Origin of the sequence: Dactylosporangium sp. CA-139114 (genome assembly GCF_050955725.1) — a bacterium.
Taxonomy (GTDB): domain Bacteria; phylum Actinomycetota; class Actinomycetes; order Mycobacteriales; family Micromonosporaceae; genus Dactylosporangium.
Genome location: NZ_CP192080.1, coordinates 6,027,337 through 6,142,679, shown reverse-complemented (window position 1 = coordinate 6,142,679; position 115,343 = coordinate 6,027,337). Strand labels below are relative to the sequence as shown.

The following is a 115,343-nucleotide window of genomic DNA, read 5'->3' as shown; positions in this document are numbered from 1 at the left end:
CGCGATGACGTCGCGACCGTTCGCCTTCGCCTTGGCCTGTGCGATCAGGAGCAGGTCGTAGACCTTCTGGTCGACGAAGTCGTTGTAGCGTTTGAGGTCGCTCTTGTCCACGTCCAGGCTCGCCGCCGCCCGGAAGAAGCGTTCGAATCGGTTGATGGCCAGCACCGGCATCCCGGTACCTCCTTTCTGGAAGTCGTCGGGAGCTACCCGCTATCGAGCCGCGCATGCGCCGTCGTACCTCGGCGGCTGAGGGCAGCGTCGGGTGATGCGAGCCGGGCCCGCGGACAGGTCGTACACGCGGACTGCGCCCGGGTGCCGGCCTCACCCCGGCGAGAGGGTACGGATCGGCCCGGGCCGGGCAACCGTTGGTTGATGCGAGCGTCGTCGTTTCCGCCGATCGAGTCGTATGGGTTCCTGTCCGACTGTGAGACGACCGCACTCGTCGCGCCCAGCGGGAACGTGGAGTGGCTGTGCCTGCCGCGGCTCGACTCGCCCAGCGTCTTCGGCGCGATCCTCGACCGGGACGCCGGCGGATTCCGTGTGGGGCCCGCGGACACCATGGTGCCGGCCGCCCGCCGGTACCTGCCGGGCACCATGGTGCTGGAGACCAGCTGGGGCACGCCGACCGGCTGGCTCATCGTCTGCGACGTCCTGCTCATGGGCCCCTGGCACCACGACACCGACCGATCCTGCACGCACCGCCGCGCGCCGACCGACTACGACGCGGAGCACGTGCTGCTGCGCATGGTCCGCTGCGTCAGCGGTGAGGTGCAACTCAACTTGGACTGTGAGCCGATCTTCTGCTACGGCCGGCTGCCGGGGCGCTGGGAGTACCCGGGCATGGACTACCACGAGGGCCTCTGCCGCGCCGAAGGCAGCGACATCGAGCTGCGGCTCACCACCGACCTGCGGATCGGCTTCGAGGCGAGCCGCGCGGTCGGCCGGACTCTGCTGAAGGACGGCGACCGGCGTTTCTGCGCGCTGTCGTGGACCGCGCGGGAGCCGCCGCGCGACTGGGACGAGGCCGAGGGGCGGCTGATCTGGACCGCCCACCACTGGCAGCACTGGCTGGCCCGGGGCAACTTCCCGGACCACCCCTTCCGGGCGCACCTGGAACGCAGCGCGCTGACCCTGAAGGGGCTGAGCTACGCCCCGACCGGCGCACTCGCCGCGGCGGCCACCACCTCCCTGCCGGAGACCCCCGGCGGCGAGCGCAACTTCGACTACCGGTACAGCTGGATCCGCGACTCCTCGTTCACGCTGTGGGCGCTGAACACGCTCGGCCTCACCTGGGAGGCCGACGACTACCGCCGGTTCATCATCGAGATCGCCAGCCGGTACATCGACCTGCAGGTCATGTACGGCGTCGGCGGCGAGCGTGACCTCACCGAGCACCTCCTCGAGCATCTGCACGGCTACGAAGGCGCGCGCCCGGTACGGGTCGGCAACGACGCATTCCACCACCACCAGCACGACGTGTGGGGCACGATGGTGGACTCGGTGTACCTGCACACCAAGACCCGCGACTGGCTCGAGGACCGGCTGTGGCAGGTGCTGGTGCACCAGGTGGAGAGCGCCGCGATGCACTGGCGCGAGCCCGACCGCGGCATCTGGGAGGTCCGCGGCGAGCCACGGCATTTCACGTCGTCGAAGGTGATGTGCTGGGTGGCACTGGATCGGGGCGCCCGCCTGGCCCGGCTGCGCGAGGATCGGGTCCGCGCCGAGCAGTGGCAGCAGTGCGCGGACGAGGTCCACGCCGACATCCTGGCCAACGGCGTCGACGAGCACGGCATCTTCAAGCAGGCCTACGACACCGACACCCTCGACGCCTCGCTGCTGCTGGTGCCACTGGTCCGTTTCCTGCCGCCGGACGACCCTCGGGTCCGGGCGACCGTGCTGGCCATCGCCGCCGAGCTGACCGTCGACGACCTCGTGCTGCGCTACCGCACCGAAACCACCGATGACGGCTTCACGGGCAAGGAGGGCGCGTTCGCGGTGTGCTCGTTCTGGCTGGTGTCCGCGTTGGTGGAGATCGGCGAGGCGGAACGCGGCCGACGGCTGTGCGGCAAGCTGCTGTCCTTCGCCGGACCGCTCGGCCTGTATGCCGAGCAGATCGAGCCCGAGAGCGGTCGGCACCTCGGCAACTTCCCGCAGGCGCTCACCCACCTGTCCCTCATCAATGCGGTCTTCCACGTCATCCGCAGCGACGAGGCGTGATCGGACGAGGCGTGATCGCCGCCCGCGTTCGCAGGAGTGCGCCCTGCGGGGGCACCTGGCCGGCTACCCGGTCGATGAGCGGATGCCCGCAAGGGTCGTTTCGGCCCATTGGCGCAACGCAGGCGCGGGTGCGGCGCCCGACTTGCGGGCGAGGACCTTGCCGTCGTGCATGATCAGCAGTGTCGGGACCGCCTTCACGTCGAAGCGGCGGGACAGCATCGGAGCGGCGTCCACGTCGACCTTGACGAGCTTCAGCTTGCCGGCGAGGTCCCGGGCGACCTGCTCCAGGGCGGGGGTGACCATGCGGCAGGGTCCGCACCAGGCCGCCCACAGGTCGACCACCACCGGGAGGGCCGACTGCTCGGCCACGGCGGCGAACGTGGCGTCGGTCGCATCGGCGATCCACGGCAGGGGCTGATGGCAGTTGCCGCACCGCGGAACGCCGGGGGCCGCCGCGGGGACGCGGTTGCGGCGCCCGCAGTGCGGGCAGACGACGATCTCACCGCTCATGAGCGGGACCTACCCCCAGCGGTGACGGTCATGCACAACGTGTGCGCAAGCCCGATCGAGGTCAGAGCACCTCGAGCGGCGTGGGGCCGTCCGGCGGCGGGAACGCGCGGTCGAGGTCGGCGAAGTCCTCGGCGGTGAGTCGCAGGTCCAGCGCGGCACGGTTTTCCGCGGTGTGCTCCGGGTGGGCGGCCTTCGGGATCGTGGTGATCCCGTCCTGGCGGATCACCCAGGCCAGCGCCACCTGCGCCGGGGTGACGCCGTGCCGCTCGGCGACGGCGATGACGGTCGGATGGCGCAGGACAGTTCCCCGGTGGTCGAACGGCGCGTAGGCCATGACGGTCAGTCCGGAGCGCTGGCACGCCGGCAGCAGGTCCCACTCGATGCCGCGACGGGCCAGGTTGTACAACACCTGGTCGGTCTGCACGGCGTGGCCGTTGGGCACCGCGGTGACCTCTTGCAGGTCGGTGGTGTCGAAGTTGCTGACCCCCCAGAACCGGATCTTGCCCTGCTGCTGCAGCAGCGTGAACGCCTCCACGGTCTCGTCGACGGGCACCGGGCCGGGCCAGTGCAGCAGGTACAGGTCGATGTGATCGGTCCGCAGCCGGTGCAGGCTTCGGTCGCAGGCCTCCATCGTGCCCGCCTGGTCGGCGTGCTCCGGCAGCACCTTCGTCACCAGGAACACGTCGTCGCGGCGGCCGAACACCGCGTCACCGACGAGGCGTTCGGCGGCACCGTCGCCGTACATCTCGGCGGTGTCGATGAGGGTCATCTCCAGGTCGAGGCCCAGCCGCAGCGCGGTGAGCTCCTCGTCGCGACGGGTCGGGTCCTCCCCGAGGCCCCACGTCCCCTGTCCCAGCACGGGAATCTGTTCGCCGGCCGGCAGTTCCACCATCCGCATGCTCAACGTCTTCATCGCAGCGCACTACCTCGGCCTGGGGGTGGGCAAACCCCCGTTGGTTCAGGCAGTGCTCGGGGGGTAGCAGTCAGGGTCCCCAAACCGTCGCGCGAAAGGAGCAACCCCCATGTCTACCTCCGCCGCGGTCCGGCACAGCCCGATCGCCACCGTCAACCCCTACAACAACCAGCTCGTCCGTGAGTTCCCGCCGATGAGCCGGGAGGCCGTCGACAACGCAGCGCGGCAGGCGCACCACGCATTCCAGCCCTGGCGCCAGGCCGGCGTCGACGAACGGGCCACGCTGGTCGGGCGGGCCGCCCGGCTGCTGCGCGAGCGCAGCGAGGAGCTGGCCCAGCTGGTGACCCTGGAGATGGGCAAGCTCATCGGGCACAGCCGCGCCGAGATGGACCTGTCCGCGAGGATCCTGCAGTACTGCGCCGACGAAGGGCCTGGGCTGCTCGCCGACGAGCCGTTGGAGCTCGAGGGCGGATCGGCCGCCATCGTCAACGATCCCCTGGGCGTGATCGTGGGCGCCGAGCCGTGGAACTTTCCGGTGTACCAGGTGGTGCGGTTCGCCGGACCCAATCTGGTGCTGGGCAACACGATCCTGCTCAAGCACGCGAGCAACACCCCGCAGACGGCCCTCGCCCTGGAACGGCTGTTCACCGACGCGGGGCTACCACAAGGGGTGTACACCAACCTGCTGATCACCGGCCCCGAGGTCGACCGCGTCGTGGGTCTCGACGTCGTGCGCGGCGCGTCGCTGACCGGCAGCGAGCGCGGCGGCGCCAGCGTCGGGGCCGCCGCCGGGCGCAGCATGAAGAAGAGCGTCCTGGAACTGGGCGGCAGCGATCCGTTCATCGTCCTCGACGGTGACAACCTCGAGCACACCGTCGATGCGGCCATGACGGGGCGCATGCACAACATGGGACAGAGCTGCGTGAGCGCCAAGCGGATGATCGTGATGGCAGGCGCGTTCGACGGGTTCGTGACCGCGCTTGCCAAGCGTATGCGCGCGCTGCGGCCCGGCGATCCCGCCGACGAGGCCACCACGCTGGCGCCGATGTCGTCGGAGCGCGCCGTCGAGAAGCTGTTGGACCAGGTCATCGATGCCCTCGACAAGGGCGCCACCGCGGTCGTCGGCGGCGGGCGGATCGATCGCCCCGGCGCATTCCTGCAACCCACGCTCCTCGTCGGCGTGACCCCGGCGATGCGGGCTTACCACGAAGAACTGTTCGGCCCGGTAGCCGTTGTCTATCAGGTGCACAACGACGACGAGGCGGTCGCGCTCGCCAACGACTCGCCCTACGGCCTCGGCGGTACCGTGCTCGGCACCGATCTGGCGCGGGCTCAGTCGGTCGCACGCCGGGTCGACAGCGGGATGGTGTGGATCAACCACCCGACGTCGTCGGAGCCGAACCTGCCCTTCGGCGGCATCAAGCTGTCGGGGTACGGGCGTGAGCTGTCCGAGATCGGCTTCAAGGAGTTCGCCAACCGCAAGCTGGTCGTGACGATGCCCGCGGACACACCCATCACCGACGCTCTCGGCTGAGAGCAGCCGGCGGAAGTTCATCCGGGCCAGGGGAAACACGCTCCCGTCCGGCAGCCCATGATCGGAGGCGATCAAGCTGGCGAGACCCTCTCACGAGAGCTGGTCCGTGCTCAGGAAGGGAATCGATCCACCATGACTCTTGCACCGTTCACCTCCAGACGGCTTCGCGGCGCTCAGCTGGCCGGCATACCCGCCTACCGGTGGGACCCGCGCCGGGAGCTGGATGACATCACCAGCCGGTTCGGGCAGTTGATGCAGACGGTCCTCGGCGATCCCACCACGCTGGCACCGGCCGCGTGGTCGCAACTGACGCCGCCGATTGACGTCGAGGAGGTCGAGGACGCCTACGTCATCGACGTGGACCTGCCGAATGTGGACCCGTCCGACGTCGACCTCGAGATGCGGGGCGAGGAGCTGCGCATCTCCGGTTCCTTCCAGGAACGCGAACGCGGCGGCCAAGTGCGCCGCCAGAACCGCCCTACCGGCGAGTTCGAGTACATCGTCGACCTGCCCAGCGACATCGACGCCAGCCGGGTGGAGGCGACGTACAACAACGGCGTACTGACCGTCAGAGTCGGCAAGCGGCGCGACGCGCAGCCGCGCCGTATCGAGATCCAGGGCCAGCAGCAGGGCCAGCTGGGCCAGCAGCAGCAGGGCCAGCGGCAGGGCCAGCAGGGCCAGCAGCAGGGCCAACAGGGCCAGCAGGGCCAGCAGCAGGGCCAACAGGGCCAGCAGCAGGGCCAACAGGGCCGCACAGGGCAGGGTGGCCAGAGCCGGCAGGGTGACCGGCGTTGACCTGACCGACCAGACAGACGCTGGCAGGACGGTGATCACGGATGGCAGTGCAGTACGAAGAGCTCCTTCGCCCGGTCCAGCAGAGCCTCGGCGACGAGGAAACCGCCCTGCGGGCGGTCCGCGCCACCCTCGAGACGCTGGCTGAGCGGATCGGCAAGGACGAGGCGCTGCACCTGGTCCCCGCCCTGCCGCCGGAGGTGGCGCCGTGGCTGTTCACCACCGGACCGGCGCAACGCTTCGATTCCGCCGACTTCGTGAGCCGGGTGGCCCACCGGGAGGACGCGCCGGTCGAGGTGGCGCAGCGGCATACGGCGGTGGTGATGACAGCGCTGGGCCGGGCGCTGGACGACGAAACCTACCGGCACCTCACGGCACGGCTGCCCCGCACGTACGCGCCCCTGCTGCCGAAGGGGGAGTTCGCCGGCGGTGTCCCGACGGACAGCTTCCTACGCAAGGTCGCGGACCGCGCCGGGCTCGACCCCGGGCAGGCGCAGCGCGTGGCGGAGGCCGTCCTGGAGACCTTGGCCCGGCGCATCGGCGGTGAGGCCGAGGACCTGATGACGTTCCTGCCGGTCCAGCTGCATCCGGCGCTGCGGCGGGGCCAGCAGAAGCCCGCTGCGGACCTCGCTCCGGAGGAGTTCGTCGTCGAGGTCACCCAGCACACCGGGTTCCCCCCGGACCGCGTGATCCGGTACATCCGGGCCGTGCTGTCGACGGTGCGGGACGTCGTCGACGACGAGGAGTTCTTCGACGTGCAGGTGCAACTGCCCGGCCGGTACCGCGAGCTGTTGCGGGAGCCGTGAACGCACCGGTCTCACCCGGGAAGGATGGGCACTGCCGCCCCGACCCGGTGAAGGCTCGAACAATCGGGCCGCGAAGGGAGTGGCCCTCACGGTGCGCCCGGGGCGCCGAGGGCCGCAGCGGCCGGGGGAGGAGCGCCCGGGCGAGGGCAACGACGACGTCATCGACGCCGACTTCTCCACGGGGTGAGAGCCATGACTGAGCCGACCGCATCCGCACCCCCGACACCGCCGTCCGGCAGCGACGAGGTCGCGGAGCTCACCGATCGTCTGCACCGGGCACTCGCCGAGGTGGAGAACACGCGAAAGGCGGCCGGCCGCGACACGGCGGCGCTGCGGCAGTCCGAGCGGCTCGCCGTGTCGGCGGCATGGCTGCCCGTCCTCGACCATATCGACCTGGCGTTGCAGCACGCCGATGCCGACCCGGAGTCGATTGTCGCGGGCGTGCAGCAGGTGCGCGAGCAGGCCTTGCGCGTCCTGTCGCAGCTCGGCTTCGAACCGATCGACACGCCGGGTGTGCCGTTCGACCCGCAGCGGCACGAGGCGGTCGAGGTGGTCCGGGACACCGGCGCCGAGCCCGGCACGGTGGTGCGGGTGCTGCGGCCCGGGTTCGCGGTCGGGGACCGGCTGCTGCGGCCCGCCGTGGTTGTCGTGAGCGCGTTGCCGGAACTGCCCGAGGACACCACCACGACCACCACCGGCGCCGGGGAAGACGACCGACGGGACGGGGAAGCGGGTGGTGGCTGACGGTGGCTGACGCAGCGTCACCGCGACGACGTGCTCGCTATCTGAGGGCGGCTGCGGTGTCTTCGCCGACGCGGCCGGCGCTTTGGAGGTACTTCCACACCAGCTGCACTGCGGTGGCGCCTTCGCCCACGGCCGAGGTGACTCGCTTGATCGACCCCCGGCGCACGTCGCCGGCGGCGAACACGCCGGGCAGGTTGGTCTGCAGCAGCGGCCGTCGCGGCGGGTCCGGCTCGTCGCTGTCCGGGCCGGTGAGGATGAAGCCGTCCTCGTCGGTGGTGACTTGACCGGTCAGCCAATCGGTGCACGGCCGCGCGCCGATGAAGACGAACAGCGCACGGGCGGGAATCTCGCGGCGCTGCCCGGTGCGCTTGTCCTCGACCACGAGCCGTTCGAGCGTTTCGCCGCCCAGCAGCTCGCGTACCTCGGTGCGGAGGTGGGTCTCAACGGCCGGTGTCGTCTCGATCCGATCGACCAGGTAGCGCGACATGGTCTCGCCGAGGTCCTCGCAGCGGGCCAGCAGGTGCACGACCGGCGTGCATTTCGACAGGAACAGCGCTGCCTGGCCTGCCGAGTTGCCACCGCCCACGACCGCGACCGGGTCGTCGCGGCAGAACAGCGCCTCCGACAGGGTCGCCGCGTAGTACACGCTGTTCGCTTCGAACTCTTCGAAGCGCGGGACGTCGAGCTTGCGGTACTGCACGCCCGTCGCGATCAGGACGGTCCGGGCTGTGACCTCACCGCCGTTGTCGAGCTCGATGACATAGTGGCCTTCGCGTTGCTCCAGCCGGCGCGCCTGAGCCGGCACGCTGAACTTGGCTCCGAACTTCTTCGCCTGCACGACCGCCCGCTCGGCCAGTTCCCCGCCGGAGATCCCGGCTGGAAAGCCCGGATAGTTCTCGATCCGTGACGATCGGCCGGCCTGGCCGCCCGTCGCGAACGCGTCGAGGGTGACGGTCTGCAGACCCTCCGAGGCGCCGTAGACGGCGGCGGCGAGGCCTGCCGGGCCCGCCCCGACAATGGCGAGGTCGCACAACGTGGCGCCGGGTTGAGGTGCGGGCAGGCCCACCGCCCGGGCCAGCTCCGCGTTGCTCGGGTTGCGCAACACCTGCCCGGCCGGGCAGATCACCACCGGGGTCTGATCCGGTCGCACGTGCAGCCCGCGCAGCAGCGTCTCGGCGTCCTGATCCTTCTCCAGGTCGACCCACTGGTAGGGAATGCGGTTGCGAGCGGCGAATTCGCGCAGCCGCCGGTTGTCGGGCGAGAAGCAGGATCCGATGATCCGAAGCCCGGCACCGCGGCCGATCAGCAGGGAGCGGCGGATCAGGTACGCCTTCAGGATCAGGTCACCCAGGTCGGAATCGTCCGCGATCACGGCCTTGAGACGCTCGACCGGCATCCTGAGGACCTCGCCCGGCTCGCGCACCTGCGATGTGCAGAAGGCGGCCTCGCCGGTGAAAAGGCTCAGCTCTCCCAGGAACCGCTTGGGGCCGTGCACGCCGAGGACACGTTCGTCGCCGCCGAACCCGTCGACATTGGCTACCTTGCCGGCGAGCACCACGAAGAAGTCGTAGTTCTCCTCACCCTCCCGGATGAGCACCTCCCCGCTCTGCGTGCGGTGGCGCCGGCCCTCGGCGGCGAGGGCATGGATCTGGGCGTCATCCAAGCGTGGGTAGGCCCCGTAGGGGTCCGGCGTCTCGAGGAGCACGTTCACATCCACCCCCTCAGCAGGAGCACGTCCTACCCGAACCGTCGCCGGCTAACCCGAAGCATGTCGCCCAGGTCGCGATGGAACCGTCGACCTGGGCGACGCAGTGGGTCGGTGGACGTCGTACCCGCCGTCGCGCAGCGGCGACGGATGGATGCGGTGCGATAGGGACCGCCCGCCGCCGGACCGGGCGGCGCGAACCTCCGCGTCAGAGGTCCGGGTGCATGATCACCTTGGTCCAGCCGCGCTCACGCTTGTCGAAGTGCTCGTAGCCTTCCGGGGCCCGCTGCAGCGGCAGCTCGTGCGACACGATGTACGACGGCCGCGCCTTGTCCTCGATGATCAGGTTGAGCAGCGCCCGGTTGTACGCCTTGACGTTGCACTGCCCGGTGCCCATCGTCTGGCCCTTGGTCCAGAACAGGCCGTGGTCGAACGCGATCTTCCCCTCGTGGTAGAGCTGGTCCGGGCTGCCGGGGTCCTTGGGTACGAACACGCCGACAACGCCGATCGTCCCGGCGAACTTGACCGTCTGCACGAGACTGTTCATCGTCATCTCCGGGTGCTCCCGCCCGGACGCGTCGTGGGCCTGGTAGCCGACACACTCGCAGCCCCGGTCCGCGCCGAGACCGTTCGTCTCCTCCATCACCCGGTCGACGACGGACTCCTTGGACGCGTCGATCGGAATCGCACCGATCTTCGAGGCCAGCTCCAGGCGGTCCTGATGGAAGTCGACCACCATGATCTTGGCCGCGTTCTTGATCGTCGCCGACAGCGCCGCCATCTGACCCACCGGCCCGGCACCGTAGATCACCACGCTGTCACCGGGCTGCACACAGGCGAGCTGCGTCGCGTGCCAGCCGGTCGGGAAGATGTCCGCCAGCATCACCAGGTCGCGCTGCCGATCCCGGTCACGAGCGTTCTCCGGCAGCACCAGGCAGTTGAAGTCACCGAACGGCACCCGCAGCAGCTCGGCCTGACCACCGTTGTACGGGCCCATGCCGGCAAAGCCGTACGCGGCACCGACCATCCCCGGATCCGGATTCGTCCGCAGGCAGAACGCGGTCAGGCCACGCTCACAGTTCGCGCAGTGCCCACACGAGATGTTGAACGGCAGGCACACCATGTCACCGACACGGACCTTGTCGACGCCCGCACCGACCTCGATGACCTCACCGAGGTTCTCATGGCCCAGGACCCGGCCGGTCTCCATATCGGTCCGACCGTCGTACATGTGCAAGTCCGAACCGCAGATGTTGGTGGTGGTGATCCGGACCAAGACATCTTGCGGGTGCTCGATGCGCGGGTCCGGCACGTCCTTGACCGCGACCTTACGCGGTCCCTCATACACGACAGCCTTCATGACTCGCGCAGTACCCGGCCGCCGGGCGTTGAACTGGCCGGCCGGGCGAACCGGGGGATGTCCCTGCGGGTCTTGTGGGCGCGCGACGTCGACGCGGCGCGCGTTCGCGGCCGGCTCTCCCACGATGCCGGGGCGGTTGGAGGGGTGCAGGCCCGGACGTACATTGGAAATGTCCGCAATGCCCCATGTCGGAGTCGGGAGGCGGGCTATGGAGTACGACACCTTCATCGGGCTCGTGCGGGACCAGGGCGGGATCGACCCGGGTCAGGTGGACACGGTCAGCTGCATGGCCGTGAGCGTGCTGGCGCAGGCGATCTCGCCGGACGCCGCCGCCGACCTCGCCGACCGGCTGCCCGACCGGCTCCGGCCGTACCTGCGCCACGACGGCCCCACCGAGAGCTACGGCGCCGACGAGTTCCTGCGCCGCCTCGGCCGGCACATCGAGGCCTCGCCCGCGGCCTCCGAGCACGCCGCGCACGCGGTGCTGGTGGCGCTGCGCGAGGCCGCCGCCGGCGACGCGTACCGGCAGCTGCGCGCCGAGCTGCCGACCGACTTCGGCCCGCTGTTCGAGCCGGCCGGCGAGCCGCGCCGCGCCGAGCTGCCGCAGGAGGCGACCGGCCCGCGCGGCACCGGGACGGCCGCGCCGGAGACCGCCGCGCGTGAGGGAGTGGGCGCGCCGAAGGAGTAGTAGCCCGCTCAACGCGCGCTCGGGGCACCGACGGCCGGCAGCAGGTGCGCGACCTCGGGAGCGGTCGCGGCCAGCGCGTACGCCCGGCGCTCGGCGTCGACCTCGAAGCCCGTCGCCCGATGGGAGTGCTGGCGCATGTGCTCCCCCCAGCTCGGCACCTGGAACACCTCGACGAACGTCCACGGGTGCTCTCCCTGGCGGTACAGCCGCCATCCGGTCGCGCCGGTGCGCAGCCGGCCATCCCGCACCTGCTGCATGGCGTCCACGAACGCGGCCTCGTTCGTCGGCTCGACCCGGTAGGTCACGATGACGAGCACCGGGCCGGCCTCGGGATCTGGTTCGAGCTCGAGGTGGGGCTCCGGCCAGTACACCGTCGGGTTCCGGTCGATGTGGTGCGTGTCGAACAGCGGCAGCAGCCGGACGGTGGCTGCGCCGAGCAGCATCGCGGCGCCGGCGATCGCGAAGGCCCAGGCCAGGCCGGCGTCGGTGGCCACCGTGCCCCACAGCAGCGCGCCGGTCGCCTGGCCGCCGAAGATCACGATCTGGTACACCGAGAGGCCGCGTGCCCGCACCCACACCGGCAGGAACAGCTGCATCTGCGCGTTGATGGTGGACAGGACCGCCACCCACGCGATGCCGGCCGGCACGAGCGCCACGGTCACCGCGAGCATGTCGTGCCACAGCGCGATGAGCAGCAGGCAGCCGGCATAGGCGGCGCTGGCCACGAGCAGGCCGACGTTCGTCGGCAGCAGCCGGTGCAGGTGCGGCAGGAGGACCGCGCCGATGATCGCGCCGACGCCCAGGGCGCCCATGAGCGCGCCGTATCCGCCCGCGCCGACGTTCAGCAGCCGGCTGGCGACGAGCGGCAGCAGCGCCCACAGCGCGGTGGCGGGCACCACGAACAGCATGGCGCGCAGCAGGATCCGGCGGGTCACGGGGGAGTGGCGCACGTAGCGGCCGCCGGCGCGCAGCGCGGCCAGGAAGCGCTCCGGGTCCTCGCTCGCCGTCATCGGCCCCGGCCGCCAGGCGATGAGCACGGCCGCGAACACCGCGACCGACAGGGCGTTGAGCGCGAACACGCCCGCGATGCCGATCCACGCGATCACCAGGCCGGCCAGCGCCGGGCCGACGGCGCGGGCGAGGTTGACGCTGACGGCGCCGAGCGCCGAGGCATGGGCCAGGTCCCGGCGCGGTACCAGCTCGGGGATGAGCGCACCGAAGGCCGGGGCCGTCAGCGCCGCGCCGGAGCCGAGGGCGAACGTCAGCGTCAGCATCAGCGCCGGCGTCATCGCGCCGAGCGCGGTCGCGACCGTCATCGCGACACCGACCGCCGTCATGCCCAGCTGGACGGCGATGAGCAGGTGGCGGCGGTCGAAGATGTCGGCGAGGACGCCCGCGGGCAGGGCGAGCAGCAGCACCGGCAGTGTGGTCGCGGTCTGGACCATCGCGACGAGGATGTCCGCGCCCGGCATGGACACCAGCAGCCACTGGGCGCCAACCGTCTGCATCCACGTGCCGATGTTGCTGACCAGCAGCGCGATCCACAGCGCGCGGAACGTCGGCACGCGCAACGGCGCCCACACCGAACTAGCCGGTCCGCTCACCTGTCCCAGCGTCGCGGTCACGTCACCTGTCCCAGCGTCGCGGTCACGTGAGCCACGTACCCACTCGGTACGTCTTGTCGCGCTCCTACCGCGACTTTCCATGCCCGTTCTGACCTTGTCGGCAACGGTGGGTGTAACGCACCCGAAGTCAAGACGAAACACCTCTTGACACTGTCGCAGGCTGGATTAGTGTTCAGACCACCTGCTCACCCGATCAGCTATGCGCCGGTTGAGTGACAGCGGCGATGCCACGGCGTGCGCTCGGGGGGACGGGCGACCGCCATCAACGAATCGGGCTTCCACGCCCACCTCAGACGCCAGAGGAGGATCGATGTCTTCGCTCGACTTCACCTACGAGAACATCGACAAGGTCATCGACCGGTCGACCTGGGTGGCCCCGGTCATCGACCCCGAGAAGACGATGCTGCTGGTGCTCGACATGCAGAAGGCGTGTGCTGAGCCCGGCGGTGCCATGTACATCCCGAGCGTCGGCGGCGCCCCGGAGGGCAAGGACGTCGTCCAGCCGGTGGTCAACGTGCTCGAGGCCTGTCGTGCCAAGGGTATCCCGGTCGTCTGGTCCTTGTGGGGCCTGCGTGGTGACGGCAAGGACGCCGGGTTCGCCGACAGGAAGTGGGGCCTCGTGGGCCAGCTGGACACCTTCCCGGGGTCCTGGGGCAATGGAGGCGACGAGCTGGTGGACGAGCTCAAGCCGCTCGATGACGAGCCGGTGATCCGCAAGCACCGGTTCTCCTCGTTCTACGGCACGGCGCTGACCGAGTACATGCGCCGCGCGGGCCGCGACACCCTCGTCGTCGCCGGCCTGTCCACCGGCAACTGCCAGATCTCCACCGCGATCGACGGCAACAACCAGGACTTCAAGATCATTGTCCTGGCCGACACGACCGCCGCCATCCCGGCCTCCATCCCCGGCGGCGCTGAGCAGCCGCTCGGCTACGGCCAGCACTGGGAGGCCCTGCGCAACATCCAGGCCAACCACGGCGACGTGCGCACCAGCATCGAGTTTCTGCAGATGATCGGGGCCTGAGTCCCGCATCCCGGGCCGGTCGGCGGACGCCCGGCACGAGGCCCGCCGACCGGCTGTATTCGCACCACCGAACATCCGTCAGCACGAAAAAAGGACGTGAAAATGTCGCTTTCAGGCAAGCGCGTGGCCCTGCTCATCGAAGACGAGTACCAGATCCTCGAGGGCTGGTACCCCTTGCTGCGCCTGCAGGAAGCCGGCGCCGACGTTCGCGTCATCGGCAGCGGTACCAAGAACGTGTACGACAGCAAGGAGCACTACCCGATGCAGGCCGACGCCGCCGCGCCGGACGTGTCCGCCGCGGACTTCGACGCGGTGGTCATCCCCGGCGGCTTTGCTCCCGACAACATGCGCCTGCACCCGGAGATGGTGGACCTGGTCCGCGACGCCTACGAGTCGGGCAAGCTCGTCGCCGCCATCTGCCACGGCGGCTGGATGCTCGCCTCGGCCGGCGCGACGAAGGGCCGCCGGATCACCGGTTACCTGCCGATCCGGACCGACGTGGAGAACGCCGGTGGGACGTGGGTCGACGAGCCGGTCGTCGAGGACGGCAACGTCATCACCTCCCGCACGCCGGTCGACCTGCCCCACTTCGGCCGGGCGATCGTCCAGTACCTCGAGCGCGCCTAGCGCGTGCGGCGGCGGCCGAGCCGCGAGCACGCTGCAGGCCGTCGCCGTGCGGTGCGCCGAGCGCGTCAAGCGCCGGCACGCCGACATCGCCGCCCAGAAGACCACGCCCGGCACCGCCGACGCGCCCGGGCTTCTGACCTCTGCATGGCCCATCCAACAAGGGGATAGGAAAATGGCATACACCCCCAAGCCGGAGCCGGTCGACGCGATCGTCGTGGGGCTCGGCGCGACCGGTGGCACCGCCGTCAAGGTGCTCGCCGAAGCCGGCATGAAGGTCGTCGGCTTCGACCGTGGTCCGTGGCTGCGTGCGCACGAGCACTACTCCGGCGACGAAGTCAAGTACGTCAATCGCAACTACCTCTGGCCGGATCCGAAGTTGTTCCCCAGGACGCTGCGCCATGACGAGAACTCGGTCGCCGAGGTGTTCCCCTTCTCGCCGACCCCGCAGCTCGTCGGCGGCGGCACCAACCACTGGGCCGGCTGGGTGCCGCGGCCGCGCGAGTCGGACTTCATCCAGCGCACGCTGCACGGCGACCTGGAGGGCGCGAGCCTCGCCGACTGGCCGATCCGCTACGAGCACCTCGAGCCCTACCTGACCAAGGTGGAGTGGGAGTTCGGCGTCTCCGGCGTGGCCGGCGCGGACAAGTATGAGCCGTTTCGCAGCAAGCCGTACCCGAGCGCGCCGCTGCGCCCGACCCGGTTCGGCAAGCGGTTCTACGACGCGGCCAAGAAGATGGGGATCAACGCGTTCCCGATCCCGCACGCCATGGTCACGAACCGGCACAAGGGTCGTGATCCGTTCAACAAGACCAGCTTCTGGAACCAGTACGGCGACCCGAGCGGCGCCCGGTCGAACACGCTGACCACCTTCATCCCGGAGGCGGTGGCGACCGGCAACTTCGAGCTGCGCTCCGAGTGCTTCGTGCGGGAGATCAAGGTCGGCAAGGACGGCCGGGCCACCGGCGTCGTCTACATCGACCCCGACGGTCACGAGGTCGAGCAGGACGCGAAGGTGGTGGTGCTGAGCCTCGGCGCCATCGAGTCGGCGCGGCTGATGCTGATGTCGAAGTCCGCGCAGCACCCGGACGGCCTGGCCAACTCCAGCGGCCTGGTGGGCAAGAACGCCACGTTCCACGAGTACGTGTTCGCCGTGGGCCTGTTCGACAAGGAGGTCGACGACCCGCTGTACGGCTGGGCCGGCAACTACATCAGCGGCGGAACGTTCGAGTTCTACGAGACCGATGAGTCCCGCGGCCACATCGGTGGCTGCCTGATCTCCGCCTCGCAGACGGTCCACCCGGTCAACTGGGTCTTCCCGGGCCGGCCGAGCTGGGGCAGCGCCCTCAAGGACGCCGACCGCGACTACTTCAACTACGCGATGAAGATCGGCGCGATCCTGCACGACATGCCGCGCGAGTCCAACCGCGTCGACCTGGACCCGACCGTCAAGGACGCCTGGGGCCTGCCCGTCGCCCGGATCACCCACCAGCCGCACGACAACGACGTACGCATGAGCAAATGGCAGGTGGACAAGAACGCCGAGATCCTCGAGGTCGCCGGCGCCCGCAAGACGGTCCCGGTCTACCTCGACCGGATGACCGGCAACACCTGCCACCAGCACGGCACGGCCCGGATGGGCAACGACCCGGCCAAGTCGGTGCTCAACGAGTGGTGCCAGACCCATGACATCGACAACCTCTTCGTCGTGGACGGCTCGGGCTTCCCGACGTCGACCGGCGTCAACCCGACGCTGACCATGATGGCCAACGCCTGGCGCGCGTGCGACTACATCGTCTCGACCTATGCCAAGGGCCGCGAAGAGCACATCAAGGTCAACTAGCCAACCGCGATTCACCAAGGAAGGAGGACGTTGTGACCCTCAAGGCCGACTGGGAGATCGCCGGTTCGCCGGTCGACCCCGACTCGAACGAGCGGCTGTTCTTCACCGAGCACGAGTGGGAGACGGTCGAGGCCGCCACGGCCCGCATCATCCCGACCGACCACGACCCCGGCGCGCGTGAGGCGCGGGTGGTGGTGTTCATCGACCGTTACCTGTCCGGCATCGACTACATCTTCGCCGCGGCCGACGGCAGCGGGTTCCTCAAGCTGACCGGCAAGTTCGCCGAGGCGTGGCGGGCCCGGATGTGGGACATGCAGCAGACGTACCGGCAGGGCATCCGCGATCTGGACGCGGTGGCCCGGACCAACTACAACACCGACTTCAAGGACCTGACCGAGCAGCAGCAGGACAGCGTGCTGGAGATCTACTCCGGCGCGCCGCAGCCCGCCAAGGTCACCCTGGGCACGACGGAGGCGGTGACCACCTTCCTGCAGGGCACCTTCGACGAGGGCATGGCCTTCTTCCCGGCGCTCTGCCTGCACACCAAGCAGGGCTTCTACTGCGACCCGGTCTACGGTGGCAACAAGGACCAGATCGGCTGGAAGGTCATCGGCTTCCCCGGCCCGAAGTCGCTGAAGGACACGATGGACGGTACGTACGACACGAGCCCGTACTTCATGGAGGGCGAGTACACCTGGGAGGACCTCGTGCCGTACCTGCGGGAGAATCCATTCCGGCCGGTCGGCGGGTGACCCGCAGCGGGATCCGGGCCGGCTTCGGCGCCGCGTGACCCGGGCTCCCGGCGAGACGACACGAGTCTTCGCCGGGAGCCCGGCGCCGTCCCGTTGTCATTTGCCAACGGAGCCGTCCAACGGCAACAGTAAACGTCTATCGCGACGATGGTAGAGTTGGTGCTCAGGTCACCTGACCATTGCCGAAGAGACTTGCTCCATTTCGGGTGAGACAGTGCGTCCGCTCAATGAAGGGGGTCACGTGATGACCGGCACCAGCACCGGTGGTATTGAACCGGTCCGCCGGCTGAAAGTCGCCGATTCGGTTGCTGCCCAGCTCGAGCAGCTGATCACCCGCGGCGACTACAAGCCCGGCGAGAAGCTGCCGCCGGAGCGTGTCCTTGCCGAGCGGTTCGGCGTCGGCCGCAGCTCGATGCGTGAGGCGATCCGGGTGGTCGAGGCCGCCGGCCTGCTGCGGACCGAACACGGCCGGGGCGTTTTTGTCATCAGCGACAAGAAGGCCCGGCCGACACTGTCCGAGCTGCTGGTGTTCGACGACTTCACCGTCCCGGAGCTGTTCGAGGTGCGGTTGTCGCTCGAGCCGGACGCCGCGAGCCTCGCCGCCCGGCGCATCACCGCGCAGGAAGGGGCCGAGCTCGAGCGGATTCTGGCCGAGGCCGCCGATCCGCAGCTGAGCGACGACGCGTTCGTCAAGCTCGACGCCGAGCTGCACCGGGCGATCGTCCGGGCGACGAAGAACACGCTGCTGGTGCGGCTCATGGAGAGCATCGAGCCGCTCTTCTTCAAGTACTCACACCGAGTGATCCAACTCCCCGGGCGCCGGGCGCACGCGCACGACGGTCACGTCAAGCTGTGCCAGGCCATCATCGGCCACCGGCTGCGCGACGCCAGGGTCGCGGCGCTCAACCACATCCGCGACGTCGAGCGTGACATCGCCGAGCACCTGGAGCAGGCCGGCGAGCGGCACTGAGCCCGTGAACGCCGAAGAGCCCGCCCCGCAGCGCCATTGCTGCGGGGCGGGCTCGCTTCTGTGGATCAGGCGCCGGCGGCCAGGTCCAGCATCGGTGCGTGGTGCCGCGCGGGACGGTGGCCCACCTTCCGCAGCGGCTCGGGCGCCTTCGGCATGGCCTCGAACAGGGCCAGGTCGTGGCCGGTCACGAGCAGCGCGTCCGTCGCGGCCGCCAGCGCGGTGAGCCGGTGCATGGACTGCACGGCCGTCACGCTGTCGGTGGCGATGCCCGGCGGGAGATTTTCCTCGACGCACGAGGCGGTGTTGATCGCATCGCCGGCGAGGACGACGTTGCCCAGGTCGGGGACGTCCCAGAGCACCACCGACTGATGCCCGGGGGTATGGCCCGGCGTCATCACCAGCTGGATGCCGGGGAGCATGTGCCAGTCCCCGTCCGCGAGCGTCCACCTCGTCCTCGTGAAGTCCGCCGGCACGTACGCCTTGCCGGCGTGCCCGTCGGGGCTGAGCGCCCACCGGTGCTCGGCGCGCTGCACGACGTGGACGGCGTCGGGAAAGATCCGCCCGCCGCCGGCGTGGTCGTGGTGGAGGTGTGTGTAGACCACGGCCTTGACGTCACGCGGCGCGAGGCCGAGCAGCCGCAGCTGCTCGGCCGGGTGATGGTGCGGCTCCATGAGGGGGCGGGCGGCCGTCGCCAGCTCAGCTCCCCAGGTCCCGACCGGGTCGGTGATCACGCCGGGGTCGTTGCCGGTGTCGATCAGGACGTACCCCGCGGTGGTACCGACGAGGAACATCTGGATCGGAACAGCGATGCGGCGGCCGAAGGCCGAGCCTGGCACGACGACACTCGACTCCACCTCCAGCAGGCCGCCGTCGAGGAGATGGAGCGAGGTGACGGAAGACGTCATGCGGCTGCCGCCTCGGCGCTGGCGTGCAGGCACCGGAACAGCAGCGCCATCGAGGTCGCGCCGGCGTCGACGTGGCCGCGGCTGCGGTCGCCGACGTAGCTTCCCCGGCCCATCCTGGCCACCATGCCGGCGGTGGCGTCGCGACCCTCCTCGGCGGCCGCGGCGGCGCGCCCGAGCGCCTTCACGAGCCCGCACGAGCGGGTGTCGAGGGACTGGAGCACGGTGACGGCCGGGTGGATCGCGTCGACCAGTGTCTTGTCGCCCGGGGCCGAGCCGCCGAGCTCGCGGATGCCGTCCAGGGCGGAGCCCAGGCCTTCGCGGAGGCCGGCGAGGTCCAGGGCGGTCCGGCCCTCGCCCACATCGCTCAGCCGGAGGAAGAACGTGCCGTAGAGCGCGCCGCTGGCGCCGCCGACGGAGTTGACCAGGGCCATGGCGACGGCCGACAACTGCTCCTGGACGTCGGTGAACGCGGCGTTGCGCAGCAGGGCCTGCACCGCGGCGGCCCCCTGGCTGAGGTTCGAGCCGTGCTCGCCGTCGCCGGTGGCCGAGTCGAGCTCGTTGAGGTGCGACTCCGCGGCGATGACCTCGGCGCAGAAGCGCTCCAGCCAAGCCGTCACGGTGTCCTGCGACAGTTCCGCGGTCATGTCAGACTCCCCAGCGCAGCGACGCGGTGTGTACGGGCCGGTCCCACAGGTCGAGCATCTCGTCGTCGACGTGGAGCACGGTCAGCAGCGCACCGTGGGAGTCGAGCGACGTGATGTAGTTGCCCACCAAACTGCGGACGGGGTCGGTGCCGAGCTTCACCAGCCGGTCCCGGACCGCGGCGAACAGCCCGTGCAGCTCGATGGAGGGGGTGGATCCGAGGCCGCTGAGCAGGACCAGGACGCGGTTGCCCGCCTGGAGGCCGAGCTCGGCGGTGACCTTCTCCAGCAGGACGTCCGCGATCTCGTCGGCCGGCGGGAGTGGCCGGCGCTCGCGGCCGCGGTCACCGCCGATGCCGACACCGACCTCGTACTCCCCGTCGGGCAGCTCGAACGTGCGCCGCCCGGTCTTCGGGTGGGTGCAGGAGCTCAACGCGACGCCGAACGTCCGGCTGCGCTCGACGACCCGGCGGGCCAGGCCGGCGACCTCGTCGAGCGAACGCCCCTCCTCGGCCGCGGCACCGGCGATCTTCTCGACCAGCACCGTGGCGCCCAGTCCGCGGCGCCTGCCCGCGAGCTCCGGCGGGAAGGACGCGTCGTCGTTGACGAGGACCTTCTCGATCCGGATGCCCTGACGGCGCAGGATCTCGGCGGCGAGCCCGAAGTTCATGACCTCGCCGCCGAAGTTCTTGACGATGTACAGCACGCCCGCGCCGTGGTCGGCGCGCTCGGTGGCCGCCATGATCTGGTTCGGCACGGGGGAGGTGAACACCTCACCGGGGCAGGCGGCGTCGAGCATGCCCAGCCCGACGTAGCCCGCGTGCAGCGGTTCGCAGCCGGACCCGCCACCGGAGATGAGTCCTACCTTGCCGGGACGGGCCGCGGTCCGCCGCACGACGATGCGGCGATCCTGGTCGAACTCGACGACGTCGGGGTTGGCGGCAGCCAGTCCGCGCAGGTAGTCCGCGACGACCGTGGAGGCCTCGCCCATGATTTTCTGCACCCTGTACGCCCCCTTTCTGCATGGATGGGCCGGGTGGTGCCGGCGCCGAGCCGGGACGAAGAAACCGCGGGAACCTCTTGACTTTGCGGTCGAGCGCTCAGGATATTGGTCCGACCACCCGATCACAAGACCAGTGGTTCGCGGAGAGGAACAGGTATGAAGGCGCCGTCCCCACTGCCGGCCGAGGCGCAGCAACCCGTCGAGGTGCCGCACCTGCGTATGACGGACATCCGCAAGCGTTTCCAGGTCGTGCAGGCCCTCGACGGGGTGAGCCTGCTGGTGCGCAGCGGCGAGATCCATGCCCTGCTCGGTGGCAACGGCGCGGGCAAGTCGACGTTGCTCAACGTGCTGTCCGGCACCGTCACGCCGGACTCCGGCCGCATCGAGCTGGCCGGCGAGGAGGTGTCGATCGGTCACCCCCGGCAAGCCCAGGCGCTGGGCATCAGCACCATCCACCAGGAGCTCTCCACGGTGCCGGACCTGACCGTCCTCGAGAACATCTTCCTCGGGCGGGAGGAGGCGTTGACCGGCAAGCGCTCGATGTTCGTCAACCGCCGCCGGATCGCCCGCCAGATTCAGGATCTGGCCGGCGAGTTCGGTATCAGCCGATCCGAGCTGTGGCGTCCGGTCGGTGAGTTCGGCGCGCTGAAGAAGCGCGCCATCGAGATCGTCAAGGCCTTGGCCGTACCGCCGAAGATCCTGATCCTCGACGAGCCCACATCGGGCCTCGAGGAGCACGAGAAGACGCTGCTCTTCGAGCACATGCGCAGCCTGCAGCGGCGCGGTGTCGCGCTGATCTGGGTCACCCACCACCTCGACGAGATCTTCGGGCTGGCGGACGTGGCCACCGTGATGCGCGACGGGCGCACCATCGCGCGCACGGAGACCGCGCGGCTCACGAAACGCGAGCTGGCCGCGCAGATGTTCGGGGGCGACGCCATGGAACTCATGGAGGCCGCCGACACCGTTCCCGCGCCGAGGAACCGGGCCGACGGCGACGACGCGCCGCCGCGGCTGCGGGCGCGGAACCTGACCCGCCACGGGGTGCTCCGCGACATCTCCTTCGAGGTCCGGCGCGGGGAGATCCTGGGCGTCGCGGGACTGGCCGGCGCCGGGCGCACCGAGATGGTGCGGGCCCTGATGGGCCTGGACAAGCTGTCGTCCGGCCAGATCGAGATCGACGGGCGGGTCCGCCGGATCCGCCATCCGAAGGTGGCCTACAAGGCGGGCCTCGCCATGGTGCCGGAGGACCGTAAACAACTGGGCATCCTCCCGGAATTCTCCGTCGCCGAGAACATCTCCATCGCTGAGCTCGGCTCCGTCACGGCCGCCGGCGTGCTGCGCGGGCGGCGCGAGCGGACGCTTGCCGACGGGTACATCCGCAGCCTCGGCATCAAGACTCCGGGCGGCACGGAGATGATCCGCAATCTCAGCGGGGGCAACCAGCAGAAGGCGATCATCGCGCGTTGCCTGAACACCAAGCCGTCCATCCTCATTTTCGACGAGCCGACCCAGGGCATCGACATCCACGCCAAGGCCGAGGTGCACCGCCTCATCCGGGAGGTTGTGGAGGAGGGGACCTCGGTGATCGTCATCGCCTCAGAGTTCTCCGAGCTCATCAGCCTCTGTGACCGGGTGGTCGTCCTGAACCGCGGAGCGCTCGTCGGCGAGATCCGCGACATCCCCGACCGGGTGGCGACAGAGGGCTACGACGCCGTCAAGAACGCCATCATCGACAAAGCATCGAGAGCTGACCGATGACAACATTTCGCTCGGGCGCCGCTCGAATCCTCGGGATCGAGGGCGTTCCCATCCTCCTGGCCTTCGTGGTGGTCACCGTCGGCTTCGCCTTGGCCGTACCGTCGTTCGCCGACGGTGACTCCATCAAGTACTACCTCAACGAAGAAGTGCCGACCTTCATCATCACGGCCGGTCTGGCCCTGGTCATCATCGCCGGCGGGATCGATCTCTCGGTCGGCGCCGTCCTGGGCCTGAGCGCGGGCACCTCGCTGTGGGCCTCGATGCACGGGCTCAACTCGGTGGTGGCGGTGCTCGTCGGCGTCGGGACGGGCTTGGCCTTCGGGCTCGTCAACGGCCTGGTGATCGTCAAGTTCCGGCTCAACGACTTCATCGTGACGCTGGGAACGCTGAACGTCGCGGCCGGCCTGCTCGTGGTGCTCACCGACCACGTCCAGCTCGTCGGGACGCCGGACTCGAAGTACCTCGCCGTCGCCCGTACCTCCGTCGCGGGCCTCACCAGTGCCATGGTGCTGGCGGTGGTTGTCATCGCGGTGCTGCACCTCGCGCTGGTCAAGACCCCGTTCGGCCGCAAGATCCGCGCGACCGGCATGGGCAGTGCCCCCGCCTTGGTCGCCGGGATCGACGTCGGGCGGATCAAGCTCTACGCCTACCTGGTGTCGGGCGCCCTGGCCGGATTCGGTGGCGTGCTCCTGGCCTCCCGGCTCAACTCCGTCCAGCCCGGGATGGCCAGCGGTTACGAACTCGTCGCGGTCGCCGCAGCGGTGCTCGGCGGCGTGAGCCTCGCGGGCGGCCGGGGTGGCATCTGGCAGGCCGGCCTCGGCGCGCTGCTGCTGGTCACCCTCAAGCAGGGTTTCCGGCTCATGGGCGTCGACCCGCTCATCTTCTCCATCATCACGGGTGTCTGCATCCTCGTCGGCGTGATCGTGGACCGCGGTGTGCGCCGCTTCGCGCTGACGTTGCGTACCCCCGAGCCCGTCCAGCCACCGGCCGGAGAACTGCAGCCAGCGACAAGTGAGGGACGATGACCACCATCGGGGCTGAGCGCGTGTCCGCATTGCGCATCCGGGTCCTGCGGGATCCCTCGTTCGGCATCCTCGCGCTCCTGGTCGTCGCGGTGGCCGTGATGTCGTTCGCCGAGCCGACGTTCGCCACCGCCGGCAACCTGACCAACATCGTCAACGCGATGATCACCGTGAGCTTCCTGGCCATCGGTATGACCGTGGTCCTCATCGCCGGCGGTCTGGATCTGTCGGTCGGCTCGGTGATGGGCCTCAGCGCGGGTGTGGCGGCCAGTTGCCTCAACAACGGACTGCCCCTGGCGGTGGCCTTCCTCGCCGCGTTGGGCGTGGGTGCGGGCATCGGGCTGATCAACGGGCTGCTGGTCACGAAGCTGGGCATCCCGGACTTCATCGTGACCCTGGCCATGCTCGGCCTGGCCGGTGGATTCCTGCTGTACTGGACCGCCGGTGTGCCGATCCTCGGCTACATGACCGAGCCCTACTACTACGTGGGCGGGCTGCGCCGGATCCTCGGCCCGATCACCGTGCCGATGGTGCTGGTGCTGGTGGTCGGCGTGGCGGTCTCCGTCTTCCTCCGCCGCACCGCCCTCGGCGTGAAGTTCTACGCGGTCGGCAGCTCACCCACCGGTGCCATGCACGCCGGCATCCGGGTCGACCGCATCAAGATCGGCGCGTACGTCATCAGCGGTCTCATGGCCGCGGTGGCCGGCATCCACATCGCCGGCCGTACCACCACCGTGCCGCCCCTGATCGGCAACGGCTACGAGATCAGTGCCATCGCGGCGGCCGTGATCGGCGGCGCGTCGCTCTCCGGTGGCAAGGGGCGGGTGATCGGCGCCCTCGTCGGCGCCCTCACCCTGACGCTGACCCGCAACATCATCAACCTGACCGGCGTCGAGTCGAGCTGGCAGGCCGTGGTCACCGGCCTGGTGCTCATCCTCGCGATCCTGGCGAACCAGGCGTGGAGCGGCATCGCCCGTTCGGTCGGTGCTCCCCGCCGCTGACGCGCAGCGCGGACAACAGACACCCCGTAACACCCCTGTACTACACCCCACACAGTCAGAGGAGATCGACATGGCCAACTTCGAAGGGTTATCGCGCCGAGGCCTGCTGCGGACCGCCGGGTTGCTGACCGGGGCAGGCGTGGGCGGAGCGCTGCTCGCCGGCTGCTCGCCCAACGGCGGCGCATCGGCCGCCGGCGGCGGTGGAAGCGGGACGGCCAGCGAGTCGTTCGACGAGGCTATCAAGAAGATCGTCAACGGCCGGGAGATCAAGGTCGGCTTCACCCCGCCGGTCCTCTCGGAGAACTTCACCCAGATCGAGCACGCCGCCTGGCGCAGGATGAACGAGTACGAGCAGCGGTTCGGCTGCCGCTGGGTCTGGGAGCGCCAGGCGCCGGTCGGCGACTTCAACGCGGTGCAGGGCACCCTCGGCATCGTCCAGTCGTGGGTCTCGCGCAAGTTCGACGCCATCGCCGTGTGCACCGGCGCCAACTTCGCGACGGTTCAAGGTCTCTACCGCGACGCCTCGGCCAAGGGCGTCAAAATCTACCAGTTCAACCAGCCCGCCGAGCTCTACCCCGAGGACCAGCTGCAGACCGTCACCAACGTCGGGTACGACAACAGGTGGCAGTCGGGCTACCTCGCCGGCAAGTACATCGCGGAGAAGCTCAAAGGCCAGGGCAACATCCTGCAGATCTGGGGCCCGTCCGGCTCGGACTGGACCCGCGGTCGCAAGATCGGCTTCGACAAGGCGCTCGCCGAGTTCCCCGGGATCAAAGTGGTCGGCGAGGCCGACGGCGGATACGTGCGCGACAAGGGCTTCGCCGCGGCGCAAGACCTGCTTACCAAGAACCGTAACGTCAACGCCGTCTACGGCGAGAACGAGGAGATGGCCCTGGGCGCGTCCCAGGCGATCGACACCGCCGGCCTCAAGCACTGGGACGGCAGCAGCGGGATCCTGACCGTCGGCGCCGACGGCCTCGTCTCCGGCTACAAGCAGATCATGGCCGGCAAGCTGACCGCCACCGTCGACATCGGCGGCATCGACCAGGGGCAGAACCTCATCGAGGCGATCTTCGTCTCGGCCGTGCTCGGCCAGGCGGTGACCCAGTTCATCAACAACCCCACCCAGGTGGTCGACAAGTCCAATGTGGACTGGCACCTGGCGTACACCGAGTGGGGCCTCGCAGCACCGAAGAAGTACGGCGCCTGAGGCGACGGATCAGGCCTGCAGGGTGGGCCGGCGGTGTTCCAGCCGCCGGCTCGCCTCAACGTCCAGCAACAGCAACTAGGCGAACGGTGAGTTGAACATGAAGATCGCGGGCGTACGGGCATATCCCGTCGGGCTTCCCCTCGAGGAGGAGCTGCGCTGGGGTGCGATGGCGGTGACGACCAAGGGCGGCATCATCGTCGAGGTGACCACCAGCGATGGGTTGGTGGGGATCGGCGAGGCCGGCTTCTCCGCCGAGTACTTCCCGACCGTCGGCCCGCTGATCAACGGGCAGCTCGGTCCGATGATCACCGGCCGCGACCCCCGGGACATCGGCGCGCTGTGGCACGACATGATGCGAGCGACGCACATGTGGGGCCGCCGGGGCGTCGAGACGTACGCGCTGAGCGGCATCGACATCGCCCTCTGGGACCTGCTCGGCAAGATCACCGGGCAGCCGGTCCACCGGCTGCTCGGCACGTCGCAGCACTCGGTGCGGGCCTACTTCGCGCCGTCGTTGAAGCCGGTCGACGAGGCCGTCGCCGAGGCCCGGGAGGCGGTGGCCGCCGGCTACACGGCGATCAAGCTGCGGGTGGACGGGGACCTGTCCCGGGCGATCCAGCTCGTCGAGGCCGTGCGATCCGCGGCCGGCGCGGACGTCGACCTGATGGTCGACGCCAACATGGCCTACGAGCGCAGGGGCGCCCTGGCACTCGCCAAGGAGCTGCACAACCTCCGCGTGGCCTGGCTCGAAGAGCCCATCATGTCGCGCAGCCTGTCGCAGTACGTGTCGGGCCACTCGTGGCTGGCGGACCGGATCGACATCCCGCTGGCCGGCGGCGAGTCGCTGCTGACCCGGTACGAGTACATCGATCTGATGGCGAACCTGCCGTTCGACATCATCCAGCCGGACGCCGCCAGCGTCGGCGGCATCTCCGAGCTCAAGCGGATCGCGGACATGGCCAGCGCCTGGAACCTGCGGTGCGTCCCGCACATCGGCTGCTCGTCGGGGACGGGCATCGGCATCCACGCCGGCCTGCAGGTCATCCTCAGTTGCGACAACGCACCGCTCATCGAGTTCGACGCCTACGGCGGGCTCGGCTGGGAAGGCTTCCTCGTCAACCCGCCCGTGGTCACCGACGGCCGCGTCTGGGGCAGCGAGGAGCCCGGAATCGGCGCGCGTATCGCTGACGGCGCGGCCGAACGCTACCGTGTCGGCATCGGGGCATGACCGCGTAAACCGCTCGCGCGGTCGCCGGTGCTGCATCTGGTCCAGTTCGGCCGGTGGCCCGGGCCGCAGCGCACCGCCGTGTCGACCCTCGCCTACCCGCGGCTGGCCCGTCACCCGCCCGCCGGGCAGGCCCTCTGCCCCGAGGGCCTGCCCGGTGCGGGTCGCGATCTCGCACCCATCCGCGGCCGCGGCGGCACCGAATGCCTGGTGCACCTTGAACGTCAGGCGCGGGGAAGGGCAGCGATGACGAGGGACGCAGGGGGCGTGCGGACTCCCCGGCCTCCCGCGAGGTCGCCGAACTGCTGCACGTGGGGCTGCCCACGGTGAAGGCCAGGATGCGCGACGGGCTCATCCGGCTGCGCGACTGCCTGGGGGTGTCGGCATGACCGGCATCGACGGCACGGTCGACATCCACGCCCTGGCCGGCGCCTACGCCCTCGACGCGGTCGACGACCTGGAGCGGGTCGCGTTCGCCCGGCATCTGGCCCGGTGCGATGCCTGCGCGACCGAGGTCGCCGAAGTGCAGCACGCCGCCGCCCGGCTGGCCGACACCACCTGGTCGGCACCGCCGCCGCGGCTGCGGGCGGCGGTCCTGGCCCAGGTCGCCCGGACCCGCCAGGACCGGCCCGGCCACCGCCACACCGCTACCCCCGCCGGCACGTCGGCGGTGCGGCGGTGGCGGCGGTACACCGCCGCGGCGGTCGCCGCCGGCGTCCTCGCCACCGGCGGGGCCGTCGGCACCGCCGCGATGCAGCAGCAGCGGCTGCGCGACGAACGCGCCGCCACCACCGCCGCGCGGGCCGACGCCGAGCGGATGCGGGCCGTGCTGGCCGCCCCGGACGCGGTCGTGCACGGCAGCAGCCTCACCGGCGGCGGGCAGCTCACCATGATCACCTCCGCCGTCCAGGACACGGGTGTGGCCATCCTGACCGGGGCGCCGGCCGTGCCGAACGGCCGCGGATACCAGCTGTGGCTGATGGAAGGGGGCACGCCCCGCCCGGCCCCCGTCCTGCCCGCCGGCGCCGGCGGCGGCACCGTGCTGCTCACCGGGGTGCGGGGCAAGAACGCGGTGGCGGTGACCGTCGAACCGGCCACCGGCTCCACCGCGCCCACCACACGGGTCGTGGCCGGGGTGCCGCTGACCTAGCCCTCGTCCACCGCGGGCGCCCGCCCGGGACCGTCAGGTTCGGGGCGGCGTTCCAGCAGGGGTTTGCCGGTCTTCCGGACCAGCACGTAGGTGCAAAAGATCTGAACCCACGGCGGCTGCGTGCACGGCACGGCAAGGCGCGGGACCTGGTTCCCCTGCCGCAACCCTGGGCGTGAGACGTGGATCACACTGACCTATCCGATCGGGTGACCGCGGCGAATGCGGGGCATGGCGGTCGACGGTGGTGTGGAGGGCGTGGTGGCCGGGCGGTACCGGCTGCTGCGCGTCGTCGGCAACGGCGGCATGGGCCGGGTGTGGCTGGCCCGCGACGAGATGCTCGACCGGGACGTCGCGGTCAAGGAGATGCTGCCGGTCACCGGCCTCGCCCCGGGCCGGGCCGACCCGTGGGAGCGCACGGTCCGCGAGGCCCGCACCGCCGCGAGGTTGACCCACCCGAACGTCGTGCGGATGTACGACGTGCTGTTCACCGACGGGCGGCCGTGGATCGTCATGGAGTACGTCACCGGACGGTCCCTGCAGGATGCGGTCCGCGACGACGGGCCGCTGGACGTGCCGGCGGCGACCCGCCTGGGCCTGGCCGTGCTGGCCGGGCTGGAGGCCGCGCACGCGGCCGGGGTGCTGCACCGCGACGTCAAGCCGCCCAACGTGCTGCTCGCCGACGACGGCCGGGTGCTGCTCGGCGACTTCGGCGTGGCCGTGTTCGACGAGGGCCTCGCCGCCGGCGGCCCGGCCGACGTCTCCCGCGAGGACGTGCTCCTCGCATCCCCCGCCTACGTCGCCCCGGAGCGACTCAACGACGGCGCCTCCACGACCCGCACCGACCTGTGGTCCTTCGGCGCCACCCTCTACTGGGCCGTCGAAGGCCGCCCGCCCTACAGCCGGGGCAGCGCCGTGGAACAGTTGCACGCCCTCGCCGCCGAACCACCCGACCCGATGCTGCGCGCCGGCCCCCTGGAGCCGGTCATCGCCGGCCTGCTGCGCCGTACGCCGGCCGACCGGTTCACCATCGCTCAGGCCCGCGCCGTCCTCTGTGGTGCCACCGCACCCGGCCCGCGGCCCCGCCGCTCGTGGGCCGGGCGGCGCAAACTCGTCGTGGCCGCGGCGGCGCTCGCCGTGACCGCCGGGGGCGGCGCCACCGCCTACGCCGCATGGCCCGGCGGCCCGGCCCGCGTCCCCGCCGCCCCGGCCGCGGCGACGACGCCCGGCACGCCGGCGGTCACCGGGTCGGCCGCGCCGCAGTGCACGGCCGCGACCGCGGTCGACGCCGGCGCCGGGCCCACCGCCCTGCCGGCCGGGTGGACCTGGGCAGACGCCGGACGCTTCCGGGTCGGCGTGCCCGGCGGCTTCCTGCTCGGCTCCGCACCCGGCGGCCTTGTCTGCTTCCTCGACCCCGACGGCAGCCGGGCGCTCACCGTCGACCCGGCCGCGTCCCTCGCCGCCGACCAGGTCGCCGCCTGGCGACGGCAGGAGCAGCACCTCGCGCAGCAGCCGCCGCCCGGTTACCGCAACCTCACGATCAGCCCCGTGCTGTACCGCAACGGCGCCGCCGACTGGGAATACCTCACCGCCACGGGCGAGCGCCAATGGCACACGGTCCGGCGCAGCTTCATCACCGGCGCCGGCCGCGGCTTCATCGTCTCCTGGACCACGACCGCCCAGCAGTGGGACGCCGAACAGACCACCTTCCGCACGATCATGACGAGCTTCACCCCCCGCTGACCGCACGAGCATCGCGGGCGACCGCGCGCACGCCCCGTCCCGCACACATTGCCGATGTCGCGCACGTCGCGCCCATCCGACCCGGTGACAGCCCCGAATCCCTCCCGCAACAACGCCCGCCAGAAGGAGCACCTGATGAACCTCCGACGAGCCGCCGTCGCGGCCCTGCCGATCGCCGCAATCGCGCTCAGCGTGCCGCTCGTGGCGCCGGCACCCGTGTTCGCCGCCGAGTCGGTCTCGGTCGACCTGCAGGAGATGGGCCACGCCGGCGCCAAAGGCAGCGCGACGCTCACCCCCATGGCCAACGGCGACCTGAAAATCGCCATCAAGTCGACCGGGATGACGCCGAACTCACCGCACGCCCAGCACCTGCACGGCTCCGCGGCCGGCGTCGACTTCCACTGCCCCACCATGGCCGCCGACACGAACCACAACGGCTACCTCAGCGTCGAAGAAGGCCTGCCGATGTACGGCGACATCTTCGTCTCGCTCACCACCACCGGTGACACCACCAAGGCCAGCGGCCTGGCCGTCGACCGCTTCCCCACCGCCGACGCCAACGGCAACCTGTCCTACGAACGCACCATCCCCGCCGCGCAGCTGCCCGCCGGCACGATCGCCCACCTGATGGATCTGCACATCGTGCAGCACGGCATCGACGCGAACCACAACGGCAAGTACGACCTGGACGGGCTCGGCGAGTCGACGTTCGCCAAGTCGCTCGGCGTGCCGAACATCCCCGAGGAGGCCACCGACGTGGCCACCTGCGGCATGGTGGCCGGCGCCGCCGCCGGCTCCGTCCCCGCCGGGGGAGTCAACACCGGCGACGGCTCCACCCTCCAGCCGAACCGCATCGACCCGGCCACGATCTACGCGGTCGGCGGCACCGTGGTCGGCGGCGCCCTCGCGATCGCCTTCTACCGCCGCCGCAAGACGGCGCAGGCCTGAGCCGTGGACATCATGAGCGGCGTGCGGCGCGGGACGGTCACGGCCGCCGCGCTGCTGGCACTGGCGGCCTGTTCGACACCGCCGGCGGCGCCGGACACCGAGGCCGCGCCGGCGGTCACCCGAACGGCCCCCGCGCCGCCATCCGCGGACGCGGTCCAGGAACTGACGTCGGGCCCGCTCATGGTGTCCTCACCACCCGTCCGCCTGAGCATCCCCGAGCTCGGCGTCACCAGCAACCTCATCGGCCTGGCCACCAACCCCGACGGCACCATGGAGGTGCCCGGCGACGCGAGCACCGTCGGCTGGTTCACCGGCGCGCCCACCCCGGGCGCGCTGGGACCGGCCGTCCTCGCCGGCCACGTCGACTGGAAAGGCGACAAAGGCGCCTTCTACCGCCTGGCCACGCTCACCGCCGGCGACGAGATCACCGTGACCCGGCTCGACGGCAGCCAGGCCGTCTTCGCCGTCACCAAGGTCGAGCGACACCCCAAGGACCAGTTCCCGACCCAGGCCGTCTACGGCCCGACCGACCACGCCGCGCTGCGCCTCATCACCTGCGGCGGCGAGTTCGACGCCGCCGCGGGCCACTACCGCGACAACATCGTCGCCTTCGCCGACCTCAAACAGGCAAGAACCCGGTAGGCCTGCTCGTGTCGGGCCTGGAGGTAGGACTGGAGGTAGGAGCCGTCAAGCGTGGTGCCGGTAGGTCGGGCGGGCGTGGCGGGCGGCGACCCGGCGCAGGCCGGCCGCCAGCAGATCGATCTCCTGCCGGGTGTTGTAGAGCGCGAGCGACGCTCGTACTGTCTCCTCCACCCCGAATCGGCGCAGAATCGGCTGGGCGCAATGGTGTCCCGCACGCACCGCGATGCCGTCGCGGTCCAGCGCCGCGGCGATCTTCTGGGGTGCGGTGCCTTCGAGTGTGAAGGACAGGACGCCGGCTTTGGCCGCCGCGGTGCCGATGAGGCGCAGCCCCGGCAACTCGCCCAACCGCAGTGTTGCGTACTCGAGCAGGCCGTGCTCGTAGCTGGTGATCCGGTCCCAGCCGATCGCATCGACGTAGTCGAGCGCCGTGGCCAATCCGATCGCCTCAGCGATCGGGCCGGTGCCGGCCTCGAAGCGCGCTGGGGGCGCCCGGTAGATGGTGCGGTCCAGGGATACATCTTGGATCATGTTGCCGCCGCTTTGCCACGGCGGCATCGACTCGAGGATCTCGGCCTTGCCGTAGAGCGCGCCGACGCCGGTCGGGCCGAAGACCTTGTGACCCGAGAAAACGTAGAAGTCAGCGTCCAGCTCGCGCACGTCGACGCGCAGGTGGGGTACGGCCTGCGCGCCGTCCACGAGCACCCGCGCACCGACGCGGTGCGCCATCGCCACCACCTCCCTGACCGGAACGATCGTGCCCAGCGCGTTGGAGACGTGGGCGATGGCGACCAGACGGGTACGTGGGCCGAGCAGGTCCGCCAGGGCGTCCAGCCGGATCTGGCCGTCCTCGCCGACTGGGACGACCCGCAGGCGCGCGCGCCGCCCGTTGGCGAAGCGCTGCCACGGCACCAGATTGGCGTGGTGTTCCAGGTGCGAGACGATGATCTCGTCCTGCGGCCTGACGAAGCGCCCGCCGAAGCTGTGCGCGACCAGGTTGATCGCCTCGGTCGCGCCGCGTACGAACACCACCTCGTCGCTGGTTGCCGCCCCGAGGAACCGCGCGACGGTGGCTCGCGCATCCTCGTACGCCTCGGTAGCCCGGCTGGCCAGCGTGTGCGCGCCGCGGTGGATGTTCGAGTTGTCCTGCGCGCTGAAGCGAGCAACCCGGTCGATCACCGTCTGCGGCTTCTGCGTCGTCGCGGCGTTGTCCAGCCACGCCAGCGCGTGGCCATGCACACGTTGGCGCAGGATCGGAAAATCGGCCCGGATGCGGCCGACATCGAAGGGGGCGGTAGCCGGCGCGCAGTATGCCTCGTCGGGCACAAAGTAGTACGTCACCGGTAGTGGTAAGGGTAGTCGTGGATCTTGTCCACCTCGACCTCGTCGAGGACGGCGATCGCATCGTCGGTCAGCACGGCCAGCGACGAGTACAACGAGATCAGATAAGACGTGATCGCCCGCTCGTCAATGCCCATGAACCGCACGGACAAGCCCCGGTCCTCCTGCCCCTCCAGGATCGGTGGATAGAGCCCGACCACGCCTTGACGCTCCTCGCCCACGCGCAGCAGGATGATGCTCGTTCTGCCGTCCCCCAGCGGCATCTTGTCCGTGGGCACCAGCGGCAGGCCACGCCAGGTGAGAAACTGCGCGCCGAACAGGCTCACGGTCGGCGGGGGAACGCCGCGGCGGGTGCATTCACGGCCGAAGGCGGCGATGGCGCGCGGGTGGGTCAGGAAGAACGCCGGCTCCTTCCACACCTTGGCGATCAGACCGTCCAGGTCGTCCGGCGTCGGTGTGCCGTTCATCGTGGGCACGCGCTGCGCCGACGTGGCGGTGGCGAGCAACCCGTAGTCCGCGCTGTTGATCAGCTCGCTTTCCTGCCGCTCCTTCATCGTCTCGATCGTCAGGCGTAGCTGCTCGCTGATCTGGTCATGTGGCTTCTGGTACAGGTCCGACACCCGCGCGTGCACCCGCAGGATCGTCGAGATGGTGTGCAGGTAGTACTCGCGGGGCGCGTCCTCGTAGTCAACGTACGTCGCCGTCAGCTCGCTCTGGTCGCGCCCCGGGAGGCCGATGTCGATCGCCTCGGCGTTACGCACCTTGTTGAGCCGGTAGACGCCGCCTTCGACCGCTACCCACTCCAGCAGGCGTATCAGCCAGCGCGGAGTGATCGTCGCCATCCGGGCGGGGGGTTTGGTGGTGTCGGCGAGCTGACGCGCCCCTGCATCGCCCAGGGCGCCTGAGGTGGGTTGAGCGTTGGCTGTCAAATGGTTCCTCCGGACGCGTCAGCTCATGCGTGGCGTCGGGTCGGTACCCGGCCGATGCCGGTTCAATCCCGGCGCCGGGGAAGGGATCGCGCAGCTGCTCCGGTCGCGGCGTCAGACGCCGATGTTCGGCGCTTCGCCGTCCCCGCCGCCGGGGTCGTCGTCGCGTGAGCGGTGCCCCACCGCGAGGCGGGACGCCACCACGCTGGCGGTGGTGCCGAGGCCGCTGGCGAGGATGCTCGTGGCCCAGCCGACCGGCCCCATCGGGCGGCAGCCGAAGAACTGGCTGACGCCCGGTGTGGACACGATCGCGCCGAGCGCGGCTGCGGAGACCGTGCTCGCGCCGACGACGAGCGGGCTGTGCCGGCCGGCGACGAGTGTCTGGCCCAGCTGCGTGCCGACGAGCGTGGTCAGCGCGACCGTGCTGGCCCGGGCGGCGGTGCCGGTGGTGCGGGCGGCCAGCCACGCGCCTGCCGTGGCTGCGGCGGTGGCGATGGCGCGGATCGCGGTCTCCCGGGTGAGCGCGCTGCCCAGCGACGCCTCGGGCCCGTCATTGCGCAGGTCCTCGGCCGTGCGGTGCGAGGCCGGGCTGATCGCCAGCGCCAGCGAGGGCAGCAGGTCGGTGAGCAGGTTCACCAGCAGCAGCTGCCGGGCGTTGAGCGGTGAGCCGGACGGGTTGAGCAGGCCCGCGCCGAGGGTGAAGGCGATCTCGCCGAGGTTGCCACCGAGCAGCACGGAGACCGCGTCGCGAACGGAGCCCCACATGGCGCGGCCCTCCACGACCGCGTCGATGATCGTCTCGATCCGGTCGTCGGTCACGATCAGCCCGGCCGACTCGCGGGCGGCGTCGGTGCCGCGCTTGCCCAGGGCGATGCCGACGTCGGCGAGCCGGATGGCGGCGGCATCGTTGGCGCCGTCCCCGGTCATCGCCACCGCGTGCCCCCGGCTCTGCAAGGCCTGCACGATGCGTACCTTGTGGGCCGGGGTGACCCGCGCGAAGACCGACACCCGCGGCAGCACCTCGGCGAACTTGTCGTCCTGGAGCTCGTCGAGCTCCGAGCCGGTCATCACCACGCCGTGGTCGAGGATGTCGAGCTCGGCCGCGATCGCCGCGGCGGTCGTCGGGTGGTCGCCGGTGAGCATGATGACCTTGACCCCCGCTTTGCGCAGGTCCGCCACGGCGCTCTTCGCCTCCGGCCGGGCCGAGTCGGCGAGCCCGAGCAGGCCCAGGAACTCCAGGTCGTCGACGAGCTCCGGGTCGATGTGCCGGTCGGCTTCGACGGGGCGCTGGGCGACAGCGAGCACCCGGTACCCCTGCCCTGCCAGCCGCTCCACCTCCGCGTCGATCGCGGTGCGCGCCGCGGCGTCGACGGGGGCGGCGGTGCCGCCGCGACGCCACCGCGCGCACGCGGGCAGCACGATCTCCGGGGCGCCCTTGACCGCCAGCAGGTGGCCGCGGCCGGTCTCGCCGATCGTCGCGTGGTAGCCGCGAGCGGGCTCGAACGGTACGTCGTCCACCACCCGCCAGCCGCCCACGCCCTCGCCGGGGGTGAGCCCCGCCACCGGACCGGCGGCGAGGACCGCCCGGTCGGTGGGGTGCGGCACCTCGGCCGTGCCGGCCGGGCTCGCGCGCAGCCCGGCGACGAGCACCTCGTGGGTGCCCGGCGACAGCACGTCCACCGGCCGCTCGTCGACGCCGTCGGAGACCACCTGCAGGCCGACCCGGCCCTCGGTGAGGGTGCCGGTCTTGTCGAAACAGAGCACGTCGACGCGGCCGAGCGCCTCGGTCGTCGACGGGTCGCGCACGAGCGCGCCGCGCTGCGCGAGGCGGCGGGCGGCGGCGATCTGGCCGACCGTCGCCACGAGCGGCAGCCCCTCCGGTACCGCGGCGACGGCCAGGCTGACCGCCGTGCCGAGCGTGCTGGCCAGCGGCTGACCGCGCAGCAGGCCACCGGCGACGAGCGCCGCCCCCGAGCCGAGCGCGACCGGGATGCTCAGGCCGGTCAGCCGCATCAGCCGGGCCTGCACGCCGCGCACGGGCGGCCCGGTCTGCGCGGCCCGGCCGCTGCGGCCCAGCTCGCTGCCGGGGCCGGTGGCCACGACCACAGCGGTGGCCCGCCCGGCCGCGACGATCGTGCCCTCGTAGAGCATGCTGCGCCGCTCGGCCACGTCCGCGGCGGCAGACGGCGCGGCCGCCTTGGCCACCAGCTGCGACTCGCCGGTCAGCGTGGACTCGTCGACCTCGAGGTTCCTCGCCTCGAGGATGCGGCTGTCGGCCGGCACGGCGTCGCCGGCGTCGACGGTGACGATGTCGCCCGGGACCAGCTCGTCGGCGGGGACGTCGGTGTCGTGGCCGTCGCGGATCACCTGGGCCCGCAGGGACGTGTCGCGGACCAGCTGGCGCAGGGCACGGTCGGCGCTGCGCTGCTGGACGGCACCGAGCAGCGCGTTGGCGCCCATCACGGAGCCGATGAGCGCCGCGTCGGTCACCGCCCCGGTCGCGGCCGACATCGCCGCACCGGTGGCCAGCAGCGGGGTCAACGGGTTCGCCAGCCCGTCGACCGTGGTGCGCATGAAGCTCTCCTCCACCCGCCCGTCCGGCGCGGGCTGTCCGGCGCGGCGCGCCCGCACATCCTCCGTGCTCAGGCCGGCGGGTGAGGCGTCGAGCCGCTCCAAGGCGGTGCCGGTGTCGAGGGCGTGCCAAGGGGTCTCGTCGGTGGGCACCGGGTCGGGCCGCGCGTCGACGGAGCGGGCCGCGAGCGCCCCCATCGCCATCGCCGCGATCCCGGCGGTGGAGACGGCCAGCCGGGCCCGCCCGTCCTGGCGGGCGCCCGGCCCGGAGAGGGCAAGCAGGGCGGCCGCGACCGAGCCGTACAGCGAGATGAGCGCGCCGCGCCGGGAGACCGCCCGCGCGGCGACGACGGCGTCCAGGACACGGCGCGCCTGCGCCAGCCCCGGGCCGCAGAGCAGGTCAGCGGCCCAGGGCACCGGGCCGTCGTCGTCGAGCACGCCGATCGCGCAGTCCGCGGCGGCGGGCGCGGCGGAGCCGCCGGTCGTGACCAGCGCGACCACCCGGTCCTGCCCCTGCAACCGCCGGATCTCCCCGGCGAGGTGGGTGCCCCCGGCCACCACCTCGTCGGGCGAGAACCGCTCGGCCAGGCCGCTGCCGACGCCGGCGACCGCGAACCTGCCCGCGGCGCGGGCCGACGCGACCAGGTCGGCGGCGTTGGGCCGCAGCTCGGGCTCGGCGACGACGATCGCGCGCACCTGACCGCCGTGGACCAGCCCGAGCGTGACGCCGCCCGGGGTGCGCAGCCGCGCGGCCGCCGCGCGTACCTGCCCGCCTTCGGGGCCGCCCTTCGGCGCGACCTCCGGCAGTGGCCCGAGCTGCCATTCGCCGGCGCGCACGACCCGCTCCGGCGCGTCCGGGTCCAGCAGGGCGCCGGCCCGGGCGCGCAGGTCGCTCTCCTCCTCGGCGGTGAGGTCGGCGCCGAGGCCCGCGAGCCGCCCGACGGTGAAGCGGCCGGTGGTCAGCGCCCGGGCGTCGAGCACGACGGTGTCGACACGGTCCAGCCGCCGCAGCACGGTGGCGTCCAGCGGGACCACGCCGCGGGCGCTGAGTGCCCGCCCGAGCCGGGCGGCGAACACCTGACGGCTCAGCCGTGCCGCCTGCGGCGTCGCGATGGTGAGCATCGTGCGGGCCCGCCAGCGCGAGCGAGTGAACCCCACCGCGCCGACCGCGCCGGCCAACGCCGCGAGCGTGGCCCGGTCGGCGTAACGCTCGATCGGCCCGGCCGGCAGCGGTACCGGCCGCGGCGCCGGGACGGGCTCGGCGGGCTCACGCCCCCGGCCGGACAGCTCCGGCTCGCGGCGGCGCCACACGGTGCGGCGGCCGTCGATCTCGGCGATGAGCAGCGCACGCAGCGCGGCGTCGGTGAGCAGGCCGAGCGGCGGCCCGGCGACGAGGCCCCGGGCGGTCGAGTGGATCAGGGCGAGCGTGAGCTCGGTCGCGGCCCGGCCCAGCCGCTCGGAGAGCGCGTTGCGCAGCCTGGGCGTCGCGTCGACCAGGGCGATGAGCGAGAGGGCGTTCGCGGGCAGGCCGCGCCGGGCCAGCGGCGAGCGGAGGGCGGCGAGCCCCAGGCCGAGCGCGTCGCCGCCGAGCGCGATCGCCTGCTGCAGCAGCGGCTCGATGTCGCCCGGGTGGTCGGGACGCTCGACCGGAAAGCCTTCCGTGCGCAGGTCGTGCAAGTCCTCGACGTCCTCCACCGCATCGACGAGGTCGTCCAAGCCGACGCTACCTTCCTCGAAGGCGACCACCACCCGGCTGAGCGCCGTGTTCACCTCCGCCCAGTGGACCCCGCGAACCTGCTCGAGCCGCGCGCGTAGCTGCTGCGCGACCGGCTCGCCCTCGGGCCGGTCGACGCCGCGCACCTCGATGTGCGCGCGGCCGTTGCCGGTCCACACCCGCCGCGCGGACCGCGCCCGGCCGGGCACCGGCACGGCGCGGACGAGCGCGCCCGGGAGGCGGCCGAGTGCGGACAGCAGCCTCGGCACGCCAGTCGGTTTCGGGTCCACCGGCGAAGCGTCGCACCGGCGCCGCGCGGGCGGCCTCACCCTTGCCGGGCGGCGACATCCCCCCGAGTAGCGCTCAGCGGGCGACCTGCGGGCACCGCGGCGCGGTCCGGCATCATCGACGCGCCGCGCGACACCCACGTGATGACCGTTTATGGGGCGTGGGGGTGGGTAGCACTCGGCGTTTTGGCTCACTGGGACGCGCGGAGCACGGAAGGAGTACCGAGGGTCGGCATGACGCTGCCACGAGCGGAGGAAGACGAGCGGGGACGGCGGCGGCCGCTGCTCGGCCATGGGATGCGACTGCTCTTCATCGCTCTGATCGGCTGCTTCACCGCTTGGGGCATCGCGCAGGACCTGACCACGCCGATGGTGGCGGGCTTCAAGCGCATCTTCGAGATGAGCACCTTCCAGGCGTCGCTCGTCCAATTGGCGTACTTCGGCGCATACTTCGTGCTCGCGCTCCCGGCGGCCTTTCTCAACCAGCGCTTCGGCTACAAGACGGGAATCCTCACCGGACTGGGGCTGGCGGCGCTGGGCGCCTTCCTCTTCTATCCGGCGAGCAAGATCATGACGTACGGGGCGTTCCTGCTGGCCCTGTTCGCGATGGCCGCCGGCTGCTCGATCCTGGAGACCTCCGCGAACCCGTACGTCATGTCGCTCGGCCCGCAGGAGTCAGCGACCCGGCGGCTGAACTTCGCCCAGGCATTCAATCCGGTGGGCACGAACATCGGTGTGCTGCTGGCCTCGACGCTCATCCTGCCCAAGCTCGCGGAGCCGGTGGACATCGCGTCGCTGAGCCCGGATCAGCTGCGCACCATCCGCGCGGGCGAGCTCGGCGCGGTGATGGCCCCTTACCTGGGGCTGGCCGTCCTCCTGGCACTCATCGCGGTCGCCATCGCGAGCCAGAAGGCGCCGCCGATCGTCGAGGAGTTCCCCGATGCCGGCCCACACACCGGCGGCACCCGCGGCCTGTTCGGCGTGCTGTGGCGCAGCGAGCGGTACCGCTTCGGGGTGATCGCCCAGTTCGCGAACATCGGGGCCCAGGTGTGCACCTGGACGTACCTGATCCAGTACGTGGAGCAGGCACTGGGCGGCAGCCTGCAGAAGGGTGGCGTCTATCTGCAGCTCAGCCTGCTCATCTTCCTCGGATCACGCTTCCTGATGACGTGGGTGATCGGTCGTGTGCGCGCCACCAAGGTGCTCGCCGCGCTGGCCTTGCTGGCGGTGGCGCTGTGCATGTTCGCGATAGTCAGTCCCAACATCGCCGGGGTCCTTGCCGTGGTCTCGCTGTCCTTCTGCCTGTCGCTCATGTTCCCGACGATCTACGGCGTGGCCCTCAAAGGGCTCGGTCCGGCGACCAAGTTCGGCGCCGCCGGCCTCGTGATGGCCATCGTCGGCGGCGCGATCATGCCGGTGGTACAGGGCAGGCTCGTGGACCGGACGAGCGCGGCGATCTCCTTCATCGTCCCAGCCGCCTGCTTTGCCGTCGTCGGGCTCTACGCCTTCTACGACCTCAGGGCCGCGGCCGGGCCCGTCCGCGGGAGCACCGAGCCGGTCCTGCCCAGGGGCGCCGGGCCGAGCACCGTCACCGGGAGCACAGCATGAATCGCCGGCGCCGCGCGGCAGCGGCAGTCGCGGTCATGGTGCTCGCCCTGGCCGGCTGCGGCCCACCGGAGCCGACGAGCCCCACGAAGGAAACCAGGCGGCTCGAGGTCGTGTCGTGGTGGACCTCCGGCTCGGAGGCCGCCGCGCTGAACGTCCTGTTCTCCGCCATGCACCAGACGAATCCGAACGTCGACGTCGTCAACGCCGCGGTCCCGGGCGGCGCCGGGTCACAGGCGGTCGTGGCCCTGGCCAAGCGGCTGCAGAACGGCAACCCGCCCGACGTCTGGCAGACCTTCGCGGGCAAGTCCGTGCAGGGCTACGCCGACCGCGGCGTCATCCGCGACGTCGCGCCGGTCTTCGCCGAGGAGGACCTGCGCGCGACGATGCAGCCGACCATCCTGCGTTCGCTCATGCACGGCGGCAAGCCCTACGGGGTGCCGACAGGTGCCCATCGCAGCAACGTGCTGTGGTTCAACACCGAGCTCGTCAGCCGGGCCGGCGTCACGCCACCCTCCGGCACCTACGCCCTCGCCGCTTTCCTGGACGACCTGCGGAAGGTCAAGGCGTCCGGAGCGACCCCCCTGTGTCTCGGCGGCAAGGACCCGTTCACCACCGTCGAGCTGTTCGAGAACGTGCTCCTCAGCACCATCGGGGTGCAAGGCTGGCAGGACATGGCCGGCGACCGCCTCAACTGGCGCGGCGCGCAGGTGCGGGCAGCGCTGCGGACCTTCGGAGACATCCTCGCCTACGCCGATCCCGGAGCCGGCACGTTGACCTGGGACGCGGCGACCAAGAAGCTCGCCGCCGGTGGTTGCGCCTTCGAGTCCGTCAACGACTCGGCGTACGGCGAGCTGGTCACCTCCGGCGCACGGCAGGGCCGAGACTTCGCAGCTGTGGCGTTTCCCGGCACCGGCGAGAGCTTCCTCGCGGTCGTCGACGTCTTCGTGGCCGCGACCGGAGCCGAGAACGCCAGGAACGCCCTCGCCTTCCTCGGCGACATCAGCAAGCCGGAGACCCAGATTCCGTTCAGCAAGGCGAAGGGGTCGGTGCCGGTGCTCCGCAACGTCGACATCTCGTCCCTGTCCGTCTACCAGCGAGATGCCTCGAGGAGTCTCTGGGGCTCGTCGGTGCTGCTGTCGGTCGCGCACGGCGAGGCCATGAGCCCAGCGTTCCAGGAGGGCTTCTACGGCGCCGTGTCGACCTACGTGCGCACCCGCGATCCGGACACCTTCGCCCGGGATCTCGAAAACGCGGTCACCCGGGACAAGATACCGCCACGCTGACCGCACAGCGTCGTGAGCACGGGCGAGCTCATCGACGGCGTCCACCCGACGGCCGGCGGGTACGACAAGATGGCCGCGGCCTGGTACAGCGCCCTGCGGTCCGTCCCCGGCAGCCTCGAGACCACCGGCGGCGGCACCGGCTCCGCGCTGGTCGGCGCCCCCTCCGGTCGCTGCCTCGACGTGCCGGGGCAGCAACACCGCCAACGGCACAGCCTAGGACGCGCCGACACCGGCGAGAATCTCGGCGACGGTGTGCGCGCTGACGGCGGCCATCGACCCGTCGCCATGGCGGGTCGCGACCGTGCGCACATGCTCCTCGGCGGTCCGGGCCAGTCCGTCGTAGACGGCGGCGAAGACGTCCCGGGCCGCCGGCCGGGGCCAGTCCGGCGGCAGCAGCCGGACGGGCAGGCGGGGATCGAGCACCGCGAAGCGGCGGTAGGTGTCCATCACCTCGGTGCGGGCGCGTACCGCCTCCGCGCCGCCGACCCGGCCGGCGGCGATGTGGCGCAGCAGCGGCCGCCACCGCCGGATGAACTGCTCGTAGAGCGCGGCGATCGCCGCGATGTCCCAGGCCTGCAGCGGATCGCGCCGGGTCGCCGGGCCGAACTCGGCGTGCCGGGCCCGGAACACCGTGATCGCCTGGGGGGCGACCTCGGCGAGCCGGGCCGAGACCGGGTCGGTGAGTGCGTACGGCGAGATCCACAGCGCGTCGTACAGCGGCGCGTACCCCAGCCAGCGCAGCCGGTTGCGCAGCTCCCGGCGGCGAGCGCGCTCCTGCTGCGGCAGCGAGAACGCGATCAGCGTCCACCACTCGTCCCACGGCTCCGCCCCGGCCGCCGACGACACGATCCACTGACCACCGGCCGAGAGCTGGCCGGCCGCGGCGGTGGTCAGCCGGTAGGAGCTGTGCCGGCCCTCCCGCCGGCCCTGCAGGACCCCGCGGCGGGCCAGCCGGCTGATCGCCGTGCGGGCGCCCGCCTCACTCACCCCGGACTCGATCAGCAGCGCCACGATGGCGGCCGACGGCAGCCACGCGCGGGTCCGCAGGGTGTAGTCCGCCATCAGCGTCACGGCCAGGCCCTGCGGCGCCGGTCCGGACTGCCGCCGGGGGAGCCGCACCGGCGCGTCGTCGTCCGGGAAGATCTCCTCGATGTCGAACGGGTCGGCCACGGCCCGACTGTAGTGCCTCGGCCGCCCGCCACATCGATTGACACTTATGTGTCCCGGGCGCACACTAAGTGCCGCACGATGGCTTGGGAGCCGCGCCGTGATCCGTCCGACCAGACGAGGAGTAGGCGCATGCGCTTCAGACGGAAACTCCTGCTCGGCCCGGTGGCGTTGCTCGCCTTCGCCGGGCTGACCACGGTCGCGTTGCGGCCCGCGTACGCGGCGACGCTGACCGAGGTCACCAACTTCGGCGCGAACCCGGGCGGCATGCGTATGCATGTGTACGTCCCGGACGCGCGACCGGCCCGCCCGGCGATCGTGGTCGCCATGCACGGCTGCGGCGGCTCCGGCCCGGGTTTCTACTCGGGCAGCGAGTTCGCGAGCCTTGCCGACCGGTACGGCTACATCGTCATCTACCCGACCGCGACGCAGCAGGCCGGCTTCGGCAACTGCTTCGACACCTGGTCCGACGCGGCCAAGCGGCGCGGCGGCGGCAGCGACCCGGTGTCGATCGTGTCGATGGTGACGTATGCGGAGCAGCAGTACGGCGGTGACCCGAGCCGGGTCTACGCGACCGGCAGCTCATCCGGCGGCATGATGACCAACGAGATGCTGGCCCTGTATCCGGACGTGTTCAAGGCCGGTGCGGCGTTCATGGGCGTGCCGTTCACCTGCTTCGCCAACGCCGCGGACTACCCGCCCGGCACCAGCCGGTGCACCGGCGGCAGCATGGACCGCACCCCGCAGCAGTGGGGCGACGCGGTCCGGCAGGCCTATCCGGGGTACTCCGGGCCGCGGCCGCGGATGCAGTTGTGGCACGGCACCAGCGACACGCTCGTGCCGTACTCGCTGCTGCAGGAGGAGGTCGAACAGTGGACGAACGTGTTCGGCCTGAGCCAGTCGCCGACGTCCACCGACACGCCGCAGTCCGGCTGGAACCGCCGCCGCTACGCGGATGCCGGCGGTACGGTGCAGGTCGAGGCGTACAGCATCCAGGGTGCCGGGCACAGCCTGCCCTCAGCCGGCATGGCCGCGTACGCCGTGGCGTTCTTCGGCCTCACCGGCACCGGCGTCCCGCCGTCCTCCAGCCCTCCCGCGTCCAGTCCTCCCGCCTCCAGTCCTCCCGTGTCCAGCCCGCCGGTCTCGAGTCCGCCACCGGGCGGGGCCGCCTGCCGCGTCACGGACACGATCAGCGCCTGGAACACCGGGCTGACCGCGAGCATCACCGTCACGAACACCGGTAGCAGCACCGTCAACGGCTGGGCACTCGCCTTCACGCTGCCCTCCGGCCAGGTCATCACCTCGGGCTGGAACGCCCAGTACAGCCCGGCCTCCGGGGCCGTGACCGCACGCAACATGAGCTACAACGGCGTGCTCGCACCGGGCGCGTCGACGACGATCGGCTTCCAGGCCACCCACACCGGCAACACCGCCCGCCCGGCGGCGTTCACCCTCAACGGTGCCGCCTGCACGCTCGGCTGACACCGGACGTTCCGGCCGCGGCGCTGGGTCGCCGCGGCCGGGACCGGCGCTACCGCTGCAGCCGGGCCGCGTCGCTCGGGCCGCCGCGGCGGACCAGCCACGCGTCGGTGATGTGGGTGAACATCGCGGCCGCGGCGCCCTCCGGGTCGCGGGCGGCGATGCGCTCGTAGATGCGCCGGTGCCCCAGATTCGACGCGATGCACAGCGTCCGGTCCGTGCGGCCGACGTAGCGCGCGGTGTGCAGCACCTGGCTCACCAGCGCCTTCACCACGGCCCGGGCGATGCGGTTCCCGGACGCGTCCATGATCAGGTCGTGGAAGGCGCGGTCGTGCTCCTCGTAGGTGACGTGGTCGTCCACGAGTTCGTCCATCCGCTCGACCGTCGCCCGCATCCGCTCGATGGTCGGCTCGTCCGCCAGCCGCGCCGCGACGTGGGCCATGTCCGACTCGAGCAGGCGCCGGGTGACGACGAGGTCGTCGAGGATCTCCAGGCTCTCGTCCTCGGCCACGGCCGCGCCGAGCACGAGCTCGTCGAGCATGTTCCATTTCGACGGGGGCGTCACGACGGTACCGCTGCCCTGGCGGACCTGGACGAGGCCCTTCTCCTGCAGCACCTTCACCGCTTCGCGGATCACGGTGCGGCTGACCGAGAACGTCTCGCACAGGGCCGGCTCGGGCGGTAGCGGCGTGCCGGGCGGATGGACACCGCGCACGATGCGCTCCACCAGCTCGGCGGTGACCGCCCGGCCCAGATTGGCCGGGCGCCGTACCCATGCCGGCGGCGCGACGGCCTGGCCGTCCGGCTCGGCCTGGGATGTCGTCATGGATCCTCCGTCGGGCGCGGCTGTCGTGGCACGGCCCGCGCACAGTGTACGGCCGCGGCCGATCTGATGCTTGCAAACATCATACGTATGCCCTTACATTTCGTCGCAGTGAAATCTTGCGCAACAGGGCCTCACCGACAAGGACGTGCATATGTTGCGAATGAGACAAACCCGTCGGCGCCGATTCGCCGGGATCGGCAGCGCCGCGCTCGCCGTCGCGCTCACCCTCGCCGGCTGCGGCAAGTCCGGCGCCACATCCGAGGGCTCGTACGGCTTTGCGCAGGTCGCCCAGGACGACAAGGCGACGATCACCGTCTGGGTCGACGCCGACCGGGCGGGTGCGGTGGACGCGTTCAAGAAGGCCAACCCGGACGTGAAGCTCGAGGTCGTCACCTACGACGGGTCGGCGAACGGATCGAACTCCTTCCGGACCAAGATGCAGCTCTTCGACCGCGCCGGCAGCGGGTGGCCCGACGTGGTCTTCTCGAGCCAGAACAACGACGCCGCCTGGGCCAGCCAGGCGACCAACGGCAAACAGGCGTTCGCCGCCGTGCTCGACCAGGGGCTCGTGGACAAGAAGACCCTGGCCGACTTCACCGCCGGGGCGCTGAATCCCTGCACCGTCGGCGGCAAGGTGTACTGCCTGCGCAACGACCTGGCCCAGGTGGTGCTCTGGTACGACAAGGCGCTGCTGCAGCAGTTCGGCTACACCCTGCCGGCCACGTGGGAGGAGTACCAGGCCCTCGGGGAACGGGTGGCCCGCGAGCACCCCGGCTACATCGTCGGCAGCGTCGGGGACTCCTTCACCCCCGAGGTGTACTTCTGGAGCGGCAAGTGCCAGGCCAACGGCATCACCGGACCCAAGTCGGTGACGGTGAACACCGGCAGCACCGAGTGCAAGCGGGTCGCGGCCATGCTCGACGTGCTCATCAAGAACGGCACCACCCCCTCGGTCAGCGTCTTCACCCCGGAGTTCGTCAAGAGCTACACCGGCAAGGTGCTCATGATGCCCGGCCCGGCGTGGTACTCGGGCGCCATCTTCAACAACCCGCAGTCGCTCAACGTCCCCAAGGGTGAGCTCGGCGTCGCCGCGCCGCTGCCGTGGCGGGGCGAGGACGCGGTGACCGGCAACGTGGGCGGCGGCACCTGGTTCATCAGCAGCCACTCGAAGAACCTCAAGGCCGCCGCGAAGTTCGCCGAGTTCGTCACCACCGCCGACGACTACCAGGTCAACCTCGCCCCCGGCTACCCCGCCTACGCGCCGGCCGCCGACAAATGGATCAAGAAGCAGGAGACCAGCGGCTACGCCACCGACCTGCAGCCGCTGATCAAGGCGGGCACCCAGATCTGGAACGGCTGGGGCTCCGGCATCTTCAGCCAGGAGGCGATCTGGGCCAAGACCGTCACCCCGGCCATCGCCGGCGGCAAGAGCCTCGTCGGTCTGCTGCCGGAGTGGCAGACGGCCATCAAGAACCAGGCTCAGGTCGACGGATACACGGTCGCATGACGATCGTGCGTGAGGCCGCGCGCCCGGTGGGTGCGCGGCCTCGGTCGACGAGCGGGCACCACGCGATGTCCTACGGGTTCGTGGTGCCCTACACGGTCCTGGCCGCCGTGTTCGGTGTGTTCCCGGCGCTGTACGCCGTGTTCCTCGCATTCACCGACGGCGAGGGCGGCTTCGCCGGCGCGGGCAACTTCGCCAAGGTGTTCGGTGACTTCCGGTTCCTGCCGGCCGTGGGTCACGTCGCCACCTTCCTGCTCGCCTGGCTGGTCGCCCTGGTCGTGCTGGTCACGTCCCTGGCGATCGTGGTGCACGCGATCCGGGTCCGCTGGCTGAGCCGGGCGCTGCGGCTGGTCTTCTACCTGCCGGGCGCGGTCGCGGGCGCGTCCAGCGTCCTGCTGTGGCTGTTCGTGCTCGACCCGACCGCGAGCCCGGTGGCCGGACTGCTGCGGCTGGCCGGATTCACCAGCTTCAACCAGGTGATCGCACCCGGCAACCTGCCGCCGATCTTCGCCGTCATCGCCTTCTGGACCGGGGCCGGTGGGTGGATCGTGATCATGTACGGCGCCCTGAACAACATCAGCCCCGACATGATCGAGGCGGCCCGCATCGACGGCGCGAGCGCGATCCAGATCGCCTGGCGCATCCAGCTGCCGCTGCTGCGCAAGTGGATCTCGTACATGGGCATCATGTCGCTCGCGGCCGGCACGCAGCTGTTCGTCGAGCCGCAGCTGCTGTCCCAGGCCAGCAACGCCGTCGTGCCCAACGACTACTCGCTCAACCAGCTGGCGTACCTCTACGCGTTCCAGCAGAACGACTTCAACGCCGCGGCCGCCGTCGCGCTGTTGCTGCTGATCATCGCCCTCGCGCTGTCGGCCGTCTTCGTGACGCGCGGCGGGCTGTTCGAGAGGGACTGACATGACCATGGCGAATCCCCGGCCCGGCGCGGGCGCGGCCACCGGCTGGGCCGGCCGGACGATCGTCTCGGTCGTGGTGGCCGTGTTCGTGCTGTTCTTCGCCGTCCCGATCGTCTGGCTCCTGCTGGCGACGACCAAATCGGCCCGGGAACTGCTCGTCGGCCACCCGTTCCGGCCCGGCAGCATCGGCGATCTGGCCGCGAACTGGCGGGAACTGCTCGAGTTCCAGGACGGGGCGGTGACCGCCTGGATCGGCAACTCGGCGCTCTACGCGCTCGGCGCCCTGGCCATCACGCTCGTGGTCAGCATTCCCGCCGGCTACGCGCTGGCGATGACCGAGTTCCGGTTCCGCCGGCCCCTGCTCGTGCTGACCCTGATCGTGATGCTGATGCCGAACACCGCGCTGGTCCTGCCGATCTTCCTGGAGCTCAACGTGGCCGGCCTGATCGGCAGCCCGCTGTCGGTCATCCTGCCGATGTCGTTCTTCCCGTTCGGCGTCTACCTCACCTACATCTACTTCTCCACGAGCCTGCCGCGCGACCTGCTCGCCGCGGCCCGCATCGACGGGTGCACCGAGCTGGAGGTGTTCACCCGGATCGCGCTGCCGCTGGCCACGCCGGTCGTGGCGCTGGTCGGGTTCTTCAGCTTCGTGCAGAGCTGGAACAACTTCTTCCTGCCGTTCGTCATGCTGCCCTCCAGCGACGGCTACCCGGTGCAGGTCGGCCTGACCGCACTGCTCGCCTCGACCCCGGCGTTCAACCCGAGCTCCGCCGGAACCCAGTCCGTGCAGCTGCCGACGCTCGCCCTGGCGACGGTCGTCTCGGTGCTGCCGGTGCTGATCGTCTTCCTGTTCGCGCAGCGCTTCCTGGTCGCGGGCATGACGGCGGGCGGCACCAAGGAGTGAGCGTCAACCATGCCGACAAGGAGCGTGTGTGAAAGTCACCGGGTACCGGAGCCTGGCCACCCAGCACGACTGGGGCCGGCTCATCGGGGATGTCAACGGCGTGATGGCCGGGCCCCGCACCGACGTGCACGTGCTGATCCTGGAGACCGACGACGGGCTGGAGGGCGTGGGCATCGGCGCCCACGGTGACATCGACCGCGTCTTCGGTGCCGTGGAGGGCGAGGACCCGAGGGCCGTGTCGGCCCTCTACGACCGGATGCTCGCGCGGGTGTTCAAGAACGGGCACAACGGCGCGACCTTCGGCGCGATCGGCGCCATCGACATGGCGCTGTGGGACCTCAAGGCCAAGGCGATCGGCGAGCCGCTCTGGCGCACGCTCGGCGGCCGCGACCGGTTCGTCCCCGGCTACGCCTCGGGGCTGGACATCGCGCTGGACGACGACGACCTCGTCGCACTCTACGAGCGCTTCACGGAGCGGGGCTTCCGCGCGGCCAAGCTCAAGGGCGGCCGCGACCTCGACCACGATCTGCGCCGGCTGGAGGCCGTCCGCGACGTGCTGCGGCGCAACTCGGCGCGGCCCGCCCTGATGTTCGACGCGAACGAGTCGTGGCACCGGTCGCAGGCCGTTCGCTGCATCACCGCCCTGGAGCAGCGGGTGGACCTGACCTGGATCGAGGAACCGGTCCGGCGCTGGGATGCCGCGGGGCTGGCCTCCGTGCGCCGGGGCGTGCGCGCGGCCGTCGCCACCGGGGAGAACCTCACCGGCCTCGAACAGTACCGTCCGTTGCTGGACGCCGACGCGGTCGACATCGTCCAGGCGGGCAACGTCTGGGGCATCACGCACTTCCTCCGCGTGGCCGCCGTGGCGCACGGCCGCGATCTGCCGGTGAGCCCGGTGGCCCACCACGCGAACCCCCTGGCCCACGCCGCCGTCGCGGTGCCGAACCACCTCACCTCCGAGGTGCAGGATCTGGTCGCACCGATCGGTCTGCATGTGGACCAGGAGTTCCAGGACGGCGGGATCGTCCTCGGCGACGAGCCGGGTCTGGGGATCCGGGTCGACGAGGAGTGGATCCGGCAGGCCCGGGCCGCCGATCCGCCGGCCGCGACGGCCGGCCCGCATGTCCGGCCCGCCCGCGCGGGGCTGCGGCTGGTGCCGGACGCCGGCGCAGAGGAGCCCTAAGCCAGCTCGATCAGCCCGGCGGCGCGCAGCGCCGCCCAGAGCGCGTCCGGCACGACGGCCGCGCTCCGGCGGACGGTTTCGGTCACCTCCGCCGGGCTGCGCAGGCCGACCACGGTCGAGACCACCGCCGGATGGCCGCGCACGAAGGCGAGCGCGGCCTCCGGCAGGCTGACGCCGTGCTCGGCGCAGATCGCCGCGATGCGCCGGGCCCGCTGGAGCACTTCGGCCGGAGCCGGCCGGTAGTCGTAGGTGGCGTCGTCCGGGGGCCGGTCCCGGGCCAGCAGCCCCGAGTTGTAGACGCCCGCGATGACGACGCCGACCCGGCGCTGCCGCGCGGCCGGCAGGAGGTCCTGTGCGGCGCCCTGCTCCAGCAGCGTGTAGCGGCCCGCGCACATGACCAGGTCGACGTCCGTCTCCCGCACGAAGCGGGCGAGCATCGCCGACTGGTTCATGCCGGCGCCGATGGCCCCGATGACGCCCTGGTCGCGCAGGTCGGCGAGGGCGGGCAGGGCCTGCGTGGCCGCCTGGTGCCAGTGTTCGTCCGGATCGTGCAGGTAGACGACGTCGAACCGGTCCAGGCCGCAACGCCGCAGGCTCGCCTCCAGCGAGCGGCGGACGCCGTCGCGGCTGAAGTCCCAGACCCGGCGGTGGCTCGCCGGCACGTCGAAGCCCTCGGGGTCGCGGCGGTGCGCGGTCTCGGGTGTGGGCACGAGCAGCCGGCCGACCTTCGTCGACACCACGTAGGCGTCCCGCGGCCGGTCGCGCAGCGCCGCGCCCAGGCGGCGTTCGGACAGGCCGAGCCCGTAGTGCGGCGCGGTGTCGAAGTACCGCACGCCGGCGTCCCAGGCGGCGTCGACCGCCGCGGCGAACGTCTCGTCGCTCGTGGCGTGGTAGAGGTTCCCGCCCTGGGCGGCCCCGAAGCCGAGAGCGGTGAACCGCACCGCCGGGCGGCGGGGGAGGGCCACGGCGGTCACGACGCGCCCCGGCTGCCGGTCACCGGCCGAGCCAGCCGCCGTCGACCGGCAGCACCGCGCCGTTGACGTAGTCCGACGCCGGTGCGGCCAGGAACACGGTGGCGCCGGCCAGGTCGTCGGGGCGGCCCCAGCGTCCGGCCGGGATGCGGTCGAGGATCGATCGGTTCCGGGCCGGGTCGTCGCGCAGTGCCCGGGTGTTGTCGGTGGCGATGTACCCGGGGGCGATCGCGTTGACGTTCACGCCGTGGGCGGCCCACTCGTTGGCCAGTGCCTTGGCCAGCCCGGCCACGGCCGATTTCGCGGCCGTGTAACCCGGCACGTTGATGCCGCCCTGGAAGCTCAGCAGCGAAGCGGTAAAGATGATCTTTCCCCGGCCGCGCTCCAGCATCGTCCTGCCGACGGCCCGGGTCAGGACGAACTGGCTGCGCAGGTTCACCTCGAGGACCTGGTCCCAGAGCTCGTCCGGATGCTCGGCGGCCGGTGCGCGGGCGATCGTGCCCGCGTTGTTCACGAGGATGTCGACCGGCCCGTGCCGGTCGAGCTCGCCGACCAGCCGGTGGACGGACGCGCGGTCGGCGAAGTCGGCGCGAAGGGCGATGAAGTCGCGCCCGGCCGCGCGCACCCGGCGCTCGACCTCGCTGCCGGTCGGCTCGAGCTGCGCGGAGACGCCGATGATGTCGGCCCCGGCCCCGGCCAGTGCTTCGGCCATGGCCAGCCCGATGCCCCGCCGCGCGCCGGTGACGAGCGCCCGCCGCCCGGTCAGATCGAACAGCCCGCTCACCGCCCCGGCTCCCGCCAGTCGAGCAGCACCTTCATGACCCGGCCGCCGGACTCCAGAGCGGCGAAGGCGTCGCCGACCGCCTCGACCGCCTCGATCCGCGAGATCAGCCGGGCCGCGGGAACGGCGCCCGATTCGATGAGCCGGATCGCCTGCACCACGTCGTCGCGCTCGTACAGCCGGGCCCCGAACAGCTCGAGCTCGCGCCAGAAGAACCGGTGCAGGTCCACGGGCCGCGGCTGCGCGTGGATGGCCACCATGACCAGGCGCCCTCGGGTGGTGAGCACCTCGACCGCGGTCGAGACGCCCTCGGCGGAGCCGGAGACCTCGAAGGCGATGTCGGCGCCGGCGCCGTCGGTGCGCTCCTGGACGAAACCGGCCGCGTCGGTGGCCCGCGGGTCGAGGGCCTCGATGCCGAGCTCGGCCGCCACGGACCGGCGGAACGGGTCGGGCTCCAGCAGCACCACACGGGCGTCGTGCCGCTGGGCGACGAGCGCGATCAGCGTGCCGATCGGACCGCCGCCGATCACGACCACATGGTCACCGCCGGCGACGTCCGCCCGCCGCACATCGTGCACCGCCACGGCGACCGGTTCGACCAGCGCGGCGTGTTCGAGCGGCAGGCCGGCGGGCAGCGGCAGGACGAGGTCGGCCGGCACGTTCCACAGGGACTGCATGGCGCCGGGGGAGTCGATGCCGAGGAACCGCATCGCGTGGCAGATGTGGGTGTTGCCGCGCCGGCAGGCATGGCACTGCCCGCACGAGCGGGTCGGCATCACCGTGACCGGCCGGCCGGCCGACCAGCCCTGGACCTGCGGCCCGACCGCGTCGATCCAGCCGGACATCTCATGGCCGATCACGGCGGCCGGGCCGACCCGGGCGTCCATGTCCCCGTGGAGGATGTGCAGGTCGGTGCCGCAGATCCCGGTGTAGGCCACCGCGATGCGAACCTCGCCGGGGCCGGGCTCCTGTGCGCAGCGGCGCTCGACCGTGAGCCGGCCCGGGGCGTGGTACACGACTGCTCTCATCGACACCCTGCTCACCCTTCATGCCGACCGGCGGGGCGCGGGCGGGCGGCCGCCACGCGACGGAAACGTAACTCGTATGATGTCTGCCGTCAACCGCTCGGCGTGGGGGAGTCCGGGGCCGACTCCGGTCGCGGGATCGGCATAACGGAAACGTCCGGGACGCGTCTCTCGTGCGAAAACCGTTATGACGGGAATGGATTTCCGGTCTCCGTGCGGCAATTGAGCGGGATGGCATCGACCCTCGCGGGCAATACCGCGATGGCTTGATTCGGCAGGCATCGTCTGGCAATCTCATCGACCTCGATAACTGATAGGCGCTCGTTCGGGCGCCGGTCTGTTAGCGCTCACATACAGCGAAGTCCCTACCGCCAGAAGGACTGACCTCATGCTCCCTGCCTCCGGCCGGCGCCGCTCCTCCCGGCGCCGGGCCACCGTCGTCGCCGCCGTGTCGCTCCTGCTCGCGTCCGCCACCGCGGTGACCGGCCCGACCACGCCGGCTTCGGCCGCCGTCATGACCACCCTGTCGGTGTCGCCGACGGGCTCCGGCACATCGTGTACCGCCGCGCAACCCTGCTCGCTGACGCAGGCCCAGGCCGCCGTCCGCTCCGCCGCCCCGTCGATGAACGGGGACATCGTCGTGCAGCTCGCCGGCGGTACGTACACCCTCACCACGCCGCTGACGTTCACCGCCGCGGACTCCGGGACCAACGGATACACCGTGTCCTGGCAGGCCGCGTCCGGGGCCCGGCCGGTCATCTCCGGCGGGCAGCGGGTCACCGGCTGGACGCCGGCCGACTCCGGGCAGAACATCTGGAAGGCCAACGTCGGCACCGGCGTCGACAGCCGGCAACTCTACGTCGACGGGCGCATCGCCACCCGGGCCCGCACGCAGGTCAACCGGGGTGACTTCACGATCTCCACGACGGGGCTCAGCTTCACCAGCGCCGCCCTGTCCTACCTCAACAACCTGGCGAACAAGAGCCGGGTCGAGGTGGAGTCGGTGGACTCGTTCACCGACCGGTACGCGCCGGTGCAGTCGATCGCCGGCAACACGATCACGATGCAGCAGCCCGCGTGGAACAACAACACCTTCGGCTACGACACGCTCAGCAAGCCGTTCCGGGCCGGGCCCCTGTACCTCGTCAACGCCCGCGAGTTCCTCGACGCGGCGGGGGAGTGGTATCTCGACACCGCCGCCGGCGTGCTCTACTACAAGCCGCTCTCCGGGCAGGACATGAGCACGGTGGACGTCGAGCTGCCGCGGCTCGAGTCGCTGCTGCGGGTCGGCGGCAGCTACGCCGCGCCGGCGCACAACCTGTCCTTCAGCGGCCTGCAGTTCGCCAACACCAGCTGGCTGCAGCCCAGCACCGGCCAGGGCTACGCCGACCAGCAGACCGGTGCCTATCTCTACGGCAACCTGAGCCGGCCGGGCGACGCCCTGACGTCGTGCCAGTCGGGCTGCCCGCTGTTCGAGGCCACACGGCCCGGGTGGCGGCAGATGCCGGCCGCGGTGCAGGTCTCGGCGGCCAGCACCGTCACGTTCGCGGGCAACCGGTTCACCGACCTCGGCCAGGTCGGGCTCGGCATCGGCAACGACGCCAACGCGCACGCCACCGGCGTCGGCCTCGGCACGTCGAACATCACCGTCACCGGCAACACGTTCGACTCGCTCTCGGCCGGAGGGATCGTCGTCGGCGGCGTGCAGGCCGATGCGCACCACCCCAGCGACTCGCGCATGACGAACAGCGGCATCACGATCAGCAACAACGTCATCCATGACGTGGCGATCGAGTACCGCAGCCACGCCGGCGTGCTCATGACCTACACGGCCGGGTCGTCGATCGCCCACAACGAGGTCTACAACCTGCCGTACACCGGCATCGCACTGGGCTACGGCTGGGGCTCCAACGATCCCGGCGGCAGCCAGGACTACACCGACCGGGGGCTCTACAACTATCAGCCGCGGTACACCACCGCCACCGTCGCGGCGAACAATCATGTCACCGCCAACTTCGTCCACGACGTGGTGCAGCAGATGACCGACGGCGGCGCGTTCTACCACCTCTCGGCCAGCCCGGGAACGACCGTCGACCAGAACTACTTCCGCAACACCAACGGCTGGCTCGGCATGTACTTCGACGAGGGCTCGCGCTACGTGTCCGCGTCGAACAACGTCCTCGAGAACGTCGGCACCTGGGCGTACAGCCAGGCCTGGGCGAACAACAACACCGGCAACCTGACACTGACGAACAACTGGACCACGAGCAGCACGACGAACGTCACGACCGGCTCGCGCGGCAACACCAACAGCGGCACCGTCGTCGTCAGCGGCGGGAACTGGCCCAGCGGCGCCCGCGCCGTCATGGCCGCGGCCGGCGTCTCCGGCGGCAACACCGGCGGCGGTGCCTTCACGCTGCGCGGCCAGGCATCGGGCCGGTGCCTGGACATCACCGGCGCGTCGACGGCCAACGGAGCCCTGGCCGAGATCTGGGACTGCAACGGCGGCGCCAACCAGCAGTTCACCGCGACCGCCGCCGGTGAGCTGCGGGTCTACAACGGGGCCAAGTGCCTCGACGTGCTCGGCCGCGGCACCGCCAACGGCACCGCCGTGGAGATCTGGGACTGCAACGGCCAGACGAACCAGCAGTTCCGGCTCAACAGCAACGGCACGATCACGGCAGTCGGGGCGAACCGGTGCCTCGACGTGAGCGGCAACGGCACGGCCAACGGCACCCGGGTGCAGATCTGGGACTGCGGCGGCGCCGCGAACCAGCAGTGGTCCCGAGCCTGACGCCGAGGCGCTGCTTGGATCCGGCCGGTGGCCGCCGCCTTCCCGCGGCGGCCACCGCCATGTCACGCCCGGGCCGGCCACGCAGCGCCGCGACGGCGAAACATCAGATGTGTCGCCGGTGGATGGGGCAGGGACCCCGGCACTCTGGACACGGGGGCCCATCGGATCTATAAAGACATCTGATGAATGTCGTCGCCGGAGCGCCGACGACGACACGCACACCCCTCCAGCGCGGCCCCGCCGGCCAGCGGCCGACACCCCGACATCCGCGTGCTCGACGCATCCCGCGAGCGCGCCGTGCAGCCGGTCCGACGCCGGCGGCCGCGCTGCGGCATCGAGCGTTCCCACGACCAAGGAGACCCGGTGAACCGCAACGCGCTACTGGGACTGAGCCTGACGGTGGTGCTGAGCACCGTCTCGCTCACCGCCGCCTGCGGCAAGGACGACGCATCGCCGGGCGGCGGCGCATCCACGCCACTGATCGGCGTGGACTACCCCCGCTCCGACACGGACTTCTGGAACTCCTACATCAAGTACGTGCCGCAGTCGGCGAAGGAGCTCGGCGTCGAGCTCAAGACGACCAACTCGCAGAACGACATCGCCACCCTGATCTCCAACGTGCAGACGTTTCAGAGCCAGGGCGTCAAAGGCGTGGTGATGGCCCCGCAGGACACGGCCGCGATCGCCCCCACGCTGCAGCAGCTGGCCACGAAGAAGATCCCCGTCGTCACCATCGACACCCGCCCGGACAGCGGCAAGGTCTTCATGGTCGTGCGAGCCGACAACCGGGCCTACGGCACGAACGCCTGCCAGTTCCTCGGCACGAAGCTCGGCGGCAAGGGCAAGGTCGTCATGCTCCAGGGCGGCCTGGACTCGATCAACGGCCGCGACCGTACCGAGGCCTTCAACGAGTGCATGAAGAAGGACTACCCCGGCATCACCGTCTTCGGTGAGGCGACGGACTGGAAGGGCGACGTCGCCGCGACGAAACTGCAGACGCGGCTGACCTCCGACCCGGACGTCAAGGGCATCTACATGGAGTCGTCCTTCGCCCTGTCGGGAACGCTGCAGATCCTCAGGCAGCGCGGCCTCCAGGTGCCGCCGACCGACCCCAGGCACGTCTTCATCGTGTCGAACGACGGCATCCCCGAGGAGCTCAAAGACATCAAGGACGGCACGATCGACGCCACGGTCAGCCAGCCGGCCGACCTGTTCGCCAAATACGGGCTGTACTACGTCAAGGCCGCCATCGAGGGCAAGACGTTCCAGCCGGGCCCGACCGATCACGGCAGCACCATCATCCGGGTCCGCGACGGTGTCCTCGAAGACCAGCTGGCGGCACCGCTGGTGACGCTGGACGGCGCCGCGATCGGCGGCCGGCCGACGGTGAAGTTCGACGACAAGTCGTTGTGGGGCAACAACGCATGAGCTCCACCGGACCGCGGCCGGGCGGCGCACCCGTCGTCGAGGCCACGCACATCACCAAGCGATTCGGCTCGACGGTCGCGCTCGCCGACGCCGGCCTCGTGGTCCGGCCCGGCGAAGCGCACGCCCTCGTGGGGCGCAACGGCGCCGGGAAGTCGACGCTGGTCAGCATCCTCACCGGGTTGCAGGCCCCGGACGCGGGCTCGGTGGTCTTCCACGGCCGCCCCGCGCCGCCGCTGGGCGACCGGCAGGCGTGGCGGCGGCTGGTCGCGTGCGTGTACCAGAAGTCGACGATCATCCCGGCGCTGACCGTCGCCGAGAACCTGTTTCTCAACCGGCACGCGCGCGGGCCCGGCCGGCTGATCCGATGGCGGGCCCTGCACCGCGACGCCGAGCGGCTGCTGGCCGAATGGTCGGTCGACGTCGATGTCCGCCGGCCGGCGGGGACGCTGTCGGTCGAGCAGCGGCAGTTCGTGGAGATCGCACGGGCGCTGTCGTTCGGTGCGCGGTTCATCATCCTGGACGAGCCGACCGCGCAGCTCGACGCGGCCGGCATCGTCCGGCTGTTCGAGCGCCTCCGGGCGCTGCGCGAACAGGGCGTGACGTTCCTGTTCATCAGCCACCACCTCCAGGAGGTCTACCAGCTCTGTGACCGGGTGACGGTCCTGCGCGACGCCCGGCACGTCCGCACCGCGCCGGTGGCCGAGCTCGACCGCCAGGCGCTGGTGTCGGCGATGACCGGTGAGGACGTGAGCCTCCCCACGGCGGCGCCCCGGCCCCGTGACACCGGCGCCGCGCTCCGGCTCCGCGTGCGGCAGCTGCGCACGCACTCCGGGGCCGAGCTGTCGCTGGACGCGGCCGCCGGAGAGGTCGTCGGGATCGCCGGCGGGGGCAGCAGCGGCAAGCTCGAGGTGGCCGAGGCGATCGCCGGTCTGACCCGTCCCGCCTCGGGCAGCGTCGCGGTGGACGGCCGGACGCTGCGGCCCGGCAGCGTGCCGGATGCCCTCGACGCCGGCGTCGGCCTCGTGCCGCAGGACCGGCACCGGGAGGGCCTGGTCCCGCTGCTGAGCATCGCCGAGAACGTGACGATGGCGGTACCCGGCCGCATCCGGCGGTACGGGCTGCTCTCACCGGCCCGCCGCGACGGGCTGACCCGGCGGATCATCGGCGACCTGACGATCAAGGCGGACGGGCCGCAGGTGCCCGCCGCCGAGCTCTCCGGAGGCAACCAGCAGAAGGTCGTCCTGGGCCGGGCCCTGGCCGGCGAGCCGAAGCTGCTGGTCCTCATCACGCCGACCGCCGGTGTCGACGTGCGCTCCAAGCAGACCCTGCTGACCGCCGTGGACGACGTCCGGCAGCGCGGAACCACCGTGCTGGTCGTCTCGGACGATCTCGATGACCTGCGCATCTGCGACCGGGTGCTGGTGATGTTCCAGGGGCGGGTCATCGGCGAGAAACCGTACGGCTGGACCGACAACGAACTCGTTGCCGCCATGGAGGGGGTCGAACTCGACCATGCCTGACGCACTGCCCACCGACACCACGCTCCCGGCCGGCACCGAGCGGCCGCCCGTGGTGCCGCCCCGGACCCCGCGCCGGCCGCCGGCGATCGCCCGCCTCCGGGACGTGGCGCTGGTACCGGCGATCATCGTGGTCGCGATCGTCGGCTTCGTCGTCAATCCCGTGTTCCTCAGTTCGGACAACATCATCAACGTGCTGCAGAGCATGTCGGAGATCTCGATCGTGGTGCTGGCCGAGACCATCGTGCTCATCACCGGCAAGATGGACCTCTCGCTGGAGTCGACGTTCGGTCTCGCGCCGGGGGTCGCCGCCTGGCTCGTCGTCGATCCGGCCGTCACGCACGGCCTCGGGGTCCACGTGCTGCCGCCGGCGCTGGCGATGCCGGTCGTGCTCGTCATCGGCGCGCTGGTCGGTGCGTTCAACGGGCTGCTCATCGTCCGGTTCGGCCTCAACGGGTTCATCGTCACGCTCGGCATGCTCATCGTCCTGCGCGGCCTGCTGACCGGTATCTCGGGCGGCAAGACGTTCTTCGCGCTGCCGGAGTCGATGACGTACCTCGGCTCCACGGTCTGGCTCGGTGTGCCGGCCTCGGTGTGGGTGTCGCTGTCGCTGTTCGCGATCGGCATTGTCGTGCTCGGCTACACCCGCCCGGGCCGGGCGCTCTACGCGATCGGCGGCAACGCCGACGCGGCCCGGGCGGCGGGCATCCGCACCGACCGGATCCTCTGGCTCACGCTCATCGTGGCCGGGGCCCTCGCGGCCCTCGCGGGGCTGCTCATCAGCGGGCGGCTGGCCGCGGTGCCGGCGGCCCAGGGCAGCGGCGCCATCTTCCAGGTGTTCGCCGCCGCCGTCATCGGCGGCGTCAGTCTCAACGGGGGCAAGGGCACGCTCTTCGGGGCCTTCACCGGCGTGCTCCTGCTGTTCCTGATCCTCAACGTCCTGACGCTGGCCGGCGTGCCCGCCCAGTGGACGAACTTCTTCAACGGCGCCGTCATCCTCGTGGCCCTGGTGGTCTCACGGCTGACCGGCGGCAAGGCCCAGAACTGACCGCCCGTAGCGCGGCACTATTTCAGGAGCATCGTGACTGAACGCATCTCGTCCGTCGACGTCCTCGACGTCCGGTTCCCGACGTCGCGGCACCGCGACGGATCCGACGCGATGAACCCGTTTCCGGACTACTCCGCGGCCTACGTCGTCCTGCAGACCACCGCCGGTGCCCAGGGCCACGGGCTGGTGTTCACCGTCGGCCGCGGCACGGAGATCCAGGTGGCGGCGGTGCGGTCACTGGCCACCATGGTGACCGGCCGGGCCGTCGACGAGCTCGTCGCCGACCCCGGCGGCCTGGCCCGGCAGCTCATCGGCGACAGTCAGATCCGCTGGCTCGGCCCGGAGAAGGGCGTGGTCCACATGGCCGCCGGCGGGCTCGTCAACGCCGTGTGGGACCTGGCCGCGCGCCGGGCCGGCCGGCCGCTGTGGCAACTGCTGGCGGGCCTGTCACCGGAGGCTCTGGTCGCGCAGATCGACTTCCGGTACCTGCGTGACGCGCTCACCGAGGACGAGGCGCTGCAGCTGCTGCGGACCGGCGCCGCGGGCCGGGCGGAACGGGAGCGGCTGCTGCTCGAGGAGGGGTACCCCGCCTACACCACGACGCCGGGCTGGCTCGGGTACGACGATGCGAAGCTCGAACGGCTCTGCGTCGAGGCGGTCGAGGCCGGGTATCAGCTGATCAAATTGAAGGTCGGCGGCAACCTCGCCGACGACGTACGCCGGATGGGTATCGCCCGCAGGGCCGTCGGGCCCGCGATCCGCATCGCCGTCGACGCCAACCAGATCTGGGGCGTGCCGGACGCCATCCGGTGGATGCGGGAGCTGCGCGGTTTCGATCCGTACTGGATCGAGGAGCCCACGTCCCCCGACGACGTGCTCGGCCACGCCGCCGTCCGGCGGGCCCTGGCGCCGATCAAGGTCGCCACCGGTGAGCACGTGCACAATGCGGTGATGTTCAAGCAGCTGCTGCAGGCCGGCGCCGTGGACGTGGTGCAGATCGACGCGTGCCGGGTCGGCGGCGTCAACGAGAACCTCGCGATTCTCCTGCTGGCCGCCAAGTTCGGGGTGCCGGTCTGCCCCCACGCCGGCGGGGTCGGGCTGTGCGAGCTGGTGCAGCACCTGGCCCTGTTCGACTTCGCGGCGGTGAGCGGCACCACCGAGAACCGCTTCATCGAGTACGTCGACCACCTGCACGAGCACTTCACCGACCCGGTGCGGATTCGCGACGGCCGGTACGCGGCACCGACGGCGCCCGGCATGAGTGCGCAGATCGTGCCGGCATCGCTGGCCGCGTACCGGTTCCCGGACGGCCCGGCGTGGGCGATCGGGGACGCGGCATGATCATCGACGCTCATCACCACCTGTGGCAGCCGGAGCGCGGCTACCGATGGCTGGACGAGCCCGGCCTGGAACGGATCCGGCGGCCGTTCGGCGCCGCGGATCTGCTCGCCGAGCTCGACGCCAACGGCGTGGACGCCACCGTGCTCGTCGAGGGCGGCCGGTGCCACCCCGACGAGGCGGCGGACCTGCTGGCCCTGGCCGCGGCCACCGAGCCGATCGTGGGCGTCGTGGCCTGGATCGACATCGCGGCCGGTGACGTGACCGAGACCCTCGCGCGCTACCGCCGGTTGGACGGCGGTGAGCTGCTCGTCGGCGTGCGCGCGCAGGTGCAGGGCGAAGCCGATCCCGACTACCTCGACCGCCCCGACGTCCGGCGCGGCCTGGCCGCGGTCGGCGCCGCCGGGCTGGTGTTCGACCTCGTCGTGCGGGCCGACCAGCTGCCCGCCGCCGCCCGGGCCGCGGCGGCGGTCGGCGAACTCCGGTTCGTGCTGGACCATCTCGGCAAGCCCCGCATCGGCGCGGGCGAGGCCGGGCTGCGGTCCTGGCGGGAGCCGTTCGCCGCCCTGGCCGCCCGGCCCAACGTCACCGCCAAGCTGTCCGGGATGGTCACCGAGGCGGCCCCGGGCTGGACCGCCGACGATCTCGTCCCGTTCGTCGCGGTCGCCGTGCGGGAATTCGGACCAGAACGTTTGATGTTTGGCTCCGACTGGCCCGTGTGCCTGCTCGCCTCCAGCTACCGCGGCGTGCGCGAGGCCTTGGCCGGGGCGCTGCCGGCCCTGCCGGCGGCGCAGCTCGGCGAGATCTACGCCGGCACGGCGACGCGGGTCTACGGCCTGGCCGATCGGGTCAGGCCGGCTCGTGCGACGCCCGATCCGCCAGCACCGCGCGCAGCCACGCCTCCGAGGTGTTGACGTGCAGCAGCGCGCTGGCCTGCGCCAGCAGCTGGTCCCGGGCGCGCAGCGCCCGGTAGATCGCGTCGTGCTCCTCGATGGTGGTGTGCGCGGAGTTGCCCTCGATCAGCCCGCGCCACACCCGCGCCCGTAGCGTGCGGCTGGACAGCCCGTCCATCAGCGTGGTCAGGGTCTCGTTCCCGGTGGCCGCGATGACGGTGCGGTGAAACGCGGTGTCGAAGTGGATGAGCTTCTCGTGGTCCTCGGCGGCGGCGCGCATGTCGTCGAGGATCCGGCCGAGCTCGTCGAGCTGCCCGTCGGTCAGGCGCAGCGCCGCGAGGCCGGTGGCGACCGGCTCCAGCATCCGCCGGACCTCCATCACCTCCAGCAGGGTGTCGTCCTGCAGCAGCTCGACGGCCAGCCCGAGGCCCTCCAGCAGCAGGCGCGGCGCCAGGCTGGTGACGTAGGTCCCGTCACCGCGGCGGACGTCGAGGACCCGGGCTGATTCGAGGGCCTTCACCGCCTCGCGGACGCCGCTGCGCGACAGCCCCATCTGCGTGGCGAGCTGCGGTTCGGGCGGCAGCCGCGAGCCGGGCGGCAGCTCACCACTCTGGATCATCGCCCGGATCTTGGTGATCGCCTCGTCGGTCAGTGCCACCGTCTCTCCCTCGCGCACGCTCGGTCCACCGCTGCTCACTATAGAGACATCTGATGTCTGGTCGCCGAGAAGGAGTCAGGCGCCCGTCACTGCGGTATCGCGGTCCCGATCAGCAGCCAGGTGATCGCGGCGCACGCGGCGCCGATCGGCACCGCGGCGATGACGAGGGCCGCCGGCGACCACCACTCCACGCGCCGCGTCACGCGGGCCGGCAGGCCCTGGACGCGCAGCCCGGCCAGCTCCCCGCGGGGTGCGGTGATCGTCGTGACGGCCAGGCCCGCGACGCCGAGCAGCACCGAGAGTGCCCCGGCGAGCAGGAAGAACCGCAGGGCGAGGGCCGAACCGGCCCGGCCCAGGACCGCACGCTCGTCGGCGACGGTGCGCCGGCCGACGATGCTCAGCCCCGCCGCGGTGAGTGCCTCGGTGATCGATGCCGGGGCGTCGTGAGCGAGCCACACCTCACCGCGGCCGGTGAGCTCGTCGTCGGGCGATGCCCGGTCGGCCGCCTCCAGATCCACGAGGACGCCGCGCCGCCCGAGCCGGGGCAGCCGGTCGGCGTGCCCGACGACGGTTGCGCCGACCGGGCCGTCGAACGCGGCGTAGGCCCCGTCGGGCGGCAGCGGGCCGGTCGACACCACAGCGAGGGCGGCCGGGACATCCGGTGGGAGGAGGCTTCCGGCTTCGCGGCGCGGTGACGGCGGCAGCGTCACCTCGAGGCCGCCACCGGTGACGCCGGCACTCGCGCCGGCCGGCATCCGCCAGCCGGCGCCGAACGGCTGCCCCTGGACGGTGTGCAGCGTGAGCCGGGCCGGTGCTCCGACGTACGTCGGCAGCCCGACCTGCATCGACACGAGCCGGCAGCCGGCGGTGCAGGCCGGCGCCGGGGCGGTGTAGGTGTGCCGGCCGAGCGTGAGGGACCCGAAGCCGATCAGGACTCGCTGGACGCCGCCGGCCGGCGCGACGAGCGCCGTCAGCGTGGCCGGTTTGCCCGCGAGGTCGACGGCGGTCAGGTCGACGTCGATGCTGGCGCCGGTCAGCGTCACGCCGGGGCCGGCCGCCGGCCGGAGCCGGGACGCGAGCGCCGACACCGGTTCGGGCGAGGAGCCGGCGGGCCAGTACGCCACCGCGGCGAGCCGTGCCGAGTCGACCGCGAGGGAGGACGGCAAGGTCGTGCTGACGGCCGGGATCGGCACGGCCGCCATCGCGTACCGGCCCACCGGGTCCGCCGCCCGGGTGGCCCGCAGCAGCTGCGTCCGGGTGGTCTGGTCGATCATCAGGACGGTCGGCGCGCCGAGCGTCAGCTCGGCCCGGTACTGCTGCTCGCGGTCGGCGACCACCGTCGCGAGACCGGCGAAGCCGAAGGAGCCGAACGCCACGACGAGCACGACCAGGAGCCGGTGCGCAGCCGGGCGCCGGGCCAGCCGGAACGCGGTGAGCGCGGCGACCACGGCACCGCGGCGCAGGAACCGCCCGGCCAGCCGGGCCGACAGCGGCCGGAGCAGGCGGGCCGTGAGCAGCGCCAGCCCGGCGATGACCAGGGCCGGGGCGATCAGCGTGACCCCGGCCAGCACGCCGCTGCGCCGCTGCAGGATCGCGGCGCCGGCGAGCAGGACCAGGAGCGTCTCCACCACCAGGGTCCCCGCCCGGGCGGCGCCGCGGTCCACCTCCCGCAGCAGCGCGGCGACCGGCGCGCCGGCGGTGCGCACCTGGACGGCCACGCCGGCGAGCAGCGACCCGAGGACGGCGACGCCGGCGTACGGCAGCACGGCGGCGTCGATGCGGGCCGGGGCGGGAGCGACCGTGCCGACGATCAGCCGGCCCAGGAGCAGGCCGGGCGGGGCGCCGGCGAGCACGGCCAGCGTCGTCCCGCCGGCCGCGAGCCACCACAGGACCCGCCTGGGCACACCCCGCAGCGCGACGACCCCGAACTCGTGGCGGTTCCCGCGGGCGACGCCGGCGACCGCGAGCAGGATCACCGCCCAGGCGAGGACGACGACGGGGATCGCGGCCAGCGGCATGACCTCGTGGGCCTGCTCGCGGTTGCGATCGATGCGGTCGAGCAGATCCGGCAGCGCGGTGCTGACGCTGACGCGCCCGCCCTCGTCGCTCTGGGCTTCGGCGAGCCAGCCGCGCAGCGCCGGGAGCCGCTCGACGGTGATCGCGCCGTCGGTCGCGTGGGCCTCGAACGACTGCAGCTCGCGCGGGTGGTCGACGCCGGCCAGGGTGTTGCGTGCGACGTACAGCGGATCGTTCTGGTAGTCCTGCTCGCTGCGGGTGCCGTGCCCCCAGTACAGGTCGGCCGGGTCGCGCGGCCGGACCAGCCCGACCACCGTCATCGTCCACGGCCCGCCGGCGGGGACGAACACGTTGCTCGTGCTGTCGAAGGTGGCGGCCTGGTCGCTCACCCGGTCGCCGACGGCGAGCCCGAGCCGTTCGGCGGCCGCCTCGCTGAGGACCGTCTCGCCGCCGCCCATCAGGCACCGCCCGGCCACGACGACGACCTGCGCGCACAGATCCTCACGGAATGCGACCCGGCGGACCTGGTCGCCGCCGGCCCGCTCCCGGCCGGCCGGCATCGCCAGGAACTCGGTGCTGAAGACGCTGACGAACCCGCTGAGCCGGACCTTCTCGGCGGCGAGCCGCTCGAAGTCGTCGGGCATGGCTCCGCCCGAGGCTCGCTGCACGGGCGCCGACACCCAGATCGTGCGCTCGGCGTTGGCGGCGTGCCGGACCTCACCGGCGACCACCGCCCGGTCGATCGACGTCCGGTAGATCGGCGCCGCCACCGCCGCGGCCGTGGCCAGCACCGAGAGGAGCCACACCGCCAGTGCCTGGCCGCGCCGGGCGCGCAGCATCGCGAGCATCAACGCCGCCACGCACGCCCCCGGCCTTGGTACTGCGGGGCCAGCGCACACCCGCCGAACAGCGCCGCGACGACCGCCGTGGCACCGAGCAGGGCCAGCGCCGCCGCGCTGCGGGTGCCGTCCGAGGCCGGCCAGGCATCGGTGAACACCGGTATGGGCGGCTGGGTGATCGCCCGGGCCACGGCGGCGGCCAGTGCGCCGGTCAGCGCGGCCAGCGCGGCCGGGACCAGCGCCGCCCAGCGGCCCGCGGCGCGCAGCGCGCGGGCACGGCCCGGCTGCCGAAGGGGTCGATCGTGCCGGTGCCCCGGGCATCGGGCGCCGGCAGCGGCCCGGCGACCGCGGCCGGCAGCGGCACGGGCGCGTCGACGACGTAGAGCCGGCCGTCGACCGGCAGTTTCGACAGGCCGGCCGGGACGGCGGCGAGCGCGAGGCGCCCGTCGTACGAGCGCATGCTGATCGTCGCGGCGATGTTGCCGGCGCCGGTGCGCCAGCGGCCGGCGTCGGCGAAGACGGCCGGCGTGATCACGGTCTTGCCGTCGGCGTCGAGCTGCCGCAGTTCGACCGCGCGCCCGCCGAGCAGTTCGAACGAGACGAGCCGGCAGCCGGAGCGGCAGTCGGGCACGCTCGCGCCGGCCGGGCCACGATCGCCGTCGACGGGGGTGAACCGGGCGGTCACCGGGGCGCCGGTGGCCGCCACGACGAGCGTGGCCAGCAGCACCGGCGGCCCCGTCGGCGGGTCGGCGCCCGCGCCGGGCAGATCGTCGGCGGCCGGAACGCTCGCCATCAGGGTGAGGCTGGTGCCGGAGAACGTGATCGGTGGCGGGGCCGGTGGCCGCAGCCGGCGGGTGTCCAGCGATGCCGGGGCGGCGAGCACGTACGGCAGCCGGGGTGAGTCGACCGCGAGCACCGGCACGCCGCCCGGGCCGGACCCGGCGACGACGGCCATCGCCTGCCGCCCGCCCGGGTCGGCGGCGCGCACGGCGTTGAGCAGGCGAACCCGGTCACCGGACGCGACGGTGAGGACCCGCTGGCCGCCGACCTCGACCGCGGAGCGGTGGTGCCGGGCGTCGCCGGCCTCGGCCCAGTGCTGCCCGGCCAGCACGAGCAGGCAGCCGGCCGCGGCGAGCAGGGGCAGCATGCGGTACGCCGACGAGCGCCGGGCCAGCAGCAGCGCGCCGAATCCGGCCGCGACCCGCCCGTTGACGAGCGCCGAACGACCCGCGGCCGTCGCCGCGGGCACCAGGAGCCGGCCGGCGAGGATCGCCGCCGACGCGGCGAGCATGCCCGGGGCGAGCAGCTGCACGCCGAAGGGGCTGCTGGTGGCGAGGGTCTGGTAGATGCTCGCCGCGGCGACCCCGAGCACGCACACCTCGACGACGGCGGAACCGAGCCGCGGCGGCCGCGCAGCCGCGGCGTGCAGGAGCCGTTCGACCGGCAGCCCGGTTGTCCGCCAGTCGGCCAGGACCGCGGCGGCCAGGCCGGCGACCAGGACACCACCGGCGACCGGCAGCCGCTCCGGCCCGTCGGCGAGCATTCCGATGAGCGCGCCGGCCGCGGTCCCGGCCGCGATCGGCACTGCGGTCTGCCCGCTGGTGGCCACGAGCAGCCGCCAGCGCCGGGCCCCCCGCAGCGCGAGTCGCGCGAGGTCGGACCGGTGCTCCTCGGCGGCGTACCGCGCGGCGACCGCCATCGCGATCCAGCCGATGACGGCCAGCTGGGCCGCGGCCAGCCACACGCCGCGCGCCACCACCTGCCGGTCGGCGGCGATCCGTGCGGCGAGAGCCCCGCCGGTCGTGCTGACCTGGAGCGGGACGCGACGCATCCGGTCCACGGCGGCCGTGAGGTCGCCGCCGTGGGCGAACACCTGGGGGCTGAGCATCGCGTCGAAGGTGGCCCGGACCGTGGCCCCGGCGGCGGCCACGGTGTCGAAGGTCGTCCAAGCGGCGTCGCCGGCGGTGGTCCAGTACCAGGACAGCGGGTCGGCCGGGTGATAGGTGCCGGCCAGCCGGAGGGGCCGCCGCGCCGAGGCCGGGCCGACGGTCACCTCGATCCGGTCGCCGACGTGCACACCGAGCCGTTCGGCGCTCTGGGCGCTGAGGATCACGTCGCCGGTCGCTTGTGGACAGTGCCCGTCGATGACGGCGTTGGCGCAGAGTCCTTCGCGGTAGCGCAGCGGCATGGGCAGTTGCCGCTCACCGGCGACGACCGTGCCGGCGAGCTCGACGCCGACCGCCTGCCCGTCGACCGGCAGCGCCAGGGCCCGCCGGGCGGAGGCCGCGAACGTCTGCATGACCGTCTCGCCGGCCAGGTCGACCGCCACGGTGCCGTCCGCTGAGACGGTCCGGTCGACCGGCGGAGCTGCCGCGATGCGTGCGGCCGCGGCGGTGCCGGTGGCGCGCTCGGCGTACCAGGGCACGAGGCTCAGCCCGGTGCTGAGGAGCGCAGCGAGCAGGAACATGCCGGTGGACACCAGTCGGCGGGCGGCGATCGCCGACCAGATCAGCGCAATCATGCGCCGTCCCGATTCACCGGATCAGTGTATGGAGAGCCTCGCGCGAGGCGCGGCGGCGGGCCGGTGGTGTGCCACCGGCTCCGCTGAGGAATCCCGGCATCCCAAACGGCGATACATTGGCATCAAGAAACTGTTATCAATGCATTGCCGGCCGGGTCGTCGTTTGAAACTTCCGTCGTCCGGCCGGAAGTTTCGAGCGATGCACAACCGCTTTCAGGAGCGGATATGCGGCTCGATGGGCGGCTCGCGGTCGACGACAATTGTCGGTCGACTTGAATGTTTCGATGGGCTCTGGCAGCCTCCCGGACCTGGGCGCGAACGATTTGCTCGGCATCGCCGACGACGGGTGTGAGCGCTCACGCGATCGGTTTTGTCCCGGAAGTCAGGAGGCCAGCGTGGCTGAAAATCCCTCCGCCCGTCGTGGCGGGACTCGGCGGAAACCATCACGGGGCATCCGCGCGCTCGTCGCCGGCGCGGTCGGTGTCGTGGCGGTGGGTGCGGCTGTGGTGATGATGCCGTCGGCGAACGCCGCCGCGAGCACGCTCGGCGCGGCGGCCGCGCAGTCCGGGCGGTATTTCGGCACGGCGATCGCCGCGGGCCGGCTCGGCGACTCGACGTACACCACCATCGCCGGGCGTGAGTTCAACATGGTCACGGCCGAGAACGAGATGAAGCCCGACGCCACCGAGCCGCAGCGTGGCCAGTTCAACTTCAGCTCCGGCGACCAGATCTACAACTGGGCGACGCAGCGCGGCATGAAGGTCCGCGGGCACACCCTGGCCTGGCACGGCCAGCAGCCCGGGTGGATGCAGAGCCTGTCCGGCTCCAACCTCCGGCAGGCGATGATCGACCACATCAACGGCGTGGTGGGCCACTACAAGGGCAAGCTGGCGTACTGGGACGTGGTCAACGAGGCGTTCAACGAGGACGGCAGCCGCCGGCAGTCCAACCTGCAGGGCACCGGGAACGACTGGATCGAGGTGGCGTTCCGGACCGCTCGCAATGCCGATCCGTCGGTCAAGCTGTGCTACAACGACTACAACATCGAGAACTGGTCGTACGGCAAGACGCAGGGTGTGTACAACATGATCCGGGACTTCAAGTCCCGTGGCGTGCCGATCGACTGCGTGGGGCTGCAGACGCACTTCACGGGTGGGAGTTCGCTGCCGTCGAACTTCCAGACGACGCTGTCGAGCTTCGCCGCGCTGGGTGTGGACGTGGCGCTGACCGAGGTCGACGTCACCAACGCGTCGACGTCGCAGTACGCCGGGCTGACCCAGGCCTGCATGAACGTGCCGCGCTGTGTCGGTATCACCGTGTGGGGCGTGCGTGACAGCGACTCGTGGCGCTCCGGCGAGAGCCCGCTGCTGTTCGACGGCGGCGGCAACAAGAAGGCCGCGTACACCTCGGTCCTCAACGCCCTCAACGCCGCCGGCCCGACGACGTCACCCACGGCGAGCACCTCCCCGAACGCTCCCGGCGGCACCAACGAGATCGTGGGATCACAGTCCGGCCGGTGCATCGACGTGCCCAACGCGACCCAGAGCAACGGCACCCGGGTGCAGCTGTACGACTGCCACGGACAGTCGAACCAGCAGTGGACCTACACGTCCAGCAAGCAGCTGCAGGTGTACGGCGGCAAGTGCCTCGACGCCAACGGTGCGGCCACCGCCAACGGCACGGCCATCATCATCTGGGACTGCAACGGCGGCGCCAACCAGCAGTGGAACGTCAACGCCAACGGCACGATCACCGGCGTGCAGTCCGGGCGCTGCCTGGACGTCTGGGGCACCGGCAACGGCCAGCAGGTCCAGCTCTACGACTGCAACGGGCAGGCCAACCAGCAGTTCAGGCTCGTTTCGCTCGGTGGTCCCACCTCGCCGCCCTCGTCGTCGCCGTCGCAGTCCCCGGGCGGATCGTGCTCGCTGCCGACCTCGTACCGCTGGTCCTCGACGGGTGCGCTGGCCAGCCCGGCGAACGGGTGGGTGTCGCTCAAGGACTTCACCAACGTCGTCTACAACGGCAAGCACCTGGTCTACGGATCCAACGTCTCCAGCGGCGGGTCGTACGGCTCCATGAACTTCAGCACCTTCACGAACTGGTCCGACATGGCCTCGGCCACGCAGACCGGCATGGGGCAGGCCACGGTCGCGCCCACGTTGTTCTACTTCGCCCCGAAGAACATCTGGGTGCTGGCCTACCAGTGGGGTCCGAACGCCTTCAACTACAAGACGTCCAGCGACCCGACCAACGCCAACGGCTGGTCCGCACCGCAGGCGCTGTTCACCGGGAGCATCTCCAACTCCGGCACCGGCGTCATCGACCAGACGCTCATCGGCGACGGCCAGAACATGTACCTGTTCTTCGCCGGTGACAACGGCAACATCTACCGGGCGAGCATGCCGATCGGCAACTTCCCGGGCAACTTCGGCTCGAGCTACACGACGGTCATGAGCGACTCGCAGTACAACCTCTTCGAGGCGGTCGAGGTCTACAAGGTCCAGGGCCAGAACCAGTACCTGATGCTCGTCGAGGCGATCGGCAGCCAGGGGCGGTACTTCCGTTCCTTCACGTCCTCGAGCCTGAGCGGCTCATGGACCCCGAACGCCGCCACCGAGAGCAACCCCTTCGCGGGCAAGGCCAACAGCGGTGCCACCTGGACGAACGACATCAGCCACGGTGACCTGGTCCGCAGCAACCCCGACCAGACCAAGACCGTCGATCCGTGCAACCTGCAGTTGCTGTACCAGGGCAAGAACCCGAGCGCCGGCGGTGACTACAACCTGCTGCCGTGGCGGCCGGGTCTGCTGACGCTGCAGCGCTGAGGGCGTCGACGCGCCGCGGCGCCGCAGGTGCGCGCGGCCGAGCAGGAAGCGGTCGTCAGGTCGTCGCGGTCACTCATGCGGGTGACCGCGACGACCTGACACGTTCGTGACCGGTGATCGTGGCGACGCCGGTCGCAGGGCTGCGCAAGTGGATGTTTCACGCGTTCGCCACGGCCGGACGGTTGCGCGGGTCGCTGGAGTGGACCGTGCGCGGTCCGGCACCGATGATGAGCGCCAATCCCGTATCGCTCGACGCGAGTCGATGTCGCGTCCTGAAAGGAGTCTCCGTGTTCGCACGTCGCCCCCGTCGGCGCCGGGTCGTGGCCGCCGCGGCCGCGTCGGCCTGTGTCGCCTTCGCCGCCGGCTGGTTCGTGATCGGCTCAGCCTCGGCGGGAACGCTGTCCGGCACCCTCTACCGTGATCCCGACTCGCAGGTCGTGCGCTGGGTCTCGGCGAACCCGAACGATTCGCGCATGCCCGTCATCCGCGACAAGGTCGCCAGTCAGTCGCAGGCGCGTTGGATGGCGAACTTCAACGTGTCCACCGTGCAGTCCGAGGTCTCCTCGTTCGTGAGCGCCGCCAACGCCGTGAACCAGGTGCCGGTGCTGACGTCCTACGCGATCCCGAACCGGGACTGCGGCGGGGCGAGCGCCGGGGGCGCCCCCGACCTCAACCAGTACCAGCAATGGATCTCCGGCTACGCCCGGGGTCTCGGCAGCCGGACCGTCATCGTCATCATGGAGACCGACGCGCTGGCCCTGCAGACCTGCCTGAGCGGCACCGAGGTCCAGCAGCGCGACCAGGCGATCAGCACCGCGGTGCAGACGCTGAAGGCGGCGAACCCGAACGCGAAGGTCTACCTCGACGGCGGCCACTCCGCCTGGAACTCGGCCTCGGACCAGGGATCGCGGCTGGTCGCCGCCGGCGTGCAGTACGCCGACGGGTTCTTCACGAACGTCTCCAACTTCCAGCCGCTGGGCAACGAGCTCAACTACGGCCGCTCGATCATCTCGTACCTGCAGGGCCGCGGCATCAACGGCAAGCACCAGGTCATCGACACCAGCCGCAACGGCGGCGCGGCCGGCGACTGGTGCGCCGACGACAACACCGACCGCCGCATCGGCAACTACCCGACGCTGAACACCGGCGACGCCAACGTCGACGGATACCTGTGGATCAAGCCGCCGGGCGAGGCCGACGGCTGCGCCTACGCGGCCGGCAGCTTCCAGGCCGCCCTGGCCTACAGCCTCGCCGCCAGCGCGCCCTACCCGCCGGCCGGATCCCCGACCGCCTCGCCGTCGGCGAGCCGCTCCAGCAGCTCCCCGTCGGCGTCGCCGTCGGCATCCCGCTCGCCGAGCGCGTCGCCGTCGCCGAGCCGCTCGTCCGGCGGCGGTGGTGGCGCGTGCAGCGCGACGTACCAGATCGTCAACTCCTGGCAGGGCGGTTTCCAGGGCAACGTCACCGTCACCGCGGGGGCGGCACCGATCGGCGGCTGGACGGTGACCTGGACGCTCGCGAGCGGCCAGTCGATCACCCAGCTCTGGAACGGCACGCTCACCACCAGCGGCTCGAGTGTCACGGTGCGAAACCAGGCGTACAACGGCTCGCTCGGGGCGGGCGGCTCGACGCAGTTCGGCTTCACCGCCACCGGCAACGCCTCGACGCCGGCGCTCAGCTGCACCGTCTCCTGAGCTGATCCTCCCGGGGCGCGGGCCCTTCCGGGTCCGCGCCCCGGCGGCGACTTCGAGGACGCCGGATGGGTCGCGAAGATGCGGCGGCCGACGGCCGCCGCATCCCGCGTTCAGTGCTTCAGTGCTCAGTGCCTCAGCTTGTGCTGCAGGAGACCGACGGCCAGGTCCATTGACCGTTGGCCATGATGGTGACGCCGAAGTTGTTGCCGCTGCCGTTCGGTTTGCCGACCATCACGTACTGGCTGGGCCAGGTTGCGTTCACGTTCCAGGTCGAGCTGATCGTTGCCGGCGACGGGACGTTCATGGTCACGGTCCAGTTGCTGGAACCGGACACCGCGACGTTGAGGTTGTAGCGGTCGCTCCACTTCTGGCCCGCGGACAGCGTGGCCGTACAACCGCCACCGCCACCGCCACCGCCACCGCCACCGCCGCCACCGCCGCCGCCGCCACCGGAGCCCTCGCTGACCGTGATGTTCGAGCTCACGTTGCTCTGGTAGCCCTCGGTGGCGAGGATCTGGTAGTTCGGCGTGCCGATCTGCAGGCCGGCCGACCGCCATGCGTTGAAGTGGTTGGCCACGTTGATGGTGCCGCCCGTGCGCTTCTGCTGGCGGACGCTCCAGTACTGGTAGAACGTCGCAGTGCCGATGATCGACGGCTGATTGACCCGCTGGGTGCGGTAGATGTCGTAGGTGCTGCCGTCGGACGTGACCGAGCCGAGGCGCTGGGCGCCGGTGCTCGGGTTGTAGTTGCCGAAGTTCTCGACCACGTAGTACTCGATGAGCGGGTTGGTCGTCCAGCCGTACAGGGCGAGGTAGCAGTTGCCGCCGCAGTTGAACGAGCCGGAGTAGTTGACGGTGTGGGTGGTCGAGCCGGGATTCCAGCCCTTGCCCACCACGGAGTTGTTGATGCCGTTCATCTGGACGCTGTAGCTGCCGCCGGCGCCCAGATTCATGGTGACGTTGCCGCTGTCCTTCCAGTAGGAGAAGAAGTAGCCGTTGTGGGTGCCGGTCGTGTTCGACGTGACGGTCCGGTCGGACTCGGCGTGGGCGGTGCCGGCGACGAACACTGTGACGGCGGCGAGCGTGACGGCGCTGGCCGCGCTGATGAGCAGCCGGAGCCGCCGGCGCCGGTGGCCGCCGGGTTGAGCGGGTGTGTCGTGCATGGGTGCGTCCTCCTCGGTTGGGCGGGCGAGGTCGCTCGACGAGTACCAAGGCACCGAGGGCTCGTCCGTGCGGTTGGCGGCCGACTGGACTATCGATGCCGATCGAACGATGAGCTAGCGAGATTATGAGCAGGGGATCGCCGGTCTGGCAAGAATTATCGGAAGACTTCCGGATGTACTTGTAGGCGCAGTCGAAGCGCTTGCGTCGTATAAGTACAGCTCAAGCCAGTCGCGCAGCCCCTGCGTGCGGCGAGGCGCGGCGCGTTGAGGCACTTGGTGCCATGCAAAGCGGCGAAAGTTTCGAGTCGCTTTCGGCCGTTTGGGGGACCATGTCGTTCGCGCGTGGGGGTGTCAGATGGCCGAGCTCACGCGCGGCGCCGGAAGCGGACTGGTCGCAGCGGTCGCCGCCGCGTATCGGGCGGCCACGGCCCTCAGGCCCAACGGCTCCGCGCGGACGTGCCCTTGGACCCTGCCCCGGCGGTGCCGGCCGGTCCTACGTTCGGGCTGTGACGTTGTGGTGACAGGACGAAGGAGGCCTGTGATGAGCCGTTGGGACGTCGCCGATGTGATGACCGTCGGCGCGGTGTCGGTGCAGGAGGACACGCCGTTCAAGGAGATCGTCGACCTGCTGGAGGCGCACGAGATCAACGCGCTGCCGGTGGTCGACGCGTTCGACCGGGTGGTCGGGGTGGTCTCCTCGGCCGACCTGATGGCGAAGATCGAGTTCGCCGGCGACGACGACCGGGTCCGGTTGTTCGAGACCCGGCACACCCGCCAGGCGCGCGGCAAGGCGCACGCCACCGCCGCGGGTGAGCTGATGCACGCGCCGGCGGTGACCATCACCGGCCGCGCCTCGCTGCCCGCCGCCGCCCGCGTCATGGAGTCGGCCGGGCTGAAGCGGCTGCCGGTCGTGGACGACCTGGGCCGCCTCGTCGGCATGGTGACCCGGCGGGACCTGCTCAAGGTGTTCCTGCGCTCGGACGAGGACATCCGCCGCGACATCCAGGACGCCGCGCTCGCGGGCCTGGTCGGGGTCGACCACTCCCAGTTGCGGGTCGAGGTCGACGACGGCGTGGTGACGCTGCTGGGGCAGGTCGAGCGCGCCTCGCTGATCCCGTCGGTGATCCGGCAGGTCGAGCGGACCGACGGCGTGGTCGACGTCGTCAGCCACCTGTCCGCGGTGGTCGACGACGGGACCCTGCCGTATCAGGCCCCGGTCATGTTCTGAAGCCGTGATCACCGCAGCTGGTGCACCTTCGGTGGGCGCGGCGGGCGAGCTGGTCGGACCCATGGACGAGCTGCCGCCGGGTGACCTCCCGGCCCGGGAGGCCACCCGGCGGCCGCGCAGATCCCGCATCGGCAGCTCGAACGGCGGTGCCCCCGCCGGTGCGGCCGGAGCCTCAGGCGTCCCGGCGCTCGTGCGCGATCAGCACCGGGCAGCCGGCGTGCTGCATGAGCTGCTGCCCGACGGAGCCGAGCAGCAGGCCGCCGAAGCCGCCGTGGCCGCGGCTGCCGACGACGACGAGCTGGGCGGTGTGCGAGACGCCGACGAGCACCTTGGCCGCCCGGCCGGCGGCGACGAGCGCCGCGACCCGCACGTCCGGGTGCTTCTGCCGCCACGGCGCCAGCGACGCCTGCAGGGCCGCGCGCTCGAACTCCTCGACGTCGGGCAACGGCAGTGACGGCTGGGCCGGTGTCACGTGGGCCCGGACGGCGACCAGTTCGGCGCCGCGGTCGCGGGCCGCCTCGAAGGCCAGCGCCAGGGCCTCCTCGCTGGACGCGGAGCCGTCGACGCCGACGACGACCGGTCCGTCATCGGCCGCCGCGCGGCCCCGCACCACGGCCACCGGGACGTGTGCGTGGGTGGCGACCTGCTGGCTCACCGAGCCCATCACCAGGTTGGCCAGGCCGCCCGCGCCACGGCTGCCCACGACCAGCAGCCGGGCCCCGGCATCGCCCAGGTCCAGCAGTGTCGCGGCCGGCAGGGCGTCCACGCTGAGTCCGATGACGTCCAGGCCGGGGACCCGTTCGCGAACCGAACCGGCGATCTGCGCGACGAGCTCCTCGGCGGCCTCCCGGGCCGCCTCGGTCTGCTCGGCGAGCGCGGCGTAGTAGGCGCCCGGCCACACGATCTGATACGCATTGACAATCTGCAGCTGGGCGCCGGTGCGCCCGGCCTCGTCGGCGGCCCACTCGACCGCCCGGCGGGCCGGCTCGGACCCGTCATAGCCGACGATGACCCGCGGCGGGTCGACGTTGACATGCATCGCTACCTCCTCGAAGTGCTCGCCTTCAGGTTCGGGCGGACCCGGCCGGCGGGCCAGGGACCTCCGGGTGCCGACGGCGGGCCGGAAGTCCCGTGCAGCGGGTGTCGGAGCCGGTGGACCCGGCGGCGTGCGGCCGGTACGTCCTGGTGCGGCGGGCACCCTGGCTGCGGTAGTGCGGCCGGTGCACCGTCCGCCGGCCCGCGACCTCACTGGCAGGTGATGCCGGCATCTCCAGGCCGGCCGCACCATGCCGCCCGCCGTGGGTGAGGAGCGACACCACGCACGGATCGGTCAGGGCCGCTCTCGGCTCAGTTTGAGCAGCAGCTCGGCGAGCTCGGCGGGCATGGTGATCATGCAGTCGTGGCCGGTCGGCAGCTCCCACACCTCGTCCGCCGGCGGCACGGGGCGCCGCGGCGGGGCGTCGGCGGTGCAGTGGATGTGCGTGCGGGGGATCGCGTGCGCGGCGGGATCGTCGAAGGCGACCGGCTGCTGCAGGCAGCGGACCGGCTGGTCGGAGAGCATCGTGTCCAGCCAGGCGAGGTCGGCCGGGTCCGTGACGCCGAAGGAGCGGGACATCGGCGGGATGCGCCACGGTGTACCGCTGCGCGCCGCCTGGTCGATGAGGTGCTGGGTGGCCGGCATGACGTCGACGGCGCTCTCGCCGTCGCGGGGGGCCATGGCATCGAGGAAGACGAGGCGGGCGATCGTCCGCGGCACGCGGTTCGCCGCTGCGGTGATGACCATGCCGGCGTAGCTGTGACCGACGAGGATGACGTCCTCCAGGTCGTCGAGTACGCGCACGACGTCGTCGGTGTGCGTGTCGAGCCCCACCTCGGGGCCGAGCAGGTGGATGCGGTCGCCGTAGCCGGTCAGCGTCGGCGCGATAGCTCGGTGTCCGGCGGCGGTCAGCCGCGGCACGACGCGGTCCCAGGCCGCCCCGCTGTGCCATGCGCCATGGACGAGTACGTACGTGGACATGCCTATCCTTCGGTGTGTGGGGGAGCTGCCCCCATGCTCGGACAGGCGTCACGCACCGGGCAATATGGCACATTCCGGTGCCTCGGTTCTCTGGAGGTAACCATGCGCAGCGGATGCCGCCCGCTGATCGAGGACAAGTGGTCACTGCTCGTCATCGCCCTACTGGGCCCCGGGCCGAGAAGGTTCACCGAGCTCAAGCGCGGTCTGGACGGCATCAGCCAGCGGATGCTGACGGTTACCCTGCGCAATCTCGAGCGCGACGGCATCCTCGTGCGCACCGTGCTCGAGGTCATGCCCCCGCACGTCGAGTACCGGCTCACCGAGATGGGCGTCACCCTGCTCGAGGCGGTCGAGCCGATGATCGCCTGGGGGAGGGAGAACGTCGCCCGGGTCGAGAGCGCCCGCGCCGACTACGACGCCCGGACCGCCGTGGCGTGAAGCGCGCACAACCCGGCATCCGATCGAAGCGGTGCGGAAATTGTCGGGCGATCGAGGTCGATGCCGTCGCACGATGGGGGGCGTGGACGACACGACCCTGGTATCCCGGTTTCTTCGCGACGGCTTCGTGAAGGTGGAGGGTGCCGTCGCGCCGCGGGTGGCCGCGGACTGCGCGCGGCTGCTCTGGCGGGAGACCGGCTGTGCACCGGACGACCCGGCGACCTGGACGCAGCCCGTGCACTGGGTGGCCGGCATGGCGCAGGGGCCGTTCGCCGCCGCGCCCAACTCCCCGTTCCTCCATCACGCATACGACCTGCTCGTCGGCGCCGGACGCTGGGAGCCGCGCTACTCGCTGGGCACGTTTGCGCTGCGCTTCCCGCACGAGCAGGAGCCGGACGACGCGGGCTGGCACATCGAGGGCAGCTATCTGCCGGAGGGTGAGAGCTGGTACTTCACCAATCTGCGCTCACGCGGCCGGGCGCTGCTGATGCTGTTGCTGTTCAGCGAGGTCGGCGAGCAGGACGCCCCGACCCGCATCCGGGTCGGGTCACACCTCGACGTGCCGAAGGTGCTGCAGCGATACGGGGAGGACGGGGCGAGCGGCCTCGCCCTCGCGCCCGAGCTCGTGGCGGCCTCCGACCACCGGCCGCTCGCCCTGGCCACCGGTTCCCCGGGCGACGTCTTCCTGTGCCACCCGTTCCTGGTCCACGCGGCGCAACCGCACCACGGGGTGCGCCCGCGCTTCATGGCCCAGCCGCCGCTGCTGCCGGCCGCGCCGTACGAACTGGAGCGCGCCGACGGCGCGTACTCGCCCGTGGAGATCGCGATCCGCCGGGGACTCGGACACGAAACCCCCGCCGGGTAGCCATGGCACGCGCGGCAGGCGCCAGGCGGGTGAGTGGCCGCAATGCGCGGTTCCAGGAGTGGGAGGCTCTCCTGGGCAACCGGGCCAAGCGGCGGCGGCGCGGTGAGTTCCTCGTGCAGGGCGTGCGGCCGATCACCCTGGCCGTCGCCCGCGGGTGGCCGGTCCGGGAGCTGCTCTACGACGCCGGCGCTCGGCTGTCCGGCTGGGCCCGCGAGACCCTGGACACGGTCGGGGCCGAGCGGATCGCCGTCTCCTCCGAGCTGATGCGGGAACTGGGCGGGAAGGACGACGCGGCTCCCGAGCTGCTGGCCGTGGTCGCGATGCCGGAGGACGACCTGGGCCGCATCCCGGTCGGGCCGGCCATGCTCACCGTCGTGTTCGACCGGCCCGCCAGCCCCGGCAACATCGGGACCCTCGTGCGGTCCGCGGACGCCTTCGGCGCCTCCGGTGTCATCGTCACCGGGCACGCCGCCGACGTGTACGACCCGAAGGCGGTCCGGGCGAGCACCGGCTCGCTGTTCGCCCTGCCCGTGGTCCAGATGCCCTCGCACCAGGCCGTGCTGTCCTGGGTGGCCGGCCTCCGCGCCGACGGCATCGCCATGAGCATCGTGGGAACCGACGAGCGCGGCGCCCTGGCCGCCGCCGACTACGACTTCACGCGGGCCACCCTGGCCCTGATCGGCAACGAGACCACCGGCCTCAGCTCCGGCTGGCGCGCGGCCTGCGACCAGTTCGTCCGGATTCCGATGGTCGGGTCCGCCAGCTCCCTGAACGCGGCGAGCGCCGCGACGGTCGTGCTGTACGAGTCGGCGCGCCAGCGAACCGCGGCCGCCTGGCACGGCTGACCCGGCGAGCAGCCTCGCCGCCCGGCTGTCTTCGTCCTGCGGCACCAACCTCGCGCCTGCTCTTCGTGTCGCGCGACGAATCTCGGCCCCTGTGACGTTGCCTATATTTCACCCACTCGTAGGCGGCGTTGCTAAGGAGCTGGGCTCATGGTGCGCACAACGAACGGCCGCACGGCCGTTGCAACCCTCGCCGCGTTGGCACTGGGCGTCTCCGCCGCCGGCTGTGGCGGCTCGCCGGGCGGCGACCGGGGAGCCAAGGGCGACGGCACGGTCACGATCGCGGTGAACGGCGATCCGGGCACGCTGAGCCCGATGCAGACGCTGGTCGGCACCGCGCTGTCGATCAACCGGTTCGCGTACGCCTCGCTGGTGTCCATCGGCGCGGACGGGCAACTGCAGCCGGCGGTCGCGACGAAGTGGACCGCGACCGCGACCTCGGCGACGTTCACCATCCGCGACGGGGTCACGTGCCAGGATGGCAGCCGGCTCACCGCGGCCGACGTGGCCGCGGAGTTCAACTACATCGGCGACCCGGCCAACAAGGTGCCGCTGATCGGGCTGACGGTCCCGGGCGGCGCGAAGGCCACCGCGGACGACGCCGCGAACACCGTCACGGTGACGGCCCCGTCCCCGGCGCCGTTCATCGTCCAGAACACGGCGCTGCTGCCACTGCTGTGCCAGAAGGATCTCAAGGAACCGGCGGCGCTGGCCAAGGCCTCGGCGGCGACCGGACCGTATCAGCTGAGCGAGGCCGTGCCGGGCGATCACTACACCTATGTGAAACGCGCCGGCTACACCTGGGGCCCGGGCGGCGCCACGAACGCCGACATGCCCGCCAAGGTCGTGTTCAAGGTCATCACCAACGAGACGACCGCGGCCAACCTGTTGCTCAGCGGACAACTCCAGGTCGCCCAGATCCTCGGAGCCGATGGCGACCGGCTCGACGCCGCCCGGATGCAGCACCAGGACGCCGGCCTCCTGTTCGGGCAGCTGATCTTCAACGAGGCCGGCGGCCACGTCACGGCGGACGAGCCGGTCCGCCGGGCGCTGGTCCAGGCGGCCGACCTCAAGCAGCTCGGATCGGTCGCGACGAGCGGCCGGCCCGCCGACCCCAAGCACATCGGCGAGCTCGACCCGGCCCCGTGCGGCGACGACGTGGTCTCGGGCAACGTGCCGCCGCACGACGCCGCGGCCGCGGCCGCGGCGCTGACCGGCGCCGGCTGGGCCAAGGACGGCGGCGGCATCTGGGCCAAGGGTGGCAAACAGCTCACGGTCGGCTACCTGTACTCCACGGCGATGGGCCCGGCGGTGGCCTCGGCGAGCGAGCTGGCGGCCAAGCAGTGGACCGAGTTCGGAGCGAAGGTCGTCAGCCGGGCCGTCGACCCGGCGAACCTGATGAGCACGCTGTCGGGCGGCGACTGGGATGTGGCGTGGCAGCCGTTCAACGTGTACTCCCCGGACCAGCTGGTGCCGTTCTTCTCCGGCCCGCGCCCGCCGCAGGGCAACAACCTCGCGGGCATCGCCAACCCGGACTACGACGCCGGGGTGCGGCAGGCGATGGCGACGCCGGGAGCCGACGGATGTCCACTGTGGACGAAGGCCGAGTCGGCGTTGGTCAAGCGGCTCGACGTGGTGCCGTTCGCGATGAACACCACCCGGTACTACGGCAAGGGCGTCACGTTCCAGGCCGACGGCGCGGGCGTCGTTCCCGGCACCCTGCGGGCCGGCGGCTGATGTCCTTGACCGTCGCGGTGCGCGCATCCGAGGGCGCGCGCACCGCAATCCGGCACCACCCGTGGGCCGCGTTCGTCCTGCGCCGGACCGGCCGGCTCGCGGTGTCCCTGTTCGTGCTCGTCACGGCGTCGTTCGCGATGATCCACCTGATCCCCGGCGACCCGGTCAGGGCGGCGCTCGGGCCGTCCGCGGACCCGGGCCTGGTCGCCGCGCAGCGCCACGCGCTCGGGCTCGACGAGCCGCTGCCGGTCCAGTACGCGCACTTCCTGGGCCAGCTGTTCACCGGGCGGCTCGGCGACTCGATCAGCAACCAGATGCCGGTGTCCGAGGTGATCGCCGACCGGCTGCCGAACACGCTGTCGATCGCCGTCCCGGCCTTCTGCCTCATCATGCTGCTGGCGATCCCGATCGGGATGGGCGCGGCGGTCTTCACCAGGGACGGCCGCCGGCGCCGCGCCGAGCTCGGCTTCGCCGCCGTGACCGGTGTCGTCTCGGCGGTCCCGGAGTTCCTCCTGGCGGTCGGGCTGGTCGCGGTGTTCGCGGTGGCGTGGCCGATCCTCCCCGTGGCCTCGCAGGACGGCCCGCTGTCGTACGTGCTGCCGGTGCTCTCCCTGACGATCGTCCCGGCCGCGGCGCTCGCCCGGATCGTGCGCGTCGAGGCGCTGCGCGTGCTCGGCGAGGACTACATGCGCACCGCGCGGGCCAAGCGGCTCCCGGCGCGGCTGCGGTACCTCCGCCACGCTCTTCCCAACCTGCTCACCGCCTCCCTCACGGTCGGCGGGCTGCTGTTCACCTCGCTGATCGCCGGTACCGTCCTCGTCGAGAGCGTCTTCGCCTGGCCGGGCCTGGGCTCGACGATCGTCCAGGCGATCACCGCCCACGACTACCCGCTCGTGCAGGGCGCGGTGCTCGTGTTCGGCCTCGGCGCGCTGCTCATCACGTTCCTGGTCGACGTCGTGGTCGCGGCCGCCGATCCACAGTCCACGATCCGGGGGAACTAGCCGTGCGGCACCGGCCGGGCCACAGATTGGGGCACACGCTGTGCACGCCGGTGGGCGTGGCCGCCGCCGTGGCGGTCGTGTTCCTCGTGCTGGTCGCGGTGTTCGGCCCGATGCTGCTCGGCGCGAGGGCGGATGCGGTCGACACCGACGCGATCAACCAGAACCCGGGCGCCGGCCACCTGCTCGGCACCGACGCCCTCGGCCGCGACATCGCCGCCCGGGTCGTGGTGGCCACCCGGCTCTCGCTGGAGCTGGCGCTGGGCGCCGCGGCGATCGGGGTGACCGGCGGCGCGCTGCTGGGCGTCGCCCCGGCGCTGTCCGGCCGGCGGCTGGGGCGGCTGCTGACCGCGGCGGTCGGCATCCTGGTGGCCTTTCCCAGCCTGTTGTTCGTGCTCTTCCTCGCCACCATCTTCGGCGTCGGGGCCCGGGGCGCGATGCTGGCGATCGGGCTGGCCCTGGTCCCGCCGATGGCGCGGCTGGTGCAGAACCTGACGGCCTCGGTCGCCGGCTCGGACTACGTCGCGGCGGCCCGCGTGCTCGGCGTCGGCCGCTGGCGCATGATGACCCGGCACCTGCTGCCGAACGTCGCCGAGCCCTGCCTGCTGTTCGCGACCGGCGCCACGGCCGGGTCCCTGGTCGCGTTCGCCGGGCTGTCGTTCCTCGGGCTCGGCGTGCAGCAGCCCGACTACGACTGGGGCCGGCTGCTCAACGAACAGCTCAACCGCGTCTACGTCAACCCGCTCGCCGCCCTCGCCCCGGGCGCGGCGATCGTCGCCACCGGGCTGATGCTGGCGCTCGTCGGGGAGGCCCTGGCGCACGCCGGCGGCCGGCGGGCGGGCGGGGCGGCACCCAGGTCCGGCCGCCCGTCCGGCACCGTGACCGCGAGCCGGAGCATCGCCACCGACGTCGAGACCCTGGTGGAGGTGCGGGACCTCACCGTCGGGTTCGGGGCCGGCCGGGCCGCGGTGCGCGGGGTCTCCTTCCGCATCGCGCGGGGCGAGGCGGTCGGCCTGGTCGGCGAGTCCGGCTCCGGCAAGAGCCTCACCGCGCTCGCCCTGGCCGACCTGCTGCCGGCGACCGCGACCGCCACGGCCGACACCATGGTCGTGCCGAAGGCCGGCACCGAGACGGCCGTCGTGTTCCAGGACCCGATGACCTCGCTCAACCCCGCGCTGCGCGTCGGCCGGCAACTGGCGGAGGTGGCCGAGGTCCACCGGCGCGCCCCGCGACGCCAGGCGTGGCGGTCGGCGGTCGAGCGGCTTACCGCCGTCGGCATCCCCGGGGCCGAGCGGCGCGCGCGGCAGCGCCCGCACGAGTACTCCGGCGGCATGCGCCAGCGCGCCATGATCGGCATGGGCCTGATGGGCACGCCGCGGCTCATCATCGCCGACGAGCCGACCACCGCGCTCGACGTCACCGTCCAGCGGCAGGTGCTCGACCTGCTCGCCGGGGTGCGCCGGGACAGCGGCGCCGCGCTGCTGATGATCTCCCACGACCTCGGCGTCGTGGCGCAGGTGTGCGACCGGGTGCTGGTCATGTACGCCGGCGTCATCGTCGAGGAGCTGCCGGTCGCGGACCTGTTCACCGGCGCCCGGCATCCCTACACCCGCGCGCTGGCCCGGGCGGTCCCGACGATGTCCACCGACCTCGAGGCCGAGCTGGCCACGATTCCCGGCCGCCCGCCGCAGCCGGGGGAGCGGATCGTGGGCTGCCCGTTCGCGCCGCGCTGCGCCCGCGCCGCCGACCGCTGCCGGAGCGAGGCGCCGCCGACCGAGCGCCGCGACGACGGCGAAGGCAGCGTGGCCTGCTGGTTCCCGGTGATCGCGCGGAAGGAGACGATCGGATGAGCGCCCTGCGGGTGCACGAGCTCACGGTCCGGTACGGCCGGATGACGGCCCTGGACCGGGTGAGCCTGCAGGTCGAGCACGGCACCGTCACCGGGGTCGTGGGCGGCTCGGGCTCCGGCAAGTCCACCCTCGGCCGGGCCGTCGTCGGGCTGGCCCCCGTCTCCGGCGGCCGGATCCTCGTCGACGGCGCCGACGCGAAGACCCTCCGCCGCCGCGGCGCGCACCCCGTGCAGCTGGTGTTCCAGAACCCGTACGCGTCGCTGGACCCGCGGATGACCATCGGCGCGTCGGTCGCCGAGGCCCTGCCGCGGATGCCCGGGCCGCGGCGGCGGGACGAAGCGGCCCGATACCTCGACCTCGTCGACGTCGACCCGGCCTACCTCACGCGCACCCCCGACACGCTGTCGGGCGGGCAGCGGCAGCGTGTCGCGCTGGCCCGGGCGCTGGCGGCCCGGCCGCGGCTGCTGATCGCCGACGAGATCACCTCGGCGCTCGACGTGTCGGTCCAGGGAGCGGTCCTCAACCTCCTGCGCCGGCTGCAGCGCGACGCGGGGTTCGCGATGCTGTTCATCTCCCACGACCTCGCCGTGGTCCGCTACCTCTGCGACCGGATCGCGGTGCTGGACGAGGGGCGGCTCGTCGAAAGCGGCCCGGCGCACGAGGTGCTGCGCGATCCTCAGCATGAGACCACCCGCACGTTGCTCGCCAGCATCCCGGCCCGACCCCCGGTGCCCGCAGACCAGGAGGCCGCGGCATGACCCGTTCGATGACCCCGGACGACCTCTACGACCTGCGGCTGCCGAGCGACCCGCAGCTCTCGCCCGACGGCGAACGGGTCGCCTACGTGCTGACCGGGGCCGACCGGGCCGCGGACGACACGACCGGCGAGGTGTGGGAGGTGCCGGTGACCGGCGGGGCACCGCGCCGGCTGACCGAGGGGCCGGCCGACGCCGCGCCGCGCTGGTCGCCCGACGGCACGACCCTCGCGTTGCTGCGGCACGGCGGGCTGTGCACGCTGCCGGCCGACGGCGGGGAGCCCACGCGCCTCGCCGGCCAGGGCGCGCGGTCGCCCGCCTGGAGCCCGGACGGCACGAGGATCGCGTTCGTCGCCCCGGCCGGCGCGCCCGACCGCACCGCGCCGGTCGTCATCGACCGCCTCGACTACAAGACCGACGGCGCCGGCCGCACCGCCCCGGTCCGGACCCACCTCTTCGTGGCCGACGTCAGGACCGGCGAGGTCGTCCAGGTCACCGCCGGGGACTACGACGCGGCGTTCCCGGTCTGGTCGCCCTGCGGCGCGCGCCTCGCCTTCGCCGCCGCCATCGGCGAGCAAGCCGACCTCTCCACCGCCAACGGCCTCTACGTGGTCGAGGTCGCCGACGCGGGCGCGGGACGGACCGCCGAGCCCCGCCTCGTCGGCTCCGCGACCGGCATCGCCATGCCCTGCGCCTGGTACGCCGACGGATCCGCGCTGCTGGTCGTCGGCCGGGCCACGGCCGACATCGGCATCCTGCGCCTGATGCGCCAGCCGCTCGCCGGCGGCCCGGCCGAGGTCCTCACCGCCGGCCTGGACCGCAACGTCATGTACGGCCTGCCCGGCTACCCCGGCGCCGTCCCGTGCTTCGCCGGCGCCGACGTGCTGTTCGCGGCCCGCGACCGCGGCGTCTCCCGCCTCTACCGGCTCCGCGGCGGCACCGCCGAGCAGATCCCGCAGACTGCGGCGTTCGGCGTCAGCGGGCTCTCGGTCGCGCCCGCCTCCGGCCGGGCCGTCACCGTCGTCGCCGACCGGGCGCGGTTCGGCGAGATCGCCGTCGTCGACCGGGCCGGCGAGGTCACCGTCCTGACCGACCATCAGGCCCGGTCGCTGCCGGACGTCGAGCTGATCGGCTGCACCGAGCGGGACTTCGTCATCTCCGACGGCACACCCGTGCACGGCCTGATCATCCGCGACCCCTCCGCCCCGCGCGGCGGCCCGCTCCTGCTCGACGTGCACGGCGGCCCCCACAACGCCTGGGCCGCACACGCCGACGCCGTGCACGTGTACCACCAGACGCTGGCCGCCCGCGGCTGGACCGTCCTGGCGCTCAACGTCCGCGGCAGCGACGGCTACGGTGAGGACTTCTACCGGGCGGTTGTCGGCGGCTGGGGCGAGCACGACGAACGGGACTTCCTCGAGCCGGTCGCGGCGCTGATCGCCGAGGGCCTCGTCGACGGCGAACGGGTCGCCGTGACCGGGTACAGCTACGGCGGCTACATGGCCTGCTGGCTGTCGGCCCGGACCGGCACCTTCTCGGCCGTCGCCGCCGGCGGTGTGGTCAGCGACCTGCTGAGCGTGTCCGGCACCTCCGACGAGGGCGAGGCGCTGGGCCGCCTGGAGATCGGCGGCGGCCGCGACCGGCTGGTCGAGCTCTCGCCCCTGACCCACGTCGACGGGGTGCGCGCGCCCACCCTCATCCTGCACGGCGACGCCGACGAGACGTGCCCCGTCGGCCAGGCCGAGCAGTGGTTCCACGCCCTGCGCACGCGCGGCGTCCCGGCCCGGCTCGTGCTCTACCCCGGCAGCAGCCACCTGTTCATCCTGAACGGACAGCCGTCGCACCGGGCCGACTACAACCAGCGGGTCGCCGACTGGGTCACCCGGCACATCAACGAACCCGAGGAGTGACAACCATGATGTACGCCGAGCGCCTCGCCGCGCTGATCAGCGAGCACCGGGTGGCCGGGGCGAGCCTCGCTGTGCTGCACCACGGCGACGTCGTCGCCGAGGCCGCCGCCGGGTTCGCCCACCGCGGCGCCGGCATCGAGGCCACGACCGACACGGTGTTCCAGATCGGCTCCATCACCAAGGTGTGGACCGCCACCGTCGCCATGCAACTGGTCGACGAGGGCGTGCTGGAGCTCGACGCGCCGATCCACCGGGTGCTGCCCGAGCTGCGACTGTCCACAGAGGAGCTGACGGAGGGCGTGACCGTGCGGCACCTGCTGTCGCACACCTCCGGCATCGACGGCGACTTCTTCGCCGACACCGGCCGCGGCGACGACAACCTCGAGCGCTACGCCGCGCTGCTGCGGGACGTGGCCGTGAACCACCCGCTCGGCGTGACCCAGTCGTACTGCAACGCCGGCTACAGCCTGCTGGGCCGCGTCCTGGAGGTCGTCACCGGCGTCCAGTGGGACCAGCTGATGCGCCAGCGCCTCTTCCAGCCGCTCGGCCTGACCCACACCGGCACCCTGCCGGAGGAGGCGCTGCTGCACCGGGCGGCGATCGGGCACGGCGGCGAGCCGCTCACGCCGGTGCCGATGTGGGGCCTGATGCGCTCCGCCGGGCCGGCCGGCCTCATCCACGCCACGGCGCGCGACGTGCTGCGCTTCGCCAAGCTGCACCTGGACCGCGGCGTCACCGGGGACGGCACCCGGCTGCTGAGCGAAAGCTCCGCCGCGCTGATGCGCCAGCCCCAGGTGGCCATGCCCGACCCGTACGTGCTCGGCAAGCACTGGGCCCTGGGCTGGTTCCTCGACGAGTGGGACGGCACGACGGTGTACGGCCACGACGGCGGAACCATCGGCCAGTCGGCCTACCTGCGCGTCCTGCCGGAGCTCGACCTGGCCGTCGTCCTGCTGACCAACGGCGGCGGCTCGGCGGCGCTGTACCACGAGCTCTTCGCCGAGATCGTCCACGACCTGGCCGGCGTCACCATGCGCCCGGCCGTCGGTCCCTCGCCCGAGCCGCTGCCGTTCGACCCCGCGGACTACGTGGGCCGCTACGAGCGGGCCGGGCAGCACCTGGAGGTCCTGGAGCGCGACGGCAAGCTGTACCTCGTCTCGAGCAATGTCGGCCACCTGGCCGCCGTGGCCGGCGAACAGCGCACCGAGCTGGAGATGCACACCTTCGAGCAGGACGCCTTCGTGGTCATGCGCCACGACGTCGGCATCCACTTCCCGGTCGTCTTCTACAACCTGCCCGACGGCTCCCGCTACCTGCACCACGGCGTGCGGGCGACCCCGAAGGTCGCCTGACGTGCCCCACCCCCTCCAGGCGCTGCGGGTCCGGCTGCCGGACCTGCTCGCCGACCTGGAAGCGCTCGTGCGCGCCGAGTCGCCGACGGCGGACCGCGCGGCGGCGGCGCGCTGCGCGGACACGGTGGCGGCCCTCGGCGCCCGCCTGACCGGCGCCGAGCCCGAGCGCCTGGCCGAGGGCGGCGGCGCCCAGCTGCGCTGGCGCTTCGGCGCGGGGGACCGGGTCCTGCTGCTCGGGCACTGCGACACGGTCTGGCCGCTCGGCACCCTGGCGACCCACCCGTTCACGGTGGCCGACGGCCGGGTGACCGGCCCCGGCTGCTTCGACATGAAGGCCGGGCTGGTCCAGATGTTCCACGCGCTCGCGGTGCTGGACTCCCTCGACGGCGTGACGGTGCTCGTCACCACCGACGAGGAGCACGGCTCCCCGGACTCCCGGGACCTGATCGAGGCCGAGGCGCGCCGGGTCCGCGCGGCGCTGGTGCTGGAGGCCAGCGGACCCGGCGGCGCGCTGAAGACCGCCCGCAAGGGCATGTCCACCTACGACCTGCGGGTCGCCGGCCGCGCCGCACACGCCGGGCTGGACCCGCACCGCGACATCAACACGACGATGGAGCTGGCCCACCAGGTCCTGGCGATCGCCGGCATCGCCGACCCCGCGTCCGGGACCACCGTGACACCGACCGTCATGGCCTCGGGCACCACCCGCAACACGGTCCCCGACGCCGGCGTCCTCCAGGTGGACGTCCGCGTCGCCACGCTCGCCGAGCAGCACCGGGTCGACGCGGCGATGCGAGCCCGGCAGCCCGTCACGCCGGGCGCCCGGCTCGAGCTGGCCGGCGGCCCGAACCGGCCGCCGCTGGAGCAACGCGCATCCGCCGGCCTCTTCGCCCGGGCCGCACGGATCCACGAGGAGCTGGGGCTCGCAGCGCTGCACGGACTCGCCGTCGGCGGCGCCTCCGACGGCAACCTCACCGCCGGCGCCGGCACACCGACCCTGGACGGCCTCGGCGCCGTCGGAGGCGGCGCCCACGCCGACGACGAACACGTGTCGGTCGAGCACCTTCCGCAGCGCGCGGCGCTGCTTGCGGTGCTCGTGCGCGACCTCCTGGCGCCCGCTTCGAAGGACTGACATGACAGATCACCACCCCGACGTCGCCACGGCGACCCCGCCCACCGCCGGCGCCGAGCACCTCATCAAGGCCACGGCGCTGGCCCAGGCGACCGCGGACGCCGCCGGCATCACCGTCGCCGAGCTCGCCACGATCGAGCAGATGACCGAGGCCTGCGCGCTGCTGGACCACATCTGGCGGCCCGACCCCGGCGACCCGCTGATCACCCTGAAGCTGCTCAAGGGGCTGTCGCACTCCGGCAGCTACGTGGCGGGGGTCTTCGCCGACGGCAGGCTGGCCGGGGCCTGCGTGGGCTTCCTGGCGGCCGACGGCCTCCACTCGCACATCGCCGGCATCGACACCACGCTGCGCGGCCGCCACGCCGGGCTCGCCCTCAAGCTGCACCAGCGGGCCTGGGCGCTGCGCCGCGGCATCGGCCTGATCAGCTGGACGTTCGACCCGCTGGTCAGCCGCAACGCCTACTTCAACCTGACCAAGCTCGGCGCGGTGCCCACGCGCTACCTGGCGAACTTCTACGGCGCCATGCACGACGAGATCAACGCCGGCACCGAGACCGACCGGCTGCTCGTGCACTGGGACCTCACCCGGCCCCCGGGCGTCGCCCCGCCGCCGGTGGGCGGGGCGGTGGCCGGCCTCAGCGTCGGCCCCGACGGCGGCCCGGTCCGCGGCCGCGTCGACGGCCACCGCGTGCTGGTCGCCGTGCCGGACGACATCGAACGGCTGCGCCGCGCCGACCCGGCCGCCGCGGGCCGGTGGCGAGCCGCGACCCGCGAGGTGCTCGGCGGGCTGATGGACACCGGGCACACCGTCGCCGGCTTCACCCGCGACGGCCGGTACGTGATCGAAGGGCAGCAGAGGCGATGAGACTGACCGGCGTCGAGCTCCGGCAGATCGCGGTGCCGCTCGTGGCACCGTTCCGGACCTCGTTCGGCACCCAGCACGCGCGCGAGATCGTCCTGGTCCGCGCGGTGACGGACGACGGCGAGGGCTGGGGCGAGTGCGGGGCGATGGCCGCGCCGCTGTACTCCTCGGAGTACACGAAAGCCGTCGCCGACGTGCTGCGCGACTACCTGATCCCCGCGCTGGCCGAGGTGGCGCAGCTCGACCCGTGGCGGGTCGCGCCCGCGCTCGAGCCGGTCAAGGGGCACCGGATGGCGAAGGCGGCGCTGGAGACCGCCGTGCTGGACGCCTGGCTCCGCGCGCACGGCATCTCCTTCGCGACGTGGCTCGGCGCGACCCGGGAGCGGGTCGCCGCCGGCGTCTCGGTCGGCATCATGGACTCGATCCCGCGGCTGCTGGACGCCGTCGGCGGCTACCTCGCCGAGGGCTACGTCCGGATCAAGCTCAAGATCGAGCCGGGATGGGACATCGAGCCGGTGCGGGCCGTGCGGGAGCGCTTCGGCGACGAGGTGCTGCTGCAGGTGGACGCCAACACGGCGTACCGGGTCGCCGACGCGCACCACCTGGCCCGGCTGGACCCCTTCGGGCTGCTGCTGATCGAGCAGCCGCTGGACGAGGAGGACATCCGCGGCCACGCGAAGCTGGCCGAGATCGTGCGCACGCCGATCTGCCTCGACGAGTCGATCGTCTCCGCGCGCTCGGCGGCGGACGCGATCGCGCTGGGGGCCTGCTCCGTGGTGAACATCAAGCCCAGCCGGGTCGGCGGCTACCTGGAGGCCCGGCGCGTGCACGACGTGTGCGTCGCCCACGGCGTGCCGGTCTGGTGCGGCGGCATGCTGGAGACCGGCCTCGGGCGCGCGGCGAACGTGGCCCTGGCGGCGCTGCCCGGCTTCACGCTGCCCGGCGACACGTCCGCGTCGGATCGCTACTACGCCACCGACATCACCGAGCCGTTCGTGCTCGCCGACGGGCACCTCGACGTCCCGCGGGAGCCGGGGCTCGGCCGCGAGCCGATCCCCGAGCGGCTGGAGAGCGTCACGGTGACGAAGGAGTGGATTACCGTACGATCATGACATCCCCACGGGCCGTGCTGGGACGGATCCTCACCGACCTCGGCTCGACACTGGTCGAGCTGGTGGCCGGGCGCGCGGACCCCGACCGGCCGGTCACCGGGGTGCTCATCCACGACCCCGGCGACGAGTCGGCGCGGCTGCCCGGCGCCGTCGTGCTCGGCGTGGGCGTCTACGGCGCCGAACCCGTCGCCGCCCTCATCGGCCACGCCCGGGCGATCGGCGCGGCCGCGCTGGTGGTCCGCTCGCCGGTCGCCGCGGAGGGCCCGGTCGCCGAGGCCGCGGCCCGCCACGACCTGCCCGTGCTCGGGCTGACCCCGGGCGCGTCCTGGGCCCAGGTCGCGGCCCTGCTGCGCGCCCTGCTCGCCACCGACGAGGTCGGCACGGTCGGGCGCCCCGGCGAGCCCGGCGGCGACGACCCGCTGTCGGGAGACCTGTTCGCGATGGCGAACGCCGCGGCCGGCCTCGTCGGCGGCCCCGTCACGGTCGAGGACCGCGGCGGCCGCGTCCTGGCCTTCTCCAGCCGGCAGGAGGAGGGCGACGAGGCCCGCATCGCGACCATCCTCGACCGGCAGGTCCCCGCCGAGAAGCTGCGCGCGCTCGAGCAACGCGGCGACTTCCAGAATTTGTACCGCACCGACGGCCCCATCTACATCGACGGCATCGCGGGCAAGCCCCGGGCGGCGATCGCGGTCCGCGCCGGCGGGGAGATCCTCGGCTCGATCTGGGTCGTGGTCGACGGGCCGCTGTCCGAGGTCCAGGACCGGGCGCTGCGCGAGTCGGCCAAGCTCGCCGCCCTGCAACTGCTGCGCCGGCGCAGCAGCGCGGACGCCGAGCGCCGGCTGCGGGCGGACCTGCTGGCGACGGTGCTGGAGGGCGGCGCGGGCGCGTCCCGGGCCGCCGCCCGGCTCGGGCTGACCGGCGAGCCCGCGTGCGTGCTGGCCGTGCTGGCCGTCGACGCGAACCCGCCGCCCCGCGACCCCGCCCCGGCCGTCACGCCCGACCGGGTGGCCGCGGGCGACCTGCTCGCCGGGGCGCTGGCCCTGCACCTCAGCGCGATCCACCCGCGCACCGCCGTCGCGGGCCTCGGCGGCGTCATCTACGCCGTCCTGCCGACCACGTCCGAGGCGCGGGCCCAGCGCATCGCCGAGGAGTTCCTCGGCCGCATCGGCACCCGGGTGCCGGCCCTGATCGGCATCGGCCGGGTGGCCGAGCGCCCGACGGACCTGCGCCGCTCGCGCGCCGACGGCGACCGCGTGCTGCGGGTGCTCGCCCGGGGGCACTCCCGGCCACGGGTCGCGCGGCTCCCCGAGGTCTACGTCGCCTCCCTGCTGGAGGACCTCTCCGATCGCATCGCCGCCGAGGAGGGCGTTCCGGACGTCGCGGTGGTACGCCTGCGCGCGCACGACGCCCGCCACCAGACCGCGTTCACCGAGACCCTGGCGGCGTGGCTGGACAGCTTCGGCGACGTCCCCGCCGCCGCCGCGGCGGTCCACGTGCACCCCAACACCTTCCGCTACCGTCTCAAGCGGATCGCCGAGGTGTCGGGCATCGACCTGGCCGACCCCGACGACCGCTTCGAGGCGATGCTGCAGCTGCGGCTCGGCCTGGGCGAGCAGCCGACGTGACGGCCCAGGCTCCGAAACGGTGCCGCCCGGACGATCGCGTGCCTCGTCATCGGCTATCTGGCGCTGCGCCGCCGCGACATCACGGAGGCTGACCCACCATGAACCGCACCACGATGCGCACCCGCGTCCCCGGCCCGGCCGCTGCCGTCCTCGCCGTCGCGGCCGGCAGTGGCGGCGAACACGGTGCGGACCGGGTGCCGAGGCGACGGTGAGCGCCATGCGATCCGGCTCGAAGCGCAGCACCGAGGCGTGTGCCGGGGAGATGGTCCCGTGGCGCCAAAAGCGCTTATCCGTTCCCGTGCGGGGAAGATCGCACCTCAACCGGTGAGCGGCCCAGCCCCGCGCCGATCCGGCCACAAGGTGAGTCTCTCGTGAAGGTGGGCCCTGGCCGTGCGTGGTTTCTGGGATGCGCTGGCAGACGGCATCGGTCATGTGACAGCGGCCGAGTGGATCCAGATCGTCTCGGCCGTCGGCGCGGTGGCCGCTGCCGTCGCCGCCGCCTCGGCCGCTCGCTCGGGGCGTGCCGCGGCCCGGACCGCGGCCAAGCAGCTGCCGGAGCTGCAACAGCAGGTCGAGATCAACGCGGCGCAGGCCAAGGCCGCCGAAGAGCAGGTAGGCCTGGCCCAGGAGATGCTGAAAGCCTCCACGGCGATGGTCGCGGAGGCGGCACGCGCCCGGACCGACGAGCGGGCTCCCCTCGTCGTCGCGCTGCTCGAGGTGCCGAAATGGCCCCCGCTGATCGACGCGACGCGCGATCGGATGCCCTATGAGGGCGAGTTGCGGCTGCTCGACCATCGTTGCCTGGCGCAGTCCGAGGCGGCCTCGCCGGCGCAGATCTTCGCGCGCAACGGGGAGCGCAAGGGGCTCTTGTGGTTCCAGACCCGCGGCGTGCTGATCAACGAGGGCGCGACCACCGCACGGGTGCGGCTCGACGACGATGCGCAGTTCGTGGAGGAGACCGCCGCGAGACGGGAGCGGCTCCTGCGCCCGGGAGAGGTAGCCCAGTTCGAGTGGGGCGCGGGCCACACGATCGCGGAGTGGGCGGAGGCCCGCGAGAAGCCCGACCCGCCCAACCCGCTGGGCGCCTGCTTCATGACGATCACCGTGTTCGACTCGTTCGAGCACGGCATCTTCGACCACATCCACGTCGTCATGAGCGGCCGGCCGATCGTGTCGGTGGACGGCTCGTTCGACGAGGTGCGGCTCGCGTCGCGGGAGTCCGAGGCGGACATGGGCGTCACGGTCTTCCCCACCCGGCGCACGTACCGCTCCGACGGCCCGCGACGGGACCCGCTCCCGTGGGACGGCACGTATGCGGCCTGGTGGAAGGAGCGGGGACGACGCACCACCTGACACCGGCCTGGGGCTATCGCCGCAGGCCTGCGAGATGAACGTCGAGTAGCCGCGGACGCCAGCGCGAGGCGGCGGAGCATCGAAGTCATGCAACGGTGTCTGCCACTCCGACTGGTCGTCGAGGTCCGTGAACAGGCCGCGCACGTCGCGGCGCTTGCTCAGGGCCTGCGGTGTCAGCCCGAGCAGGCTCGCGACCAGGGTGTCGCACTGCTTGCCCAGGAAGGCCTGCTGCGACTCATACGCCGGGTACACCCCGTCCGGCTGCTCGATGGAGCCGGCGTACTCGGCGTCGTGCAGGGTCGCGCAGTCGGCCCGCTTCTGGCTGGCGCCGTCGTAGAAGCCCTGCGGGTCGGAGTCCCGGCCGATCAGCGCCGCACAGCGCTGGGCGACCTTGCCCGGGGCCTGCGGCGGCCAGGTCGCCCTTCAGGGTGCCGGTGCGCGCGAGGGAGGGAGCGGACCAGTCGGTGCGCTCGAACTCCGCGATGCCGCACACGTAGCCGTGGGCACCGGCGGCCCGGTCGGCACTGGCGGGGCGGCCGATGTGCAGGAAGAGCCAGCCGTTGTGCCAGTCGGCGCCCAGGTACGCGGTGGCGGCATTGCCGCACTCGGCGTACGTGGCGCGCAGCGCCCCGCTGCCCCAGCCGGGGACCTGCGAGCCGTCGAGGAACCGGCCGGTGCCCACCACCTCGAGCTTGTGTGGCGTGTCGCAGCCGACCTCCTTGGCGACCGGGTCGGCCTTGTCGGCGTACGCGATGTTGCCGCCCGACGTCAGGCACCCAGAATCGATGGGACGAACGCGTCCGGCGGGCCGTCAATCGGCTGATGCACAAGCAATTGCGGCGACGGTACGGTGCGTGTGCGGGCCGATGCCGGGGGTTGCCGACAGGCGCCGAGGTGGCTCGTGTCCAGCTACTTCGGCCCAGGGGGTCCGGCAGTGAGTGTGCGCGACGGCAGGAGCGGCAGGACGGGCACGCGGCAGCGCCGCCGGCGGCGCAGTCTGCTGCTGTGGCTCTCCGGGGCCGACATGGACACCCTCGCGCAGGCCCCGCGGGAACGGCGCAAGTTCGTCGGCGTGGGCGGGATCGTGCTCACCACCGCGGTGCTCGCCTGCGTGTCGGCGTCGTTCGCGCTGAGCAAGGGCGCGCGCGCCCCGCTCTACGCGGCGATCCCGATCGGCCTGCTGTGGGGCCTGGCCATCATGAACCTCGACCGCTGGCTGGTGACGGCGACCCAGCGGCGACCGAAGTGGTGGCAGAACCTGCTCACCGCGCTGCCCCGCATCCTCATGGCGCTCGTCATCGGCGCGGTGATCTCCACGCCGCTGGTGCTGTGGCTGTTCCGGCCTGAGATCGAGGCCCAGCTCAATACCATCCACCAGCGCAAGCTCGACGCGCACCAGCAGAGCCTGCTCAATGACGCACGGTTCAAGGACATCCCGGCGCTGCAGCAGCGCATCGCGACGAACCAGGCGACCGCCGACGGCCGCAGCGCCGCTACCGACGCCGACCCGACCGTCAAGGACCTCCAGGCGAAGTACGACGACCTGGACAAGCGGTACCAGGCCGCGCAGGCCGAGGCGACGTGCGAGTTCGACGGGACCTGCGGCAGCAAGAGCTTCGGCGGTGGCCCGGCCTATCAGCAGAAGAAGGCCGTCGCCGACGACCTCAAGCGCCAGCGCGACACGGTCGGCGGCCAGCTCGAGCAGGCCCGCAAGAACGCCGCCGACCAGCAGGCCAAGGACGCCGGCCAGCAGCGCGCCACCGCCTCCGAGGAGGTCAGGAAGGACCAGGCCGAGCTCGACCGGCTGCAGAAGCTGCGGCAGTCGGAAGAGGACCAGTTCAAACGGGACACCGCCAACGACACCGGCCTGCTCGCCCAGCTCGACGCGCTCAGCGAGCTCACCGGCAAGAACGCGACCCTGCAGGGCGCCTACCTCATGCTGCTGCTGTTCATCACGACGATCGAGGTGCTGCCCGTCGTGGTCAAGTTCCTCATCAACCTGGCCCCGCCGACCGCGTACGACACCATCCTGGAGAAGTCCGAACAGGCCGACGTCTTTGCCGCCGAGCAGGAACTGGCGCGGCGGCAGAACCTCGCCAAGTACGCGGCCGACAAGCGGCAGGAGCGCGAGGAAGAGCTGCTCCGCGAGCGCATCGACCGTCTCGACACCCTCGACTCCGCCCCCGGCTTCCCGGGCGCCGACATGGGCGGCGAGGCGACCACCGGCGGCTGGATCAGCCGCTGGTTCCCGCCGCGCCAGGCGCGACCGACGGGCCGCTACCAGCCGTGGCCTGCCGCCGAGCAGCGCACCACCCCGCTGCGCCGGCCCGGCGGCGACCGCAAGGAGGACGGCGGCGAGGACCAGCTCACCGAGCGCTGGACCTACGACCGCTGAGCCGTGCTGCCGGGCGAGCTACTTGGTGATGCTGAGCACGACGTCGATGTAGCCGAACTTCTCCCGATCGTCCCAGTGCGCGTCGCCCGTGACGGGCACACCCTTGAGTTCGGCGTGCCGCTTCGGCAGCGCACCGCTGACCTGCTCGAGGCAGCTCTTGGCGGTGAGCTCCCGGTCGGCGTAGCAGTCGAGCTGGATGCCGGCGAGCTTGCCCGGCCGCAGCTTCAGATCGTTGATCTTGGCAAAAATGCTGTCGACCGCCGCGTTGGTGTTGTTCGCCGTTTCCCATCGGACCTGGAAGGAATCGCTGGAGATGACGCCGGCCGGGGGCGACGGCCGGGCCGGCGAGGCGCTCGTGGAGGCCTCCGAGCCCGGCTCCGCGACGGGTGAGCCGACGGGTGACGGTGTGGCGGACGCCGACGCCGGAGCCGCCGGCAGGTGTCGCGAGGCGGGGCCGTTGAACGCGAGGCCGATCACCACCACCACGATCACCACCACCATGAGCACCACGACCAGAGCCCTCCGCCGCAGCATGCCCGCGCCGGCCCGGCGGCGTTGACGCCGGCGCTGCGACCACTCGCGCAGCGGGGCGAACCAGTCCCGCCGCTCGCGTGGCGGCGGCTCCGGTAGCACCGGCACCTCGATGCCGACCAGGCCGACCTGCTCGACGAGTTCGGCCAGGGCGTTGCTGACCAACGGCCGGTGGCCGTTGAGCTCGTACAGCGCGCTGACGCCGGCCGACAGGACCCGAGAGCGGAAGACGTCGTTGAACTGCCCGAAGGGGAAGCCCAGGTTGACCTCGGCCCACCACTGAGTCCGGTCCCCCTTCTGGCTCTCGAGGACGCGCCGGGCCAGCCGTGGCAGCTCGGCCCCGTCGCCGCGGTCGGCTCTCGTCGCCCGGTCCATCACGATCATGAACCACCGGGCCGCCTCCGCCGTCAGCGGCCGCCGCATGCCGGTGACCGCGGCCGTCAGCAGCCCTTCCGGGTCGGTCGAGCGAAGGACGCCCTCCTCGGCCTCCGCGGACACGTTGGGCGCCCCGGCGACCTCCCGCAGGATGCGCGCCGGGTAGAAGTTCGGGTGGTCCTCCCACGGCAGCTCCAGCGCCGCGACGAACGGCTCCGCGCCGGCGAGGTTGCGCGGGTCGTGCAGGACGCCGCCCGCGCCGGTCATGGTCAGCATCAGGGTGACCCGGTCGCGCTTCTCCGGCAGGTACTCGCGGACGAGGTCCGGCGCGATCCGGCCGAACGAGGTGGTCTGCCGCCCGGTCGGCACCTCGAACACGTTCTCGGCCGGGTGCGTGCGCTGCCGATGGAGGAGGCCCTCGACCAGCTCCTGCGCCACCGTGGAGCCGGGATCGGCCGACAGGTACCGCCGCGCGTCAGCGGGCGCCTCCGCCGCGAACTCGACCACCGCACCGGGGGCGTGCGCGTGGAGGTTGGCCCGGCCCTCGGCGGTGGCCATCACCCGCGGCACGTCCTCGGGCGACGGTGCCTCCAACGGCAGGCTGGCGACCATCTCGTCCAGGAACGCCGCGAGGTCCGCGGCCTTGCTGCGCCGGCGGAGCTCCTCGAACGCCGACCCGGGTTTGAGGTCGACGGCCAGCTGCACGAGCCGCTCGAACGCCCGCCTCTGCTCCCGGCGCAGACCGGCGAGCAGCCGGTCGGCCGAGTCCGGCAGACTCTTGGCGGCCACCTGGGCGGCCAGGCGGGCGATCGGGTCGGCGCTGTAGATGTCCCTCGGCGCGCCGCCCGCCACGAACATGTCGGCCGGTCGGAACAGGCACGTCGACCACACCCAGCGCGCGGCGATCGCGCTCGGCAGCGCCGTCAGGACGCGCTCAATGACCTGGGCGTTCTCGGCCGGGGGCCGGGGCACGAACAGCCGGGCCTGCTCGTCGCCGATGCCCGCCAGGATCTGGGCGATGGTGTCGGAGAACACCCGGAAGCCCTTGTCCCACTCGGGGACCACGGTCCACGCCGCGGCGACGCCGGCGCGCCAGACCTCGGCCGGCGGGACCTCGAACGGGGCGAAACCGAAGCGGCAGCCGCCCGCCATGCCGAACTGGCGCTCCTTCTCCGCCTGGCCGTCGGCGCCGACGCGGTTGCCGCGGCCGCGTTCGACGAAGCACCACTGATCGCCGAGGCCCTCGACGGGCACCGCGCGCAGCGTCCACAGTGGATGGCGCAGCGTGGTGTCGACGCCGTTGGGCACCTTTTCGCTGTCCAGCAGCGACTGCGCGGCGGCCCAGAACCGGCGCAGCCCCGGGTGCGGGGCCTCGTCGCCGAGGCGCTCGAAGCCGTTGCCGGTGTCGGCCCACGCGACCCAGACGAGGTTGCGTGCCACGGCCGAGCGCGAGCCGGTCCGGGCGCCCGGCGGCTCGATGGCCTGGGTGACCTCCGACGGCGACTCGGAGGCGGTCGCGTCGCGGGTGGCGGGTCCGGCGGGCCGGGGGCGTTGCGGGCGGTCGGCGGAGGGGTCCGTGGCGGCGGCCGGCGCGGGGGAAACCGGGCGGCCGGGCGGCGCCACGGCACGGGCGGTCGGCACCGACGCGCGGGCAGCCACCCGGTCGGTGCGCGCGGCCTGCGGGGACGGCCGTGGCCCGGGGCGGGGGCCCTGCGCGGGCAGCGCGGGCAGGGCGGCCAGGAAGTCAGCGAGGTGCTCGGCGCGGCTGGCGCGCACCAGCCGGTCGACGTCCTCGGTGACCCCGCCGAGCTGCGCGGCCAAGCGCTCGAAGGCGGCCTCGATCTCCGGCGTGGGCCGGGCCGGGGCGGGCAGCCCGCCGTCGTCCGGGGCACGGCCGGCGACGTAGCGGTCGGCGGTGCCGTACAGATGGGTGGACCACAGCCAGCTCGACGTGACCCGCCAGGGCAGGACGCCGAGCACGGCCTCGATCAGCGCGGCGTTGTCGCCGGCGGACGGCGGCAGCGCGATCCGGTCGCGTTCGGCGGCGACCCCGGCGAGGATGTCGCGGGCCAGCGGCAGATCGACCGGCCGGCTCGCGGAGCGCGTCCAGGCCAGGTCGCGCCCGGCGCGCCACACATCCACCGGGTGATGGCGGCTGAGCTTGACGAACGAGGCCCGGCAGCCGCCGCCGGGTCCGAATACGCCGTCGCGGCCCTGCTCGACGAAGCACCACATGGCGCCGAAGGGCTCGACGTTGAGGTGCACCAGGGTCCACGCCGGCACGCCCGGGTCGAGCATCACGTCGGCCCGGACCACCCCGCGCCGGAACAGCCCGGCCTCGGCGGCCTGCCGGAACGCGCGGTACTCGGCCGTGCCGGCGTCGTTGCGGGCCGCGAACAGGCCGCCGCGCTGCTCCCACTGCAGGGACGCGGCGAAGAACTCCCGCGCCGCCGTCATGCCCGCGCCTTGCGCAGCGACGCGAGGAGCAGCTGGATCAGGGCCGCGGACCGGTCGCCCATGCGCGGGAAGCGCTCGTCGGGCTCGAGCGGCTCGAGGTGGTACACCGCCGCATCGCCCGCGATCCGCTCGGCCCGCGACACCGGCACGGTCGCCAGCGGCGAGCACAGGAAGAAGCGAATTCGCTGGTTCTCGAGCATGAAGAGATGGTGCAGTGCCGCGTCGTGGCCGAGGCCGTAGGCGACGCCGCAGCCGACGGCGGACATGACGAGGTCGCGGATCAGCATCCGCTCGCCCGCCCCCGGCTGGGTGGACTGGTCCTGGTGCTCGCCGATGGACAGCACGTCGATGCGCACCCCGGACAGGGCCATGTCGCCGCTGCCTGGAATCCTGACCGTGTCACGCGCGCCGCCGTGCACCAGTTGCCAGAACGCGTCCTCGTTCGAGTAGTGCTTCAGCAGCCCGTCGGCGACCTGCATGACCCGCCGGTCGCGCACGTCGGGCTGGACGGTCGCGGACGGCAGCAGGTAGTGCAGCAGCTGCCGGGACTGCTCGTCGGCCACCAGGTCCATGGCCGCCCAGCGCCGCGCGACCGAGGCCAGGTAGGCCGCGACGCCGTACTGCACGAGCCCGGGCTCGCCGAGCCCGTCCAGCGGCCGCTGCTTGCGCAGCGCCGCGTGGATGAGATCGCACTTGGACACGGCGACGAGCATCTCCAGCGGGCGGCCGTGCTCGGAGACGTACGAGCTGTCCCGCAGGGTGAGCGTGCGGCCGATCTCGAACTGGGTCTGCTCGCGGCCGGCCCGGACCCGGTTGCGGCTGTCGACGCGGGTGGTGCCCGGGCGCAGGCTGCCGTCGAGGATGCGGTCGTACTCGTCCCGGCCGCTCTGCTGCGGGTCGCTGGCGAGTTTGTCCAGCGCGGCGGCGGAGACCGCCGGGTCGATCACCCAGATCAGCGCGTCGAACGAGCGCAGCATCGCGCGCTCCCTCGTCCGGCCCGGTGTCATCGCGTGGTCGCGCGGCCCGATGTCGGGAGTGAACAGCTCGCCCGGCAGATCGGCGATGCCGGTCCAGGTGACCCGGGTGCCGCTCGTGGTGCGGATGACCAGCGGCTGGCGGAAGCCCATGCCCCACCGCTCGGCGCGCTGCTCGCCGTCGACGACCGTCAGCCGGATCGTCTCCCGGACGGCCTCGAGCACGTCGGGCAGCAGCGTCTCCAGCAGCGCCGCCGGCCGCGTCTCCTCCGCGGACGTGGGCTGCATCGGGCGCAGTTCGGAGACGGTGCGGCTGTACTCCGCTGAGCGCAGATCCAGCGGCACCTGCTCCAGCGGGTTGAGCTGATGGCGCCGGACCCGGCTGCTGTTGTTCTCCGGCCAGATGTTGCGGGTGTTCGCCAGCTCCTGGCTCAGCATGCGGATGAGCAGATAGGTCTTGCCGCTGGCCAGGGCGCCGACGGCGGCGACCATGTTCCAGCGGTCGACGCGGCGGCTGGCGTCGGCGGCCGGGCTGTTGTGGTGCAACCCCGGCGCGGACCGGGGGAAGATGTGCCCGTCGCCGCAGATGACGTAGACGTACTCCACCTCGTGTTCGACGAACCGGGGCGCGGTCGAGGTGGCCGGCGGGTAGTTGATGCCGATGACGGTCAGACGCCAGGCGTAATGGTCCGACGCGTCCGACGGGCCGATGTCCAGCTGGAAGCACGGCGGCGACAGGAACCGGCCGCTTCTCGCGTCGACCGGCACGGTGTCGCCCAGCGGCGCCCCGCACACCGGGCACCGACCGCCGAACTGCTCATACGCGGCCCGCTGGTCCAGGCCCGCGGCCCGCCGGGTCCGCCCGGTCACCCCGTCACCGCCGCGTTCGCAAGCGCCGGCCCGACGATCGGACCGGGCCTCACGTGAACACCGCCAGCAGCAGGCCTGCGAGCACGCCGACCACGCTGCCGCCGACGAAACCGAGCGTGCGGCCCCAGCGCCGGCCCGCGCTTCCCGCGTCGTGCAGGTACCGCGCCAGGTAGGGCTCGACGTCGTCGATGACCGCAGGCGTGGCGTGCCGGCCCTCGTCGAGCCAGCCCGCGAAGCGCGACTCGATCGCCGCGAACTTCTCCGCCGGCCCGCAGGCCTGCACGACCCGCCAGCGCAGGCGCCACCATCGCTGTACCTCGGCCAAGGCCGGACTCCTCTCCACCATGTCACAGCCCGAGGGCGTTGAGCAGTGTGTACACGAGCACCCCGACCGGCACCGCGACGAACGCCGCGAGCGTGGCCGCGCGGGTCGCGCTGCGCCGGGCCGCGCTCAGTCCCGCGTGCTCAACCGCCTCGTAGCCCCGCCGGGCCAGGTCCTGCCGCCGGGCCGGGCCGCGGTTGACCCGCTCCCAGATGCTGTCGAGCTGGTCGCGGTACGGCGCCGGGTCGCTGCGCTCGAACGGCCGCTTCGGCGTCTGACCGACCACGCAGGTGCCCTCGGCCTCGAGGACCCGGCCGAGCCACTCCTGCGCTGACCACTTCGGCGACTCGACGGCCCGCCCGAACGGCTCGGCGAGGGCCTCGATGAGCGGCGCCCACTGATGCCGGTCGGTGTCCGGCCACAGCTGCCGCAGCGCCGTCACCACCGCATCGCGGTCGTCGGCGGTGCGGGCGTCGCCGCGCACGCCCTCCATGTTCGGCGTCACCGGGCTGCGCAGCAGGACCCGGTCGACCCACTCCTTGCCGGCGAGCGCGGTGAGCACCACGACCGCGAAGCCGAACCGGTCGTGGGCGCGCAGCACATCCGCGTCGACGCCGTACTTGTTCACCTTCGGGTCCGCGAACCATTCCGCCAGGGCACGGTGGTGGTACGGCGGCGTCGGGCGGACCATGAACGGTGGCGGGTCGACCTGGCAGACCGAGTCGGTGTCGATGAGCACGTACCCGGAGACGTCGTGGATGTTGTACTGGCACACGTTGTCGGGCTTGATGTCGCAGTGCACGGTGCCGAGGCGGTGCAGCGTGTCCAAGCCGATCGCCATGCGCTCGAAGTCGCGCAGGTGCTCGGTGGCCGGCCACGGGTGGAAGCCGTCCCAGTTCAGCTTGGCCATCTTGGGGGAGATCGCCAGCAGGTACCGCTCCGGCTGCGGCGGGTCTCCGGTCACCCACGGCGGCAGGGCCTGGCGCACCCGGTTGGCGATGTCCTCCGCGGACGCGGCCAGCTCGGTGCGGACCGGGCCGATGTTCTGCTGCAGGCCGTCGCAGCGCACGATGTGCACGGGCACGGCGGCCCACGGCGGGTCGACCTGGATGCGGGCCGCTCCCGGCAGCTGCGCGTTGGCCAGCTGGATGCGCCCGGCCTGCTGGCCGAGGTGGCGGCGCAGCAGCTCGGCCTCGCCACTGTCCCGGCAGCGGTAGATCTTGACGAACCAGTCGTCCCAGCCGGTGCCCAGCAGGTTGCGCGCCGAGGTGTACCAGACCTGGGCGACGAGGTGGTGCCGCTGGGCACTGCGGCCCTGCGACAGCGGCACCTCGAACTCGGCCGGCTTGCCCGGCACCGGGTCGGGCCGCTGCACGACGAGCTCGGCGTGCCAGCCGGGCCCGTTGAGCCGGATCACGAGGGGCGGCTCGCCGTCAGGGGTGCCGTTCACTGTCGCTCCATGAGGACGTAGCGCAGTTCGCTCTGCGCGGTGCCGTTGGTGAACCGGATCCGGCCGTGGCCGGCCAGGGCCACACGGTTTCCGGGGGCCAGCAGGTACTCGTCGACGGCGACCGCATAGTGCGGCTTGAGGTCGGTGCGGCACACCTCGACGACGCCGGGCCGGTATCGCAGCCGCAGCAGCGGGCCGGCCGGCACCGCGTTGACGTGGTCGGGCAGTGAGATCTCCTGCCGCAGGTCGGCCGAGGGCGGCCCGCGCCGGATCGCCTGCCAGGCGTCGGCGATGACCAGCGGGTAGGCCCAGCGCAGCGGCCCGCTGAACGCGAGGGTCAGGATCAGCACCGGGCCCTCGGGCTCGTCGTCGGCCGTCGGGGCTGGCAGCCGGTGGTCGATGCCGATGGCGTACCAGGGCTCGGACATGCGCGGGTCGAGCGCGAAGAACGTGCGCTCCAGGCGGGCGCCGGGCAGCTCCCGGCCGAGTACCCGCTCGGCCTCGCGCCTGATGCGACCGCGCAGCTGCGGAACCGGGCGCGCGGTGACGATCGAGCTGGCCAGACTCAGCCCGTCGCGGGCGGCGGTGGGCGTGCCGCGCAGCTGCTCGCAGTACCGCTGCAGGGTCTGCAGGAAGGCGGCGAGCACCTTGGTCTCGAAGTCCGGCGCGTCCGGGTGCACGGGGTCAGCCTCCGATTCGGCGAATGGTGTCGAGGACGTGCGATGCCTGGTCGGTGCCTGCGCTCTCGCTGCGGCACTCCACGACCACGGCGAACGCGACGCGCCCGTAGCGCGCGGTGGTGACCGACCCGGCGAGCCAGACGTACCGGTCGGCGTACTGGTCCGGATGCGGCGCGGGCTGGACGTAGGTGGCGGTGGTGTGCCACTCGTCGCCGGGCCCGGGCCCGCGCAGGGCGGCCGCGAGCTGGTCCGCGGCGCCCGCCGGCAGCGCGGTGCCCGCCTGGGCGGGGGGAGCGTCGAGGGTGACCCCCGTGACCGGAGAGGCGGCGGCGGTGACGAGCGCCGGCTGGACCCGTCCGCCGTGGTTGGCGATCGCCGCGATCATGGTGGCGACGCCGAGCGGGGTGGCGACGGCATCGGTACGCCGGGCGACGTCGTCGCCGCGCGAGTCGCGGGGCAGGCAGGTGCCGGCGCTGCCGGGCAGCGGCCAGGTGAGCCAGGCCCCGGCGGCCCCGCAGTTGCCCGTGAGCGTGAACCCGAACCGCTCGGCCTGGGCGGCGATCTGCGACCAGCCCAGTGTGGCCGCGAGCGCGGCGAACGTGCCGTCGCAGCCGGCCGCCAGGGCCCGGTCCAGCGGCACCCGCCCGTCGGCGTCCGGGACGCAGCCGGCGGGGCTGGAGGGGCCGGCCGCGGCGGTGCTGCCGGACTCGGTGCGCGGCGCCGGGGCCGGCAGCGGGTCCGTCGCGGCGTGGCCCGGCTGGTTGAGGTAGGCCGCGGCGACGACGAGGCGCAGCAGCGGGCCGAGCTCGTAGCCTCGGCCGAGCGCACGGTCGACGGCCGGGTCGGGCAGCGCCACCGCCGGGTCGTCGCCGACGTAGTGCCGCAGCTCGGTCGCGCCGGCCTCGGTCACCGCCCGCGCCTGGGGGCGGATCGACCAGCGCCAGCACTCGTCGCTCGGCTCGTGGCGGCGGCAGCGCGGGTCGGGGCGGCTCCCGTCGAGGGAGCCATCGGCGGCGATCGGGGCGTAGTCGGGGTACGCCTGCTGATAGCCGACGATCGTCGCGCGGTCCTCGTCGGCGTCGCGGCCGGCCGGCCGAGGGGCGGCGGGGACGCTGACGCCGGCCAGGACGCGGCCGGTCGCGGCGTCGATGACGACGGCGCCGGCCGGCAGCGGGCTGGAGCCCGCCCGCAGCGCCGCGGCGACCTCGTGCTGCAGGCCGGCGTCGAGGGTGAGGGCGAGACCGCCGTCGGCGGGGTCGCGCTCGTCGTCGGGACCGTGCGGCACCAGCCGGTCCACCAGGCGGATGCCGGCCGAGCCGGACAGGGTCGTGGGGTAGGCGCGATCCAGCGTGCCGGCCGGGCTGCCGTCGATGCGTAGCAGGCCGGCCAGGTCCTGGTCGGTCAGGCCGCCGAGGGCGGGGTCGTGCACGACGCGCCAGATCCCGTCGGGGCGCCACTGGCGCAGCGCCCGCCGGCCGCCGAGGCGGATCTCGACGACGGTGCGGCGGTAGGCGAGGCCGTCAGTGGAGCACGTGCGCGGGTCCGGGGGTGGGGTGAGCTGGGCGTCGCGCTCGGGCGAGCGGGGCGGGCAGGCGGGGCGGCCCTCGGCGTAGGTTCCGGGGCCGCCGCCGCCGGCCGGGCTCCAGGCCCAGTACGGCAGCAGGGTGGTGAGCAGGATGATCAGCGCGGCGAATGCCACCGGGGCGACGACGCCGAAGAGCCGCCGCCGGTCCGGCGCCGGCGCGTCGGGCTCCCGTGCGGCCGTGGCGTCCGTGCGGGCGGCCGCCCCGAATCCCAGCACCAGGGCGATGGCGACGAGCAGCGCGAGGTTGGACTGGCCGCCGCGGGACAGCAGCGGGGCCGGGACGCCGGAGTGCGGAATGACGTTGACCGTGGCGGCCAGGACGAACAGGAACTGGCCGATGATCATGGCGCTGAGCCCGGCTGCGAACAGCTCGGCGGCGGTCGGTCCGCGGCCGGCCTGCTCCTCCCGCCCGTCGCCGGGGAGCCGGGCCGCCCGGGGGAGGGCCGCCGCCAGCAGGGCGGTGAGCGCGGCGGCGGCCAGGACGGCGACCGCGCCGAGCTTGTGCCAGATGATGACCAGGACGAAGTCGGTGGAGCCGGCCGGGACCACCGAGGACGAGACGTCCTGCAGGCCGCGGCCCCACAGGCCGCCGTCGGTCACGGCGGAGAGGGCCCGGGCGAGCTGGGAGCGGCGGCTCTCGGCGTCGGCGTTCTGGGCCTGCTGGCAACGCAGCCAGCCCGGCGGGGCCTCGCTGGCCTGAGGCCGCGGCATCGGCCGCTGCGCCGCGGGGGAGGGGCTCATGGCCTCGGGGCTGCCCGCCGTGGCGGCCTGCGCCTGGACCTGGATCCGCCCCGGGGCCTGCGGGCCGCTCGGGGTCGGGTCCACGGTGACGCAGCCCGAGTCCCAGCGGTACTGCCAGGGATCCGCCCACACCCGGGCGCGCTCGCTGACGTAGTCCGTGCCCCGCCACGCCGCGCCGCCCGCGAACAGGACCAGGAACAGGCCGATCACCGCGAACGGCCGCACCGTCCACGCCGTGCGCCCGACCCGCCGCCGGGTCTGCCGCCACGCCTTGCCCTGCGTCGCGTCCGGCCGCCGCTCCATCGCGAACCGCCCCGCGCTCCAGGTCAGCCCGGCGGTGGCCGCGAGCGCCGAGACGATCACGCCGAAGTCGTTGCGCACGATGCTGCCCAGCACGACGATCCCGAACAGCCCGATCGGCAGCCACACCCAGCGCCGCCACAGCAGCCGGCGCAGCAGCCCGCGCTCCGGGATGCCGTAGCGGTGGCTGTCGAACGCGACGACGACCGAGAGTGTCAGCAGGAAGAGCAGCTTGGCGTACTCCGGCGTCGCCACCGTCAGCACCGTGAGGCGGTCGCCGCCGGCCGCCGCCGGCAACAGGAACAGCACGAGCAGCACGGCCGCCACCGCCCACCCGAGCACCAGGGGCCGCCGCCAGCCGTGCTCCCACGGCCACGTCCGCCGCCCGTCCGCCGAGCCCCGCCACAGCCACGCGGCCCCGAGCCGCCGGGCCCACTGGGCCGCCAGGAGCAGCACCAGCACCCCCAGCAGCGGCACCCCGAGCGCGCGCACCCCGTCGAAGAACGGCCTCGAGCGGAGGCCCTCGAAGAACGTGTCGGCGGGATCGGGGCGCACGACGAGACGCACCGCCAGCATCGCCCCGAACTCGAGCAGCGCCCCCGCACTGACCACCACCGCCAGCGCGGCCGCGACGGCCCGGCGCTCCCCGGCCGGCGCCGCCCCCAGCACGAACCGCCGCCGGGCAAGTTCGCACAGCCCGAGCACCCCGCAGGAGACCAGCACGACCCACCACGGGTGCGTCCCGCCGGCCGCGAACCCGCCGGCGATGAGCCCGAACGGCACCACGAGCGCCATCACGGCCCCGACCGGGGCGGCCCGGCGTCCGAGCAGGAGCCGCGCCGCCACCACGACGGCCCACACCAGCCCGGCCCACACCGCGACGACCGGCCCGACGACGGGCGCGAGGTGCAACGTCAGCTCCATCATCCGCTTTCTGTGTAGCCGTCGCCCCATCTTGGGTTCCGTGAACCCGTTGCGGCATAAGGAGGATGGGCGGCCTCGACGGCTGTTCGGCGGTCTCGCTGCGCGTTCGGACGATCGCATTCCGGGGTCGCGTTCCGAGCCGCCGCTTTCTGTCAGTCGTCTGTGCCGGCGCCGAAGCCGGGGCGGCCCGGCTGCCACTGGGGCTGGGTGTGCACGCTGCGGCGGGAGAAGCCGCGCTGCTCGATGAGCACGCGCTGCAGGAGGCGGCAGGTCTCGCTCTCGCCGGCCAGGTACGCCGCGCCGGAGCCGGCGGGCAGGTCCAGAGCGGCGACGGCGCGCAGCAGCACCCGGGACGCGACCGCGGACGCCCGGCCCCGGTGGACCCAGGGCAGCGCCGGCACGCCGGGCAAGCCCGGCATCTCGTCCGACTCGCTCGCGGACTCGAAGACGCCGATCACCGGGCGCCCCGGTGCCGAGCGGTGCAACGCGGCTCGCATGGCCAGGAGGGGTACGGCACCCGTCTCGTCCCCGGCGAAGACGTGGAACGCCGCGGAGTCGTCCAGCGTGATCTTCGTTCGCGGCGGCTCGAGCGTGACGCGGTCGCCGGGTTCGGTCTTGCGGGCCCAGGCGCAGCCCGGGCCGCCGGCGTCGTGCAGGGCGATGCGCAGCGACAGCAGGGAGCTCGCGGGGTCGTGGCGCCAGACGGAGTACACCCGGCGCGCCTCGCCGTCGTCGGCGGGGACCCGCACCACGAGGTGGGCCCCGGGCCGGACCCGCAGGCGGGGCACGTCGGGGCCGACGAGGTCGATCTCGCGCATCGAGCCGGTGACGTCGCGCACCTCCCGCACCCGCGCCGGCAGATTCGGCCGGAGGGTGCGCCGCGGGTACGTCACCCCGCGAGCCTAACAACCGGGCGGCGGCACGGCCCGCTCCACGCGGCCGGGCCCGCGCAGCGACCAGCCGACGAGCTGCCGGATCGCCAGGATCGTCGCGGCGACCAGCAGTGGCTCCCAGTGCGGCGCCCCGCTCAGGCGCAGCAGCCCGGCGGCGAGCCAGAAGTCCAGCGCCGTCCGCAGCGCCTCCCGCACGTCCCGGCCCAGCGCCAGGGCGACGGCGCCGGTGACGAGCCCGGCGGCGACGCAGCCCAGCGCGGCGTACCCCAGCAGCACACTCATCCCAGCGAGCCGTCCGCGTCACGGCGCCCCAGCTCGGCCCGCTCCTGCTTGATCTCGCGGCTCAGGAAGTAGTTGAGCGCGGTGCGGATCGCGGCGATGGCGGCGAGCTCGCCGATCTCGCGCAGCGTCGGCGCGATCGCGGTGCGCAGGATGTCCGAGGCGAGCTGGAACTCCAGGCCGAGCGCCAGGAACCGGCCGAGGCCGAGCCGGATGGGCACGAAGCTCTCGGTGCGCCGGGTGCGGACCGCGGCGACCACGAACCGCCCGAAGGCGACGAGCGCGCCGACGAAGATGACGATCGCACCGGCGACCTCGACGATCCGGACGAGCAGATCGACGGCCGAGGCCAGCCACGCCTCGCCGAACAGGTTGTCCATGCCGTGCCGGTTGCCCGCCGCGGGCCCGATCCACACTTCCGGGGCGCGGTGCCGGACCTTCCCCGGCTCAGTGCTGCACGAGGCCGCCGGTCGGGACCGCGGCGACGTGCCCGGTGGCGGGCATCGTCAGCGCCAGGCCGAGACCGGCGTCGAAGGGTCCTCCCCGGGCTCGACGCGGCCGCCGGGCAGGGTCCACACCGGGCCGCAGCGGGCGAGCAGGACCCGGTCGGCCTCGATGCACAGCGCGTACGCCGCCAGACGGAGACTCATCCATGGACGATATCTGCTAAGAACAGGCATGGATTCGTTGCGCGGTGCCGGGCGGGGGATGGCGATCGCGACCGCGGTGTCACGGGTCGCGGGGTTCGCGCGGATCGGGGTGCTCATCGCGGCGCTCGGGCTCGGGACCCGGCTGCTGGACACGTACAACGTGGCCAACACGCTGCCCAACGCGGTCTTCGAGCTCGTCGTCGGCGGGGCGATGGCCAGTGTCGTCGTGCCGCTGCTCGCGCGGGCGGCGGTCACCGAGGCCGACGACGGCGTCGTGTACGCGCAACGGCTGCTGTCGCTCATGGTGTACGGGCTGAGCCTCGTCACCGTCGTGGCCGTCGTCGCCGCGCCGTGGCTCGTGGACGCCCTCGCGCCGGGCTTCACCGGCCCGCAGCGCCACCTCGCCGTGGTGTTCAGCTGGTACTTCCTGCCGCAGATCCTGGCCTACGGCGTCGGGGCCACGGCCGGGGCCGTGCTCAACATGCGCGGGCGGTTCGCCGCGCCCGCGTGGGCGCCGCTCGTCAACAGCCTCATCGTGATCGCGGTCGGCGGCGTGTACCTCGCGATCGGGGGCAGCACAAGCATCGACGGGCTCATGACGGTACACCTGATGCTGTTGGCACTGGGAACGACCGCCGGCGTCGTCGGCCAGACCGCGCTCGTGGTGTTCGCGCTCGCGCGCAGCGGCTTCCCGTTGCGGCTGCACCTGGACCCGCGGGGCATCGCGGTGCGGCGGATCGGCCGCCTCGGCGCGTGGGTGCTGCTGTCGGTCCTCGGGGCGCAGGTCATGCTCGCGGCGGCCACGCGCGCGGCGTCGCTGAGCGGGCCCGGCGGGGTCACGTCGTACCAGACCGCGTACGCGATCTTCCAGGTCCCCGTCGCCGTCATCGCGATGTCGGTGATGACCGCGATGCTGCCCCGCCTCAGCCGCAGCGCCGCCCGCCGCGACCACGAGCGCGTCATCGGCGACCTGTCCCTCGCGGTGCGGGTCGCGGCCGTCGCCCTGGCGCCGGCCGCCGTGGGCATGCTCGTGCTGGGCAGGCCCTTCGCCGCGCTCGTGTTCGGCGAGGGCCGCGGTGTCACCATGCTCGGCGTCGTCGTGGCCGCGTTCGGGCCGGCGCTGCTGCCGTTCGCGGCGTACACGATCCTGCAGCGCGGCTTCTACGCGCTGCAGGACACGCGGTCGCCGGCCCTGATCGCCGCGGTGGTCAGCATCGTCGGCGTGGCCGGCTGCGCGGCCGCCACGTGGCTGCTGCCGGCCGCGGACATCGTGGTCGGGGTGCCGCTCGCCTACGCCGCGGCCTACACGGTCGGCCTGGTCGCGACCGCGCTCGTGCTGCGCCGCCGCCTGGGCCGCATCGACGGGCACCGGATCGTGCGCACCCACGCGAAGGTCCTCGTCGCGGCGGCGGTGGCGGGCGTGGGCGCGGCGCTCGCGGGCGGCGTCATGACGGCGGTGCTCGCGGGGCTGGTCGGGCTCGTGCTCTACCTGGCTGTCGCGGCCGCGCTGCGCCTCACGGAACTGCGGCAGCTGCGCTTCTGAGCCCCCGACGACCTGATCGCATCGGCCCTGACCGCCGCCGGCCCACGCGGTGGGCCGGCGGCGGCACGGGTCAGGACTTCTTCAGGGACGACATCCAGCTCCGCAGCTGGCGGACCTGGCGGTCGAGCTCGCCGCGCGCCTCGCCGCTGCCCGCGGCGGGCGAACCGGTGATCGCCGTGATCTTGTTGAGCGACGTGCCGGCGGCGGTGTAGTCCTGCCGCAGGTAGGCCGCCTGGGCGTCGTCGAGCAGCGCGGCGGCAGCGGTGGCGGACTCCGGCGTCAGGGCGCCGGAGGTGATGAACGCACGGGTCTGCCGGAAGGTCGAGCAGTTCGCGTCGCTCTGCCCGGCCGTCCAGTTGATGCCGGCCAGCAGGATCCGGGTGAACGGGTCGCGGCTGTACTGCGCCCGGTCGTGGCCGAGGATGAGCGAGAACTCACGGCCGCCGTCGTACTCCTGGCACCACGCGATCGGGTGGTCGCCGCCCATGAGCGGCAGCGGGTTGGTCGCGGCGTTGCCGCTGTTGAGGCTGCGCCGGTACGACTCCTCGTCGAGGCTCAGCAGCGTGTGCACCTCGGCCCGCGGGTTGTGGTCGAAGTTGTACAGCTCGTCGATGGTCAGCCAGGTCTTCGGCAGGTGCGCGGTGGCCGCGTTCGTGCTGTCCTCGGTGTTGACCCGCACGTTGATGCAGCTGCCACAGGTGCCTTCGCCGTTCTGCCCGCCCGGGTGGTTGGTGAACCACGCGCCGACCAGGTCGCGGTACCAGGGGACGTTGTGGATCGCGTCGGACGCGCCGTGCAGCGCGACGTAGCCGCCGCCGGCCCGGATGTACTCCTGGAACGCGGCCAGCTCGGCGGCGTTGAGCGCGTCGGCGCTCGCCGGGCTGTTCGCGTTGGTCCCGTCGACCGGCGAGGAGAAGACGATGGTCTTGTACTTCGCGAGGTCGGCACCCGAGGTGAACGGCGTGCTCGCCAGCGACGCCGGGGCGAGGCGCGGGTCCCAGATGTCGACGTCGAACCCGTGCTGCTGACCCCACTGCTGCACGAGCAGTGCGGTGTCCGGGATGTGGTCGTGCCGGAAGCCCTTGGTGGCCGAGAAGTACAGGATCCGGAACTTGGCCCCGGGGAAGTTGGTCGACGCCGCGAGCGGCACGACGGGCGCGATCGGGTCGGGCCCCGCGACGGGCGTGACGATCATGCCGGTCTCCGGATCGCCCGGCAGCGCACCGGCGACCTGCTGCTGCAGGTAGCGGGCATCGCCGACGAGCGTGTCGCGGACCGGGCCGGACTTCGACCCGCCCTGGGCGGTGGCGACGAACTGGTTGAGGGCTCGCTTCGCCTGGTTGGCGTTGCCCGCCCCGGCGAGGCTCGCCGCCTCGTCCAGCTTGGCGTGCAGGTCGGCCGCGAGGCCGGCATCGATCGCGCCGTCACTCGCGAAGCCGTCGATGAGGGTGCCGAGGTCGCCGAACGACGTGGTCACCACGAACGTCTGGTCGAAGCGCGCCGCGTTGCCGGCCGCGTCGCTGGCCACCACGCTGACCGTGTGGGCGCCCGTCGACAGGGTCGAGGTCTTCACCGGCAGCGGGGTCGTCTCGGTCTGGTCGATCCACATCTTCTGGATGAAGACGCCGCCGGAGCCGGGAGCGGGATCCGTCCGGGTCGGGATGAGCGTGGCGGTGTGGCCGACCTTCCCGGCGACGATGCCGGGCCAGCTGACGACCGGGGCGACGGTGTCGATCCGCACGGTGATGGTGCGGGTCGTCTCGACCGAGTTGTCACCGCTGACGGCGCGGTACCCGACCGCGGTGGAGCCTTGCTGCGTGATCTGCACCGACCCGGCCAGCGCGGCGGGGTACGGGGCGCCGGCGGCCACCGCGGTCTGGAAGGGTGCCGTGTTGCCGAGGCGGTATTCGAGGCGCTGTACGCCGCCGACCCCGTCGGTCGCGGACAGGTTCAGCGTGACCGGTCCCCGGTACCAGGTGTTGGTGCCGGTGGCGACAGCCGGGGTGAGCGTGGCCGGCGCGCTGGCCGGCGCGGCCCAGGCCGATGAGGCGAGCACGAGCGACCCGGCCGAGATGGACGCGACCGGCAGGGCGACGGCGACCAGGCAGCGGACCAGACGACGACCAGGGTCTCTGGCCTCGTGGGCGGTCGGAGGTTGGCTGGACATGCACTTCCTTCCAGTTCCGTGTGGGGACGCGGAAGGCGGCCTCGACGAGCGAGGCGCGCGGGCGAGCGGCGGACCCACCGTGGGAGGGGGGCCAGGGTGTAGCCGGCTCGCCGGTCGCGTCGCTGCTTCGAAGCGTCCCGGGGGGTGTGGGGGCTGGAGAACGATGACCTTGAACGCGCGATCGGCAGAATCGTAGCGCAGAACAAAAGTAATTAGTATTTCTCAATAACTTTCACTCGTTCGAGCAAAAGTGGCTCGCTATGCGGCAGAAGGCCAGGTGGCTGTCACGCCGCGGCCGCGCCAGGGCTACGCCGCTGACGCTCTAGCGCGCATGCGGCAGGCCGTACTTGTCGGACCACGCCCGTTTCAGGTCGTCCTCGTTCCAGTGCCCGAACGTGTAGGCGGGCGAGACCACCGGCAGCGCCCGGTCGACCTGGATCAGCACTGCCTCGTGACACGGATAGTCGGGGCCGTGGGTGTCCAGGACCCACCGGCGGGACGATGCGTACACGGGATCGCCCTCGCCGCGCAGCTCGGCGCTTCCCCGGAAGCGATAGCCACGCCGCAGGAGAAAGTCGACCACGTTCACCTCGAGCCGGGGGTCGCGGCGCAGGTTCGCCACCGTCGTGGGCGAGGCCATGTTCATGAACACGAGATGGTCATCGTCGTAGACGCGCAGGGAGCCTTTCGGGGAGAGGTTCGGGAAGCCGTCCTCGCAGACCGTCGCCACGAACGCGAGCCGCGCGCTCTCGATGATCTTCCGCATGTCCTCCGTGATGATGCCCACCGCTGCCCAGCCCTTCATGCCGCATCTGCGTGTCCGCAGCCGCGGTACCCACATTTCCGCGGATCTCGCCTGCTGCGGCACCCGGGCGCAGACAGCGGCGATCACGCCCCGGCCGAACATCAGGATCTTCGCGTCACCCCTCGGGGTAGGATCGATTTGGAGGTCATCTCCATTTGTCAACGCGAGGGAGCGCATGACCGCCGACAAGCCGCTGCGGGCCGACGTCCGCCGCAACCGCGAGGCCCTGCTCGCCGCGGCCCGGGAGGTCTTCGACGCCGGCGACTTCTTCGACCTGCGCTTCGACGACTTCGCCCGCCGGGCCGGGGTGGGCACCGGCACGCTGTACCGCCACTTCCCCACCAGGGAGGCGCTGGCCGAGGGGGTCTACCACGGGGAGGTCGCCGCGCTGTGCGACCGCGCCCGCCGGCTGCAGGCCACGCTGCCCGCGGCGGAGGCTTTGGCGACCTTCCTGCGCGGCATGGTCGACCACATGGATGCCCACAAGGGCCTGGCCCGGACGCTGGCCACGCTCATGGCCGGTCGCTCGGGTGCCCTGGCCGAGGGCGGCCGGGCGCTGGAGCAGGCTGTCGCCGACCTGGTGGCCGCCGCCGTGCGGGACGGCGCCGTTCGCGACGACGTGGGTGCCGGTGCCGTGATGATGGCGCTGCACGGCATCGGCGCGGCCCATGACCGCCCCGGTTGGCGGTCCGAGGCCGACGACGTCATCACCCTCGTGCTGGACGGGCTGCGCCGGGAGCACTCCGGCGAGTTGGCGTGAGACTGTCTTGCCCGCGCCGGAGGAATGCACTCGGCGCATGGTTCGCTGATCAGCGACCGATGGTGTGCAGCTCGGCGAGCGCCGCAGCAGCCAGGCCAGGGCGACCTGAACCCGGCGGACACGACGTCACCCCAGCCCCGGCGGATCCATGCCCGCGGTGATGGACGGCGCTGCGGCCCGGCAGGGCCGGACGATGCACCGTCCGGCCCGGTCGGGGTTCAGCCGCAGGTGGAGCCGTTGAGCTTGAAGCCGGTCGGGGCGGCGGCGTTGCCGGTGTGGCTGGCCTGGTAGCCGATGGTGGCGGAGCCGCCCGGCGCGAGACTGCCGTTGTAGCTGGCGTTGGTCGCGGTCACCGTGCCGCTGATCGGGGAGTAGGTAGCGTTCCAGCCGCCGGTGATGCTTTGCCCGGCGGGCAGGGTGAAGACCAGGCTCCAGCCGTTGATGGCGGCGCTGCCGGTGTTGGTGATGGTGATGCTGTTGGTCAGGCCGGTGTTCCACGCGCTGACCGCGTTGACGACCCGGCAGGCGCCGCTGCCGCCCGGGCTGCTCGCCGAGGGCGTGGGCGACGGCGAGCCGGGCGTCCTGGACGGGGACGGCGTGACCGGCGGGGTGCTGGGGGACGTGCCGCCGACGGCGGTCATGATGGCGCTGATGATGCCCTGCTGGGTCACGGTGTTGGAACTGCGGTTGAACAGGCCGAACCCGTACTGGCCGTTGTAGCCGTTGTCCCAGTAGGCGCTCGCCCCGCCGTACTTCTTCGCGGTGGCGACCAGTGCCTTGGCGAAGTTCGCGCGGTAGGTGTTGTTCGCCGGGTCGGCCGACGTCTTGTCGATCGAGCCGTACTCGCCGACGAAGAACGGATAGCCCTTGGTGACGAAGGTGTCGTACATCTTCTTCAGCGTGGAGTCCATGTAGTCTTCCTGGCCCCAGGTCGACTTCTTGGCCGGGTTGGTCGCGGCCGCACCCCACTGCGTGATGTTGCCGTCCTCCTGGCCCGTGAAATCCCACGGGTCGTAGTAGTGCACGGAGATCATGAGTCGCTGCTCGCCGCTCGGGATGGAGGACGACCGGTAGGCGTCGGTGGGCAGCGAGAAGCCGTAGCCGCCCGTCGTGTACTCGATGTTGGTGTTCCAGCCCGGGACGAGCAGCCATCGCGAGGCGTTGGTGCCGCCGGTCCGCCGGACGGTGTCGACGAAGATCTGGTTGTAGGCGACGATGTTCGAGTAGCACGGCTGGGTCGGGTTGCCGTACTGCCCGTCGAACTCCTCGTTCATCGACTCGAAGATCAGGTGATCGTTGTAGCTCGCGAACTTCGTCGCGACCTGTTGCCAGACCTTCTGATACTTGGCCTTGATCGTGGTCTGATCCGATGCGTCGCAGATCAGCCAGGAGCCGGTCACGCTCTTGTAGCCGTCGCCGTGCATGTTGATCAGCACGTACAAGCCGGCGTTGTAGGCGTAGTTGACGACCTCCTGGACCCGATTCAGCCAGGCCGGGTCGACGGTGTAGTTCGGGGCGGCCCCGATCTTGCCCAGGTACGAGATCGGGATGCGAATCGTCTTGAAGCCCGATGCCTTCACCCGGTCGATGAGGGCCTGAGTGATCACCGGGTTGCCCCAGGCCGTCTCGCTGGGCATGCCGTTGGCGCTGGCCTCCAGCTGATTGCCGAGATTCCACCCGGCACCCATGTCGGCGACCAGCTGGGGAGCGGTCAGCTGCGCCGCGGCGTTGGCCGCGGTCGGCCTCGTCACGCCGTACACGGCTGCGGCGAGGGCCAGGGTGGCGGCAAAGACTGCGAGCCCGGCCCTCCTGACTGTCGAACTCATGCGGCTTTCCTCTCGTACGGTCTCGAGCGCCGGACGTGGCGGCGTCTCCGGTCCGAACCTGGCGAGGAGTGTTGCCATGGGCGCGAGGGGTGTCAATCGACGCGCTTCGACGACCATGTTCGCGTGGCCGCGCGGGCCGCGGACCAGCCGGTTTGCCGGCGACGGCCCTAAACC

91 protein-coding genes and 1 pseudogene (1 of these 92 running past the window's edge) are annotated in these 115,343 nt (G+C 72.3%); 54 read left to right on the top strand and 38 right to left on the bottom strand.

From position 1 onward, the window contains the following. Window positions 1-171: the beginning of a DUF1931 family protein gene (locus ACQP2P_RS27090; protein ID WP_433605354.1), read on the bottom strand. It extends 279 nt beyond the left edge of the window; 171 of the gene's 450 nt are visible here — the first part of the coding sequence; the start codon lies at window positions 169-171; its stop codon lies beyond the left edge, outside the window. 201 nt (window positions 172-372) lie between these two features. On the opposite strand from ACQP2P_RS27090, the gene ACQP2P_RS27085 reads away from it, so the two are divergent. Next, entirely contained in the window at window positions 373-2,217 is a 1,845-nt protein-coding gene (locus tag ACQP2P_RS27085) for a glycoside hydrolase family 15 protein (protein ID WP_433605352.1), read from the top strand. Window positions 2,218-2,280: 63 nt separating this feature from the next. On the opposite strand, the gene trxA is transcribed toward ACQP2P_RS27085, so the two are convergent. Beyond that, a complete protein-coding gene (gene trxA, locus ACQP2P_RS27080; RefSeq protein ID WP_433605350.1) occupies window positions 2,281-2,727 on the bottom strand; it encodes a thioredoxin in 447 nt (148 codons plus the stop codon). A 61-nt stretch (window positions 2,728-2,788) separates the two neighbouring features. Further along, window positions 2,789-3,640: an aldo/keto reductase gene (locus ACQP2P_RS27075; protein WP_433605348.1), complete on the bottom strand. Its 852-nt coding sequence runs from the start codon at window positions 3,638-3,640 to the stop codon at window positions 2,789-2,791. A 109-nt stretch (window positions 3,641-3,749) separates the two neighbouring features. Here ACQP2P_RS27075 and ACQP2P_RS27070 point away from each other — a divergent pair, with 109 nt between their 5' ends. The 4 genes from ACQP2P_RS27070 (at window position 3,750) to ACQP2P_RS27055 (ending at window position 7,516) form a co-directional block, all read left to right on the top strand. Further along, window positions 3,750-5,174: an NAD-dependent succinate-semialdehyde dehydrogenase gene (locus ACQP2P_RS27070; protein WP_433605346.1), complete on the top strand. Its 1,425-nt coding sequence runs from the start codon at window positions 3,750-3,752 to the stop codon at window positions 5,172-5,174. A 132-nt stretch (window positions 5,175-5,306) separates the two neighbouring features. Continuing rightward, the gene (locus ACQP2P_RS27065) at window positions 5,307-5,969 is read left to right on the top strand and encodes an Hsp20/alpha crystallin family protein (protein WP_433605344.1); all 663 of its coding nucleotides are present in this window, start codon (window positions 5,307-5,309) and stop codon (window positions 5,967-5,969) included. Between the two features lie 41 nt (window positions 5,970-6,010). Continuing rightward, on the top strand, window positions 6,011-6,772 hold the full coding sequence (locus tag ACQP2P_RS27060) for a DUF2267 domain-containing protein (protein WP_433605342.1): 762 nt from the start codon (window positions 6,011-6,013) through the stop codon (window positions 6,770-6,772). Window positions 6,773-6,964: 192 nt separating this feature from the next. Continuing rightward, entirely contained in the window at window positions 6,965-7,516 is a 552-nt protein-coding gene (locus tag ACQP2P_RS27055; RefSeq protein ID WP_433605340.1) for a nucleotide exchange factor GrpE, read from the top strand. A 37-nt stretch (window positions 7,517-7,553) separates the two neighbouring features. On the opposite strand, the gene ACQP2P_RS27050 is transcribed toward ACQP2P_RS27055, so the two are convergent. Both ACQP2P_RS27050 and ACQP2P_RS27045 read right to left on the bottom strand, forming a co-directional pair. Continuing rightward, window positions 7,554-9,227, bottom strand: coding sequence for an FAD-dependent oxidoreductase (locus tag ACQP2P_RS27050; protein ID WP_433605338.1), 1,674 nt, complete (start codon window positions 9,225-9,227; stop codon window positions 7,554-7,556). Window positions 9,228-9,429: 202 nt separating this feature from the next. Beyond that, window positions 9,430-10,809, bottom strand: coding sequence for a glutathione-independent formaldehyde dehydrogenase (locus tag ACQP2P_RS27045; protein ID WP_433605336.1), 1,380 nt, complete (start codon window positions 10,807-10,809; stop codon window positions 9,430-9,432). On the opposite strand from ACQP2P_RS27045, the gene ACQP2P_RS27040 reads away from it, so the two are divergent. Further along, window positions 10,790-11,269 (top strand): DUF2267 domain-containing protein, encoded by a 480-nt coding sequence (locus ACQP2P_RS27040; RefSeq protein ID WP_433605334.1) that lies wholly within the window; start codon window positions 10,790-10,792, stop codon window positions 11,267-11,269. The genes ACQP2P_RS27045 and ACQP2P_RS27040 overlap by 20 nt on opposite strands. 8 nt (window positions 11,270-11,277) lie before the next feature. On the opposite strand, the gene ACQP2P_RS27035 is transcribed toward ACQP2P_RS27040, so the two are convergent. Beyond that, on the bottom strand, window positions 11,278-12,894 hold the full coding sequence (locus tag ACQP2P_RS27035) for an MFS transporter (protein ID WP_433605332.1): 1,617 nt from the start codon (window positions 12,892-12,894) through the stop codon (window positions 11,278-11,280). A 310-nt stretch (window positions 12,895-13,204) separates the two neighbouring features. Between ACQP2P_RS27035 and ACQP2P_RS27030 the strand changes: the two genes are divergently transcribed. The 5 genes from ACQP2P_RS27030 to ACQP2P_RS27010 all read left to right on the top strand — a co-directional run bounded on the left by ACQP2P_RS27030 (window position 13,205) and on the right by ACQP2P_RS27010 (window position 18,107). Further along, window positions 13,205-13,918, top strand: coding sequence for a cysteine hydrolase family protein (locus ACQP2P_RS27030; RefSeq protein WP_433605330.1), 714 nt, complete (start codon window positions 13,205-13,207; stop codon window positions 13,916-13,918). Window positions 13,919-14,020: 102 nt separating this feature from the next. Then, window positions 14,021-14,545 (top strand): type 1 glutamine amidotransferase domain-containing protein, encoded by a 525-nt coding sequence (locus tag ACQP2P_RS27025; RefSeq protein WP_433605328.1) that lies wholly within the window; start codon window positions 14,021-14,023, stop codon window positions 14,543-14,545. Between the two features lie 172 nt (window positions 14,546-14,717). Then, on the top strand, window positions 14,718-16,385 hold the full coding sequence (locus tag ACQP2P_RS27020) for a GMC family oxidoreductase (protein WP_433605326.1): 1,668 nt from the start codon (window positions 14,718-14,720) through the stop codon (window positions 16,383-16,385). Window positions 16,386-16,417: 32 nt separating this feature from the next. After that, a complete protein-coding gene (locus ACQP2P_RS27015) occupies window positions 16,418-17,137 on the top strand; it encodes a gluconate 2-dehydrogenase subunit 3 family protein (RefSeq protein WP_433605324.1) in 720 nt (239 codons plus the stop codon). Between the two features lie 244 nt (window positions 17,138-17,381). Next, window positions 17,382-18,107 (top strand): FadR/GntR family transcriptional regulator, encoded by a 726-nt coding sequence (locus ACQP2P_RS27010; RefSeq protein WP_433605322.1) that lies wholly within the window; start codon window positions 17,382-17,384, stop codon window positions 18,105-18,107. Window positions 18,108-18,172: 65 nt separating this feature from the next. On the opposite strand, the gene ACQP2P_RS27005 is transcribed toward ACQP2P_RS27010, so the two are convergent. Genes ACQP2P_RS27005 through ACQP2P_RS26995 form a run of 3 tightly spaced genes read right to left on the bottom strand, consistent with a single transcriptional unit; the run spans window position 18,173 to window position 20,644 of the window. Next, complete coding sequence (locus tag ACQP2P_RS27005) at window positions 18,173-19,012, bottom strand: N-acyl homoserine lactonase family protein (RefSeq protein ID WP_433605320.1); 840 nt, start codon at window positions 19,010-19,012, stop codon at window positions 18,173-18,175. Then, complete coding sequence (gene dhaL, locus ACQP2P_RS27000; protein WP_433605318.1) at window positions 19,009-19,656, bottom strand: dihydroxyacetone kinase subunit DhaL; 648 nt, start codon at window positions 19,654-19,656, stop codon at window positions 19,009-19,011. The genes ACQP2P_RS27005 and dhaL overlap by 4 nt, the downstream gene beginning before the upstream one ends. 1 nt (window position 19,657) lies before the next feature. Further along, window positions 19,658-20,644, bottom strand: a complete 987-nt coding sequence (locus ACQP2P_RS26995; RefSeq protein WP_433605316.1) for a dihydroxyacetone kinase subunit DhaK — start codon at window positions 20,642-20,644, stop codon at window positions 19,658-19,660. Between the two features lie 168 nt (window positions 20,645-20,812). Here ACQP2P_RS26995 and ACQP2P_RS26990 point away from each other — a divergent pair, with 168 nt between their 5' ends. From ACQP2P_RS26990 to ACQP2P_RS26945, 10 genes and pseudogenes are all read left to right on the top strand, one after another. Further along, a complete protein-coding gene (locus tag ACQP2P_RS26990; RefSeq protein ID WP_433605314.1) occupies window positions 20,813-22,417 on the top strand; it encodes a sugar ABC transporter ATP-binding protein in 1,605 nt (534 codons plus the stop codon). Next, window positions 22,414-23,442 (top strand): ABC transporter permease, encoded by a 1,029-nt coding sequence (locus tag ACQP2P_RS26985; RefSeq protein ID WP_433605312.1) that lies wholly within the window; start codon window positions 22,414-22,416, stop codon window positions 23,440-23,442. The genes ACQP2P_RS26990 and ACQP2P_RS26985 overlap by 4 nt, the downstream gene beginning before the upstream one ends. Further along, on the top strand, window positions 23,439-24,440 hold the full coding sequence (locus ACQP2P_RS26980; RefSeq protein WP_433605310.1) for an ABC transporter permease: 1,002 nt from the start codon (window positions 23,439-23,441) through the stop codon (window positions 24,438-24,440). The genes ACQP2P_RS26985 and ACQP2P_RS26980 overlap by 4 nt, the downstream gene beginning before the upstream one ends. A 70-nt stretch (window positions 24,441-24,510) precedes the next feature. After that, a complete protein-coding gene (locus ACQP2P_RS26975; RefSeq protein ID WP_433605308.1) occupies window positions 24,511-25,650 on the top strand; it encodes a sugar ABC transporter substrate-binding protein in 1,140 nt (379 codons plus the stop codon). A 97-nt stretch (window positions 25,651-25,747) separates the two neighbouring features. Further along, on the top strand, window positions 25,748-26,878 hold the full coding sequence (locus ACQP2P_RS26970) for a mandelate racemase/muconate lactonizing enzyme family protein (protein ID WP_433605306.1): 1,131 nt from the start codon (window positions 25,748-25,750) through the stop codon (window positions 26,876-26,878). A 287-nt stretch (window positions 26,879-27,165) separates the two neighbouring features. After that, a pseudogene (locus tag ACQP2P_RS26965) lies at window positions 27,166-27,264 on the top strand (RNA polymerase subunit sigma); the annotation flags it as partial. Beyond that, window positions 27,261-28,025 carry an anti-sigma factor gene (locus tag ACQP2P_RS26960; RefSeq protein ID WP_433605304.1) on the top strand — a complete coding sequence of 255 codons (765 nt, stop codon included), beginning with the start codon at window positions 27,261-27,263 and terminating at the stop codon, window positions 28,023-28,025. The pseudogene ACQP2P_RS26965 and the gene ACQP2P_RS26960, both read left to right, overlap by 4 nt. Window positions 28,026-28,253: 228 nt before the next feature. Then, window positions 28,254-29,765, top strand: coding sequence for a protein kinase domain-containing protein (locus tag ACQP2P_RS26955; RefSeq protein WP_433605302.1), 1,512 nt, complete (start codon window positions 28,254-28,256; stop codon window positions 29,763-29,765). A 135-nt stretch (window positions 29,766-29,900) separates the two neighbouring features. Continuing rightward, window positions 29,901-30,713 (top strand): hypothetical protein, encoded by an 813-nt coding sequence (locus tag ACQP2P_RS26950; protein ID WP_433605300.1) that lies wholly within the window; start codon window positions 29,901-29,903, stop codon window positions 30,711-30,713. Between the two features lie 21 nt (window positions 30,714-30,734). After that, window positions 30,735-31,355 (top strand): class F sortase, encoded by a 621-nt coding sequence (locus ACQP2P_RS26945; RefSeq protein ID WP_433605298.1) that lies wholly within the window; start codon window positions 30,735-30,737, stop codon window positions 31,353-31,355. A 45-nt stretch (window positions 31,356-31,400) separates the two neighbouring features. On the opposite strand, the gene ACQP2P_RS26940 is transcribed toward ACQP2P_RS26945, so the two are convergent. The 3 genes from ACQP2P_RS26940 to ACQP2P_RS26930 form a co-directional block, all read right to left on the bottom strand. Continuing rightward, the gene (locus ACQP2P_RS26940; protein WP_433605296.1) at window positions 31,401-32,693 is read right to left on the bottom strand and encodes a SufS family cysteine desulfurase; all 1,293 of its coding nucleotides are present in this window, start codon (window positions 32,691-32,693) and stop codon (window positions 31,401-31,403) included. After that, a complete protein-coding gene (locus ACQP2P_RS26935) occupies window positions 32,690-33,622 on the bottom strand; it encodes a family 2A encapsulin nanocompartment shell protein (protein ID WP_433605294.1) in 933 nt (310 codons plus the stop codon). The genes ACQP2P_RS26940 and ACQP2P_RS26935 overlap by 4 nt, the downstream gene beginning before the upstream one ends. 111 nt (window positions 33,623-33,733) lie before the next feature. Further along, a complete protein-coding gene (locus ACQP2P_RS26930) occupies window positions 33,734-38,194 on the bottom strand; it encodes an HAD-IC family P-type ATPase (RefSeq protein WP_433605292.1) in 4,461 nt (1,486 codons plus the stop codon). Between the two features lie 231 nt (window positions 38,195-38,425). Between ACQP2P_RS26930 and fucP the strand changes: the two genes are divergently transcribed. Together fucP and ACQP2P_RS26920 are read left to right on the top strand one after the other, a co-directional pair. Next, window positions 38,426-39,799 carry an L-fucose:H+ symporter permease gene (fucP, locus tag ACQP2P_RS26925; protein ID WP_433605290.1) on the top strand — a complete coding sequence of 458 codons (1,374 nt, stop codon included), beginning with the start codon at window positions 38,426-38,428 and terminating at the stop codon, window positions 39,797-39,799. Next, complete coding sequence (locus tag ACQP2P_RS26920) at window positions 39,796-41,082, top strand: ABC transporter substrate-binding protein (protein WP_433605288.1); 1,287 nt, start codon at window positions 39,796-39,798, stop codon at window positions 41,080-41,082. The genes fucP and ACQP2P_RS26920 overlap by 4 nt, the downstream gene beginning before the upstream one ends. 213 nt (window positions 41,083-41,295) lie before the next feature. Here the strand turns inward: ACQP2P_RS26920 and ACQP2P_RS26915 are convergent, their stop codons facing one another. Beyond that, window positions 41,296-42,252 (bottom strand): PaaX family transcriptional regulator, encoded by a 957-nt coding sequence (locus ACQP2P_RS26915; protein ID WP_433605286.1) that lies wholly within the window; start codon window positions 42,250-42,252, stop codon window positions 41,296-41,298. Window positions 42,253-42,381: 129 nt separating this feature from the next. Here ACQP2P_RS26915 and ACQP2P_RS26910 point away from each other — a divergent pair, with 129 nt between their 5' ends. Beyond that, the gene (locus ACQP2P_RS26910; RefSeq protein ID WP_433605284.1) at window positions 42,382-43,731 is read left to right on the top strand and encodes an extracellular catalytic domain type 1 short-chain-length polyhydroxyalkanoate depolymerase; all 1,350 of its coding nucleotides are present in this window, start codon (window positions 42,382-42,384) and stop codon (window positions 43,729-43,731) included. Window positions 43,732-43,780: 49 nt separating this feature from the next. Here ACQP2P_RS26910 and ACQP2P_RS26905 read toward each other — a convergent pair whose 3' ends face one another. Continuing rightward, complete coding sequence (locus ACQP2P_RS26905; RefSeq protein WP_433605282.1) at window positions 43,781-44,554, bottom strand: FadR/GntR family transcriptional regulator; 774 nt, start codon at window positions 44,552-44,554, stop codon at window positions 43,781-43,783. Between the two features lie 160 nt (window positions 44,555-44,714). Between ACQP2P_RS26905 and ACQP2P_RS26900 the strand changes: the two genes are divergently transcribed. From ACQP2P_RS26900 to ACQP2P_RS26885, 4 genes are read left to right on the top strand one after another with little or no spacing between them, the layout of a single operon-like run. Next, window positions 44,715-46,061, top strand: coding sequence for an ABC transporter substrate-binding protein (locus ACQP2P_RS26900; RefSeq protein ID WP_433605280.1), 1,347 nt, complete (start codon window positions 44,715-44,717; stop codon window positions 46,059-46,061). Then, the gene (locus tag ACQP2P_RS26895) at window positions 46,058-46,972 is read left to right on the top strand and encodes a carbohydrate ABC transporter permease (protein WP_433605278.1); all 915 of its coding nucleotides are present in this window, start codon (window positions 46,058-46,060) and stop codon (window positions 46,970-46,972) included. The genes ACQP2P_RS26900 and ACQP2P_RS26895 overlap by 4 nt, the downstream gene beginning before the upstream one ends. Before the next feature lies 1 nt (window position 46,973). Continuing rightward, window positions 46,974-47,876 carry a carbohydrate ABC transporter permease gene (locus tag ACQP2P_RS26890; RefSeq protein WP_433605276.1) on the top strand — a complete coding sequence of 301 codons (903 nt, stop codon included), beginning with the start codon at window positions 46,974-46,976 and terminating at the stop codon, window positions 47,874-47,876. 28 nt (window positions 47,877-47,904) lie between these two features. Beyond that, complete coding sequence (locus ACQP2P_RS26885; RefSeq protein WP_433605274.1) at window positions 47,905-49,059, top strand: mandelate racemase/muconate lactonizing enzyme family protein; 1,155 nt, start codon at window positions 47,905-47,907, stop codon at window positions 49,057-49,059. On the opposite strand, the gene ACQP2P_RS26880 is transcribed toward ACQP2P_RS26885, so the two are convergent. Genes ACQP2P_RS26880 through ACQP2P_RS26870 form a run of 3 tightly spaced genes read right to left on the bottom strand, consistent with a single transcriptional unit; the run spans window position 49,056 to window position 51,839 of the window. Continuing rightward, the gene (locus ACQP2P_RS26880; RefSeq protein WP_433605272.1) at window positions 49,056-50,033 is read right to left on the bottom strand and encodes an aldo/keto reductase; all 978 of its coding nucleotides are present in this window, start codon (window positions 50,031-50,033) and stop codon (window positions 49,056-49,058) included. The two genes, ACQP2P_RS26885 and ACQP2P_RS26880, sit on opposite strands and share 4 nt — an antisense overlap. 19 nt (window positions 50,034-50,052) lie before the next feature. Then, window positions 50,053-50,814 carry a 2-dehydro-3-deoxy-D-gluconate 5-dehydrogenase KduD gene (kduD, locus tag ACQP2P_RS26875; protein ID WP_433605270.1) on the bottom strand — a complete coding sequence of 254 codons (762 nt, stop codon included), beginning with the start codon at window positions 50,812-50,814 and terminating at the stop codon, window positions 50,053-50,055. Next, the gene (locus ACQP2P_RS26870; RefSeq protein WP_433605268.1) at window positions 50,811-51,839 is read right to left on the bottom strand and encodes a zinc-dependent alcohol dehydrogenase; all 1,029 of its coding nucleotides are present in this window, start codon (window positions 51,837-51,839) and stop codon (window positions 50,811-50,813) included. Before ACQP2P_RS26870 ends, kduD begins: the two co-directional genes overlap by 4 nt. Before the next feature lie 385 nt (window positions 51,840-52,224). Here ACQP2P_RS26870 and ACQP2P_RS26865 point away from each other — a divergent pair, with 385 nt between their 5' ends. The 6 genes from ACQP2P_RS26865 (at window position 52,225) to ACQP2P_RS26840 (ending at window position 60,875) form a co-directional block, all read left to right on the top strand. Further along, the gene (locus tag ACQP2P_RS26865; RefSeq protein ID WP_433605266.1) at window positions 52,225-54,630 is read left to right on the top strand and encodes an RICIN domain-containing protein; all 2,406 of its coding nucleotides are present in this window, start codon (window positions 52,225-52,227) and stop codon (window positions 54,628-54,630) included. 363 nt (window positions 54,631-54,993) lie between these two features. After that, window positions 54,994-56,058 carry a sugar ABC transporter substrate-binding protein gene (locus ACQP2P_RS26860; RefSeq protein ID WP_433605264.1) on the top strand — a complete coding sequence of 355 codons (1,065 nt, stop codon included), beginning with the start codon at window positions 54,994-54,996 and terminating at the stop codon, window positions 56,056-56,058. Next, complete coding sequence (locus tag ACQP2P_RS26855) at window positions 56,055-57,578, top strand: sugar ABC transporter ATP-binding protein (RefSeq protein ID WP_433605262.1); 1,524 nt, start codon at window positions 56,055-56,057, stop codon at window positions 57,576-57,578. The genes ACQP2P_RS26860 and ACQP2P_RS26855 overlap by 4 nt, the downstream gene beginning before the upstream one ends. Beyond that, a complete protein-coding gene (locus ACQP2P_RS26850; protein WP_433605260.1) occupies window positions 57,571-58,623 on the top strand; it encodes an ABC transporter permease in 1,053 nt (350 codons plus the stop codon). The genes ACQP2P_RS26855 and ACQP2P_RS26850 overlap by 8 nt, the downstream gene beginning before the upstream one ends. A gap of 33 nt (window positions 58,624-58,656) precedes the next feature. Continuing rightward, window positions 58,657-59,964 carry an enolase C-terminal domain-like protein gene (locus ACQP2P_RS26845; protein WP_433605258.1) on the top strand — a complete coding sequence of 436 codons (1,308 nt, stop codon included), beginning with the start codon at window positions 58,657-58,659 and terminating at the stop codon, window positions 59,962-59,964. Then, on the top strand, window positions 59,961-60,875 hold the full coding sequence (locus ACQP2P_RS26840) for an amidohydrolase family protein (protein ID WP_433605256.1): 915 nt from the start codon (window positions 59,961-59,963) through the stop codon (window positions 60,873-60,875). Before ACQP2P_RS26845 ends, ACQP2P_RS26840 begins: the two co-directional genes overlap by 4 nt. On the opposite strand, the gene ACQP2P_RS26835 is transcribed toward ACQP2P_RS26840, so the two are convergent. From ACQP2P_RS26835 to ACQP2P_RS26820, 4 genes are all read right to left on the bottom strand, one after another. Continuing rightward, the gene (locus tag ACQP2P_RS26835) at window positions 60,811-61,512 is read right to left on the bottom strand and encodes a FadR/GntR family transcriptional regulator (protein ID WP_433605254.1); all 702 of its coding nucleotides are present in this window, start codon (window positions 61,510-61,512) and stop codon (window positions 60,811-60,813) included. The two genes, ACQP2P_RS26840 and ACQP2P_RS26835, sit on opposite strands and share 65 nt — an antisense overlap. Before the next feature lie 86 nt (window positions 61,513-61,598). Then, window positions 61,599-64,388, bottom strand: a complete 2,790-nt coding sequence (locus ACQP2P_RS26830; RefSeq protein ID WP_433605252.1) for a hypothetical protein — start codon at window positions 64,386-64,388, stop codon at window positions 61,599-61,601. Further along, window positions 64,376-64,558 (bottom strand): hypothetical protein, encoded by a 183-nt coding sequence (locus tag ACQP2P_RS26825; RefSeq protein WP_433605250.1) that lies wholly within the window; start codon window positions 64,556-64,558, stop codon window positions 64,376-64,378. The genes ACQP2P_RS26830 and ACQP2P_RS26825 overlap by 13 nt, the downstream gene beginning before the upstream one ends. Before the next feature lie 20 nt (window positions 64,559-64,578). Continuing rightward, window positions 64,579-66,888: a hypothetical protein gene (locus tag ACQP2P_RS26820; RefSeq protein WP_433605248.1), complete on the bottom strand. Its 2,310-nt coding sequence runs from the start codon at window positions 66,886-66,888 to the stop codon at window positions 64,579-64,581. 509 nt (window positions 66,889-67,397) lie between these two features. On the opposite strand from ACQP2P_RS26820, the gene ACQP2P_RS26815 reads away from it, so the two are divergent. Together ACQP2P_RS26815 and ACQP2P_RS26810 are read left to right on the top strand one after the other, a co-directional pair. After that, window positions 67,398-69,713, top strand: coding sequence for a non-reducing end alpha-L-arabinofuranosidase family hydrolase (locus tag ACQP2P_RS26815; RefSeq protein WP_433619280.1), 2,316 nt, complete (start codon window positions 67,398-67,400; stop codon window positions 69,711-69,713). 287 nt (window positions 69,714-70,000) lie between these two features. Further along, window positions 70,001-71,404: a glycoside hydrolase family 6 protein gene (locus ACQP2P_RS26810; RefSeq protein WP_433605246.1), complete on the top strand. Its 1,404-nt coding sequence runs from the start codon at window positions 70,001-70,003 to the stop codon at window positions 71,402-71,404. A gap of 133 nt (window positions 71,405-71,537) precedes the next feature. Here ACQP2P_RS26810 and ACQP2P_RS26805 read toward each other — a convergent pair whose 3' ends face one another. Next, complete coding sequence (locus tag ACQP2P_RS26805; protein WP_433605244.1) at window positions 71,538-72,566, bottom strand: glycoside hydrolase family 11 protein; 1,029 nt, start codon at window positions 72,564-72,566, stop codon at window positions 71,538-71,540. 541 nt (window positions 72,567-73,107) lie between these two features. Here ACQP2P_RS26805 and ACQP2P_RS26800 point away from each other — a divergent pair. Continuing rightward, window positions 73,108-73,794 (top strand): CBS domain-containing protein, encoded by a 687-nt coding sequence (locus ACQP2P_RS26800; RefSeq protein ID WP_433605242.1) that lies wholly within the window; start codon window positions 73,108-73,110, stop codon window positions 73,792-73,794. A gap of 172 nt (window positions 73,795-73,966) precedes the next feature. Here ACQP2P_RS26800 and ACQP2P_RS26795 read toward each other — a convergent pair whose 3' ends face one another. Together ACQP2P_RS26795 and ACQP2P_RS26790 are read right to left on the bottom strand one after the other, a co-directional pair. Beyond that, window positions 73,967-74,833, bottom strand: coding sequence for a universal stress protein (locus ACQP2P_RS26795; RefSeq protein WP_433605240.1), 867 nt, complete (start codon window positions 74,831-74,833; stop codon window positions 73,967-73,969). A gap of 291 nt (window positions 74,834-75,124) precedes the next feature. Beyond that, window positions 75,125-75,811: an alpha/beta fold hydrolase gene (locus ACQP2P_RS26790; RefSeq protein ID WP_433605237.1), complete on the bottom strand. Its 687-nt coding sequence runs from the start codon at window positions 75,809-75,811 to the stop codon at window positions 75,125-75,127. 102 nt (window positions 75,812-75,913) lie between these two features. On the opposite strand from ACQP2P_RS26790, the gene ACQP2P_RS26785 reads away from it, so the two are divergent. From ACQP2P_RS26785 to ACQP2P_RS26720, 14 genes are all read left to right on the top strand, one after another. Then, complete coding sequence (locus tag ACQP2P_RS26785) at window positions 75,914-76,249, top strand: winged helix-turn-helix transcriptional regulator (protein WP_433605235.1); 336 nt, start codon at window positions 75,914-75,916, stop codon at window positions 76,247-76,249. 82 nt (window positions 76,250-76,331) lie between these two features. Further along, window positions 76,332-77,114, top strand: a complete 783-nt coding sequence (locus ACQP2P_RS26780; RefSeq protein WP_433605233.1) for a phytanoyl-CoA dioxygenase family protein — start codon at window positions 76,332-76,334, stop codon at window positions 77,112-77,114. A 2-nt stretch (window positions 77,115-77,116) separates the two neighbouring features. Continuing rightward, window positions 77,117-77,959, top strand: a complete 843-nt coding sequence (locus ACQP2P_RS26775) for a TrmH family RNA methyltransferase (RefSeq protein WP_433605231.1) — start codon at window positions 77,117-77,119, stop codon at window positions 77,957-77,959. Between the two features lie 147 nt (window positions 77,960-78,106). Beyond that, window positions 78,107-79,693 carry an ABC transporter substrate-binding protein gene (locus tag ACQP2P_RS26770; protein ID WP_433605229.1) on the top strand — a complete coding sequence of 529 codons (1,587 nt, stop codon included), beginning with the start codon at window positions 78,107-78,109 and terminating at the stop codon, window positions 79,691-79,693. Next, window positions 79,693-80,694: an ABC transporter permease gene (locus ACQP2P_RS26765; protein WP_433605227.1), complete on the top strand. Its 1,002-nt coding sequence runs from the start codon at window positions 79,693-79,695 to the stop codon at window positions 80,692-80,694. Before ACQP2P_RS26770 ends, ACQP2P_RS26765 begins: the two co-directional genes overlap by 1 nt. A gap of 56 nt (window positions 80,695-80,750) precedes the next feature. Beyond that, the gene (locus tag ACQP2P_RS26760) at window positions 80,751-82,541 is read left to right on the top strand and encodes a dipeptide/oligopeptide/nickel ABC transporter permease/ATP-binding protein (protein WP_433605225.1); all 1,791 of its coding nucleotides are present in this window, start codon (window positions 80,751-80,753) and stop codon (window positions 82,539-82,541) included. Continuing rightward, entirely contained in the window at window positions 82,538-83,299 is a 762-nt protein-coding gene (locus ACQP2P_RS26755; RefSeq protein ID WP_433605223.1) for an ATP-binding cassette domain-containing protein, read from the top strand. Before ACQP2P_RS26760 ends, ACQP2P_RS26755 begins: the two co-directional genes overlap by 4 nt. After that, a complete protein-coding gene (locus ACQP2P_RS26750) occupies window positions 83,296-85,206 on the top strand; it encodes a S9 family peptidase (protein WP_433605221.1) in 1,911 nt (636 codons plus the stop codon). The genes ACQP2P_RS26755 and ACQP2P_RS26750 overlap by 4 nt, the downstream gene beginning before the upstream one ends. Before the next feature lie 5 nt (window positions 85,207-85,211). Next, the gene (locus ACQP2P_RS26745) at window positions 85,212-86,558 is read left to right on the top strand and encodes a serine hydrolase domain-containing protein (protein WP_433605219.1); all 1,347 of its coding nucleotides are present in this window, start codon (window positions 85,212-85,214) and stop codon (window positions 86,556-86,558) included. A gap of 1 nt (window position 86,559) precedes the next feature. Further along, a complete protein-coding gene (locus tag ACQP2P_RS26740) occupies window positions 86,560-87,690 on the top strand; it encodes a M20 family metallopeptidase (RefSeq protein ID WP_433605217.1) in 1,131 nt (376 codons plus the stop codon). Window position 87,691: 1 nt separating this feature from the next. Then, window positions 87,692-88,555 carry a GNAT family N-acetyltransferase gene (locus tag ACQP2P_RS26735; protein WP_433605215.1) on the top strand — a complete coding sequence of 288 codons (864 nt, stop codon included), beginning with the start codon at window positions 87,692-87,694 and terminating at the stop codon, window positions 88,553-88,555. Next, on the top strand, window positions 88,552-89,664 hold the full coding sequence (menC, locus tag ACQP2P_RS26730) for an o-succinylbenzoate synthase (protein ID WP_433605213.1): 1,113 nt from the start codon (window positions 88,552-88,554) through the stop codon (window positions 89,662-89,664). The genes ACQP2P_RS26735 and menC overlap by 4 nt, the downstream gene beginning before the upstream one ends. After that, the gene (locus ACQP2P_RS26725; protein WP_433605211.1) at window positions 89,661-91,289 is read left to right on the top strand and encodes a helix-turn-helix domain-containing protein; all 1,629 of its coding nucleotides are present in this window, start codon (window positions 89,661-89,663) and stop codon (window positions 91,287-91,289) included. The genes menC and ACQP2P_RS26725 overlap by 4 nt, the downstream gene beginning before the upstream one ends. 432 nt (window positions 91,290-91,721) lie before the next feature. Beyond that, the gene (locus ACQP2P_RS26720; RefSeq protein ID WP_433605209.1) at window positions 91,722-92,642 is read left to right on the top strand and encodes a hypothetical protein; all 921 of its coding nucleotides are present in this window, start codon (window positions 91,722-91,724) and stop codon (window positions 92,640-92,642) included. Window positions 92,643-92,877: 235 nt separating this feature from the next. Here ACQP2P_RS26720 and ACQP2P_RS26715 read toward each other — a convergent pair whose 3' ends face one another. Next, a complete protein-coding gene (locus tag ACQP2P_RS26715; protein ID WP_433605207.1) occupies window positions 92,878-93,324 on the bottom strand; it encodes a septum formation family protein in 447 nt (148 codons plus the stop codon). 252 nt (window positions 93,325-93,576) lie between these two features. On the opposite strand from ACQP2P_RS26715, the gene ACQP2P_RS26710 reads away from it, so the two are divergent. Further along, window positions 93,577-95,037, top strand: a complete 1,461-nt coding sequence (locus ACQP2P_RS26710; protein WP_433605205.1) for a DUF4407 domain-containing protein — start codon at window positions 93,577-93,579, stop codon at window positions 95,035-95,037. A gap of 18 nt (window positions 95,038-95,055) precedes the next feature. Here the strand turns inward: ACQP2P_RS26710 and ACQP2P_RS26705 are convergent, their stop codons facing one another. From ACQP2P_RS26705 to ACQP2P_RS26660, 10 genes are all read right to left on the bottom strand, one after another. Beyond that, window positions 95,056-98,400 carry a hypothetical protein gene (locus ACQP2P_RS26705; RefSeq protein WP_433605203.1) on the bottom strand — a complete coding sequence of 1,115 codons (3,345 nt, stop codon included), beginning with the start codon at window positions 98,398-98,400 and terminating at the stop codon, window positions 95,056-95,058. Then, on the bottom strand, window positions 98,397-100,244 hold the full coding sequence (locus tag ACQP2P_RS26700) for a hypothetical protein (protein WP_433605202.1): 1,848 nt from the start codon (window positions 100,242-100,244) through the stop codon (window positions 98,397-98,399). Before ACQP2P_RS26700 ends, ACQP2P_RS26705 begins: the two co-directional genes overlap by 4 nt. A 49-nt stretch (window positions 100,245-100,293) precedes the next feature. Further along, the gene (locus ACQP2P_RS26695; RefSeq protein WP_433605200.1) at window positions 100,294-100,569 is read right to left on the bottom strand and encodes a hypothetical protein; all 276 of its coding nucleotides are present in this window, start codon (window positions 100,567-100,569) and stop codon (window positions 100,294-100,296) included. Window positions 100,570-100,591: 22 nt separating this feature from the next. Beyond that, entirely contained in the window at window positions 100,592-102,016 is a 1,425-nt protein-coding gene (locus ACQP2P_RS26690; protein ID WP_433605198.1) for a hypothetical protein, read from the bottom strand. Continuing rightward, complete coding sequence (locus tag ACQP2P_RS26685; protein ID WP_433605196.1) at window positions 102,013-102,696, bottom strand: hypothetical protein; 684 nt, start codon at window positions 102,694-102,696, stop codon at window positions 102,013-102,015. Before ACQP2P_RS26685 ends, ACQP2P_RS26690 begins: the two co-directional genes overlap by 4 nt. A 4-nt stretch (window positions 102,697-102,700) precedes the next feature. After that, on the bottom strand, window positions 102,701-106,249 hold the full coding sequence (locus tag ACQP2P_RS26680) for an FtsW/RodA/SpoVE family cell cycle protein (RefSeq protein WP_433605194.1): 3,549 nt from the start codon (window positions 106,247-106,249) through the stop codon (window positions 102,701-102,703). Between the two features lie 149 nt (window positions 106,250-106,398). Continuing rightward, window positions 106,399-107,139, bottom strand: a complete 741-nt coding sequence (locus tag ACQP2P_RS26675; protein WP_433605192.1) for a siderophore-interacting protein — start codon at window positions 107,137-107,139, stop codon at window positions 106,399-106,401. Between the two features lie 9 nt (window positions 107,140-107,148). Next, entirely contained in the window at window positions 107,149-107,421 is a 273-nt protein-coding gene (locus ACQP2P_RS26670) for a hypothetical protein (RefSeq protein WP_433605190.1), read from the bottom strand. Next, window positions 107,418-107,798 carry a DUF1622 domain-containing protein gene (locus ACQP2P_RS26665; protein ID WP_433605188.1) on the bottom strand — a complete coding sequence of 127 codons (381 nt, stop codon included), beginning with the start codon at window positions 107,796-107,798 and terminating at the stop codon, window positions 107,418-107,420. The genes ACQP2P_RS26670 and ACQP2P_RS26665 overlap by 4 nt, the downstream gene beginning before the upstream one ends. A 126-nt stretch (window positions 107,799-107,924) precedes the next feature. Beyond that, window positions 107,925-108,068, bottom strand: coding sequence for an NUDIX domain-containing protein (locus tag ACQP2P_RS26660; RefSeq protein WP_433605186.1), 144 nt, complete (start codon window positions 108,066-108,068; stop codon window positions 107,925-107,927). A gap of 58 nt (window positions 108,069-108,126) precedes the next feature. Here ACQP2P_RS26660 and murJ point away from each other — a divergent pair, with 58 nt between their 5' ends. Beyond that, window positions 108,127-109,611 carry a murein biosynthesis integral membrane protein MurJ gene (gene murJ, locus ACQP2P_RS26655; RefSeq protein WP_433619278.1) on the top strand — a complete coding sequence of 495 codons (1,485 nt, stop codon included), beginning with the start codon at window positions 108,127-108,129 and terminating at the stop codon, window positions 109,609-109,611. Between the two features lie 70 nt (window positions 109,612-109,681). On the opposite strand, the gene ACQP2P_RS26650 is transcribed toward murJ, so the two are convergent. Together ACQP2P_RS26650 and ACQP2P_RS26645 are read right to left on the bottom strand one after the other, a co-directional pair. Next, window positions 109,682-111,778: a ThuA domain-containing protein gene (locus ACQP2P_RS26650; RefSeq protein WP_433605184.1), complete on the bottom strand. Its 2,097-nt coding sequence runs from the start codon at window positions 111,776-111,778 to the stop codon at window positions 109,682-109,684. Between the two features lie 322 nt (window positions 111,779-112,100). Next, the gene (locus tag ACQP2P_RS26645) at window positions 112,101-112,583 is read right to left on the bottom strand and encodes a pyridoxamine 5'-phosphate oxidase family protein (protein ID WP_433605182.1); all 483 of its coding nucleotides are present in this window, start codon (window positions 112,581-112,583) and stop codon (window positions 112,101-112,103) included. Between the two features lie 175 nt (window positions 112,584-112,758). Here ACQP2P_RS26645 and ACQP2P_RS26640 point away from each other — a divergent pair, with 175 nt between their 5' ends. After that, window positions 112,759-113,343, top strand: coding sequence for a TetR/AcrR family transcriptional regulator (locus tag ACQP2P_RS26640; protein WP_433605180.1), 585 nt, complete (start codon window positions 112,759-112,761; stop codon window positions 113,341-113,343). Between the two features lie 218 nt (window positions 113,344-113,561). Here the strand turns inward: ACQP2P_RS26640 and ACQP2P_RS26635 are convergent, their stop codons facing one another. Beyond that, window positions 113,562-115,169 (bottom strand): cellulase family glycosylhydrolase, encoded by a 1,608-nt coding sequence (locus ACQP2P_RS26635; RefSeq protein WP_433605178.1) that lies wholly within the window; start codon window positions 115,167-115,169, stop codon window positions 113,562-113,564. Window positions 115,170-115,343 lie beyond the last annotated feature (174 nt).

Coding starts and splice junctions, on each gene's coding strand:
- ACQP2P_RS27085 (WP_433605352.1), top strand. CDS start 373: ATGCGAGCGTCGTCGTTTCCGCCGATCGAGTCGTATGGGTTCCTGTCC.
- trxA (WP_433605350.1), bottom strand. CDS start 2,727: ATGAGCGGTGAGATCGTCGTCTGCCCGCACTGCGGGCGCCGCAACCGC.
- ACQP2P_RS27075 (WP_433605348.1), bottom strand. CDS start 3,640: ATGAAGACGTTGAGCATGCGGATGGTGGAACTGCCGGCCGGCGAACAG.
- ACQP2P_RS27070 (WP_433605346.1), top strand. CDS start 3,750: ATGTCTACCTCCGCCGCGGTCCGGCACAGCCCGATCGCCACCGTCAAC.
- ACQP2P_RS27065 (WP_433605344.1), top strand. CDS start 5,307: ATGACTCTTGCACCGTTCACCTCCAGACGGCTTCGCGGCGCTCAGCTG.
- ACQP2P_RS27060 (WP_433605342.1), top strand. CDS start 6,011: ATGGCAGTGCAGTACGAAGAGCTCCTTCGCCCGGTCCAGCAGAGCCTC.
- ACQP2P_RS27055 (WP_433605340.1), top strand. CDS start 6,965: ATGACTGAGCCGACCGCATCCGCACCCCCGACACCGCCGTCCGGCAGC.
- ACQP2P_RS27040 (WP_433605334.1), top strand. CDS start 10,790: ATGGAGTACGACACCTTCATCGGGCTCGTGCGGGACCAGGGCGGGATC.
- ACQP2P_RS27045 (WP_433605336.1), bottom strand. CDS start 10,809: ATGAAGGTGTCGTACTCCATAGCCCGCCTCCCGACTCCGACATGGGGC.
- ACQP2P_RS27030 (WP_433605330.1), top strand. CDS start 13,205: ATGTCTTCGCTCGACTTCACCTACGAGAACATCGACAAGGTCATCGAC.
- ACQP2P_RS27025 (WP_433605328.1), top strand. CDS start 14,021: ATGTCGCTTTCAGGCAAGCGCGTGGCCCTGCTCATCGAAGACGAGTAC.
- ACQP2P_RS27020 (WP_433605326.1), top strand. CDS start 14,718: ATGGCATACACCCCCAAGCCGGAGCCGGTCGACGCGATCGTCGTGGGG.
- ACQP2P_RS27010 (WP_433605322.1), top strand. CDS start 17,382: ATGACCGGCACCAGCACCGGTGGTATTGAACCGGTCCGCCGGCTGAAA.
- ACQP2P_RS27005 (WP_433605320.1), bottom strand. CDS start 19,012: ATGACGTCTTCCGTCACCTCGCTCCATCTCCTCGACGGCGGCCTGCTG.
- dhaL (WP_433605318.1), bottom strand. CDS start 19,656: ATGACCGCGGAACTGTCGCAGGACACCGTGACGGCTTGGCTGGAGCGC.
- ACQP2P_RS26995 (WP_433605316.1), bottom strand. CDS start 20,644: ATGGGCGAGGCCTCCACGGTCGTCGCGGACTACCTGCGCGGACTGGCT.
- ACQP2P_RS26990 (WP_433605314.1), top strand. CDS start 20,813: ATGAAGGCGCCGTCCCCACTGCCGGCCGAGGCGCAGCAACCCGTCGAG.
- ACQP2P_RS26985 (WP_433605312.1), top strand. CDS start 22,414: ATGACAACATTTCGCTCGGGCGCCGCTCGAATCCTCGGGATCGAGGGC.
- ACQP2P_RS26980 (WP_433605310.1), top strand. CDS start 23,439: ATGACCACCATCGGGGCTGAGCGCGTGTCCGCATTGCGCATCCGGGTC.
- ACQP2P_RS26975 (WP_433605308.1), top strand. CDS start 24,511: ATGGCCAACTTCGAAGGGTTATCGCGCCGAGGCCTGCTGCGGACCGCC.
- ACQP2P_RS26970 (WP_433605306.1), top strand. CDS start 25,748: ATGAAGATCGCGGGCGTACGGGCATATCCCGTCGGGCTTCCCCTCGAG.
- ACQP2P_RS26960 (WP_433605304.1), top strand. CDS start 27,261: ATGACCGGCATCGACGGCACGGTCGACATCCACGCCCTGGCCGGCGCC.
- ACQP2P_RS26955 (WP_433605302.1), top strand. CDS start 28,254: ATGGCGGTCGACGGTGGTGTGGAGGGCGTGGTGGCCGGGCGGTACCGG.
- ACQP2P_RS26950 (WP_433605300.1), top strand. CDS start 29,901: ATGAACCTCCGACGAGCCGCCGTCGCGGCCCTGCCGATCGCCGCAATC.
- fucP (WP_433605290.1), top strand. CDS start 38,426: ATGACGCTGCCACGAGCGGAGGAAGACGAGCGGGGACGGCGGCGGCCG.
- ACQP2P_RS26920 (WP_433605288.1), top strand. CDS start 39,796: ATGAATCGCCGGCGCCGCGCGGCAGCGGCAGTCGCGGTCATGGTGCTC.
- ACQP2P_RS26910 (WP_433605284.1), top strand. CDS start 42,382: ATGCGCTTCAGACGGAAACTCCTGCTCGGCCCGGTGGCGTTGCTCGCC.
- ACQP2P_RS26905 (WP_433605282.1), bottom strand. CDS start 44,554: ATGACGACATCCCAGGCCGAGCCGGACGGCCAGGCCGTCGCGCCGCCG.
- ACQP2P_RS26900 (WP_433605280.1), top strand. CDS start 44,715: ATGAGACAAACCCGTCGGCGCCGATTCGCCGGGATCGGCAGCGCCGCG.
- ACQP2P_RS26895 (WP_433605278.1), top strand. CDS start 46,058: ATGACGATCGTGCGTGAGGCCGCGCGCCCGGTGGGTGCGCGGCCTCGG.
- ACQP2P_RS26890 (WP_433605276.1), top strand. CDS start 46,974: ATGACCATGGCGAATCCCCGGCCCGGCGCGGGCGCGGCCACCGGCTGG.
- ACQP2P_RS26870 (WP_433605268.1), bottom strand. CDS start 51,839: ATGAGAGCAGTCGTGTACCACGCCCCGGGCCGGCTCACGGTCGAGCGC.
- ACQP2P_RS26865 (WP_433605266.1), top strand. CDS start 52,225: ATGCTCCCTGCCTCCGGCCGGCGCCGCTCCTCCCGGCGCCGGGCCACC.
- ACQP2P_RS26855 (WP_433605262.1), top strand. CDS start 56,055: ATGAGCTCCACCGGACCGCGGCCGGGCGGCGCACCCGTCGTCGAGGCC.
- ACQP2P_RS26850 (WP_433605260.1), top strand. CDS start 57,571: ATGCCTGACGCACTGCCCACCGACACCACGCTCCCGGCCGGCACCGAG.
- ACQP2P_RS26840 (WP_433605256.1), top strand. CDS start 59,961: ATGATCATCGACGCTCATCACCACCTGTGGCAGCCGGAGCGCGGCTAC.
- ACQP2P_RS26820 (WP_433605248.1), bottom strand. CDS start 66,888: ATGATTGCGCTGATCTGGTCGGCGATCGCCGCCCGCCGACTGGTGTCC.
- ACQP2P_RS26815 (WP_433619280.1), top strand. CDS start 67,398: ATGATGCCGTCGGCGAACGCCGCCGCGAGCACGCTCGGCGCGGCGGCC.
- ACQP2P_RS26805 (WP_433605244.1), bottom strand. CDS start 72,566: ATGCACGACACACCCGCTCAACCCGGCGGCCACCGGCGCCGGCGGCTC.
- ACQP2P_RS26800 (WP_433605242.1), top strand. CDS start 73,108: ATGAGCCGTTGGGACGTCGCCGATGTGATGACCGTCGGCGCGGTGTCG.
- ACQP2P_RS26795 (WP_433605240.1), bottom strand. CDS start 74,833: ATGCATGTCAACGTCGACCCGCCGCGGGTCATCGTCGGCTATGACGGG.
- ACQP2P_RS26790 (WP_433605237.1), bottom strand. CDS start 75,811: ATGTCCACGTACGTACTCGTCCATGGCGCATGGCACAGCGGGGCGGCC.
- ACQP2P_RS26785 (WP_433605235.1), top strand. CDS start 75,914: ATGCGCAGCGGATGCCGCCCGCTGATCGAGGACAAGTGGTCACTGCTC.
- ACQP2P_RS26775 (WP_433605231.1), top strand. CDS start 77,117: ATGGCACGCGCGGCAGGCGCCAGGCGGGTGAGTGGCCGCAATGCGCGG.
- ACQP2P_RS26770 (WP_433605229.1), top strand. CDS start 78,107: ATGGTGCGCACAACGAACGGCCGCACGGCCGTTGCAACCCTCGCCGCG.
- ACQP2P_RS26765 (WP_433605227.1), top strand. CDS start 79,693: ATGTCCTTGACCGTCGCGGTGCGCGCATCCGAGGGCGCGCGCACCGCA.
- ACQP2P_RS26755 (WP_433605223.1), top strand. CDS start 82,538: ATGAGCGCCCTGCGGGTGCACGAGCTCACGGTCCGGTACGGCCGGATG.
- ACQP2P_RS26750 (WP_433605221.1), top strand. CDS start 83,296: ATGACCCGTTCGATGACCCCGGACGACCTCTACGACCTGCGGCTGCCG.
- ACQP2P_RS26745 (WP_433605219.1), top strand. CDS start 85,212: ATGATGTACGCCGAGCGCCTCGCCGCGCTGATCAGCGAGCACCGGGTG.
- ACQP2P_RS26735 (WP_433605215.1), top strand. CDS start 87,692: ATGACAGATCACCACCCCGACGTCGCCACGGCGACCCCGCCCACCGCC.
- menC (WP_433605213.1), top strand. CDS start 88,552: ATGAGACTGACCGGCGTCGAGCTCCGGCAGATCGCGGTGCCGCTCGTG.
- ACQP2P_RS26725 (WP_433605211.1), top strand. CDS start 89,661: ATGACATCCCCACGGGCCGTGCTGGGACGGATCCTCACCGACCTCGGC.
- ACQP2P_RS26705 (WP_433605203.1), bottom strand. CDS start 98,400: ATGACGGCGGCGCGGGAGTTCTTCGCCGCGTCCCTGCAGTGGGAGCAG.
- ACQP2P_RS26680 (WP_433605194.1), bottom strand. CDS start 106,249: ATGATGGAGCTGACGTTGCACCTCGCGCCCGTCGTCGGGCCGGTCGTC.
- ACQP2P_RS26670 (WP_433605190.1), bottom strand. CDS start 107,421: ATGAGTGTGCTGCTGGGGTACGCCGCGCTGGGCTGCGTCGCCGCCGGG.
- ACQP2P_RS26665 (WP_433605188.1), bottom strand. CDS start 107,798: ATGGACAACCTGTTCGGCGAGGCGTGGCTGGCCTCGGCCGTCGATCTG.
- ACQP2P_RS26660 (WP_433605186.1), bottom strand. CDS start 108,068: ATGAGTCTCCGTCTGGCGGCGTACGCGCTGTGCATCGAGGCCGACCGG.
- murJ (WP_433619278.1), top strand. CDS start 108,127: ATGGCGATCGCGACCGCGGTGTCACGGGTCGCGGGGTTCGCGCGGATC.
- ACQP2P_RS26650 (WP_433605184.1), bottom strand. CDS start 111,778: ATGTCCAGCCAACCTCCGACCGCCCACGAGGCCAGAGACCCTGGTCGT.
- ACQP2P_RS26645 (WP_433605182.1), bottom strand. CDS start 112,583: ATGAAGGGCTGGGCAGCGGTGGGCATCATCACGGAGGACATGCGGAAG.
- ACQP2P_RS26640 (WP_433605180.1), top strand. CDS start 112,759: ATGACCGCCGACAAGCCGCTGCGGGCCGACGTCCGCCGCAACCGCGAG.
- ACQP2P_RS26635 (WP_433605178.1), bottom strand. CDS start 115,169: ATGAGTTCGACAGTCAGGAGGGCCGGGCTCGCAGTCTTTGCCGCCACC.